Source organism: Pasteurella bettyae CCUG 2042, assembly GCF_000262245.1.
Taxonomy (GTDB): domain Bacteria; phylum Pseudomonadota; class Gammaproteobacteria; order Enterobacterales; family Pasteurellaceae; genus Basfia; species Basfia bettyae.
Window position 1 is genome coordinate 1 of record NZ_AJSX01000007.1, and the last position, 115,343, is coordinate 115,343.

Here is a 115,343-nt window from a genome sequence, read left to right on the forward strand (position 1 = left end):
TTTAAAAATTTTTTCTATATTCTTATATAATCGTTCTAAGATATCTATCTGAATAAATTCTATAATTTATTGATTTAGTTTTATGCTATTTAAATTTAAAGCAGTATAATTAAATTAGTCTATATTTATTTAGTTAATAATATGAAAACTGATTTTTTATCATCACTTTTATTTTCTATTAGTGTTACTTTGCCAACAATATTATTGCTTGCTTTAGGCATGTATTTACGTAATAAGAAAATGATTGATGATAAATTTTGTGAGCAAGCAACTAAAGTTGTTTTTAATGTAACTCTTCCAGTTTTGCTTTTTTTTAGCGTCTATGGAAAAAACATAGATTATCATTCACAACTTAAAATCTTATCTGTTGGTATCATTGGCACCACATTACTTTTTATTTTAGCTGAAATATTTGCGGCTAAATTTATTATAGAAAAACGAGAACGAGGCATTTTTGTTCAAGCAATTTATCGTGGTAATAATGGGATTTTAGGTTTAGCATTTTGTATAGCGGCATTTGGTGAAAGTGCTACTGCACCAGCATCAATTTATTCTGCTGCGGTTATCTTTTTGTATAATATTTTAGCAGTTATTACGCTTACTCGTTCTCTTGCAACAGGAAAAGTAAGTATTCCTTTAATTTTAAAAGGAATTATTAAGAATCCTCTGATTATTGGAATTGTACTAGCTCTTATTGTTAATAGTATGTCTTTAGAGCTACCTAAGCCATTCTTATCAACAGGGCACTATCTTGCTAATGTTACCTTACCATTAGCTTTAATCTGTGCAGGAGCAACAATTAATTTTTCAGTGTTCTCAAATAAAACCTCACAAGTTGTATTATTAGGAAGTCTCGGTCGTCTATTTATCACACCTATATTTATGGTTATTGTTGCAAAATGCTTTGGATTAGATGGCATGCTATTAGGTGTAGTTGCATTAATGAATACAACACCTGTTGCTTCAGCAATGTATGCTATGGTGAGAGGTATGGGAGGTAATGCTACTATTGCAGCGAATATTATTGGTATTACTACTGTTGGCTCTATGATAACGACATCATTAATTATTTTGGTATTATCACAAATTGGTTGGATTTAAAAACTGCGGTCATTTTTTGGTAATTTTATTCAAGTTGAGCATAAAGCAAATAATCAAATATAGTATAAAGTGATGGTGGGTATATCACTTTAAAAAACTCAATTTAATCTTGATAGTGTTGGTTATTTGTGAGCGTTTCTAATAAATTCATTATTGCTTCTTTTTGTAGTTGTGGAAGCATGTTCCATTTTTTATCTAATTCACTTATTTTTACTTCACTTAAAATCATATCATTTGACATACAATCTTGGAAAAACCAACTAATCGGTGTTTTTAAGAAGATTGCAATATCAACTAAATGAGCAACATTAATTTTGCTTACACCTCGCTCATATCTTGATAGTTGTTGCTGTGATAAGTTAATGTATTCTGCTAGTTTTTCAGCTGAATATCCTAATTTTTTACGTTTTTCTTGTATGCGTTTCCCTATCAATTTATCTACTTCAGCTGCTAGTAATTGTGCCATTTCATTCCTTTACATTATTTTACTTATTTATAGATATTTTGTTTATTTTTTTACTTGATAAAAGAGTAATAAATAAGTAATATCAATATTAAATACTCATTAATTGAGTATTTATTGGTTTTATTACTTATTTGAATTAGGGAATTAACTATGAAAAAACTATTTCTTTGCTCAATTGTGAGTTTATCCATCCTATTGACTGCTTGTAGTGGTGGTGGCGGTAGCGGTAGTGCACAAACTCCAGATGCTAGCAAAATAGATTTAACTAACAGTCCAAAAGGTGATGTGGCAGTTAATACGGCGGCAGGAACCTTATATGGAAAAAATCAAAATGACTCTTTTTATGGTGTATGGATGGATGATGCTAAGACAGTAAAAGAATTACGCTATCAAGGTACATCAGCAACTAATTTACCTTCTGGTTCTGCAACTTATACAGGAGAATCATATTGGGTTAGTGGCACAACGGGTGAGATATCAAAGGGTGGTGTTAGCACTTTAAATGTTGATTTTGATCGAAAAGCAGTAGATGGAAAAATCACGTATTCACTTTTAAATGATGGTAGAGTTCAAGATATTACGCTACATTCTACAGCATTGGATGGTACAAAATTTAATGGTAATGCAAGTACCTTATTAGAAAGTGGTAGTTATGAAGGTGCATTATTTGGTAATGGAGCTAAAGAAGCCGCTGGAATAGTGAATTTCCCAAACAATAGTTCTTATAACACATCATTTGGTGGTGTTAGATATTAATTTTTGTTGTTTAAGTTGGGTAGTCCTACCCAACTTTTCTTTTATAGATATAATAATTTTTATAAATTGGTTATGAGATTTTTTCTTTTAGGGCTTATTTTTTGTATTAGTCAGATTGCTTCTGCTAGCAATTCTTTTTTAGAAGAACAACTTAAACAAGCTATTTATCATCAACAACTTGATAATATTCAGATTTTACTCAAGAACTATCAACAGGAAGTAGACTCAGATTTGATTCTTATTGCTTATGCTCAAGCAAAAGTAGCCTATCTTCTGCAAGATTATGCAAAAGCGATTTCTATTTATCGGCAAATAATTAGCCAAAAACCTCAATTAATTTCAATGCGAATGGAACTAGCCGTTGCTTTATTTGTAGATCACCAAGATAATGCAGCTAAACTTCAATTTGAGAGAGTTAAATCAGCTCTAGAGTTACCTAATAGTGCTTATCAGAAAGTTGAAAGCTACTTGGCAGCAATTAATCGGCGTAATGAATGGCAAGCTAACTTTACGTTATCTTATTTAAGAACAGACAATGTAGAAAATGTATCTAACGATTTAAACATTGAAAATACAGGTTTTATTAAAAGTAAAAAAATGTTGCCACAAAAAGCTCATGGTTTTGCTTATAGTATAGATTTTGGAAAAGATTTTAATTTAATAAATTCCCATTATATTAGTATTCAAAACGAAACTTATGGTAAGAATTACTGGGATAATCACAACTTTGATGACCTTTCAACTCGAATATTATTCGGTTATGCGTATAAAAAAATGGATAATACTTTTCGTATTCAGCCTTTTTATGATAAGCGTTGGTATGGAAATCATTCTTTTCATTGGTCTAATGGTATTCAATTCACTTATGATTTTTATTTTTCTAAACAATGGAAAAATCAGACAATAATGTCTTTCGAAAATCGATCGTTTTTTAATGAAGATTTGCAATCAGGTTATATTAAAACATTGTCTGATACTATAATTTGGTATACCAATCCTCAACAGCTTTTTTATTTAGGTGGTGCTATTTCACAGGAAAAAACAAACGATAGACAGTATGGCTCAACGAGTAAAAATATTCGTTTGGGATGGCTTCAAGAATATCAATGGGGTATTTCTAGCCAGCTCAGTTTTTCATTTACTTATCGAAAATTTCACGATGAAGCTATATTAGCGGGGATTTTACCTCTTAATAAAACTAGACGAGACTTTATTTATATTCTGAATACTAAAATTTGGAAAAGAGATTGGTATTTTTGGGGCGTTACCCCAAAACTGAATTTGGTTTGGAAGAAACAGAAAAGTAATTTAGACATTTTATATTCTTATAAAGATAAGCAAATAACAATTCTGTTTGAAAAAACCTTTTAGTTATTTTCTTTATCAATAACACTAATTTTTACCGAAACTTCTTCTCCTAAGGCTAAACGTTTATCAATTCTTGCTGTTTCTACACATACCATAGTTTTATAACTTTCCTTGTTCATTCCGTTTGTTGGTTTATGCCAAGGGTTCCATACTACGATATTACTCGCATTTATATGTTCAACGTTGATTTGGCGTTTTAAGGCTTTATCTTGTATTATCGTAGTAGTAAATTGGGCTGAATAGATGCAATCAATTAATTGATTAATTAATTATTCTCGGAGAAGGAACAGTCTCTTGTTGTTTGTTTAAGGAATTAAAAATGTTGGTCGGTAAGCCATGGAGTTCAACTTGTTCAATATTAGCGATATTAAAATAACTATGTAAGGCAATTTGAGCATTATCTTCAGCATAGTTAGTAAATTTAATTTCACATTCATTTGTAAATGTCATTGAGTTTTTTGCAATAATTAAATTTTCTTTAGAAAATAATGAAAATTCTAACCGCACTTTTTGTTCTGAAATATGGTAATCGCTAAGTTGCCATAAACTCACCCTAGCATAACTATGAGATGGCAGACCATCAGCATTACCAAACCAAGAATAACAAAGTGGAATACCACCACGAATTGCTAAACCTAATTTAAAGGGTTCAATTTTACTTATCCGTAACACACTTTTTGTCGTATGTTGTGGTTTCTAATAAAATAAATGTGCACCTTGTAGAGCAATTTCAGCTTGTCCCACCTTATGTTCTAACTTAATCACAGGAATTTCATTATATTGATATAAATTCAAGCCTGGTGCGATTCTTTTGATGAATTTAGTTTCCATAAAATTTCCTTTTTGTTCATTGGGTTTGATACAATATATCGCAAAATTTACTCGGATTAATAATTGAATTTTAGAATGACTAATATAGATCAAATTGAACAAGTTTTCTCAACAAATGGACAGTTAAGTCAAAATATTAAGGGCTTTCGTCCACGAGTTGAACAACTTGAAATGGCAATTGCGGTAGAAAAAGCGATTACAAATAAAACTACATTAGTTGTTGAAGCTGGCACAGGAACAGGTAAAACCTTTGCTTATTTGACGCCTGCATTGTTAGCTAAAAAGAAAACTATAGTTTCAACAGGGTCTAAAAATTTACAAGATCAATTATTTAATCGAGATCTTCCTACGATTAAAAAAGCCTTAAATTATTCAGGCAAGATCGCCTTATTAAAAGGGCGGGCAAATTATCTTTGTTTAGAACGTTTAGATCAAGTGATTGCACAAGGTGTTCTTGGCGATAAATCAGTGCTCGCAGACTTATCAAAAGTACGTAAGTGGAATAATGCAACTCAAACAGGTGATCTCTCAGAATGTATTGAGCTTTCTGAAGATAGTCCTATTTTGCCACAGTTAACCAGTACTACCGAAAGTTGTTTGGGATCAGATTGTCCTAATTATAACGATTGTTATGTGGTTGCAGCACGAAAAAGAGCCTTAGCGGCAGATTTAGTCGTAGTAAATCATCATTTATTTTGTGCGGATATGGCAGTCAAAGAAAGTGGTTTTGGTGAATTGATTCCAAATGCAGAAGTTATTATTTTTGATGAAGCCCATCAGTTACCAGATATTGCGAGTCAATATTTCGGACAATCTATTACTTCTCGTCAACTATTTGACTTATGTAAAGATATTAATATTGTGTATCGCACTGAAGTTAAAGATATGCAACAATTAGGTACAGGATCAGATCATCTATTAAAAATGGTACAGGATTTTCGTTTATTATTAGGTGAAGGAAATAATCGAGGTAACTGGCGTGAATGGTTAGCTAGAGCAGATGTAAAAAAAGGATTCAAAGTATTACAAGAAAAGCTTGAGTTTATGTCTGAAGTGGTAAAATTGGCTTTAGGTCGTTCACAAACTTTAGATAGTATTTTTGAACGTATAGAAACAATTAAAAAGCAATTAGTGCGTTTAGCGGATACTTCAATTACTGGATATTGTTATTGGTTTGAAACTTTTAATCGTCAGTTTGGTTTACACATCACACCATTAACTGTATCAGATAAATTTAGCGAACAAATGAATAATCACGGAAGTGCTTGGATTTTTACCTCCGCAACGCTTGAAGTTGGTGGTACATTTGATCATTTTTGTCAGCGTTTAGGTATTCAGAGTGCCGATGAGAAGATTTTGCAAAGCCCATTTAATTACTCAGAACAGGCGTTATTGTGTGTACCACGTTATTTACCAAGTAGCAACCAGACTCATACAATGAATAAGCTGGCTGAGATGTTGTTGCCTGTGATTGAGGCAAATAAAGGTCGTTGCTTTATGCTTTGTACCTCAAATTTTATGATGCGGGGATTCGCAGAATATTTCCGTGAACATAGTGAATTATCTATTTTATTACAAGGCGAAACATCTAAGTCTAAACTACTTGAACAATTTGTGCATGAACCTCATAGTGTATTAGTTGCTACTTCGAGTTTTTGGGAAGGCATTGATGTGAGAGGCGATGCCTTATCCCTTGTGATTATTGATAAGTTGCCTTTTACTTCTCCTGATGAACCATTATTAAAGGCTCGTGTAGAAGATTGTCAGTTACAGGGTGGAAACCCATTTAATGATATTCAAATTCCAGAGGCTGTCATTGCTTTAAAACAAGGGGTTGGACGTCTGATTCGCGATGTAACAGATAGTGGAGTCGTGATTATTTGTGACAGTCGTTTAGTGACTCGTTCTTATGGTGAAACCTTTTTAAAGAGTTTACCTGATGCAAAACGTACAAGAGATTTGAATAAAGTGGTAGAATTTCTAAAACAAATTCAAAACAATTAAGAAAAGAGAATTTAATGAGTTTAACATTATTAGCCTTAGACACTTCAACTGAAGCTTGTTCTGTGGCGTTATTATATAATGGGGAAAAGACCCATCTAGATGAGGTCGCACAGCGTTCGCATACAAAACGTATTTTACCTATGATTGATGAAATTTTAAGTCAATCTGGCGTGAGTTTACATCAAGTGGATGCATTAGTATTTGGGCGAGGACCTGGTAGTTTTACAGGAGTACGTGTAGGTACAGGCATTACCCAAGGCTTAGCCTTAGGGGCAGATTTACCAGTCATTCCTGTTTCTAATCTAGCGGTAATGGCACAAGCAGCTTATGAACTTTATCAAATTGAACAAGTAAATGCTGCCATTGATGCTCGTATGAATGAAGTGTATTTTGCACAGTTTAAAGCTGAAAAAGTGCGGTCAAATTTTGGAGAATTTTTGCAATGGCGAGAATTAATTTCTGAACAAGTTTGTGCACCTGAACGAGTGTTGGAACAATTATCTCAGGTTCAAAATTTAGGTGAATGGCTAAATGTAGGAACGGGTTGGGCGGCTTATGAAGTATTAGCTCAGAAGCAGTTGGGAAAAATGTCAGATATTCAATTGCCTTCAGCATTATATATGTTATCACTTGCTTTACCTGCTTGGTATAATAAGCAATATGTGAATGCCGTAGAGGTTGAACCTGTCTATTTACGCAATGAAGTGACATGGAAAAAACTTCCAGGTCGAGAATAATCTTTAACTAATAGTTCATTTACATATGAATAAGTGAGGATAAAATGAAGAAATTACTCATTTTGCCAATGATTGTTTTATTATCAGCTTGTGTTTCAGCCCCTCCAGGACTGGAACGTGATGAATTTACTATTCAAAGCCTTAAAAAAATTGAGGCAGATGATTATGCCTGTAAATGTAAGAAGGTACGCTTAGCTGGACAAGTTATTAATGCAGAGGCATTAAAAGGTAAAACAAAAGTTGAAGTGCTATCTCTTCCTGTATCAACTTATTCTGCAAAACCCGTAATTGACAGCATTTCCGATGGAAGATTTATTGCCTATATAAATGGTTTTATTGATCCTAAAGCATTAAAAGATCAATATATTACCGTATTAGGCGTGCTTAATACTAAACATATTGGTAAAATTGATGAAGTTGATTATCACTATCCTGTTGTAGAGGTATCTGCATATAAACAATGGCGTTTAGCTGAAGAATATTATTATGACTATGATGACTCTTGGGATGATTATTTTGATCATCGTTGGAGATGGGGACCATTTTGGCAGCATCGTTATCCAGAATTAAGAGTTCGTTACAATTTGTATTAAAAACCTATCAAAATTATTAAGGGAATAGAATGGAAAAGGGTTGGTTTAAAAACTATCCAGAAGGAAGTTTACAGGAAATTGATACGTCAGAGTATCGTAGTATTTTGGATATGTTTGATAAGGCAGTACGTGAGCATCCTGATCGTCCAGCTTATATTAACATGGGGAAAGTGCTCACTTTCCGTAAATTAGAAGAGCGTAGTAGAGCATTTGCAGCTTATTTGCAAAATGAATTGAAATTGAAAATGGGTGATCGTGTTGCATTAATGATGCCAAATTTATTGCAATATCCTATTTCATTATTTGGTGTATTAAGAGCAGGATTGGTTGTGGTTAATGTCAATCCACTTTATACACCTAGAGAGCTTGAACATCAATTACAAGATAGTGGAGCAAAAGCGATTGTTGTAGTGTCTAATTTTGCTTCAACGGTTGAAAAAGTGGTGTTTAATACTGATGTAAAACATGTTATTTTGACTCGAATGGGAGATCAACTTGCATTTGGTAAACGTACTTTAGTGAACTTTGTCGTGAAGTATGTTAAGAAACTAGTGCCTAAATATAAGCTACCTCATGCCGTTACTTTTCGTGAAGTGTTAAGTATTGGCAAACAACGCCAGTTTGTTCGTCCTGATTTAGGTCGTCATAATTTAGCCTTTTTGCAATATACCGGCGGAACTACTGGCGTTGCCAAAGGTGCAATGTTATCTCATGGCAATATTATAACTAATATTTTCCAAGCTAAATGGATTGCAGAGCCTTTCGTCGGAGATTCAAGTCGTCAGCGTAATGGATTAATTCCTTTGCCGCTTTATCATGTTTTCTCACTTACTATGAACTGTTTGTTGTTTATAGAATTAGGGATAACTGGATTATTAATTACTAATCCACGTGATATTGACGGATTAGTAAAAGAATTAAAGAAATATCCAGTTGCAGCTATAACAGGTGTAAATACTTTATTTAATGCTTTATTGAATAATGAGAATTTTAAAGAAGTAGATTTTTCACAATTAAAGCTTGCAGTAGGTGGTGGAATGGCTATTCAACAATCTGTTGCTCAACGTTGGCATGATTTAACTGGTGTGAATTTGATTGAAGGTTATGGTATGACTGAATGCTCGCCTTTAATTGCGGCCTCTACAATTTTAAGCAATAAACATGATGGTTCTATTGGTGTACCTGTGCCAAATACTGATATTCGTATTATGAAAGACGATGGTTCAGAATGTGCTTTAGGTGAGCCTGGTGAACTTTGGGTAAAAGGCGATCAAGTGATGCAAGGTTACTGGCAACGTCTTGAAGCAACAGGTGAAGTGTTAAAAGATGGTTGGATGGCAACAGGTGACATTGTCGTAATGGATGATAATTATATTATGCGTATTGTAGATCGCAAAAAAGATATGATTTTGGTTTCAGGGTTTAATGTTTATCCAAATGAAATTGAAGATGCGATCATGCTGAATCCTAAAGTATTAGAAGTGGTGGCTATTGGTGTTCCTCATGAAGTTTCAGGTGAAACGGTAAAAGTATTTGTAGTGAAAAAGGATGAAAGCTTAACACGTGATGAGTTGCGAACCCATTGTCGCCTGTATTTAACAGGTTATAAAGTCCCTAAAGAAGTTGAATTTAGAGAAGAATTGCCTAAGAGTAATGTTGGAAAAATTCTTCGTCGTGTACTTCGGGATGAAGAGCTTGCTAAACGCAAGAATAGCTAACTTATCATATTTTATAAATGGCACGCTGAACAACGTGCCTTTATTTTCAAACTATTGAAGAAAATGCCTGATATAATAAAAGAAATTAAAAGCCTACCACAGTTTTCCTTAGTAACCACTGATGACGCTTTAGCTGAAGTTTGTATGAAAGCTGCATCAAGATCTGTTATTGCTTTAGATACTGAATTTGTCCGTGTTCGTAGCTATTATCCTAAATTAGGACTAATTCAATTATATGATGGTGAACAGGTAAGTTTAATTGATCCAACAAATATTCAAGATTTTACAGCTTTTCAGTCCTTATTAGCTAATCAAAATGTCTTGAAAGTGCTGCATGCATGTTATGAAGATCTAGAAGTCTTTCAGCATTACTATCAACAATTACCTATGCCGATGATGGATACTCAAATAATGGCTAATTTCTTAGGATTTCAAAATTCTATGGGGCTTGCAGCATTGATTAAACATTATTTTGATTTAGAAATTGATAAAGGTGCATCTCGTACGGATTGGTTAGCTCGTCCATTAACTGATAAGCAATTAGCTTATGCAGCGGCAGATGTTTGGTATCTATTGCCCTTATATGAAAAAATGTTATCGGTTTTAGCGTCCACAGAATGGCAAAGTGCGGTTCATTTTGATTGCAATTTATTGATTGAAAAACATACCCAATCAAAGCCATCAGAGAAAGCTTATTTAAATATTCCTTCTGCATGGAAATTAAATCCACCAGAGTTAATGCGTCTAAAACTTCTTGCCAAATGGAGACAAGAAGAAGCTATAAAAAGAGATTTAGCTTTGAATTTTGTTGTGAAAGGTGAACATTTTTGGCTTGTCGCTAAATATAATCCAAAGCATACTTCTGAATTATTAGACTTAGGCTTGGCGCCTAATGAAGTTCGTATTCATGGCAAGAAAATGTTACAAATACTTGAACAAATGAAACGGATTGATGAATCAGAATATCCTTCTGAAATTATTAAATTATCAGATGATCCTCGATATAAACAAACATTAAAGGCTTTACAGAAAAAACTAAAAGAAATTACGCCTATGGGAATAACTCCAGAACTGATTGCAAGTAAACGAAATTTAGAAAGCCTGATGAAATGGGCTTGGTTAAGAAATAAAGATCCTAATAATCTTCCTGATCTTATGCGTAATTGGCGTGCTAAATTTGGAGATGCTTTGTTAAAATTGCTGTAGTGATAAGTTAAACTGCACAAATTAAATGAAAGTGCGGTATTTTTTCATAAAATTTTTATCATAAGGTTATTAAGATATAAAAAATTTGCACTTTAGCTAGTGGTTATTATGCCAATAGTTGAAGTGCAAATTATTATTTATTTAGAATAAACTTAATCAAGTTACATTTTTTCTACTGTTTTGATACCTAATAAATCTAAGCCTTGTTTTAAGGTTTTCTCTGTTAATTGAGCTAATTTCAATCGGCTTAATTTAAGAGTCTCTTCTGCATTAAGAATTGGGCAATGTTCATAAAAACTGGAGAATGTGCCAGCTAATTCATATAAGTAAGTACATAATACGTGAGGTGTACCTTCTTTAGCGACAATTTGTACGGCTTCTTCAAATTGTAATAACTTGATAGCTAAGGCGCGTTCTTTATCATCCGTCATTTGAATTTTGGCTTTACTAAGTGCAACTGCATCTACATCAGTTTTGCTAAAAATTGAGCGGATACGGGTGTAGGCATATTGCATATATGGTGCTGTATTTCCTTCAAAACTGAGCATGTTATCCCAATCGAAAACATAGTCAGTTGTGCGGTTTTTAGAAAGGTCAGCATATTTTACAGAACCAATAGCTACAGCTTCAATGACTTCAGCCTTTTCTTGTTCAGAAAGTGCGGTATTTTTTTCATTAATTAATAGGGTAGCACGTTCTACAGCTTCATCTAATAAATCTGCTAATTTAACTGTACCACCTGAACGAGTTTTAAATGGCTTACCATCTTTACCTAGCATCATACCGAAGTTTTGATGTTCAAGACTGAATGAGTCTGGTACATAACCTGCTTTACGAGTAATCAACCAAGCTTGTTGCATATGTTGACTTTGACGAGTATCTGAAAATACTAATGCACGATCTGCGTGTAATGTATGGTAGCGATATTTCGCAGCAGCAATATCAGTTGTAGTATAAAGAAAACCACCATCTTTTTTCTGCACGATGACGCCCATTGGATCCCCGTCTTTATTTTTGAATTCATCTAAATAAACAACGAGAGCTCCGTCATCTTCAACCGCTAAGCCTTGTTTTTTTAGGTCTTCAACAATACCTGGCAACATTGGGTTATATAAGCTTTCACCCATAACGTCTTTTTCAGTTAAAGTGACATTGAGACGATCATAGTTACGCTGATTTTGTTGCATCGTCATATCAACTAATTTTTTCCACATCGTGCGACAATATGTATCACCACTTTGTAGTTTTACCACATAACTACGAGCTTTAACGGCAAATGCCTCATCTGAATCATAATGCTCTTTAGCTGCACGATAGAATGCTTCTAAATCGCTCAATTCCATGGCATCTGCATGCTCATTTTCCATTTTTTCTAAATAGGCAATAAGCATTCCAAATTGAGTTCCCCAATCTCCTACATGGTTAGCACGAATAACTTTATTTCCCATGAATTCTAATGCACGAGCAACTGCGTCACCAATGATTGTTGAACGTAAGTGACCTACATGCATTTCTTTTGCTACATTGGGAGAAGAATAGTCAATTACGACAGTTTGAGGATGAGCAACTTTGATACCAAAGTTTGGTACAGCTAGAGCAATATCTACATTTTTAGCCACCCAATCTTTATTTAAAAATATATTAATGAAACCAGGTCCAGCAATTTCAGTTTTTTCCGCTATTTCACTCAAATCAACGTTATTTAATACTTTTTGAGCAAATTCACGAGGGTTTTGACCTAGCTTTTTAGCTGCTCCCATAATGCCATTAGCTTGATAATCACCAAATTGGGGTTTGCTTGACTGGCGTACTAAGGGCTCGACATTTTGTTCAGCACCAGCTGAAATCATAGCTTGTTTAATTTTATCCGATAAAATTGATTGAATATTCACTGTGAGATATACCTATATTATCATCTTATTGATTTCAAAAAATAATTCGTTATGATACCTTGCTTTGGGCAGTTATTAAAGATAAAGCGAGAAAAAATGCAAAATTTGAGTCAACAACATGAATTATTTAAAGCTCCGCCAGCTATTTATCATGATTTTCTGGCGTTTGAAGAAAAAATTAGTCAATTAGCTCAAACTATGAAAATTAATTTAGCTGATTTTCAAATAGACCATATGTCAATTAGAGTAAATACTGATGATATGGCAAAAAGTTGGCTGACAAGTTTATTAAAGTGCGGTAAAATTTTGAGCGATAATACTGTAAATGGTCGAGTTATCTATTTAATTCAATTAGATAATCCAATACTATTTATGGGGCAATTTATTGATGTTGTTGAATTGCCATTCCCTAAAAATAAATGTTATCCAATCGAATCTTGGGAACATATTGAAATCGTAATGCCTTTTTTGTTTAAAGAATCAACAGTTGAATGGGTAGAACGAATCCAAAACCAATTTTTATGGAACCAATCAAATAAATTATCCGTCAAAGTGGATGAACCTAAAGTTGATGGTGAACAGTTACCTAATCCATCAATTGCAGTGAGTTTTGCTAATAACTTGCAAAACCACACTTGTATTAAAGTTCATCCATTTCATATTAGAGATATTATTAAGGTTTAGTGAATATGAAAAAAGTTACTTTAGTATTAAGTGGTCTGTTAAGTTTAAGTTTGACAGCTTGTTCGACGAATCAGCAGACAGATAATTCTTCTTATAATGGTGAAATCGTTTTTAGCCAATTTGAAGGGCAAAACCTAAAATTAACTGTTCGTAATAATAATTGCAAACAACAACAAGAAGGTTCCGCTGAGAATATTGTTGTTTCCCAAGCTTATGACTCAGATCTACCTGTTGGAGCCTGTGTCAAAGTATCTAAAGATGAAAATGGTAATACTGTTGTTGATAATATTTCAAGATCTCCATCGAGATCTTGGTTATCAAGAACAGCGATACATTAATATTTTTAAGGATTACTAATAATGAAAAAAATTACATTAGTATTAGCGTTAGCACTAAGTTTAGGGTTAACAGGCTGTGCCAACACAGATGTTTATAGTGGTGATGTTTACACTGGTGCTCAATCCAAAGAAGCTCGTTCAATTAGCTATGGAACAATTGTCTCTGCTCGACCAGTACGAATCCAAGCTGATAACCAAGGTGTCATTGGTACCGTTGGTGGTGGTGCATTAGGTGGCATCGCTGGTTCAGCAATTGGTGGTGGTCGTGGACAAGCAATAGCAACTGTAGTAGGTGCTGTGGCTGGTGCGGTTGTTGGTAGTAAAGTGGAAGAAAAAGCAAGCCAAGTGGATGCTTTGGAACTTGTAATTAAGAAAGATGATGGCAAAGAAATTGTCGTTGTTCAAAAAGCCCATGCATCATTAAAGCCAGGTGCTCGAGTTCGTATCGTTGGTGGTTCTACACTTAATGTTTCTGCAATCTAATTGTTGACTTGAGTATTTTTAAGGCTTTTGGTATTAGATCAAAAGCCTTTATTATTTTCATTAGCATAAGTAATAATATGGCATTTTCAGTATTTTCATCCTATGTAACTTTTCCCATTAAAAGTGCGGTAATTTTTTCTTGTTTTCTAAGCATAACAGCTTGTGATCAAGTGAAATCATTTTGGAGTAAAACGGCTATTGAGTTATCACCAAGTTCGCCGAGTATTAGTAATACGGCGGTAAATTTGTCAAAACAGATCCGAGCCCAGATTGAACAAGAAAACGTTTTATTAGTTCGTGGTGTATATTCTGATCTTGTTTCTAAAGTGACAGATATTCATTCTGCTGATCAAGCTGATTTTCTTCGTGATATTTTAGAAGGATTAGTAATTTTTGATGCAGTGGGTAACATTCAACCTGCGGTGGCACAAAGTTGGACGACTAAAGATAGCAAGATTTGGACATTCACTTTACGTAAAGAGGCTAAATGGTCAAATGGTGAAGATGTAACAGCTCAAGATTTTGTTGCTTCTTGGCAGCAATTAGCATTATCAAAAAATCCACTTAAACAGTATTTAGCATTTATGCATATTAAAAATGCACAAGCTTTTTTTGAAGGAAAAATAGCGGTTGAACAATTAGGAATAAAAGCACTAGATGATAAACATCTACAAATAACTTTGGATAAAAGCCTTCCTTATTTTCCTAAAATGCTAGCACATATTTCATTATTACCTATATATTCAAAAGCTCAAGATAATGTCCATCATTTTTTCAGTAATGGTGCATATCAATTTGCCAAGCAAGAAAATGATATAATTAGTTTGATAAAAAATGATAAATATTGGAATGCTTCAACAGTTAAATTTGAGTCAGTTAATTATAAGAAGATAACAGCTCAATCGGATCTAAAGGGAATTGATTTAATCGTTGATAGCAAATTAAATGATATTCATGTTAAATATTTTCCTAAACTTTGCACGTATTTTTATGAGTTCAATTTGAAAGATCCTGTATTAAAAAATAAGGCAATTAGGGATGCTTTAAGTTCAATGGTTTCATCGCATACAATAGTTCAAAATGAAAATTTAAATGTAAAGAATATTAGTCATTTTGTGCCAGAAGGTATGGACTTTGAACAAGATAGTGGATGGAATCCAACTGTCGTTGAACAAATTTTACAACAAGCTCAGTTTTCAGAAAGTAATCCATTGCATTTAAGAATCACCTATGAGCAAGATGGGGTTCATAGCAATATTGCTACACGCATGATTAGAGCATGGTCACAATCAGATTTGATTTCTGTCCAGACTGAACCTGTCAGTTGGCAAGAATTACAAAATAAGCGAGCCAAAGGGGATTTCCAACTTATTCGTTCAGGCTGGTGTGCTGACTATAATGATCCTTCTGCCTTTTTAAATTTATTACAATCAAAAAATCCTGATAATAAAACAGGATTTAATAATCAAAATGTAGATAATTTACTTGAAAGATTGAATCAACATAATATGTCAGAAACTGACAGAAATAACCTTTATCAACAAATTTTATCTATTGCCCAACAAGAGAAAGTTTTTTTACCTATTTTTCAATATATGCTTCCAGTATACTTAACTCCTTCTTTACAAGGATATGATATAAATAATGTGAGTGAAGTTATTTATTCAAAAGATCTTTCTCGTAAGAGTTTTAAATAGAGGTATTATTTTCGGATTTTTTTATGAGTAAGAAAACAAATTCTAAAATTTTTTTAGTGTTATTATTAGGAACATTGTCTGCATTTGGTCCATTTATTACCGATCTTTATTTGCCTGCATTGCCTCAAATGGGCACATTTTTTAATACAACAGCTTCCATGACTCAGCTGAGTTTGACTACTAGTGTAGTAGGGCTATCTGTCGGACAATTATTTATTGGACCAATTAGTGATAAATTTGGTCGTAAGTTACCATTAATTATTTCATTAGTACTATATATCATAAGCACAATAACGATTATTTTTGCAAAAGATATCAATCAGTTAATTTTTTTACGAGCTATTCAAGGTTTGGCATCATCAGGTAGTGTCGTGATTTCTCGAGCTATTGCGACAGATTTATATCGTGGTCGAGAAATGACTCGTTTTTTTGGTTTGCTGATGGCTGTAAATGGTATAGCACCAGTGGTTTCTCCTGTGATTGGTAGTTTATTATTAGAGATCACGGATTGGCGAGGTATTTTTATCGTATTAGCCTTAATTGGTATTCTATTATTGATGGTCTGCTTAGGTTTAAAAGAGAGTCTTTGCACGGATAATCGCTTGCAGGGTTCAATTTTAACTAGCTTTAGACCATTTATTCATATTATCAAAAATAAAGTTTTTATGACTTTTGTTGGAATGCAATCATTTTTAGTTGCCTCTTTCTTCGGCTATTTAGCCTCTTCAGCCTTTATTTTCCAAGATTTTTATAAGATAACAGCACTGAACTATAGCTTAATTTTTGCATTAAATGGTATTGCAATTGTCATTGGTGTGAATATTGCAGCTAAAATGGCTACTCGTAAAGCATTAAGTATTGGTATTTGGGGATTTTTAGCAGCAACTGTTTTTATTTCTTGTATTTTAATAAGTAAAGAGAATGTTCTATTATTAGAAATTGGCTTTTTTATTATGATGTTATGTTTTGGTCTAGTTGTACCTGGTTCTTCTTCGCTGGCTATGGATACTGAACGACAATATGCAGGCAGTGCATCCGCAATACTAGGATTTTGTCCATTCTTTTTAGGTGGTATTGTTTCACCCTTAGTTGGATTAGGAAATTTATTTTATTCAACTTCATTTATTTTAGTATTTTTTTCTATATTAGGTGTGATCGCTTATAGAAAAGTTTTTCATTTAATAGATAACTAAATAGGTGTATTCGATATAAAAAAGACCAGTTACATTTGCCCCTTTGTAGGTAATTGATTAAAATAACAGAGTTTTATAATTTTTTTATGTGGGCATTGATTGGGGTGATTTTATTTTGCACCAGTAAATGTTGAAGTGATTTTCAAATGACAATTTTAGTTCTTGGTATTAACCATAAAACAGCGAGCGTTGCATTGCGTGAAAAAGTCGCTTTTTCTCCTGAAAAGCGAGTATTAGCTTTGCAACAAATTCAGCAATCTGAGTTAGCCCAAAGTGAAGTGATTTTATCTACCTGTAATAGAACAGAAATTTATTTGCATAATAAAAATATTTCTCCTGAAGCTGATTTAGAAAATAAAAAATGGCTTGAACAATGTGTCGATTGGTTTGCAGGGATTCATCAGCTTGATAAGAATGATATTAAAGATAGTTTATATATCAAGCAAAACCAAGCTGCTGTAAATCATCTAATGCGAGTATCTTCTGGTTTAGACTCATTAATTCTTGGCGAACCTCAAATTCTAGGTCAAGTAAAACAAGCTTATCAATATACAGAAGAATATTTTCAACAACAACATTTGCCCGTCTCAAGTGAATTATCTCGTTTATTTCAAAAAAACTTTTCTGTTGCAAAACGTGTTCGAACAGAAACCAATATTGGCAATAGTGCGGTATCAGTAGCTTATGCAGCTTGTAGCTTAGCTCGGCAGATCTTTGAAGGATTGAGAGATCTAAATATTTTGCTCGTGGGAGCGGGAGAAACTATAGAACTCGTCGCACGCCATTTATTACGTCATGGTGTAAAAAAATTAATTATTTCGAACCGCACTTTAGTTCGTGCAGAGTTATTAATTGAAAAATTAGAATCAAGTAATCCAATTCAAGTATTATCTTTAGAACAATTGCAAGAAGGTTTAAATCAAGCAGATATTGTCATTAGCTCAACAGGAAGTCCTACTGTGTTAATTACTCAGGAAATGGTAAAACTGGCACAAAAAGCTCGTTGTGATAAGCCAATGCTTATTGTCGATATTGCCGTTCCTAGAGATGTTGCAGAGAGCGTGAATGAATTAGATAGTGTTTATCATTATACAGTAGATGATTTACATAATATTATTCAGCAAAATATGTCTGAGCGTGAAAAAGCTTCTAAAGAAGCAGAAAATATTATTGATCAGGAAGCTAATGATTTTTTTGAATGGATGAAAGTTCATCAATTTTCTAATTTAATCCGCACTTATCGTGAAACTGCCGAACAAACAAGACAAGAGCTATTAGAGAAAGCAATACAAGCGCTTCAACAACATGAAGATCCTGAAAAAGTATTGCAAGAGTTAAGTTATAAATTAATGAATAAATTAATTCACTCGCCTACACAAGCGATGCAAACCATGATGAAATTAGGAAGTATTCAGGGGTTACGTAGTTTTTCTAGTGCATTAGGCGTAGAGAAGACCGATATAAAATGAGAATTTATTTGTTTTTAGCGTTTTTGAAAGCTTTTATATTGTTCCCCTTATTTTTTGTCATCATTTATTCTATTTACTCAAGTATATTTTACTTGGCAATTTATTAAATTTATTGTACTCTTTAATCTCCCTATACGGGTAGAGGTGCGGATATTATTAGTATTTTTCCTGAGTGGATAACGTTGAAGGAAAATGAAAGGAATATTTGCCGAAATCAGTTAGGCGTCATCTTAACTGGTTGGGAGCGTTTCCGAAAGGAACGTTACTGCCATAGTATTTTTGATTAACTATGGAGCGCTACTAGTTTAGTGAGAGGATCGTTTCTTTGGTTTTTTCCTGCCTTATTAATCTCTCGATTACTTAATCTCAGTAGCTGTTCCTAATTTTTATATTTAGGTAAACCAATGCAACTTGCAGATTTTTCGACTTCTATTTGGTCTATATTGCCTCCTCTTCTGGCACTTGGCTTAGCAATTATTACTCGTAAAGTTTTACTTTCATTAAGTGTCGGGATTATTGTCGGTGCATTAATGCTATCTTCGGGTAATATTTTTGAAGGACTCAATTATTTATTTGATCGTGTTTCCTCATTAATGTTTAGTTTTAATGAAAATGATCAATTTGTATTAAATGATAATAATGTGAATATTATTATTTTCCTCTTATTGTTAGGAATATTAACTTCACTTCTTAGCGTATCTGGCAGCAATCAGGCATTCGCTGAATGGGCTCAAAAGCATATAAAAGGCAGACGTGGTGCTAAAATTATGGCTGCATGTTTAGTCTTTGTAACGTTTATTGATGATTATTTTCATAGTTTGGCGGTAGGCGCCATTGCTCGTCCAGTCACTGACAGATTTAAAGTGTCTCGTCCAAAACTAGCCTATATCCTAGACTCCACCGCTGCACCAATGTGTGTATTGATGCCTGTTTCTAGTTGGGGTGCATATATTATTACCCTAGTTGCTGGAGTATTAGCTGAACATTCAATTAGTGGTTATACGCCTATTGGTGCATTTATGTCCATGAGCGCGATGAATTTTTATGCTATTTTCTCCATTATTTTTGTTTTTATTGTGGCATATTTTTCTTTTGATATTGGACCAATGGCTCGTCATGAAAAATTAGCATTAGAACAGCATGATTTAAATGAAGTTGAGCAAAATGTGGTGAAAGGTCAGGTACGTAATTTGATTTTACCTATAGTCGTATTAATCATTGCGACAATTGGTATGATGATGTATACAGGAAATCAGGTCTTATCAGCAGACGGAAAGCCATTTTCGGTGTTAGGCGCATTTGAAAATACTACTGTAGGTATTTCGCTCGTTACAGGTGGAATAAGTGCGGTATTAATTTCAACAATTTTAATTTTATTGGCTGGTAAACTAAATTTTTCAGATTATATCAAAGCGTGGATGGTTGGTATGAAATCAATGTTAGGCGCTATCCTGATTTTATTTTTCGCTTGGACAATTAATAAAGTTGTTGGCGATATGCAAACAGGAACCTATTTATCTGGGCTAATTTCAGGTAATTTATCTCCAGCTTTATTACCTACTTTATTATTTATACTTGCTACAGTTATGGCTTTTTCCACAGGGACAAGTTGGGGAACCTTTGGAATTATGTTACCAATTGCAGCAGCTATTGCTGTTAATGCCGCACCAGAACTCTTATTGCCTTGTCTATCAGCTGTAATGGCTGGCGCTGTATGTGGTGATCATTGCTCACCCGTGTCGGATACTACAATATTATCTTCTACAGGCGCTCAATGTAACCATATGGATCATGTAACAACGCAGTTACCGTATGCAATAATTTTAGCTTCGGCAACGATTTGCGGTTATTTAATTATAGGCTTTACAGAATCTCCATTATTAGGGTTTATTACTACGGCGGCTGTATTATTTGCTTTAATTTTTATCGTAAAAAAACGTTAAAACTGGTTATTAAAAATAAAATTTTTATTTTAGCTATTTTATAAAGTGCAACATTATGTTGCACTTTTTTATTATATGTATTTTATTTTATCCTGATAATTTAGATTTTTTAGTTTTTTATCCTGTCAAAAAATGTTTTCTGCGAAGAAAAAGAATAGACAACTTCATCGCTATGAGTAAAACTGTAGTCATTAGATAGTATTTTTTGATAACAATAACAATGATTTTCTGAATGTTGGGAGGTGGCAATGAAAAAATTATCTGGTGCAGAAATGGTTGTACAATCCTTGAGGGATCAAGGCGTGAAGTATGTATTTGGTTATCCAGGTGGCTCTGTTTTGGATATTTATGATGCAATTCATACCTTAGGTGGTATTGAACATGTGTTAGTTCGCCATGAGCAAGCAGCTGTGCATATGGCTGATGGTTATGCTCGCTCTACAGGAGAAGTTGGTTGTGTGTTAGTAACCTCAGGTCCAGGTGCGACGAATGCAGTCACTGGAATTTTAACGGCTTATACCGATTCAGTCCCTTTAGTAATTATTACAGGACAAGTACGTAGTAATCTTATTGGAACAGATGCATTTCAAGAATGCGATACAATTGGTTTAACGCGACCTGTAGTTAAACATAGCTTTATGGTGAAACATACGGAAGACATTCCCACAATTATTAAAAAAGCATTTTATATTGCCTCAACAGGACGTCCAGGTCCTGTTGTAGTGGATATACCAAAAGATATTATGAATCCTATGAATAAATATCTATATGAATATCCAAAAGAAGTTAGCTTGCGTTCTTATAACCCTAATATTCAAGGTCATAAAGGTCAAATTAATAGAGCATTAAAGGCCTTGTTGGTTGCTAAGAAACCAATATTATTTATTGGCGGTGGTGTTATTATTGGTAACAGTAGTGAAAAATTAACACAATTTGCTAAACAATTAAATTTACCTGTTACTTCATCATTAATGGGATTAGGTGGTTTTCCGGGGACGGATAGACAGTTTCTTGGCATGTTAGGTATGCACGGTACTTATCAGGCAAATTGTGCAATGCATCATGCAGATCTTATTTTAGGTATTGGGGTTCGTTTTGATGATCGAACAACCAATAATGTAGAAAAATATTGCCCAACAGCAAAAATAATTCATATTGATATTGATCCAGCATCAATTTCTAAAAATATTACCGCAGATATTCCTATCGTTGGCAGTGTGGATAATGTATTAACTGAATTTTTATCCTTATTACAAGATACCGATTTACTTAAATCACAATCAGATTTAAGTGATTGGTGGAAGGAAATTGATGCATGGAAAGCAAAAAATTGTTTGGAATTTGACCGCACTTCTCAACATATTAAACCACAAGCAGTTATTGAAATGATCTATCGGTTAACTAAAGGTGAAGCTTATATTGCATCAGATGTTGGTCAGCACCAAATGTTTGTTGCATTGCATCACCCATTTGATAAACCTCGACATTGGATTAATTCTGGAGGAGCAGGAACTATGGGATTTGGTTTGCCTGCCGCAATTGGTACTAAATTTGCGCACCCAGAAAGTACAGTGGTTTGTGTGACTGGTGATGGTAGTATTCAAATGAATATTCAAGAATTATCAACGGCTAAACAATATACAACACCAATTGTCATCGTGAGTTTAAATAACCGTTTCTTAGGTATGGTTAAACAATGGCAAGATTTAATTTATTCAGGTCGACATTCTCAAGTTTATATGAACTCATTACCAGATTTTGCAAAACTTGCAGAGGCTTATGGTCATGTAGGTATTCAAATTAATGCGGTGGATGAATTAGAAGAAAAATTAACTCAAGCCTTTGCTATAAAGGATAAATTAGTCTTTGTCGATGTACTTGTGGATGCCACAGAAAATGTATACCCGATGCAAATCAGCGGTGGTGCAATGGATGAAATGCTCTTAGGTAAACCAGTGGAGAAATAATATGCGTAGAATTTTATCGGTTTTGTTAGAAAATGAATCAGGTGCGTTATCTCGTGTGGTTGCGTTATTTTCACAACGTGCATTTAATATTGAGAGTTTAACAGTTGCACCAACAGATGATCCAACCTTGTCTCGAATGACTATTGAAGCTTTTGGAGAGGCTCAAGTACTAGAACAAATAGAGAAACAATTGCATAAATTGGTCGATGTTTTTAAAGTCGTAAGTTTAAGTGATTGTGAACATGTAGAACGAGAAGTGATGTTATTGAAAGTACGTGCTACAGGTGCATCAAGAGATGAAATTAAGCGATTAACAGATATATTTCGAGGACAAATATTAGATGTGACGACAAAATCTTATAGTATTCAATTAACCGGGACAAAAGAAAAATTAAATGCATTTATCAGTGCAATTAAAGAGGAAACGTCCATAATTGAAATAGTTCGCTCTGGTTTAATCAGCTTATCTCGAGGTGAGAAAAACTGTTTATAGATTTTTTTTATAGTTTGCTGTTAAATTAGCTATAATTTCAGCAAACTAGTTAAATATTACAAATTAATATCACTATTTTGAGAGGTAGATCATATATTTAGAAAGTTAGGCTAAAAAAATTTTTTTACTAAGGCTATAATCGTTTCAGCTATTCCACATTTTAAGGATAAAATATGAAATTAGATGAATTAGCCAAACTTGCTGGTGTATCTCGAACAACCGCCAGCTATGTTGTTAATGGCAAAGCTAAACAATATCGCGTAAGCGATAAAACGATTGAAAAAGTTCAAGCCTTAATAAAAGAATATGATTTTAAACCAAATGCTATGGCGGCAGGGTTACGGGCAGGGAAGAGCAATACCATCGGTTTAATTATTCCTGATTTTGAAAACTCCAGCTATGCAAAAATAGCTAATCAACTTGAACAGCTATGTCGTGAAAATGGATATCAACTTTTAATTACTTGTTCTAATGACAGTGTAAATAATGAGTTAGAATGTGCTAAGCATCTATTTCAACGTCAAGTTGATGCGTTGTTTGTTTCCACAGTATTGCCAGCAGATAATCATTATTATCAGCAACACAATTTACCTATTATTGGTTTTGATCGTCATATTAGCTCAGATGGTATTGAAAATGTTCTTACTGATGATATTTATGATGCTTATGAACTGGCGACTCAATTAGTGAATCAGCAAAATTATAATTCTATCCTTTTTCTAGGTGCATTACCCGAACTCGCTATGAGTAAAGCAAGAGAAGAGGGCTTTAAAAAAGCCTTATCAGGGAAAAATATTAATGTAAATTATCTCTATGCCAATAAATTTAGAAAAGAAAATGCTGAACAGTTAGTGACAGAATGGATTAAAAAAAATGGTGTTCCTGATGCTATTTTTTCAACTTCTTTAACTTTGTTACGGGGGTTATTAATTTCCTTTATAAAAGAATTTAAAGGGGTCCCAAAAGAACTTGTGATTGCGACTTTCGGTACTCATGAAATGCTTGAGTTACTTGAAAATAAAGTTATTTGTAGTATTCAAGATCATACTAAAATAGTTGAGTCTTTATTAGGTATTGCATTACATAAAATGCGAATTAAAAAGTTAAATCAACCTCGTACAGTCATTCAAAGACAGCTGACTTATCATAATTGCTAATTAAAATGCCGAGTTATTTTACTCGGCATTTTTTCAGTAAGATTGAGAGGATTATTTTACTTTAACAATCCATCCCTCAGGTGCTTCTATATCACCAAATTGAATACCTACTAGTTCATCATATAGACGTTTGGTTACAGGGCCAATTTCTGTTTCTGAATAAAATATATGGAAGTGATCGTTCAATTGTACACCACTAATAGGGGTAATGATCGCGGCTGTACCACAAGCACCAGCTTCAGCAAATTTATCTAATTCAGCCACATAAACATCGCCTTCTTCCACTTCCATATTTAAACGCTCTTTTGCTAGATAAAGAAGAGAGTATTTAGTAATACTTGGTAAGATTGATGGAGAAATAGGTGTAATAAATTTATTATCTTTAGTAATACCAAAGAAGTTAGCTGAACCAACTTCTTCAATTTTGGTATGAGTAGCTGGATCTAAATAGATACAGTCAGCAAACCCATTTTCCTTAGCATATTTACCAGGATATAAACTTGCTGCATAGTTTCCACCTACTTTAGCTGCACCAGTACCATGCGGAGCCGCTCGATCAAAGTGAGTTGAAATTAAAAACTTACTTGGTGCAAGTCCGCCTTTGAAATAAGCACCAACAGGGCAAACAAAAATAGAGAAAATATATTCAGTAGCAGGGTGTACACCAATATTATCACCTACACCAATTAAGAATGGACGTAAATATAAAGTTGCACCAGAGCCATAAGGACCTACCCATTCTTCATTAGCTTTGACTACTTGTTTACAGGCATCAATAAACATTTCTACTGGAACCCGAGGCATTAATAAGCGATCGCAACTTTGTTGCATACGAAGTGCGTTTTGATCAGGACGGAATAATTGAATAGAACCATCTTTGGTACGATAGGCTTTTAAACCTTCAAAACACTGTTGACCATAGTGTAAAGCTGGCGACCCTTCACTAATGTGCAGAACATTATCTTTTGTTAGTTCACCTTTCTGCCACTCACCATTTTTCCAATGAGCAATATAGCGATAGTCTGTTTTTATATATCCAAAACCTAAGTTTTTCCAATCAAGATCTTTCATTTTTTATCCTTATTTTGTGTATTACATATTGTATCGAATGTACACCATTATAGTTTGAAATAAAACAATTATTTAGGAAATATTATAAATTATCTGTGGTTACTAAAGGAGTTATGGTAATATATCCATATCATTTTTATTCTGGAACATAAAACTAAAGATTGTGTCTTAGAGAGGGATGAAAGAAAAAAACACCGCTCAAAGAGCGGTGCATTACGAACCCAAATTTAGGTTTAAAATATACAGGAAGTTAAAATAAGTAACTAAAATTAAGTTACTTGAGTTCGGTTTCCCGAACAATATGCAAACACAACATAATACTTAATAAGAATAAATTCTTACAAAAAGGAATTCCTAATCATTAAGTACGGGCGCATTATAGGGAGGTCTGATGAGATGAACAAACGACTTTTTTTTATTTGAAACATTAAAAAAACTAATCCGAACAGTTTTAATTTAGTATAAACCAAAAATGATTAATTGGAAAGATAAAATGTTTAAACGATTGCCCCCCTTGAATTCACTAAAGGCATTCGAGAGTGCAGCTAGATTTTTAAGTTTTACAAAAGCAGCAGATGAACTTTTCGTGACTCAAGCAGCAGTAAGCCACCAGATTAAATTATTAGAAGATTTTTTAGGCATTAAGTTATTTATTCGAAAAAATAGAGCATTAGAATTAACTGAACAAGGAAAAAATTACTTTTTAGATATTTCTCCCATTTTGCAAAAATTAGCAGATGTAACAGGAAAACTTATGACTGAGGAAAATCAGCATTTAACAATTAGTGTACCGCAAAGTTTTGGTATTCATTGGCTTGTTCCTCGGTTATCTGATTTTAATCAACGCTATCCTGGTTTAGAAGTTAGAATTAAAAGTACTGAACAAGATGAAGGTTTATTGACCAATGATACTGATGTTGCTATTTATTATGGACATGGGAATTGGGATAATTTACAAGCAGAACGTCTTTCTACGGATAATTTGCTGATTTTAGCTTCGCCTCGATTACTAGCGGATAAGCCAGTAAATAAAAAAGAGGATTTATTAAATCACACCTTGATTCATGTATATACTCGAGATAACTGGCAAATGATGGCGATAGCTTTAGGCGTAGATAATTTAAATATTCAGCATGGTCCATTATTTAGCCATACTTTTATGGCGTTACAAGCCGCCGTGCATGGACAAGGTATCGTATTAGCTAATAGTATTTTGGCTCAACAAGAGATGGATAAAGGTAATTTGCAAGTAGTGTTACCAATGGAATTACATGATCCTAAGTCTTTTTATGTGGTCAGTGATGCAAATCGTATTAAAGATCCGAATATCATTGCTTTCCGTGAATGGATTATGCAAGAAATGCAAATTAGCAAAAATTAACAAAAGAGAAACACTTGAATAAATTAGTATTATATTGCCGTATTGGCTTTGAAAAAGAAGTCGCAGCTGAAATTACAGACAAAGCTGCAGATAAGGGGATTTTTGGTTTTGCACGAGTTATTGATAACAGTGGTTATGTTATTTTCGAATGTTATCAAGACGGAGAAGCCGATCAGCTAGCTCGAGAGATACCATTTAATCAATTAATTTTTGCACGTCAAATGATAGTTATCTCGGATTTATTGAGAAATTTAGATCCAGCAGATCGTATTACTCCAATTATAAAAGAATATGAGAAAGTCGCAGAACAAGTAAATTTTCGTCAGACAACAGAACTTTTTGTTGAAACGGCAGATACTAATGAAGCAAAAGAGCTTTCTACATTTTGTCGTAAATTTACCGTGCCATTACGACAAGCTTTACGTAAAAAAGGTTGGTTAGGTTTTAAAGAAGTTAAAAAAAGTGGGTTAACTTTTCATGTTTTCTTTATTGAGCCTAATTGTTGTTATGTAGGTTATTCATACAATAACAATCATTCTCCAAATTTTATGGGAATTTTACGCTTAAAATTCCCATCTCAAGCACCAAGTCGTTCAACCTTAAAATTACATGAAGCGATTCTCACTTTTTTATCTAGAGAAGAAGAACAAGCTAGAATGAATGAGAATATGTATGGCGTAGATTTAGGTGCTTGCCCAGGAGGTTGGACTTATCAGTTAGTAAAACGAGGTTTATTTGTCTATGCGGTTGATCATGGAAAAATGGCAGCAAGTTTACATGATACAGGGCGAATCGATCACTGTCCTGAAGATGGATTTAAATTTCAGCCACCGAAACGTAGTAAAATTGATTGGTTGGTTTGCGATATGGTAGAACAACCTATTCGAGTTGCTGCGTTGATTGCTAAATGGTTAGTCAATGAATGGTGTCGTGAAACTATTTTTAATCTTAAATTACCGATGAAAAAACGTTATTTAGAAGTACAAAACTGTTTGCAAGTAATTACAGATGCGCTAGATAACGCAGAGCTCAAATATAAAATTCAAGCTAAACATCTTTATCATGATCGTGAAGAAATTACAGTTCATATTTCCGTCAGAAAAGCATAAATAGAGCGCCATCATAAGATGGCGTTCTAATTTAAAAAGTGCGGTTAAATTATGAAAAATTTTTATTTATTGACCGCACTTTTATTCGGAGTAACGAATTAATCCTTCTTGTTGAGTGGTTGCAATAAGGCGACCGGATTTATCAAAAATTTGACCTCGGGCTAAACCACGAGCTGCATAAGCATTATTGCTTTCAATGGCGTAAAGCAACCAATCATTTAAATCAAATGAGCGATGGAACCAAATACTGTGGTCAATAGTGGCAACTTTCATACCTTGTTGTAAAAAACCTTTCGCATGAGGGTGGAGTGCGGTCAAAATACAATGAAAATCAGAGAAGTAGGCTAACAAACATTTTTGAATATTTTGATTGTGTGCTACTTTTCCATTTGCTTTCACCCATGCATATTGTTCTGGGGGTAATTCCTTTCCATTAAAAGGGTTATTAATATATTTTGCTCGAATATCAAAAGGACGTTCAGTGGTAAATTTATCACGCACCGCCTCAGGGATATATTTTGCAGCAGCTTGTAAAGCCTCTGATTCAGAAATAAAGTCTTCAGGTGCACCAATATTTGGCATTTTTGTTTGATGCTCGAAACCTTGTTCTTCTATTTGGAATGAGGCGGTTACATGGCAAATAGGGCGACCATGCTGAATTGCTTTTACTCGTAATGCAGTAAAGTTACGGCCTTCACGTAAGGTTTCTACGTCATAAATAATTAGGTGTTGGCTATCTCCAGGTGCAAGGAAATATGCATGGCAAGAATGAAGTAAGCGATCTTGTGGTGCAACTTGCATTGCCGCCGAGAGCGCTTGAGCCACCACTTGTCCACCAAATACTTGGCGGAAACCTAAATCTTGGCTATGACCTCTGAAGAGAGCATCATCAATTTGTTCTAATTTTAGTAATTCAATTAGGTTATTTAAGACTTCTGACATAATTTTCCCTTGGTAATTTATGATGTGCATAATTTTTCGCCTGACAAGTATAAACCTTAGAGAAAGATTTGCAATCCTAGGGGAGTTATAGCATAATGAGCACCACTAACCTGTTGGTTAGCTCAATGGAGACCCTTTCGGTTCCTCGCAATGATGTCTGGTTTACCCGGTCAGGTTCGGAAGAAAGCAGCCAAGGTCAGAATTTTCGTGTGCCGAGATCAAGCTGGGAGGGTTTCCACCCAACTTTCTCTTTTCTTATTAAATTCTCTCTACTAATCCTTTAAAGAAACCTTGTTGTTTATTGATTAAATCTTGATATGAACCTTGTTCTACCAAATTACTATCATCGATCACACAAATTTGATCAAATTGTTCGAGAGCCGTTAAACGGTGGGTGACCATCACTAAGGTTTTATTTTCACAGTGTTTTAGAATCATTGCTAAAATTTTACGCTCAGTTTTTCGATCTAAGCCTTCAGTTGGTTCATCTAATAATAAAATAGGCGCATCATTTAAGAGCACTCGGGCTAAACCTAAACGGCGTTGTTCACCACCAGATAATGGGCGTCCACCATCACCAAGCCATAAATTTAAATCTTGTTCTAATAATTTATCCAAGCCTACTTGACATAATACTTCACGCATTTTTTCATCAGTTATTTGGGTTTTATTGGCAATTTGTAAATTATTACGTAAGGTATCACTAAAGGTATGAACTCGTTGTGTTAAGAAACAAATTTGCTCACGTAGACAACTTTCTGTATAAACGGAAAGCTGTTGTCCAGCTAATAAAATTTCGCCTTGAGTTGGGTTATAGTTTCTTACTAAAAGTTGTAATAAGGTAGATTTACCACTACCAGTTTTGCCAAGAATTGCGACTTTTTTACCTTTTGAAATAGTCAAATTGATCTCCTTGAGTGCAATAGTTTCACGTTCAGGATAAGTGAAAGAGAGATCTGTTATTTCAATTAAGTGTTCTGTGGGGAAAAGTGCGGTTTGATTTCCAGAAAATTTTACTAATGCAGGTTGTTCAATAATTTCAGTAACACGCTCCGCAGAGGCAATAACTTGGCCAATATGCAAGAAAGCTGCACCTAATGGCATTAGAATTTCAAAGGATGCTAGAGCAGCAAAAGCAAGTAAAGCTAACAGCGCGGCTTTATATATTCCTGTACCTAAATCTGCATAAGCGGCAAAATATAGTGTGAAGGATAAAATTAAACCATTGGCAAATAGCAGAATAGCACTGGATAATCCGGAAAGATTAGCTTCTTGCTGTTGGTAAGATTGCCATTCAGCTTCAGTTTTGCTTAAACCTTGTTTTACTTTATCTTCAGCATTGAATAACAATAATTCTGCTTGTGCTTGAATAAATTCTACAAATTGAGAACGATAGGTTGCACGAGAACGGGTAAGTTGCTGACCAAATTTTGTTCCTAATTTATAAAAGACTGTGGGAATGATCAATAGCAAAATAAATAAGCTAATCCCGATAAATAAAGCGATGGGTAGATTAATAAAACTTAAGCCAATTGTCATACCAGCGATGACAATAATTGCACTAATAAATGGAGCAATAAGGCGAAGATAAAGGTTATCTAAGGTATCAACATCCGCCACTAGGCGATTCAATAAATCAGAATTACGGTAGCGATTTAATACCGCTGGGCTTAAGGGAATAATTTTACTAAACACTTGTACGCGCAATTTAGATAAGATTCTAAAGGTAGCATCATGGGTTACGACTTTTTCGAAATAACGTGCGACTGTCCGTCCAATGGCTAATCCACGAACGCTGGAAGACGGGTAGAAAAAGTTAAATAATGTGCCTGCACCAGCAATAGCCGTAGCAGCAAGAAACCAGCCAGATAAAGTAAGTAATCCAAGACTAGCTGCAAGGCCCACAATCATTAGGATTACACCTAAGATTAATGAGAATTTAGCATGTTTAAATAAACCTAAAAAGGGAAGCAGTGAACGCATTTTTATCCTTTAAAATTTTCTAAAATTTGACCGCACTTTTATAAATGCTAGAGTTAAAACTGTTCTATGAAATATCTTGATTTCGTTGAGCTAATAGTTCAGCAAAATAGCCTTGTTGTTCCAATTGTTCAAACTGCCCTTGTTGAACAATTTCACCTTTTTGCATAACTAAAATTTGATCACATTGTTTTAAATCTTCAATACGGTGCGTGATCATTAATGTAGTTTGACCTTGGCTAATTTGATTAAGTGCTTGTAATACCTGATTTTCAGATTGAGCATCTAAGCTTGCAGTAGGCTCGTCTAATAACAATAATGATCCTTTGCGTAATAAAGCTCGAGCAATAGCTAAACGTTGTGCTTGACCTACAGAAATCCCAAAGCCACCGTCTTTAATTTCACTGGCTAAACCTAATTTATAGGTAAATTCTTTCGCTTTTGCTTGTGATAAGGCTTGCTTTATTTCTTGCTCATTTGCTTGAATATTGCCGAGTAATAAATTTTCACGAATACTTCCTTGTAGTAGTAATGGGTTTTGCCCTACCCAGGCAATATGCTGCCTCCACTCATTTAGGCTGAGTTCATTTAATTCTATACCATTAATTTTTAAACTGCCTTGATAAGGTAGAAAACCTAAGAGCGCATTCATTAATGAGGTTTTCCCCGCACCGCTTTGTCCCACTAATGCGGTATGACTTAATGGTGTTAAACGGAAATTTAATGGTTTTGTTAAGGCTTGTTTTTGCGGAGAAAGTACTACTAAATTTTCAGCTTCAATTTCTACTGCCGTTTGCATAGGCAATGTTCGAGTTTGTGTAGACTGAGTATTTAAATTATCTTGTTCTAAAAATTCAACAATAGCATCAGCAGCACCTATTGCAGCAGCACGATCATGATAATATGTACCGAGGTCACGCAATGGTTGATAAAATTCTGGTGCAAGAATTAAGCAAAAAAATCCTGCAAATAATGTTAAACCTGTACCATAAGAACCAAAATTAATTTGACCTAAATAGCTAAAACCAAAATATACTGCCATAATCGCAATAGAAATAGATGTGAAAAATTCTAGAACTGCAGAAGATAAAAAGGCAAGTTTAAGTACATCCATTGTCGTTTTTCGATAAGATTCAGTGGCAATTTCAATATGGTTTGTTTGCTCATCTGCACGATCAAATAAACGTAAAGTTTCTAAACCACGCAGGCGATCCAAAAATTGTGCACTTAAGCGAGCGAGTGTAGACATGTTCTTTTGACTACTATCAGCGGCTGCGATTCCCACAATAATCATAAATACAGGGACTAATGGGGCAGTTGCCATTAAGATTATCCCAGCAGCCCAGTTAATGGGGAATACAGCAATCAAAATGATCATCGGAGCAATGACTGATAACATTTGTTGAGGAAAATAACGGGCGTAGAAGTTATGTAAATTTTCTACTTGTTCTAACATAATGCTAGCCCAAGCACCAGCAGGTTTATTATTGATCGTTGCAGGCCCTACTTGGTGAATTTTATTCAGAATTTTCTGACGGATAATATTTCGCAATTGTTGACCGCACTTAAAGCCAATGCGTTCACGAATCCATAAAATTAATGCACGTAAAACAAAACCAATAATTAAATTGATAAAGAGAGGCATTAATTCTCTAGGTGAGCTATTTAGCATAATTAAATGATCTAATAGTGTAGCTAATAGCCAAGTTTGTCCGACTAAAATAACCGAAGATATGCTAGCTAAGAGAATATTTAGGCTAAGTAATTTTTTTACAGGTTTTTGCTGGGCACCTAGCCATTTAAAAAGATAGCGTTGACGCGACTTTTCCATAAGTTTTTGAGTATATAAGTAAATAGTAAAAGTACGGTAAATTTTACCGCACTTTTTTGTTTTTAAGAAAGATTAAATTAATTAAGATTCCAATGCATCTAAATAGCGTTCTGCATCTAGGGCTGCCATGCATCCTGTACCAGCAGAGGTAATCGCCTGACGATAGTTGTGATCCATGACATCACCTGCGGCAAATATACCTTCAATAGAGGTTGCCGTAGCGTTACCATCTAGACCAGATTTTACAACTATATAACCATTATTTAGTGCTAGTTGATTTTGAAAGATTTCGGTATTTGGTGCATGACCAATGGCAATAAAGACACCTTCTAAATAAAAGTCTTCAGTATTACCCGTTTGCACATCTTTTAAACGAACACCAGTTACGCCCATGTTATCACCTAAAACTTCTTCTAAAGTGCGGTGAGTGTGAAGTATAATTTTTCCTTCTTCAACTTTTTTATTTAAACGATCTACTAAGATTTTTTCAGCTCGAAAACTATCTCTACGATGAATTAAATGGACTTCACTTGCGATATTAGCTAGATAGAGAGCTTCTTCAACCGCAGTATTGCCACCGCCGACAACAGCCACAGGTTTGTTACGATAAAAGAAACCATCACAGGTTGCACAAGCAGAAACACCACGACCTTTATATGCAGTTTCTGATTCCAAACCAAGATAACGGGCTGAAGCCCCAGTTGCAATAATTAAAGCATCACAACTGAAAGTATTTACATCTCCATATAATTTGAATGGTCGAGTAGAGAAATCTACACGATTAATATGATCAAAAACAATTTCGGTATCAAATTTTTCTGCGTGTTGTAACATTCGTTGCATCAGCTGCGGGCCTGTAGTATCACCAAAGTCTCCAGGCCAGTTTTCAATTTCAGTCGTTGTAGTTAATTGGCCACCTTGTTCTAAACCTGTGACTAACACTGGTTTTAAATTAGCACGTGCAGCATAAATCGCGGCAGTATATCCCGCTGGGCCTGAGCCTAAAATAAGTAATTTGCTATGTTTAATCTCTGACATAAATTTCTTTTCCTGATGACTATTATTATCGACAAGTTCATGCATTATAGAGGCTTATTGCGCTAAGATCTATTAGTACAATAGCGAATAGAGTAATCGGCGATACTTATTAGTAATAGGATCATTATTACCAATAGCCGATAAAATGGATAAGAATTGTTGTTTTACTTCACCATTTTCAGCATTTAGATCTTGTTTGAGAATATCAAATAATAAGCCTAGTGCCTCTTCATTACGATTGGCTTGATGCAATTGTATTGCTAATTTTAAAGCAATTTCAGCATTTGGATTTTTAGCGAAGTCAGCTTGTAATTGTTGAATTTCTGGTGTGTCAGAGGCTTTAATAAGTAACTCAATTTGAGCTTGTAAACCTTGCCAACGGCTATCACGATCTTGTAATGGAATTTTATTTAAGATCTCTGTGGCGGGTTCAGTTTTTTTCATGGCAATATAGGTTTCTGCATAGAGTAGCGCAATGTCACTATTTTTATGATCTGAGAGTTCCCAAGCATCTTTCAATAAAGGTAATGCATGCTCATAATCTTCCATTTGCAAGAAATCTAAAGCTTGATTGAATTTAATTTCCTCTTCTTTTGGTAAGATCACTGATAAACGTTGTTTAAGCTCTTCTTCTGAAATGACATTCTGAAATGCATCAATTGCTTGTGCTTCTTTAAATAAATAGACAGTTGGAAGATTGCGAATTTGGAATTGCATCACAATAGCTTGTTGAGTTTCACAATTGACTTTTGCTAGGGTAAATTGACCTTGATATTGCTCTGCATAACGCTCTAATAATGTAGTGAATTCAACAGATGGTTGATGACTAGGGGCGTAGAATGCCAGTACTAAAGGATGTTCTTGAGAAAGTTGCAAGGTTTCAGTGAGATTTTGTTCAGTAATATCAATGAGATATTTTTTTAATTCTGCCATATATTCTCTCGTTTTATTTGAAAACAATGGCTTGATTGTAACATAGAAATGAGAGAATAAAAGAAGATTCGTCTATGGAAAATATTCATTAGAATAAAATATTTTTTAGACAATGTTTTATATAAATGAAAACTTATTTATGTTTGTTCAATATGGGGATATAGTATCTAAATTAAATATTATTTGATGCCTTGAATAAATTTTTTTAATTTAACCCGCACTTTAATAGGACCATTATGCTTCATTAGAAGGAGGAAACATGCAGAATAAATTTGCTATTTATTTAGCTGCCATAGGGCATTTAGTCACGGATATGGCACAAGGTGCTTTGCCAGCGTTGCTTCCTCTGTTCATTAAAACTTATGGTCTAACTTATCAAGAGGCGGGAGGGCTTATTTTTGCTAATACAGCATTAGCGTCTCTTGCTCAGCCTTTCTTCGGTTATTTGGCTGATAAACGCTCAATGCCTTGGTTAATTCCATCAGGAATGTTACTTTCTGGTCTTTGTATTGCGGGCATGGGATTTGTACATTCTTACTGGAGTCTATTTGGATTAGCCATGATTGCGGGTATAGGTTCTGCTTTATTTCACCCTGAAGGTGCTCGTTTGATTAACCGCATGTCAGGTGATAAAAAAGGCAAAGCGATGGGTATTTTTGCCGTTGGCGGAAATGGTGGTTTGGCTATAGGCCCAATACTTGCTGGCACTGCCTATATTTGGGGAGCAGAAGCTTTAACTATATTTGCCTTTATTAATGGTATTATTGCACTGATTATTTATCTTCAATTACCGAAAATATCAGGCAAACAAACGATTGTTGCTAAAAAACAATTCGATCTTTCTCAACAACAAAATGATTGGAAGAGTTTTGCTAAGCTATCGGTGATTATCTTTGTTAGAGCGACTAATTTCACCGTATTAAATGCCTTTATTCCAATCTATTGGATTGCTATTTTGGCTCAGAAAGAGACTGATGCTAACTTTGCGTTGACATTATTTTCATCAATTGGTGTGATGATTACCTTTATCGGAGGATTATTAGCCGATCGTTGGGGTTATATTAAAGTAATTCGTTATGCTTATTTATGTCTTGTTCCTAGCTTATTGATATTTACACGTAGTGAGAATTTATGGCTTTCTTTTATATTATTAATTCCTCTAGGTTTTGGTGTTTTTAGCCAATATAGTCCAATTGTCGTATTGGGACAAAGCTATTTAGCTAGAAGTGTTGGTTTCGCGGCTGGAGTTACTCTTGGTTTAGGCATTACTATGGGCGGGATATTTTCACCAATTGTGGGCTGGTTAGCAGATCATTATGGGATTCAAATGGCATTACAAACACTTTGCATACTGAGTGTTTGTGCTTTAGTTTTCTCCTTTCTTTTAAAAAATCCGAGTTTGAAAAAATAATATTATTGTGAAATATAACTAAGCGTTTTCGAGTTATAAAAAAGTGCGGTAAATTTACCGCACTTTTTATGTAGATGATTCGGAATTAAAGAATTAGGCTACCGATAAAGGCAATGATGAAACCAATAATACCAATAAGTGTTTCTTGAACTGTCCAAGTTTTTAAGGTGGTTTTAGTATCCATTTCTAAGAAACGGCTGACCAACCAGAATCCTGAGTCGTTTACGTGAGAGAATGCAGTTGAACCTGCAGCAATTGCAATCACGATAAAACATAAGTCAAATTGAGTTAATGTAGGATCTGCAGATACCAATGGTGAAATCAACGCTGCCGTTGTTGTTAATGCTACAGTTGCAGAACCTTGGGCGATACGTAATGCCGTTGAGATAATGAACGCTGCAACGATAACAGGCATTCCCGTGTCTGAAAGCATTGATGCTAATACATCACCGATACCACTTGCTCGCAATACACCCCCGAACATACCACCCGCACCAGTAACTAAAACAATTGCACAAATAGGACCTAATGAGCTGTCACAAATTTTTTCAATTTGTTCATAGCTTCGTTGATCTTTTAATAAGAGTATAGCAACGATTAGTGTAATCAATAATGCAATAGGCGTTTTACCGAGTAAACGTAGTGATTCAACCCACATTTGTGAACCATCAATAACTTTTGAGATAGCAAGTGTATTCAACACGGTATCTAACATAATAAGTAGTAATGGCAATAATAGAATAGTGATGACTTTCTTGAAGCTAGGTGGATTTAATACCGCTGTATCGTTTATTGGCATTGCATTTAAGAAAGCTTTAGGTAAATCTAAATGATATTTTTTACTTAAACGTAAACCAAATAAATAGGTAGCAAAATACCAAGTTGGAATTGCACAACATAAGCCGACGATGGTTAATAAACCTATGTTGGCTCCGAGAAGATCGCCTGCTGCAACAGGGCCAGGATGGGGAACTGAGAATGCATGCATAACTGCAAAGGCACCGGCGGCTGGGAAGGCATAACGAATCACTGAACCACCAAATTGTTTTGCTACACTAAATATGATTGGTAGCATCACAACTAAACCGGCATCAAAGAAGATTGGAAACCCAAACATTAATGATGCTATACCTAAAGCAAAAGGCGCTTTTTGTTCTCCAAATTTATTAATCAATGTATCAGCAAGGACTTTTGCACCACCTGTTATTTCAAGTAACCGACCAATCATGGCACCTAAACCAACCAGTAATGCAACACTCGCTAATGTACCACCAAAACCATTAAGTAGGGTTGGTAAAATTTTTTCAATCGGCATGCCTGTAGCAAATGCAGTTAATAGGCTGACAATAATTAAAGCAACGAATGCATGAACTTTAAACTTCATAATTAATATGAGAAGTAATGCAATAGAGGCTAACATAATAAAAATTAACATAATATTCCTTATAAAATAGTTCTATTTTAAACTGCGGCTAACATACCACCGTCAACAAATAATAAATGACCATTAACAAAATTTGAGGCAGATGATGATAAAAACACAGCTGCACCAATTAATTCTCGAGGATCACCCCAACGACCAGCAGGTGTACGTTTACATAACCAAGAACTAAATTCTTGATTTTCAACTAATGGCTTAGTTAATTCTGTTGCAAAATAACCAGGCGCAATGCCATTGACTTGGATATTGTAACGAGCTAACTCAACACACATTCCTCGAGTTAACATTTTCACAGCACCTTTAGATGCTGCATAAGGTGTGATAGTGTCACGACCTAATTCACTCTGCATTGAACCAATATTAATGATTTTACCGCTCTTGCGTTTCACCATATAACGAGCCACTGCTTGAGAAATAATAAATACTGATTTTTGATTGACATTGATTACATCGTCGTAATCTTTTTCTGGAAATTCACAGAAAGGGTGGCGGCGCTGAATACCAGCATTGTTAACAAGCACATCAATAGGACCAATTTCTTTTTCGATATAGTCGATAGTTTCTTGCGCAGCTTTTGAATTAGTCACATCAAATGCTACTGCATGAGCTTTGAATCCTTTTGTTGCAAATTCAGCGGCGACTTTTTGCGCATTTTCAAGTTTTGTACCATGAATAATTACTTCTGCTCCATGTTCAGCTAAACCTGTAGCTAATAAATTACCAATGCCTCGAGTAGAACCTGTGATTAAAATACGCTTGTTTTTTAAAGAAAATAACTCACTCATTTTATTCTCCTTATGCAAATGAAAGCTGAACCTTGGAAACATGGGTTTTATCACCCGCTTTAATTAATGCTTGTTCTAGATTATGGTATGGAACAACTGCGGATAAGAGTGGTAACGGATTGATTTTACCTGAACTCAACCATTCAACTGAGGTATTAAATTCTTCAGTGAAACGGAATGAGCCGACTAAATTAATTTCCTTAGCAATTAATGTCATGATAGGAAAGTCTGGAACATTACCTCCCATGCCGATTTGTACGATATGACCTCTTGCACGAGTTACAGTTAAGCAACGTTCAAGAGAAGAAGGGTGCCCTGAAGCTTCAAAGGATACATCGAATGCACCTTTGTGTGCACTATATTCAGAGAAGTCATCGGTTGCTGCATTTAAGGCTTTGGTGGCTCCCATTTGCAGAGCAATATCTAAACAGCGTTGACTTAAGTCTGCAACCACAATTTCTTTGGCACCCAATGCTTTTGCCGCGGCGACAGTTAAGCAACCGATTGGCCCTACACCTGAAATAAAAACTCGTTTATTGATTAAATCGCCAGGTTGTTTTGCAGCATGAATTGAGACCGCTAAAGGTTCTGCAAATGTCATCACATCGTCAGCTGCTTCTTGTGAATAGGCAATACATTGTGCATTATCAACAACTTTAAATTGCGTGTAACCTCCATCTATATGTGGGTTATACATTGCACTACCAAAGAAACGCATCGTTTCGCATTGATTAGATTCATTAGATAAACAGTATTTACAGTGGCCACAAGGTTTACTTGGATTAATTGCTACTTTCTGACCGACATATAATTTCGGATCATTAGTTTTAACCACTTCGGCAATCATTTCATGGCCTAATACCATTGGATGCTTAACTTCAAAATTACCTACTTTACCATGTTGATAATAATGTAAGTCTGAACCACAGATTCCTCCCCGTATCATTTTCACCAAGGTATGCGTTTGATCTGATTCATCATAATTTACCGTTTGTTCAATAATATCAACATCTTTAGGGCCTTTAACTACACAGGAATGTGTTTTAATTTCCATAAGATTTTCCTTTTTTGTACATTGAATTGTTATCGGTAACATATCTTAATTTGGCAAAATCGTAAACAAAACTCTATTTAAATTGTGATCAACTTCAAATAAATGATAATTATTTATAAATAATGTTAAAAAATAATAGTATTAAATAAAAAAATATTGTTATCGGTAACTATTTGAATGTATGCTATTATTTAATAATAGATATGAGGGTAGGAGTTCTATATGTCTCAAGGTAAAAGTTTTATTTTGATGGGGGTTTCCAGTACAGGGAAAACCTCGATCGGTACAGAGGTCGCCCATCGCCTAGGAATTAAATTAATTGATGGTGACGATCTTCATCCTAGAGCAAATATTATCAAAATGGGGCAAGGCTTTCCTTTAAATGATGAGGATCGAGCCCCTTGGCTAGAACGAATTAGCGATGCGGCCTTTAGTTTAGAGCAAAAAAGTGAAGTTGGTATTATTATTTGTTCAGCATTGAAGAAAAAATACCGAGACCAAATTCGTGAAGGTAATCAACATATGAAGTTTATTTTTCTTCATGGTAGCTTCGACTTGATTCTTGAACGTATGCGTCAACGTAAAGGTCATTATATGAAAGAAGAAATGTTGAAGAGTCAATTTGCTACATTAGAAGTGCCAGGTCCAGAAGAAACGGATGTGATTCCAATTGATATCAATGGCAGTTTTGAAGAGGTGGTTGAACGCTGTTCTATTGCCTTGAAACCTTATTTATAATGATATAATTATTTTATTAAAAGTGCGGTAAAATTTTTGAGAATTTCCACCGCACTTTTTATTGCTTAAATGCTCTCGCCTAAATGAATTTGATAACCTAGATTAATCATTGTGCTTTGTGCTGGAATATCTTGTAAGCGATGAATTAATTCACGAGCAGCAACTCGCCCAATTTCTAAACGTGGAGTGATTACTGTCGCTAATTGAGGGGTAATAGATTGCCCAACATTATGTCCATGAAAACCCGCAATAGCAATTTGTGTTGGCACCTTAATACCTAATCGCTGGCATTCAAAGATCGCACCAATAGCAATGTCATCATTCGTACAGAAAATGCCATCTAACTCAGGGTGTTCTTGTAATGCTTGATGTAATAATTTACCCCCTAATGTAAAGGAAGAATGTTCTTTCGTATTAATGACAATGCTTGAAAGGTTATGTTTTTTTAGTGCCATTTCATAACCTTGCTGACGTAATTTGGTCCGTTTATCTTGACGTACAGAAAAGTAAGCAATATGTTGATGATTGCGCTTAATCATAGTTTCAACCATAGCTTGTGCTGCGGCAATATTGTCATAACCAATTACTTGGTGGCATCCTATTTCCGTAGTATCCATAATTTGAATAACCGGAATATTTGCGACTTGTAGCATTTTATTAGTACGTTCTGAATGATGACTTTCAGAAAGAATTAATCCATCAATATTATAAGATAATAAACTTTCAATACGTTGTTCTTCTTTTTTTTCACTATAACCATAATGAGCAAGCATAGTTTGATAACCTGCTTTATCAGTGATTTCTTCAATGCCTTTAATAACATCAGCAAAAACATGGTTGGTGAGCGAGGGAACTAATACCCCAATAGAATGGCTTTTGGCATTTGACAGGATATCTGGTGCTCGGTTGGGAAAATAACCAAATTCTTCAATAGCCAGTGCAATTTTTTTTCCTGTGGCTTCTGCAACAGATGATGGATTACGCAAATAACGACTGACAGTCATTTTGGTAATACCTAAATGGCTTGCAATATCTTGTAGGGTAGGACGCTTATTTTTAATCATAATCCACATTATCATTTAAATTATTATATTTCTTATTCTACTGTATGATGGCGCTGGAAAAAACTAATCTAAGTCATAAATAATTAAAATAAGCTAAGATTTTGCCTAAATTATAAAAAGAGTATAATAAATCTATGATATTTCATGAACAAGGAGCTTAGCATGCAAAATGATGCGAATACTGTTCCGTCAGACCCAGATAACAAAATTGAACAATCCAATATTCGACTGACCCAGTATAGCCATGGTGCAGGTTGAGGCTGTAAGATTTCGCCTAAGGTGTTAGGGACAATTTTACACAGTCAATTAGAACCATTTGTTGATCCGCATTTATTAGTGGGTAACGAAACTGCAGATGATGCGGCAGTATATGATCTTGGAAATGGTACCAGTATTATTAGCACCACGGATTTTTTCATGCCAATCGTGGACGACGCTTTTGATTTTGGACGTATTGCGGCTACTAATGCTATCAGTGATATTTTTGCGATGGGAGGAAAGCCTATTATGGCAATTGCTATTTTGGGTTTTCCAATTAATGTATTACCAGCAGAAATTGCTCAAAAAATTGTAGATGGTGGGCGTTATGCTTGTCGTCAAGCTGGTATTGCTCTTGCTGGTGGGCATTCTATTGATGCACCAGAACCTATTTTTGGTTTGGCTGTAACAGGGATTGTGGCAACAGAGAAAATAAAACGTAATGCTTCAGCGGAAGCTGGCTGTAAACTATATCTCACTAAACCACTTGGTATTGGCATTTTAGCTACGGCAGAAAAACGTGGTCAGTTAAAGCCTGAGCATGTAGGCTTAGCTACGCAAGCCATGTGCACAATGAATTTAGTCGGTAGCCAATTTTCAGAATTGGAATCTGTTACTGCCATGACAGATGTGACAGGGTTTGGATTATTAGGGCATTTACTAGAAGTTTGTGAATCCGCTAATTTAGTTGCAAATGTTCACTTTAATAAAATCAAGACATTAGCTGGTACAAGCTATTATATTGAACAAGGTTGTCTTGCTGGTGGAGTGAACCGTAATTATGAAAGTTATGGTCACAAGATTAGTCAAATGACAGATTTACAAAAAGCGGTCTTGTGTGATCCGCAAACTTCGGGGGGATTACTGATTGCGGTTCGTCCTGAAGGTGAACAAGAAGTGCTTGAAATTGCAAAAAAAGCGGGAATTGAGCTCAGTGAAGTGGGCGAATTAAGCACTAGAGAAAACGAGCAAGATCCTGTGATTATTCATATTCAAGATTAATCTCAGATTATCATCTAAAGTGCGGTTAAAATTTTTGAAATTCTAACCGCACTTTTTTATGATTCAGTGACAGAACAATACTTATTAGGCAAAGTTCAGATAAAATCCCGACACCTCTAAAACATTATCGGAATAATACTGAAAAATTAGATTTTTTATGATAGAATTTCGAACCAAATTTATTCCATTCAATTTTAATTAGGATATATCATGAAAGTATTAGAAGGTGGCTTAGCAGCTCCAAAAGCACGTGTTGCTGTAGTTGTAGCTCGTTTTAACAGTTTTATTAATGACAGCTTAGTTGAAGGTGCTGTAGATGCATTAAAACGTATTGGTCAAGTTAAAGATGAAAATATTACGTTAGTACGTGTACCTGGTGCATATGAATTGCCTTTAACTGTACGTCGTTTGGCTGATAGCAAACAATATGATGCAATTGTTGCATTAGGTACCGTAATTCGTGGTGGTACAGCACACTTTGAATATGTTGCAGGTGGTGCAAGTAATGGTATTGCACATGTTTCGGTTGAAGCGAATATTCCAGTTGCATTTGGTGTATTGACTACTGAAAATATTGAGCAAGCCATTGACCGAGCTGGTACAAAATCCGGTAATAAAGGTGCAGAAGCAGCTTTAGTTGCCTTAGAAATGGTTAACTTATTAGATCAAATCAAAGCATAATTGGTACGATCATGACTGAACAAAATAAAAAACGTCCATCACCCCGTCGTCGTGCAAGAGAATGTGCGGTACAAGCATTATATTCTTGGTATATTTCTCAAAATCCAGTAGAAACTGTGGAACTATCATTTGTGACAGATCAAGATATGAAAGGTGTTGATATGCCTTATTTCCGTAAATTGTTCCGCCAAACGGTAGAAAATATACCAAGCGTAGATAGTACGATGGCACCTTGTTTAGATCGTTGCTCAGATGAGTTAGATCCCATTGAGAAATCTATTTTACGCTTAGCTGTTTATGAACTTAAATATGAATTAGATGTGCCTTACAAAGTCGTTATCAATGAAGCGATTGAATTAGCTAAAACATTTGGTGCAGAAGAAAGCCACAAATATATCAATGGTGTTCTTGATAAAGTAGCACCCGCACTAAATCGAAAATAATTAAATAATCTGAGTGAGGATTTTTATGGCTGAAGGTGAATTTGACTTAATCAATCACTATTTTGCTACGTCTAAACAACCATCTCGCTCAGATGTTATTCTTTCCATCGGTGATGATTGTGCTATCACACAGTTGAAACCTAATCAACGTTTAGCCATCACCACTGATACGATGGTTGAAAACTCGCATTTCTATCCAGACATTCCTCCTCGAGCTTTAGGTTATAAAGCGATAGCAACAAATCTCAGTGATCTTGCTGCAATGGGGGCAAGACCTGCTTGGGTATCATTAGCCTTAACTTTACCGAAAATAGATACATATTGGCTTTCAGAATTTAGCCAAGGGATGTTTGACATATTAAATCAATATAATGTGACATTAATTGGTGGAGATACCACGAAAGGGCCCATCCCAACCATTACTATTACTGCGCACGGTATTCTAGGCGATTATGCACTCCGCCGTGATCAGGCTAAAGTGGAAGATTGGATCTATGTGACAGGGCAGTTAGGTGATGCACTGGCAGGCTTTTATCTCAGCAGAGATCGGCAACAAGGACGAAAAAGTGCGGTTGCAAATCAAGAAAATTTTTTCATTCAACGTAATCTTTACCCTGTTCCTCGTGTTGAATTTGGTCAAGTGCTAGCACAGCATTATTTAGCCAATGCAGCAATGGATCTTTCTGATGGATTAATGGGAGATTTGATGCATATTCTTGAGCGTAGCCATAAAAGTGCGGTATTGAATTTAGAAAATTTACCCATTTCTCCACAATTGGAAGCTTATTATGGGCGAGAAGAAGCTGAACGTATGGCGTTGCAAGGCGGAGAAGATTATGAGCTATGTTTTACCGTTTCAGATGAACAACAAGCCAAACTCGAACAATATTTAACCCCATTAAATGTCCCTTATACTTGTATTGGACGTATTATTCAGCAAAATTCACTGCAACCTATTCAACTACAACGATATAACCAAAAGATTGAATTGGATATTCAGAGTTTTGATCATTTTAAATAGGATAACTTAATGAAATCTTTTAATTCATCAAGTGAAGTATTATCACGAGTAACATTACGTAATCCTATCCATTTCTTTGCCTTAGGATTAGGGAGTGGGCTACTTCGTCCCGCACCTGGTACATGGGGGAGTTTTGTTGCGGTCATTATTGGTGCATTTTTGCTTTCATTCATGGGCAATACTGCTTTCCTGATTTTTACTGTAGCCAGTTTCTTTATCGGTATTTATTTCTGTCAAAAAACATCTGATGATATGGGCGTGCATGATCATGGTGCGATTGTTTGGGATGAGTTTGTAGCCGTTTGGTTAGTGCTATTAACTGTGCCAGCAATAAATTGGCAATGGTGCTTAATAGCTTTTGTCATTTTTCGTTTATTTGATATTTTAAAACCTTTCCCTATTCGCTATTTTGACAATAAATTAGAAAGTGGTTTTGGCATTATGATTGATGATGTATTAGCTGCAATTTATTCGATAATGGTGATTTGGTTCATTCATCAGTATTAAGCGTGAATATGTTAAATTTAATTATTGTGCATTTTTTCGGACTCATTACCCCCGGGCCTGATTTCTTTTATGTGAGCCGTATGGCAGCTAGTAATTCTCGACGTAATGTCATCTGTGGAATAATTGGTATTACCTTGGGTGTAGCATTTTGGGCAGCTACCGCAATGTTAGGCTTAGCCATTGTGTTTACCACGATGCCTGTGTTGCATGGCATCGTTATGTTACTTGGCGGTGGCTATCTTGCCTATTTAGGCATGTTGATGGTGAAAAGCCGTACTAATGTGACCTTTGATTCGCTTTCTATTGCAGAACTGAATCAAGCGACAACAATTAAAAAAGAGATATTAAAAGGTCTATTTGTTAATCTTTCGAATGCTAAGGCGATTATTTATTTTGCCAGTGTGATGTCATTAGTTTTAGTTAATATTACAGAAACTTGGCAGGTGCTTTTAGCTTTTGGTATTATCGTGGTAGAAACCTTTGTTTATTTTTATTTAATTTCCTTATTTTTCTCACGACCATTTGCAAAAAATTTTTATAGCAAATATAGTCGTTACATTGATAATATCGCAGGCGTAATCTTTTTGTTATTCGGCATTATTCTTGCCTATACTGGCATTGTGGAAATGCTGAATTAATTTATTACATAAAAAAGAAAAGGACAAAACATGACATTAAAAATTGCAATCGTCGGAGCGGGTGGACGTATGGGGCGCCAACTCATTCAAGCCGTACAAAATGCACAAGGCGTGGAACTTGGTGCCGCATTTGGACGTAAAGGTTCATCTCTAGTGGGTTCAGATGCAGGTGAATTAGCTGGCATTGGTGCATTAGGTATAAAAGTGGCAGAAGACCTTGCCAGCCAAAAAGATAACTTCGATCTCATTATCGACTTCACTCGCCCTGAAGGCTCCCTTGAACACATTAAATTCTGCGTAGAAAATAATAAAAAATTAATTTTGGGCACCACAGGATTTGATGAAGCAGGTAAAGCCAAAATTCAAGCCGCAGCAGAAAAAATCGCAATTGTATTTGCTTCCAATTACAGCGTAGGCGTAAATCTGGTCTTCAAACTATTAGAAAAAGCGGCAAAAGTGATGGGAGATTCTTGTGATATTGAAATTATCGAAGCTCACCACCGCCATAAAGTTGATGCACCATCAGGCACTGCACTTTCTATGGGCGAACATATTGCTAAAACCTTGGGGCGTGATTTAAAAACTAATGGGGTTTTTGCTCGAGAAGGCATTACTGGTGAGCGTAAACATGAGGATATCGGTTTTTCAACTATTCGAGCAGCTGATGTTGTTGGTGAACATACAGTTTGGTTTGCTGATATTGGTGAAAGAGTGGAAATTTCTCATAAAGCTTCAAGCCGTATGACCTTTGCAAATGGCGCTGTTCGAGCTGCTAAATGGATTGCTAATAAAGATAAAGGTTTATTTGATATGACAGATGTATTAGATTTAAATAATCTGTAATTTAACATGAATCTTGAAGAAGCACAGTATTGAACTGTGCTTTTTTATTGGAAAACTGCGGTCAATTTTTTGAAAATTTTAATTAGCTTAATAAATTAGTTTAATTATTTCATAAAAAATAAAGCCTATTTTTTTAAAGCTAAATCATTCTTGATCAATAAATGATAAAGATGTTTAAGAAGTTTATTTATTACTCTTTAGAACCATGGTATTTTATAGAAGTTACTAAGGATGGTAGAGTTAAATGATTAAGGGAATATGGATATATTCCCTTTTTTATTTTTGTAAAATCTTTTTAAGAGAACCATGATATGAATCTTCAAACAACTCCAATTGTCGAGGTAAAACTCGGCTTTAAATGGCAAGGATTACTCATTGCTATTCTGGTGGGGCTAGCAATTTGGATTATTCCAACGCCAGAGGGCTTAAGCTCTAAAGCATGGGGAATGCTTGCTCTTTTCGTTGCAACTATTGTTGCAATTATTGCAAAAGCTATGCCTATGGGCGCCGCAACATTAGTTGCTTTAGTCATCAGTGGTATTACTGGTTTAACACCGATTCAAGCAGGTAAAAATGAAGTTGCAATGTTATCGGGTTTTGCTAATAGCACAATTTGGCTCATTGCAATTGCTATGTTCTTATCTCGAGCAGTAATTAAAACAGGTTTAGGCAAACGTATTGCCTTATACTTCGTTTCTCGCTTTGGTAAAAAAATGATGGGTGTAGCTTATGCAATGGCATTAGCTGATATTGTTGTTGGCCCAGGTATTCCATCAGCATCAGCGCGTGGAGGCGGAATTATGTATCCAATTATGCGCTCGATCGCTGAAACCTATGATTCAAAACCAGGCCCTACAGCTCGCCGTGCTGGTGCATTCTTAGCCATTGCAGTATCACAAATTGATACTATCGTTTGTACCATGTTCTTAACAGCAATGGCAGGTAACCCATTAATTGCTGAATTAGCTAAAGGTCAAGGTGTAGAAATTACTTGGATGAGCTGGTTCTTAGGTGCCATTGTTCCTGGTATTGTAAGTTTAATTGTTTTACCTTATTTTGTGTATCTCATTTATCCACCAGAGTTAAAAGATACACCTAAAATGGCTCAAATGGCAAAAGATGAATTAACTGCAATGGGGCCAATGAGTAAAGCTGAATGGATACTTGCATTAGATTTTATCTTATTACTTTTCCTTTGGACGGTTGGTGATTTAGTATTCCATATTCCTGCAACGGTATCGGCATTCGTAGGTTTAGTGATTTTATTATTAACTAATATAATGAGTTGGAAAAACATCATTGAAGAAAGCACGGCATGGGATACAATGTTTTGGTTTGCTGTGTTAGTTATGATGGCAAATGCATTAAATAAATATGGCACGATCGCATGGATTTCTAATCATATTTCCTCTTCTGTTGGTATATTTGATTGGCCGATTGCTTTTACAATTTTAGTATTAGTATATTTCTATACTCGTTACTTCTTCGCATCAGCAATGGCACATATTTCAGCAATGTATTTGGCTTTCGTCGCTGCTGCAATCGCTTGTGGCACACCACCAATTATTGCAGCATTAGGCTTAGGTTATACATCAACATTATCAATGAGTTTAACTCAATATGCAGGTGGCCCAGGCCCCGCATTATTTGGTTCGGGTTATAACTCTACAGGTCAATGGTGGGGGGTGAGCTTCGTAGTTTCACTTCTTTCTCTTGCTATCTGGTTCGGTGTCGGCGGTGTTTGGATGAAAATATTAGGTTGGTGGTAAAATGAATTATCCAAAGGTCATTTGAGCAAGAAGTTTAATTAAATGAATAAAGTGCGGTAAATTTTTTCAAAAATTTACCGCACTTTTTATATAACGCTGTGAGTTTTTGATATATGGTGTATTATATGGCTCAAATGCTTAAGGTATAGGTAGAGGTTATGGAAAATAAAGGTACGATTTTTCAACGTATTGAACAGCATAAAGGAATATTTTCGGCTAAACAGAGAAAGCTTTCAGATTATATTATTGCTAATTATCAAACTGCGGCATTTCTTAATTCAACGGATTTAGCTTATACGGCTGGAGTCAGCGGCTCTACAGTTATTCGTTTTGCTGAAACTTTAGGATATGATGGTTTTCCTAAAATGAAAGAGGCATTGCATCAAATTATTCAGCAAGATATTAATACAGTTGATGCTTTTATGGATAGTGAACAGCAACTAGGCAGTTATAGAGCATTAACTGATAAGAGTATTTTTCAACCTTGTATTCAAACTTTTCATACTATAGAACGTTCATTATCACCAGAGTTATTAGATCAATCTGCGGAGTTATTAGCCAAAGCAGATAATATTTTTATTATTGGTTTTCAAGGTGCTGCTTTTTTATCTGAATATATGGCCTATTTTTTATCTAAAGTTAGAAAAAATGTGAAAAGAGTTAATTCTTTAGATAGTGTATTATTTGAAAAGATTTTATCAACCGATTTAAAGCATGATGCCGTGCTTATTTATGCTTTCCCTAGATTTCCGACATTAACATTACAATTGGCACAATATTTTCACAACAATAATGTGCCAATTGTTTGTATGAGTTCTACGACAGAAAATCCAATTTCAGAGTTAGCTAATATTGTTATTCCTATTGATATTGAATATAGAGCTTATATTGATCACCTTGCACCAGTGGTGTATTTATCTGAAGTATTAGGTAAAAAGATTGCCAAATTAAATCAAATGGAATCAATGAAACAATTGGCTGCATTTGAACAATATGCAGAAGCCGCTCATATATTCTGTTCAAATAAATAAAATTAATAAAAAAGCCGAGTTTAATGTTTTATACTCGGCTTTTAAAATTAATATACATTAATTATTTTGCTTTGATTTCTTCTTGAGAAATTATTTTGCTACTTTCTTTCCAATCAGTCATCATTAATGGATCAAATAATTTATTGACCTCTTGGTCAGAAAATAACCCCATTTCTTTGATAACTTGTTTCACTGTTTTACCTTCTGCAACAGCTTTTTTGGCAATTTCAGTACCTTTAGGATAACCAAGTAAAGCTGAGGCTACAGTTGCATTTGCCATTGTACCTTCAGCGAAGCTTTCACAACGCTCTCTATTTGCTTGAATGCCATCAATACAAAGTTCTGTGAATTTTTTTATTCCTCCAGTTAACAAGGTAAATTCTTCAGCTAAGTTTTTGATAATCACAGGTTCCCATACGTTAAGATCTAATTCACCACCTTCAACAGACATGGTAATTGCCATATCGTTACCACATACTTGATAACATACTTGGTTCATTAATTCAGGTATTACAGGATTAATTTTCCCTGGCATAATAGAAGATCCTGGTTGTACAGAAGGAAGAATAATTTCTTGAAAACCACAACGAGGACCTGAAGACATCATGCGTAAGTCAGTTGCAATTTTTCCTAAACCTGTTGCTAAACCTTTTAGGTAACCAGATAAGCGAACATATTCATCACCCTGTTGCAAACCATCGAAAAGATTTTCTTTTTGTCTGACATTGATACCAGTGACTTTTTTGAGTTCAACAAAAACTGCTTCCATATAACCTTCAAATGTTCCAAGGTCTGTGCCTGATGCAGTGGCACCTAATGGTAATTCTAATGGCTCTGCAAGCATGCTATCTAATAGTGCTAAATTACGTTTAGCAAAAGTATAATAGCCACTAAATTCTTGTCCAAGTGTTATGGGTACTGCATCTTGGATGCAAGTTCTTGAAGCTTTCACTATATCTTTAAATTCTTCTGCTTTTTGTGCTAAAGATTCTGTAAGTTGTGCTAAAGATGGACGAAGTTTTTCAGCATAACGATAGCAAGCAATACCAATTGCAGTTGGAATAACATCATTAGTTGATTGGGCACGGTTAACATGAGTGTTAGGATGAACTTTGTTATAACCTTTATGACCAGTTAACATTTCATTTGCACGTTTAGCGATAACTTCATTAACATTCATATTTGTTGAAGTGGAGCCACCACCTTGTAGTACATCTAATGGAAACATGTTAGCCATTTTTCCTGCTATGATTTCATCTGCTGCATTAGCAATAGCATTTGCAACATCTTGATCTAATTTACCTATTTTAGCATTAGCTATAGCTGCTGCTTTTTTTATTTCGGCAATCGCTCGGATAAACTCAGGCATTTGTCCTATAGTCGTGCCTGAAATATCAAAGTTATTTCTAGCACGTTCAGTTTGAATACCATAATATACTTCTTCTGAAATTTCCATTTCTCCGATGCAATCTACTTCTTTAATCATTTTATTTTCCTCCAAGAGCGAAAGTGTTTTATTTGTGAATGAATAGTTAAGTTATAGAATCATATTTGCTAATGTCATACCAATAGCTACACTTACAATAGTTGTAATTAATCCAGGTATCATGAAACTATGGTTAAATACGTATTTACCAATATGTGTTGTTCCTGTACGATCAAAAGCAATACCAGCAAGAACTGTTGCATAAATAGGAATAAAGAAATAACCATTTACAGCTGGGAACATCCCTATCATATCTGGTGCTTGAACACCTAATGCCATACCAAGAACAGCCAATGCACCTAATGTACCTGCTTGGCTTAGAATGATAGTGGACATAAAAAATAGTAGTAAAGCAAATAGCCAAGGATTAGCAGCGATGGCATCTTGGGCACCATTTTTCAAAAATTCTAGATTATTCTTAAGTAAGGTATCACCAGCCCAAGATAAACCGAAGATTGCATAAACGCCCATTAAGCCTTGTTTAAAAACAGATTGTTCAATAATTTCAGGTACATTGACTTTACATACCATAACAATTACACCAGCCATAAGCATCATGACAATTTCAATTGTCATCGTCATAGATAACGTGACAGTTTTATCTCCAAGGATAAAATCAGGACGAAGATTAGGAAACAAGCCAAAAGATATTACAATAATTGCAGCTAATAGATACAAACCGACAGAAAGCTTTTCTTTTTTACCGAAAGAATTTTGATTATTAACTACAGATCTTTCATTAATTGCTGTTGATTTACCTTCAGCAACACGTTTCAAATATTCACTATCTTTTTCTAAATCTTTTCCTATTCGTGATGCATATAATGCACCAACTAAAACACCAATTAATGTGGCTGGAATACAAACTACTAGAATATCAATAAGTGTAATACCTGATGGAGCTAAGAAATCTAATAAAGCAACTGTAGCTGCAGATATAGGGCAAGCGGTAATCGCTTGTTGTGAAGCAACGACAGAAATGGAGATTGGTCGTTCAGGTCGAATACCCGCTTCACGAGAAACTTCGGCAATAACAGGTAAAATACTAAAGACGATGTTACCTGTACCACACATAAATGTGAATAAGTAGCTAATTAATGGTCCATAGAACGTAATTCTAGATGGGTTTCTCTTTAAGAGTCGAATAGCGAGTTGAACAAGATAATTCATACCACCAGAGGCTTGAAGAACTGAGGCAATAACAACAACAGTCATAATGATCATCATAACATCAATGGCAGGTGTACCAGGTACACAACCAAAAACAAAGATTAAGATCCCTACAGCGAGACCGCTAGACATTCCTAAAAATATGCCACCATATCTAGCTCCCACAAGGATCATCCCTAATACAATGATAAGCTCCAACCAAAACATTTTTCTATCCTCCTTATATTTTTTATGGATATTTGGTGAAAAATATTCTTCATATAATTGTATTATATTCCTTGTTAAATTATTCTTGAATAAAAATATTCAAATAACTGAAAAAAATGATATTTATTGAATAATTTTATTCATTAATGTGATTTTGATCACAGTGAGAATTTAAAATATTTAGAATAAGAGAATGTTTATTGGAGTAAAAATGAGGAGGTTATAAATCAATTTCTAAATCATCTTCCACTTGGCAACAACAAAGTAGAATTTCATTAGGATTAAGAAAGGCAAGTGGGCGTTCTTTATAAGAAACTTTTCCTTTTTTAAGTTTTGTACGACAGGAGCCACAGTAACCAGAACGACATTGATATTCAGGGCTTAAACCATTTCTTTCTAAAGTCGCAAGAAGAGATGTCTCATTACTATGTATGAGTGTTTTATCTTGTTGAGAAAGATGGATCTGATAGACTTTCATGATTACAGTGATGTGTGTGAAATTATATAAAGTGCGGTTAGTTTGCGAAAAATTTTTATAAAACTACCGCACTTTTTATGATTAATTATAAGTCAAAATCACCAAAGTCATTAGTATCCACTTTAGAATCAATTTGACCAATTAAGTATGAACTGATTTCTACCTCTTGAGGTGCCACTTGAACATTGTCTGATACTAACCAAGCATTAATCCAAGGAATCGGGTTTGAACGAGCTTCAAATGGTAGAGGTAGCCCTACAGCTTGCATTCGAATATTAGTAATATATTCAACATATTGAACTAATATATCTTTATTAAGACCAATCATTGATCCATCTTTGAATAAATAATCTGCCCAAGCTTTTTCTTGTTCTGCTGCGGCTAAGAATAAATCGTAAGCCTCTTGTTTACATTCTTCTGCAATTTCGGCCATTTCAGGATCATCTTGACCTGCTGCCATAATATTCAAAATGTGCTGTGTACCTGTTAAATGTAATGCTTCATCACGAGCGATAAATTTAATAATTTTTGCATTACCTTCCATCAATTGACGTTCAGCAAAAGCAAATGAACAAGCAAAGGAGACATAGAAACGAATAGCTTCTAATGCATTGACACTCATTAAACAAAGATAAAGTTGTCTTTTAAGATTGCGCAAAGTAACAGTATAGTTTTTACCGTCCACTTCGTAATTTCCTTCACCATATAAACCATAAAGCTGACTATCACGGATTAGATCATCATAGTAAGCAGAAATATCTTTTGCTCGTTTGATAATTTCTTCATTGGTTACAATATCATCAAACACTATTGAAGGATCATTAACGATATTGCGAATAATATGCGTATATGAACGACTGTGAATAGTTTCACTGAAAGTCCAAGTTTCAATCCAGGTTTCTAATTCTGGAATAGAAACTAAAGGTAATAATGCCACATTTGGACTACGACCTTGAATAGAATCTAACAAGGTTTGGTATTTTAAGTTACTAATGAAAATATGTTTTTCATGTTCTGGTAATGCGGCATAGTCGATGCGATCTTGTGCCACATCGACTTCTTCAGGGCGCCAGAAGAATGAAAGTTGTTTTTCAATCAGTTTCTCAAAAGTTTCATATTTTTGTTGATCGTAACGTGAAACGTTAACGTTTTGACCGAAGAACATAGGTTCTTTTAATTGGTCATTTTTATTTTGGGAAAAAGTAGTGTATGCCATAAAGTTCTCAGTGTAATAAAAAGATTAGAATATTTTACCTTAACATCCAAGCTAACGAAAGTTTAACTTAACGTATTCCTATTTTTAATAACACAGTAAATTATTACTTAACGATGTAGAGGTTGATATTAACATCTGTTGCATTTTGAGCAGTTGTTTTAAATTATGCTTAATTGTCAGCATAAAAATCAGTTACATAGGCATGGAGTGATAGTAATAGTTTCAATTCTTATGTCTATGTAAAATGAGGAACACCGAACACTATAGCAGGGTGGTTCATTCCGTTGTTTCAATCCACGCTCCCGTGTGGGAGCGGAGACACGAACACGCAACCAAGGTCGCATTTTCGATTGTTTCAATCCACGCTCCCGTGTGGGAGCGGAGAAATCGTTTATCAGAAGATGACCAACAATTATTGGTTTCAATCCACGCTCCCGTGTGGGAGCGGAGGATTGTTTACGATAGCAGCGAAGCCAATACTGGCAGTTTCAATCCACGCTCCCGTGTGGGAGCGGAGACTTTGAAATCAGCCACATGACTGAACGCGTTTTGGGTTTCAATCCACGCTCCCGTGTGGGAGCGGAGTATCGTCCACCGTGGCGAATATGTCATCACCAAAGTTTCAATCCACGCTCCCGTGTGGGAGCGGAGGTGTTAAAAATTAAGACCAACACTAACACAGGCTGGTTTCAATCCACGCTCCCGTGTGGGATCGGAGTCACACTAGACCCGACTTATTACCCCGTCAGTCCCGTTTCAATCCACGCTCCCGTGTGGGAGCGGAGAAATCGTCAATGAGAGCGTTTTAACCTTATACTGGTTTCAATCCACGCTCCCGTGTGGGAGCGGAGCCTATACAAGATTCTAACTTGTAACCTATTGCTTAGTTTCAATCCACGCTCCCGTGTGGGAGCGGAGTGATTACCGTCGGCACAAGCACCCTTGATCAAGTGGTTTCAATCCACGCTCCCGTGTGGGAGCGGAGGGGTAAACCTGTTGAAGCGTAGCGGTAACTTGTGGTTTCAATCCACGCTCCCGTGTGGGAGCGGAGAATTAGTAATAACTGAAAATGTCGCAACCGATCCGTTTCAATCCACGCTCCCGTGTGGGAGCGGAGGTTTATTGATATGGGATCACGATACGCCAATCTATGTTTCAATCCACGCTCCCGTGTGGGAGCGGAGTCAGTAAAATCTTTTACCTCAATCAAAGGTGTTAAAGTTTCAATCCACGCTCCCGTGTGGGAGCGGAGTTTTAGTCGGGTTGGTCGATAGTGAGATTTTAACCGTTTCAATCCACGCTCCCGTGTGGGAGCGGAATTAAAGATGGGGGCTTACCTATATCTTTAGTAGGTTTCAATCCACGCTCCCGTGTGGGAGCGGAGGCCGTTAAATCGTCCATAAGTTTGACCGAGCAAGTTTCAATCCACGCTCCCGTGTGGGAGCGGAGGCAAAGTGATAGAATTTTTTGATAGTGTACTGAAGTTTCAATCCACGCTCCCGTGTGGGAGCGGAGAACAATATCCAGTGTTAGTTTCTATAGTAAAACTGTTTCAATCCACGCTCCCGTGTGGGAGCGGAGTAAAGGCTCAAGCCAAACCTTGAGCTATTCAGCTTGTTTCAATCCACGCTCCCGTGTGGGAGCGGACCAAGAAAGCCTTGACGGTAACATCGACACATTGGTTTCAATCCACGCTCCCGTGTGGGAGCGGAGTTGGGGGATATCTGGATATTTAAACCAATTATTGTTTCAATCCACGCTCCCGTGTGGGAGCGGAGGGAACGGAACCGCCCATTAATTAACACGCTGAAAGTTTCAATCCACGCTCCCGTGTGGGAGCGGAGGCAAACATTGCAATCAGGTGTGCGCCACGCAATGAGTTTCAATCCACGCTCCCGTGTGGGAGCGGAGTTAATTCAAGGCGGAGAAAATAGCTGGCTTGTTAAGTTTCAATCCACGCTCCCGTGTGGGAGCGGAGGTTTTCAATTCAATCACTTTTCCCATTAATGCGAGTTTCAATCCACGCTCCCGTGTGGGAGCGGAGATATATTTAAAACTAAAGTATAAAGGTGAGGGTATGTTTCAATCCACGCTCCCGTGTGGGAGCGGAGTCATTCCGGCTTAAAACTACATCATTACACCGAGGTTTCAATCCACGCTCCCGTGTGGGAGCGGAGTACTATATTGATAGTGGCACGTTATATCTGGTTTGAAAAGCGAGGTTTCGCTAATCATGCCAGATATAATAGGGCTCAGTATATCAACAAATCATAATGAAATTTAACTCATTAATTTTATTATAAAAATAAATTCGCTAATCGGTGATAGATTTGATGAGAACTGAGGGTTAGCGATGGACTAAATGATTAACACATCGCGGAAAATATCTATCGCAGCTTTAGCTCCATGATGTTCGACACGGTGTTTCCAGTTTGCACCGAGTTGATAAAAGCGCAAGCTATCAGTTTCACTGTCGTAGGTGTTGAGGAGTTTATCTTTGAGTTCAACCCATTGAGCAGGAGTTACTTCGCATTCAAAGACAGAATATTGTACGCGGATTCCATAATCAAGGCAATGTTTGGCAATATGCCGAAGACGACGTTGTCCACCTTCAGTTTCGAGCGATACATCATAGGTAATTAAAATCATCATAGAGTATTCCTTAAGAGTATGTACAAACTGATCGCTTTTTAAAACCAAATTGTTAAAGAACAGGGTTAACGCATTAAAAATGGTGGATATTCAGCTAAATCACCGCGTAAATGACGAGCTAGAAGCATTGCTTGAATATAAGGCAGTAAGCCGATTTCCACTGCTTCACCTAAAAAAGGATGTTCAATTTTTTCCTGTTTTTTCTGTTGTAAAGTTTGTAATAAGAGTTTGCGCGTGTCGTCTTTCATTTGTACTGCACCACTGGCATCAATACTGAAATCGTTGGCTTTAACTTGCAGACGATTGACTAAACTTAGCACCATTCTGTCAATCCACCAAGCGCGAAATTCTTCTAACAGATCTTGTGCAAGGCTATCTCGTCCAGGGCGATCAGCATGTAGAAAACCAACTTGTGGATCTAGCCCAACACTTTGTAATGCGCCACTAATCTGATTGCCTAATACACTGTAAAGGAATGATAACATTGCATTAATAGGGTCACGCGGAGGACGGCGATTGCGTCCATCAAATTGAAAATGAGGCTGTGCTTGTAGAGTAAGAAGATGAGAAAAAACAGAAAAATAGCGGGCTGCTGCTTCACCTTCAATACCACGAATTAGTTCTAAATTTACCGCACTTTTAAGCCGAGTGACACTGTTGCCTAGTAAGGCAATAACTCGTTCCATTTCAGGATCGTTACCGTGATTGCGAATATGTCGCTGTAATACTTTTCGGCTTGCTTGAATTTTGGCAGCGATAATATTGCGAGCAATTAGAACGGGATTTGTTTCCGCCATACGATATTGAGCTTTACGTAATAAAATATTGCCGCTTTGTTTGCCTTGGAATCGTCCAAGATAACGTCCGTATTCGGAAAAATAAGCTAAATTTACGTTATTTTCACCACAGAAACCTATGAGAAATGGTGAGACCAACACATTGCCAAAACAGAAAATATGTTCAATTGAATGAATAGGCAGTTGAAAGACTTTTTCCCACTCATATTCAATTACTAGAGTTTCGCGTTCTTTGTGCAAGTAACTACCTTGTTTGGTGATATAAAGAGAATTTTGTAGTTTACGCATCGTCATTCTCCGTAAACAATTGCTCGATATAAGCTTTGGAACGATCTTTCTGTAAAAGTTGTGGTTGGCAAAGATCCATTAAAGAGCAGGCTTTGCAACGCTTAGCATAAACGGGCTGAGGGGTTACGCCTGAGGCAAGCAACGTTTGCACAGCTTCAATAGCTTGCAAGGTTTCAGTACGAAGTGCGGTCGAAAACGGGACAATTTCTCGGTGGCGTGTTTGTCCATACCAAAGGGCGCCTTCAGTGATTTCAATGCCTTTCATTTCTTCCAAACATATGGCTTGCGAACACAGCTGAATCTTGTCCCAATTTGTAGGTTTCGGCTTGCCCCGTTTATATTCCACGGGACGTAACTGCCCCGTGCTGAGCTCCACTTCTAATAAATCCAATTTGCCTGCAAGATCCAATTTCTCTGACGACACCAACACTGCGCGTTCAAATCGCACCCCTTTACGTGTCTCAGGTTCACCGCTGTCCACGCGCTCGTGCAGAATATTGCCTTGCGCGGTCAAAAAGTTCTCCGCCCACAACTGTTCATTGTGAATCAACGCACATTGCCGAGGGCAAAAGGCATAATGCTGAAGAGCGGAGAGGGAGATTGGCATATTAGAATCCTTCAATTTCTTCTGGTGTTAAACCATCTAAATTTGCCAATGAGTAACTGCCATCAGTATTAACGGTTAAACTTTGATGAACCTTAGCTGAAGAATGTTGCCCCGATTTACAATTATGTTCCCACCAAATTAATTTTAGCACTTGCATTGAGCCTTCAGGGCGAGCAGAAGAGGCATCACCCTCAAATAGTTTTGTTAAAACCTTTTTGATTTTGTTTGCATCCTCATCTGAAAAGCCAGTGCGTTCAGCAAGTTGAGGAGTTATCGCACCATAAGCCACATAAATCCCGTTATCTACGCGGTGTTTCATCCCCATAGTATCTGAGCTTTTTTTCGTACCATCACCTTCGCCACTAACACTTTTTGTAATTTGTGTGCTAGTGATATTGATTGGTTCGATACTGAATGCAGATTGGATTGTAACAGGACCACGGATTGCAATAGATACACCAGAACCTTCATCTGATTTACCAAATGCGAAAACTTGCCCAAATGCTCGAACATCAAGCCATTTGGCACAGGCTTTTTGAGCTGTTTCATCTTTACTTTTAGCTTTAAATGCTTCTTTCCCCAATCCAAACTCACTTGATTCTGCACGATTTTTTAAGCTGGTCATACTATCGATTTTTCTATCATCAGATTGAACAAAAATGTTTTCGCCAGAATCTTGTAAACGATCACGAATTTTGCGTTTTAAGCAAACATCGGTTATTTCTCCTACACCTGAAAAATTGGTACGAGGACGGTTACCGTTGAGAGGGTCACCATTAGGATTAGCATTAGTTACTTTTAAAATTAAGGCAAAGTCGATTTTTTTAGTTAAGCTCATTTTGAATTCCTTTGTGATAATAATTATTAATCAGTTTTTTCACTTTTTTCAGTTTTAGTTTTACTATATTCGGAAATTTTGCTAGTAATTTCCATTTTTTGGCTATGATAACCTAGTAGAAATTCACCCGTTAATTTGTCATCACAAGTGAAATCCGCAGGGTTAAATAATTCCATAATTTTACTAATTGCTTGAGACCCCGTATCTTTATCATTATTACGTAATCTTTCTTGATAAGGCCGTAAAGCTAGCTCAATATTGCGCCAAGTTGAAAATGGTCGTTCGGCGAATCGTTGCATATAGCGTTCAGCAGTGGTCGAACGTTTCTCTCCAGCGAGGTAAAGTGCGTATGATTCAATGTTTTCCGCGGTGGCTAGGAGCCTGCCGTATAAATAATCTCTTGATTTTATTGTTTTATCTAAAGCCATAGTATAAGTTCTCCGTTGTGATGAAATATGATGACGAGCGCGCCAGCCTTTGTATAAGGCACAAGCAATACCGATATTACGTTCCCATTCCCAATGTTCTGAACCATCTGGATTACAAGCTATTTGGAAACTTTTTTGTACTAAATCGTAAGGAATTTGAATACTCTTACCACCCGAAATAACGGGTAATAGGCGAGCATAAAGTTGTTTTTTTAATGTGTCACTTAATGCTTTTCCATAAACTGCCTGCCCAATCGCAAATGGTGAGGGTGGAATGCCTACCCAAATTGTTTTTTTGTTACCTGATTTTTTTGATAGTTTTTCATTTTGCTTTTCTATTGTATGGCGTTGATACCAAGAAAAGTCATCAATCCAAGCATCTAAATTAGCAAAATAGGTTTCGGGCAAATATTCTTGATAATAGGTAAGTGCCATTCTGCCTTTTCCTGGTGTTGTTCCGTCTACAATAAGTAGCGTAATTTGGTCATATTGTTCTAATTTTGCTTGATAACCACGTAGTTTCTTTTTCAGTATTTCAGCTGCTTTTGCCCCTAAATTAACTGACCAATCTTTAGTTGAAATTGGTGTTGCGGATACAATATCCTCTTCATTCGAAGCTGAAATATCTATATCATCATCCAAATAAAAATGGGAGTCTTCCATTGGAGATGGAATTTCTTTCCCACTTAATGCCCATGCGACAGTGACCTGGTTTTCATTGCGAATGCCTTGTCCTCTCTCAATAAGCCAGCGTAGTGCTGCATGTGCTTTATGAGATACTTCAGCAGATATAGATGCTGCTTGGTTTGCATTTTCAAATCGACCTAAGTAGGTAAATCCAGATGTATCATTAGATGAAATTAATTTAGCTTTATCCCCTGAGTAAATTAGTTTAGCTGGGTGGCTATCACGAGTTTGTTGTTCTTCACCTAGAACAGAGCAAAACTGACTCGTTAAAGTAGTTTGATAATATTCTCCCCAGCTTTTTTGTACATTTTTATCTTTCCAGGTCTGGGGGCATAAGTCATTGGGAATTGTTACTGACCATACAACTAGAGCTTTACGAATTTCAGCATTTTGACCTAAGACTTCAAGTAATGCTGGTTTGCATTGTGTTATATTATCGCTTTTGTTCCATTTTTCTAAAATATTCCCGTTGTTATCAACAGGAACCACTTGGGATTTGATTAGGTCTGACAAAACGGTACCTTTATGTACGTATTTTTGTATAGCTAAAATTTTAGGGTTATCTGTACAAGCACACCATTCATCTAATTGTTTTGCATATAGATTGAAAATAAGTTCTTCTTTTTTCTCTTTAACTATTTTCTTTTTGCCATTTTTATCTTCAAGTTCTTTGGTTATTTCGGCGATATGGGTAAGTCCAAGATCTTTAGCAATATACTGTAAGCTATCTGCTAGCGCATGAGGAGCAAGTCCACTTGTTCGTCCTTCTGAAGTTTCAGTAACAGGTAGCATAATAATAGGTTTATCTCTGAGAACCTCTGCTGAAATAAAATTACCATTTTGATCCAATATAATTTCAATGTGTGCAGTTTGTGGACTATGCCATAATGGAGCCAATTTATCTAAATCGGATAAGTTAGAATTTTTCTCGGCCTCATTATAGGTTCTATATAACTTTTGTATCCAACTCATAATCCTAACTCCTTAGTTTCGTTTTCTACAGAATTTATATTTTGTTCTTGGTTGAATACTTTTTCTGGTTTCATATTACGAATAAACCGCGTTTTTAGTTTTTCATTATCCGTTGTGCTTGGGAACGTAATAATACCTCGCTGCATATTAGCGTTCCAAAATCGGGTTACTAATTTATTTTCACCTATTTCATCAGGATAACCAAAACTATGAAACATTAAGCCAAAATCAAGGTTGTTAATATCATCATAAAAACCTTTATTACCATCACGGCTTAAATCATCAAATTCACAAGGCTCAACATATCCTTGGCAATCTCTTGTGCCAAGGAAAATATCTTGTCTTCCCCCGCGCTCAAGCATACGTCTTGCTATTGCCATATGCTTGCCTAAATTACGATCAGCTTTTAATTCTTCTCGATATTCATTCCAGGTAAAGTGGGCTTCTACCTGATATTCAACATCTTGCAGAAATGTGTAAATTGCCAAAGTATTGCCACCATTCCATTCTAATGGCTTAGTTGATTTGCTCTGAGTCTGAATTGGTTTCATAATTCTAACCCTATCTATGTGCCAGATCAGGGTCGGTTTCCAATAAATGCTTTTTAAAATGCCTTTTAATGCTTCATAAGTTGGTACTTGGTAGCTGAACTTTTCGCCACCAATTTTAGTAATGGGATCGGTGAATAAAGCTTGTCGTCCCCACACACGGAAAGTAAATTTGCTATTCATATTTCTCCTTATCATATTCCATAAAAGGGCATTTCCCCAGTTTCATCAAAGGACAATCCATATTCGTCAAGATAATTTTTTTCTTCTAAATAATAGATTTCTGAATCTGGAAAAATTTTATGGATTACATTTTCATTCTGTAATTTTTCCCATACATTAGGAAATACATTCACACTATATCGTTGTGCTTGGGCTAAAGTGCGGTGTTTTTCCTGAGAGTTTTGCTCGCCACATAAGTCAGTAATTAATTGTTTACCTTTCCCATAAGGAACAATTATCGCCCGAGTTGGTGCATCAATGGATTGAAATACTCGACCAGCACTTTGAAAAGATTGCATTAGTAATGGAATTTTCCCAGCTCGATTCTTATTTTTATTACCATAAACATTCAATGCATTATCTGAAAGCCAATCTAATAAGGAGCCTGATGTGCTGTTACTAATGTCATAAGACATTTCATCGCTACGTTCATAAAAATAATAGTTAAAATATTGTTGCATTGCCTTCGGTTGTAAAATATCTTGTTCTCCAAATTCACGGAATATTCGATCGGCATTGCGTTGCCCTTGGTAAATATCTGGTAGAACTTTAGCAAAATTAGGTTCTTGCAAATTTAATACATAAACTTGTCCTTTGCCTTGCTTTTCGCCATGGCGATTACAACGCCCAGCTGCTTGAGCAATGCTATCTAATCCGCCAAGAGCACGAATGACGTACGACATTGATATATCTACACCAGCTTCAATCAACTGCGTGCTAATGCAAATGACAGGTTCATTATTCTTTAAACGATATTTAATTTTATCGAATAAATCTTTACGGTGTGCAGAACATTGATTCGTGCTTAAATGAAATAGTGCGTTAGCAGGTACCTTTTCCTTACAATATTTGTAAAGCTCTTGAGCACATTTTTTAGTATTTACAATAAATAAGCAGCTTGAAGAATATTCAAATTTTTCTAATAAAAAATCACCAGCTTCATCAACTGTCCAACCAGCAATTTTAGATTTATAATGAATTTCAACACGGGATAAATCACTAAATAGTTTATTTCTAGCTATACTATCTCCGATAATTTCAGCATTATTGGCTAAGTTTAATGAGCCTAATTCTGGATTGTGCAACTTATCTAGTAAGGGCTGGGTTGCTGTACATAAAATAGCACTACTTTTACCAAAAGTTGTGAGCCAATTTAATACATTGCAAAACAAATGGACACACTTAATAGGAAGAGTTTGAATTTCATCGAAAATTAATACTGCATTGGTCATTGGGTGAATATGGCGTGCACCACGTGTTCCACCACCAAACCACGCATCTAAAAATTGCACCATTGTGGTAAAAATAATAGGCTTATCCCAATTTTCTGCCAGTAATTTATCTTGCCAAGTTTGTTTTTCGGGTTCAATATTTGAGTGATGCTCTAATATCCAATCTTCACCTAAAATATCCCGAACTGTAGTAGCATTTTGCTCAATAATAGAAGTGTAAGGAATAATATAAATAATGCGGTCAAGATTATGCTTTTGTGCGTGGTGGAGTGCATAACGTAAACTGGCTAAGGTTTTTCCGCCCCCTGTTGGCACGGTTAAAGTATAGATTCCTTGTTCATCAGAAGATCGTTGTAAGCAAGTATCCGAAATATCTCGACGAATCTTGTCTATTTCATAGCGTATGGCAAAATTTGCTAAGTGATTTTCTAAATGATTAATTGCAATGTGCCAATCAGGTTTTGATGTTAGACTACGAATATCTTTTTGTGCCTCATTTTCAAAATCAGAACTATTAATTCGGTCAGCATCAATCAGACAACTAAATAGGAAGCGGGTGAGACAACCAAGGTGAAACTCTTTAAGTTTATCGTGAGTTTCTTGCTGTTTTAATATTGCTTTAATAGGACTTAATAAAGATTTTATTAAATTTTCGCTGGCTAAAGATTCTGCTCGTTGCAAGATGGAGAGATCTGCATTTTTTTCAGCTTCAGATAAATGAGAGAGGGAATCGTCTTTAGAAAAACGGTCAAAACATTTTGGAGTGCCATCAAGTGTTAAACAATCAATAAGCCCTTCACCATGATGAGACGCAATACAGAGTCCTAAAATTTGTCCAATAAGTTCTCCAATGCCATTTTTAACACCAAACTTTCTCAAATGTCGATAAATCCATTGTGCGCCAGCTGTAGAATGATCTGGTTTATTTGGCAAATTGGATTCAGGTTCGTCAATATCAAAATCGATATAATTCAAATTATTCTTTCGATGTATTCGTTTTTGAAATGGAATAGAGTACTTACCGAAATCATGCATTAAACCCAATAATTCACCTACATCTGCTAAATCTAATTTATTCGCAAATTTTCGCGTAATTTCGGCAGTTTGGGTTAAATGTTCATAAACGGTTTGCTTTTTTTGATCGGACTGTCGGATGTGGGCAATGGGTGTAATATGCTCCATTCTTATCCTCCTGGCTTATTTATTAGCAAATTGATTTTAACGAAGATTAAAAGTAAATTATATATATTTTTCTAATATATATTTAATTTAAATCAAATTTTTATTAATAAATATTATGTTAGATAGTTTGGTACATCAATATAAACTATTTAATAGTTTGGTAGAATATATAAGATCTATAGTAGCTTTCGACTTTCTTCAGAATTCTATTTAACCAATAATATTTCATTAAATTCTTTTCTTTCACATTCATAAAATTTTTGCTAAACTGACCGCAGTTTTGGGGCTGATTCTGGATTCGACGGGATTGGCAAAGCCCAAGGTGCACGTCGAGGTGCGGTAGGCCTCGTAAATAAACCGCAAAAAAATAGTCGCAAACGACGAACAATACGCTTTAGCAGCTTAATAACCTGCATTTAGCCTTCGCTCCCTAGCTTCCGCTCGTAAGACGGGGATCAAGCGGAGTCAAAATCAAACGAGATCGTGTGGATGCTTCGGCTTGGAGATCGAAACATTAAATTGAATCAAGCTAGTTTATTCTTCGCGTGTCTGTCCGCAGGGGATAAATGAAATTAAAGATTAGACTAAACGTGTAGTACTGAAGGTAGAGTAATTTCGGACGCGGGTTCAACTCCCGCCAGCTCCACCAAATAACAATCCAAAGCAAACTTATCAAACCCTAAAGCCCTTGAAAATATTGAACCCAAGGGCTTTTTTATATCCTAAGCGTTCCTATCCAATCCTATAAAATCCTTGAATTTTAGTTATACGTTTAGTTATACTGATAACCGTATAACAAAGTCGGTATAACTAAAATCGCACAAAACCTGTTAGAAAAAAGTGTTAACGATGTTTTAGCTATACCCGATTTTTTAAAAGTCTGAATTGCCGTCAGAGTTATTCAGAATAATTTTCAACTCTCAGAACTAAGCGATATGGCACGCACAATCACACCACTAAACAGCACGAAAATAGATAAAGCTAAGCCGCAGGAAAAGGAATTTACCCTATCCGATGGCAAAGGGCTTTATCTGTTGGTTAAGCCCAATGGGGCTAAGTTATGGCGGTTTAATTATTACAAACCTTTCACGCAACCAAAGAAAAGGGCGTTAATTGGCGTTGGCAAATACCCTGATATTTCTTTACAGCAAGCAAGAGCAATTAGAGATGAGTATCTATCTTTACTTGCGCAGAATATCGATCCAGCAATCTATCGCCAACAGCAAGAACAAGAGAAACAAAATGAGCTGAATAATACCTATGAGGCGGTGGCGTGGGCGTGGCTTGAGTATCGCAAAACCAAAAAGAACTTTTCAGATAATTATCAAAAAGACGTTATAAGCCTGATCAATCGTTGCTTATTGCCGCACTTTGGCCATTTGCCTATTTCCCAAATTACCGCGCCAATGGCATTAAAGGCATTTAAGCAGTATCAAGACGAAGGTCATTTAGAAAAGCTTAAACGGACGATTCAGAAGCATAACGAGATAATGACTTATGCTCTACACCGAGAATTAATCTCTTTTAATCCAACGGCGAATATCGCAAAGGAATTTGACAGCCCAACGGTTGAACATTTTAAAACCCTTAAGCCTGAGGATTTAAGCGAATTTATGTTCACGCTACAAAACGCTCAGATTCACTTACAGACGCGTTATTTGATTTTATGGCAATTGCTCACCATGACAAGACCGAACGAGGCAGCTACAGCGAAATGGGCGGATATTGACGAGAAAAACAGAATATGGACTATTCCAGCGGAACAAATGAAACGTGGCATTGAACATAGAATCACGTTATCACGGCAAGCCTTAGCTCTATTAGGGCAAATTAAAAAATTAAGTGGCGGAAAAACTTACCTATTCCCCAGTGTAAAGAACCCACAATCCCACGTTAATACGCAAACGGCAAATGCTGCGATTAAGCGAATGGGCTATGCCGGTAAATTGGTAGCGCATGGTTTACGCAGTATCGCTAGCACCTATTTAAACGATCAGGGCTTTAATAGTGATTTGATTGAGGTAGCACTATCACACCTCAATTCAGACCGAGTAAAAACCGCCTATGACAGAGGGGAAAAATTAGAACAGCGATTCAAGCTATTGCAAGCATGGGCGGATTTTGTAGAACAATCCTCACAAGGCACATTGCCGCAATTTCATTTAAAGATTGTGGCTTAGAGACTGATAAAACATGAAGTAAAGTGCGGTCGATTTTGACAGCGTTTTAGTGCTTAAAAATACCTTAGATTAAATATTAAGATTGAACAGATGAAACTAAAAATATCAGAAATAAAAAATCAGTTCTGGGGGAATTATAGAAATATTGTAAAACTTGATACTGTAATCTCTCTCCTATCAAGAAATGCACCATTAGATTTTATTCTAACCGAATTAGATAGGGTTAAAATGGAGCTTAAAAGAAAAGATCATGAAATCAACTTTATAATGATTGATAAAAAGGATAAACCCAAAGAAATTGAGGGAAAATTGATCTTTGATAATATTCGCTATGTGTTAGACGGAATGTTTGATATTCAAACGTTTAAATTATTTTATGAACAATATTCAATAAGTGATATTTATAATGAATTTTACAAGAATAATGAGTGTACTTCCTTTGTAGAGGATAAAAGCAACAAAACCAATTTTGAAGAGTTTATTGATAAGCAAATAGAGGGTTTAAATGGCATTAGAAATGATTTAAAAAGCAACGATGTTTACTTGTTGAAAACTGATCTAGATAGCCTTATTGATGATATTCAATTAACAAATAATGATATATTTTTTATCTATAATTATGGCGGTATTGATGGAGATAAATCAGATGATTTTGAGTTCTTACAAAACATGAGTGAGTTTGAACAGTGTGGTGCATGTGATTTAGCTTTTGATATATGGGTAAAGGATAAGGATAATTTTTTAAAGAATCTAAAAAACGCCAATTCAAAAAATCAAGTTTCAGAAGGTCAAAATAAGGAAGTAACGCAAAAATCAGAAACTTCCTACCTAAATATTATTCAAGCTTTGAAAGATGAGTTACTCAATAGAGGGTTATTTGAAAATCAAAGCAGTCTTATCAGTTATTTATCTAACTCATATACAGGTTACACAGGATTAAGCGAAACCAATCTAAGAGAAAAATTCAGTAAAGCCAATAAAATAAAATAAAATTAAACTAAAACACTTTACCAAAAATCCGGATAGATCCAAATGGACTTGTCCGGATTTTTTCTTTTCTGTGCTTTTTTAATAATCCACTCCAACACAACGAAGCCCGAAACGGCTTTAACCATTCCAACCAGTACGGAGTAAACACAATGAATCAATCAGATCGCATTATCCGCCGCCTTGAGACCATGAAAATGTTAGGCGTAAGCAAATCCACCTTTGCCGATTGGCAAAACCCTAAATCGAAACGTTACCGCCCGGACTTTCCAAAGAAAATTCAATTAGGGGTTAATTCAGTCGGTTACTTGGAAAGTGAAATCAACTCTTACATTGCCAAACTGGCAGAAGCAAGAGCATAGGAGGGCATTAATGATTATTTCCACCACCAGCACCGGCGAACAGCGCCGCTTTATGCTTGAGCGTTTAAGAGAGCGCCCACACAGCACCAACGAGCTACGACAAATGGGCGTTTATTACCCACCGGCACGCATTAAGGAATTGCGCAATCAAGGTTATTTGATTGATACGTTCTACCGAGAGGAAACCGACAGCACCGGCTTAACTCACCGTGTAGGCGTTTATGTGCTACATGAAAACGCAGTAAGCCAAAATCATCAATATAACGACTAAGGAGAAATTAAAAATGACCGATTGCAAAGACTGCTCAACAGAACAAGGGCGCAAAGATTTAATTAATACCCCGATTTTAATTACTTATTCAAAGGCGCAATTTCCACATTTAACGGCAACTTCTGAAGATTGGGGGGTAAATACCGTTTTATGGCTTGAAGTGGGCGATTTTCTACCCTTAGGCATTGATGCTGACACGATGCAAGAGGCGTTGATCATGATTGCTTTTCTTCAACAAAGCACAAAAGCCACGTTACTGATTGATGAGGAAATGCAACAAGAACTCACCGCACTTTCTGAAAATGGCATTGCATTTAACCCAATGAAAAAAGCAAATGGCGCACTCATTCCACTTGCTGAAATCCTTTCCACTGATACCAAACAAGAAACCATGCGACACCTCGAAGAAAAGTTCTCACAGGGCGAGAAGTTCCAGTTTGTAGAAATAGGCGGAATGTTGAATTAAACAAGCAAGGAGCGATTGAAAAAATGACTAATACAAATCAACAGTACAACACTGAAAAACGAGAGTATGCAACGCTATGGAGTATTTACCGAGCTATTGAGGAAACTTACGAAATAGCAGATGCAACATTAGATGGCAAAATTACCAAAACAGCCACCACCGAAGATGGGGAGAAAGTACAAATCCCATTCACTCACAAAGACGGCTTAGAGTTTGTTTTAGATAGGTTAAGTGTAGTGCTATCAGATATTGACGACTTGAAACGGCAAATCGAAGTGTTGATTATTCATCAAGAACACAAAGCCGATGCGAATTATTTACCGCTGGTGGATTAACAAGAGTTTTTGGAGCAGTACGCGCGCGAGGGTGCGCCCAAATTTAGGCATACCCAAAGATAAGAGGTTTAAAAAATGAGTTACGGAAAAGAGATACAAAGCCAATTTGCGAAAGCCTATGCCCGAATGGGTAACGCTAAGCACGCTTTATTGGCGGTTCTGGGTGATGAGCGAGCTAATCGAATGAAACCCCACACTCTACGAGCGAAAGCCAGCGGGCTATTGAATCATTACCGAGTATGGGAACAAATCGAGCAGGAAAAAGCAGAGATGCAACAACGTGGGGAGACTTTACCTCATTACAGGGGAAGAACATGGCGGGCGGATTTAATGACTGATGAAGTCTATGAGCCGATAAAGATACCGCCCCGCCCTGTTGTTATTCCTCGTGGAATGAAAGGGTTGTTTAAAGAGGTGGAGCGGTTAAAAAGATCCACCATGAAAACCCTAGCATTTTTTTAATTGGGAACAAAAAGATCCGCTAATAAAAGGGTAAGTATTTAATGAAATGCACCATAGCAAAAAACAATGAATTACTGCTTCAACAAGCAATTCAACACTATAGAAAATCGTCTCAAATCTTCACGTTTGTGAGCCTATACAGCGATAACGAGCCATACCCGATAGATGAGGTCATTCAAGTGTTAGAACAGCGTCTTAATGCGATTCAGTGCGAAATAGACAACTTCACGAAGATGACAGCAGGGCTACGGAAGAACGAGCGATTAGAAACGAGTTTTTACGCTACAAAGAAACATTTAGACGTGATGAGAAAAAGAAAACAGGAGATAGACAATGAAATGTAATGCAATTGAAAAGCCATTAATGCAAGAAATCTCAATAGAGCAAATTTTTAACTTAGATTTACCCCTTACGAATGAAAAAGACGGTGCAGTGTTTGCGCATAAGTTTAAAGGGGATTTGGTGGCAATGACAACCTCTCTTATTGTGGCGAAGTATTTTGATAAAGAGCATAAAAACGTTATTAGAGCGATTAAAGATTTAGATTGTTCAGATGATTTTAGACGGCTCAATTTCCAGCCGTCCTATTATCAAAATGAACAAAATAAACGCCAGCCAATGTACCGAATGACCCGAGACGGCTTTATGTTTTTGGTGATGGGATTTACCGGCAAAAAGGCGGCGAAGTTCAAATTAGGCTTGAGTTATCGAGAGCGTGAAAGCCGATTAAAAGATACCGCCCTTTTCTTTTGGGCAAAACAACAGCGCAAAGCAGCGTAAGGGGAAACACAATGAATGACTTTACCGAGATGATTCAATTTCTAATCTTTATCGCCTTATTGCTGGTGGCTTTTAGCCTTGCATCAACCCTATAAAACAAAACGCCTATGCTTTCACAAGAATGGGCATAGGCAAGATTAAATATAAATTGAACGGGTTTATTATATGAAGAGTTACGCAGAAAGAAAAGGCAGAAGTTCAAAAAAAACAGAATCAATTCAAGAAATCAGTAAACGGCAGCACTTTTTCAATGTTGCGCCATGATGTTGTTCTTGGTCAAGAAATCGAGCCTCTAAGCCTAGCGGCTAAATGGGTTTTGATGAAGATGATCGGCTTGTACAACAAGGGCAATAATGGCAACTTATCCGCGCCGTTGAATGTAACCAACCACTTAAAATGAGAAACAAAAACAAATAGGGATTTGGTTGAAATAATTTGAATTAAGCGGGTATTGATAAAAGATTATTTCGGGATATAATGGGAAATAAAGAAAGCAAAAGGAATAATGAAATGGCGCGAAAATCTTTTATATCCAGTCTCCCGAAAGACGTTGTTCTAGAGTTAAATGATGTTATTCGACAACATGAATATGGCGATCATGAAAGCAATGTGGCGTGGTTGAAACAGAAAGGTTTTCAGGTTTCTAGGTCGGCTATGCACCGCTATACTGCGGAATTAAAGGCTAGAGATGGCTTTGATGGTTCTGCCGGTTCTTTCAAGCTAATAGCTGATTTAATGGCTAAAGACAGCAACCTTGATCTACTCTATCAAGAACTGGGGCAGATTGAATTTAGAAAGCAAGAAATCTTAGAAAGAATTCGGGAGTTAACGGGAAAATAAAGAAAGGGGCGTTTGCCCCTTTTTTGTTACTTTCAGAAAATTACAAAATGGGAAAAAATTTCCAAAACTCACCGCTTTAACCGCTAAATTTGGGAAACGTTAAAGCGGGTTTAAATGGTGTTTAAATCATATTTTTGCTGAGGTGGGCGAGTTGTCCTATAACTTGAAGATTTTCGGCTTCATCCTTTGAAAGTATGATTGGGGGATATTCTTCTCTATTGTCTGAAATCAGCTCCACGCCGTCCCAACGAATTTTCACGCGTTTCACCCACACGCTTGCTCCGTTTTGCACTAAATAGATTTTATCGCCTTTGATTTCCTTTCTTTTTAAATCCACCAACATCTGATCGCCGTCTTCAAAGACTACACAGTAAACATTTATTCTGTGTAATTTTCTATGTAGCATATAAATACTATAATTATTTGAATTTATTAGTTATTTTTTTTAACTCTTTTTCTTTCTGTGTTGTTAAACATTTTATTTTCTGTGTACTCAATAAGCTTCATTTGAGCCAATAATGTTTCATGAGTCATCTTTGCAAGATCAAAAATGAGTTTTTTGCCTTTTGTATCACTTCTTCTGTACCAGTTAAGTAATATTTTTTCTTCCATATTTACTAAAACGTATGAGTCAGCATCTTTTGGCGTAATTGGCTGCTCCTCTTTTGGAATATCGTCCATCCCTATATGCCGTTCAATTTTTTCTTTCGCAGTTTTAGATAAAAACTGGCTCAGTTCATCTCCTCTTTTACCAGTCAAAATATATTCGACATCGAGCTTTAGTTCTGAGTGTTGTAAATCAGCTAACATTAAAGCTTCTTTTGGAAACGCTCCTCTACGCTTTCTTTCTGCGAAAGCACTTTTAGACATGCCTAAAAATTCAGCCACATCTTTATCCATAGTTACGGAAAGTTCAGTTTTTAATCTATTGACGATATCTGTGAAATTTTTCATAAAAAAACCTTGCAATTCATAAAATTCATATTAATACTAAACTCAGTAAATAATAATGAACTATATGATTTAATATTAAATTAGATCATTGATTTTAGTTCATTAAATGATTTTAGTCCATAAAAGAGGTGAGATTTATGAAAAAAAGAACAAGAGAGGAAGTAAAAGTGTGGCTCAAGGAGCTAAATATCACGCAAACTGAATGGGGGAGAAGAAACGGTTACAGTTCAAATGAGATCAGCCGAGTTCTAAGTGGAAAATCTAAATTGAATTATGGAAGAGAAAGAGAAATTGCACTCAAGTTAAATATTCAAATTGATTGTTAGGGATTCATATGAATGAACTTAAATCACATTACTCTGTGCAAGAGTTGGTTGATTTTAGCTTGCTCTCTTTGCCAAGAACTAAAAAAGCTATTTTAACAATGGCAAAACGAGAAAGTTGGCAATTCCAAGCTCGCCAAGGAAAAGGTGGTGGTTACGAATACGCCTTCTCCTCTCTCCCACAAGCAACCCAAGCAGAGCTTTTATTAAAACAAAGTGCGGTGGAAATCGACAACGTTTCAGAAACACCCCGCGCGAGAAAAGAACTCAACTATTTGCCCGAAGTGATTTGGAAACCTTATGAAAAGGCGACTGATAAACAAAGGGAACACGCCAAAGCGAAACTCGTGCCACTACATAAATTAGACGATTTAGTGAGAAACGGCTTGGAATTGATGACTGCTTTGGATGCTGTCGCGGAAGAATGCAACATTGCGAAAGGATCGCTCAAACGTTGGTATTACCAAGTGCGGTCGTTTGAACGACCAGATTGGTTACCGTTATTGATTGCTAAACACAATAACAAGAAATCTGGTAAGGAAGCGGCATTTACGGAAGATGCCTGGGAAGCCTTTAAAGCAGATTATTTCCGTAACGAACAACCGCAATTCGGCAGTTGCTACGAACGTTTAAAACGCGCTGCGAGGGAAAACGGCTGGAACATCCCATCGGCAAGTAGCATAAAACGCAAAATTGAGCGTGAAGTGCCGAAATTGGTGCAAGTGCAATTACGCGAAGGTGATCATGCTGTGATGCAGTATTACCCATCCATGCGCCGCACCGTGGCGGAAATTGAAGCCCTTGAATGGATCAACGGCGACGGCTACCAACACAACGTGTTCGTGCGTTGGCATAACGGAGAGATTGTCCGCCCTAAAACCTGGATTTGGCAAGACATTCGCACCCGCAAAATCTTAGCTTACCGTGTGGATTTGAGCGAAAACAGCGACACCATTCGCTTGAGCTTAATGGATTTGATTTGGAAATACGGCATCCCGAAAAAATGCACCATTGATAACACCCGCGCGGCGGCAAATAAATGGATGACTGGGGGCGTGAAGAACCGCTATCGCTTTAAAGTAAAAGAAGATGATGTGACTGGGATTATCCCGATGCTTGGCATCGAATTGTTGTGGACATCGGTGCAATTTGGCAAAGGTCACGGGCAAGCGAAACCAATCGAACGTGTGTTTTCACACGGTGGTTTAGGCGAATTGGTCGATAAACCCCCAAGTCTTGCAGGTTTTTACGCAGGCGAGAACGTTTATAACAAGCCCGATAACTACAACGGCGGGAAAGATGGCGTGGATTACGGCACATTTATTTTAGCCATAGAAGATGGCATCCGCACTTTCAATGAACGCGAAGGCAGACAAACCGAAATTTGCCAAGGCATTTACAGTTTCAGCCAAGTATTTGAGCGCGATTATGCCAAGGCGCAAATTCGCAAGGCAAGTGCAGAACAAATGCGGTTTTTAATGTTGATGAGCGAAGCCGTTACATTGAGAAAAGATGGCACATTTGAGTTAGAAGCAGGCGGCAAGGTCAATAATCGCAAAAACCGCTATTTAGCGAGCGAGCTGATTGCCACCGCACACCGCAAGGTGGTGGTGAAATTCGACCCGCAAGACTTGCACAACAAAGTGTGGGTTTATGGTTTGGATGGCGTGTTCTTAGCCGAAGCGAAATGTACAGATGCGGTGGCATTTGGTGATAAAGCGAAAGGCCGCGAACACGATAAAGCACGCAAACAAATGGTGAAAGCGGTGAAAGCGGTAGCGAAAGCCACACTCACGATGAATGCACAAGAAGCAGCGCGTTATCAGCCTCAATTCGAGGAAGAAGTACCGCTAGAACCGAAAATCATCGAGCTATTCCGACAAGAAGGTAACGCAGTGCGCAAACACGAAGCGGTATTAGATGACGATGAAGATACCAACGATTTTGAACAAGGCTGGCAAAAAGGGCTGGCAATGTTGAAAAAGGAAAAGGGGCTTTAAGCCGTATTTAAGGAGCGTTAAACATGACTTTAATTAACCAAATCAAACAACTCTTAGACAACCAAACCTACACCCAGCGCGAGATTGCTGCACAATCTGGTGTCAATCCTGGGGCATTAAGTGCGTATTTAAAAGGCACTTATGCTGGCAATGTAGAAAAGGTTGAATACGCATTAAACAACTGGCTCGCTACGCGTGAGAAGAAAGAAAAAGTGTTTGTGGAAGCACCACACTTTATTGAGATTCCGACAGCCAAGAAAGTGTTCAACGCCTTAGATATGGCCAAAATTTTACCAACCATGGTGACCGTTTACGGCGCAAGCGGTGTGGGCAAAACCAAAGCATGCCAAGAATACAAAAAAGTGAACCAAAACGTGTGGATGATTACCGCAAGCCCAGCGCGCGCCACATTAAGCAGTGTTTTGTATGAGTTAGCCCTTGAGTTAGGTATTAACGATGCGCCACGCCGTAAAGACCGCTTATCACGCCTAATTACTAAAAAGCTCAAAGGCACACAAGGCTTAGTGATTATCGACGAAAGCGACCACCTGCCTTATGATAAACCCGCGCAACATAACCGCCCCTAAAAAAGCAAGATAATTTCCTTTTCTTGCTTTTTTCATTTAGTGAAATGGCGTTACATATCTGCACTTATCTATGCACTAGACAAGAAAGCTACAAACAAGTCACCTATTTTGACTTGATTGACTTCTTGCGGTTGGTCAATATCACGCGACCACCTTATATATTCTTCAGTTCAACAAAGTCGGAATTTGTGCGATTTATTGAGTATATGGTCGATGATAAAGTGCATAATTGGCAAACCTTTGATAATGCGCAACGAATTGTAGTCAATGCGTCAGCAAGTTATTCAGGCAAGTATTGAGGATAATATGGTTTACAAGTTCTAAAGTAGAAAATTTAAACGCCCTTTAATGATGATTTAAAGGGCGTTTTTATTTCTCAAATTTAGCAATTTTTAACCTCTTAAAATGGGAAACAGCCAAGATTTCAGATTTCTCACTTTTAACGGTTATGTTTCTCAAAATTTGCGGACGGCAACATTGGGAATATGAAAAAGGCGGCTATTTCTTTGAATTGAGTGAATTTCTTACCGAGAATTTACCGCACTTTGATTTTGCTTTGCCTTTTATAAATATGCAGTCCAATAAGAAAGTGGGGCGGGAGCCTTGGCATATCAGTTATTTGCCGTTAGCTGAATTGGCAAGCCAGCAATTTTCACCAGACATTTTGCAACAGGCATGGAAAGGGGAAAATATTTTAGGCGCAGACTGTTTAATATCAAATCTTGAACAAATTTTTTCTGAATATATTGTTTAAAAATAAAGCCTTATCGTGAAGATAAGGTTTTATTCTTAGGCGTAAAACAGCCCTTTTCCATGCAAATAAATAGGCAACTCATCGCCAATCGATAAATCGGGGGAAATGATGTTCTCAATCCATATTGCGTAGCCATTAATTTCAATTTGAATAGCGGTAATTTTCCCTTTAAATTCAATTTGTTTTACTTGCCCTTTGAAAAGTGCGGTTGGATTTTCCGATGTTTTAAACAGGTTGAATTGTTCTGGACGAAGCAAAATTTTACCTTGTTTCTGAGTGATTGATTTATTTTTTACAGGAATATTACCTAATTGGCATTGAACTGTGTTTTCATCAATCAGGTTCGCCGATAGCACGATGTTGTCACCAATAAAACTTGCGGTTTCAATATGATTAGGCGACCAATAAAGTGTGCGAGGTGTATCAATTTGCAAGATTTTTCCTTGCTGAATTACGGCAATTTTATCTGCGTAACGCAAGGCTTCATCGCGGTCGTGAGTGACGAAAATCGCTGATGCACCACTTTGACACAGTGCTTTTAGCATATCATGACGAATTTGCTGGCGAAGATGTTCATCTAAGGCACTAAAAGGTTCGTCTAATAAAATCAGTTCTGGATTTGGTGCTAGTGCTCGAGCTAGCGCCACACGTTGTTGTTGTCCACCTGACAGTTGGTGAGGAAAACGTTCTGTCAGTTCACTAATTCCCGTGAGTTGCATTGCTTGCTCAATCCGCATTTTCTCTTCATCCGTTTTTCCTTTGCCATTCCCCAATCCGTAAGCAATATTGCGATAGACATTTAAGTGAGGGAAAAGCACACCTTCTTGCACCACATAACCTAGATGGCGCTGTTGCGTTGGCACATTAGAATTCTCGCCAAAAATTAACCGCTCTTTTAGCCAAATTTCGCCAGTATTGGGTTGTTCAAATCCTGCGATCGCTCGCAATAACGTTGTTTTTCCACAACCAGAGGCACCTAGCAAAAAGAGGATTTCACCTCGTTGTAAGGTAAAGGAAATATCGTGTAGAACTTGTTGTTCATTAAAAAATTTATTGAGATTTTTAACGGTTAATAAAGGATTATTTATCATTTTATTTAAATGCATATTTTTTCAATAAAAACACAGGAATCCCTGAAAAGAGAACGAGCATGAGTGCATAAGGCGTTGCCGCAGCGTATTGCGCATCACTGGTATATTCCCAAACGGCAATAGAAAGGGTTTTGATGTCGTTTGGCGTGAGCAAAAGTGTTGCAGTAAGCTCTTTCATTAAATTCAAAAATACTAGAGAGAATGCCGCCGCAATGCCTGGTAGCATTGCGGGTAATGTTAAAGTTCGGAAAATATAGAATGGGCTTCGTCCTAGGCTTTGTCCGACTTTATCAATATTATCAGAAAGTTGCTCAAGCGAGGCTCTAAGTGTGGTTTGTGCCATTGGTAAATAGAGCATAAAGTAAGCCACGATAATAACTAAAAAGGTTTGATATAAGCTGTTGGCATAGTTGATCGTAAAGTAAATCAGCGATAATGCGATAACTAAGCCAGGTACGGCGTGTAATAGGTAAGGTAATCGATCGATCCAAACGGTTAATTTGCTGCGATAGCGTACAGCAGCCCAAACCAATGGAAACGCACAAACTACGGTGAGCAATGCGCCTAAGCCTGAAATAATAAATGAATTGCTGAATGCCGATAAAAATTCTGAAAAATCACCCACACTTTCGAGTGAATGCCCTACGATAAGCCAGTAAATTAACATAATCACAGGCACGCCAATGCTTAAGATGAATATGCTAGAGAAAAATCCGAAGGTTAAACATTGTTTGCCAAAGGAAAGTGTTTTTACCGGATAAGGACGAGTGACACCTTTGCCACTGTTGTAAAGTGTTTGTTTACCACGGAAGAATGTTTCTCCCAACACAATAATGCTACAAATTGCCATTAATACAGCGGAAAGTAGTGCTGCGGTGCTGTTATTAAAAGACATTTCATATTCTTGGAAAATCGCTGTGGTGAATGTTTGGTAATTCAAAATTGAAACCGCACCGAAATCCACGAGCATATGTAATGCTATTAGCAATAAACTACTACCGATTGCTGGTTTTAATTGCGGAAAAATAGCGTGCCAAAATGTGTAAGTTTGGCTTTTTCCTAATGAAAGGCTTACTTCTTCAAGGGACCGATCTAGTCGTTTAAGTGTAGCTGAAATAGGCAAGTAAGCGAGTGGGAAAGAGCTTAATGTCATGATGCCAATCGTTCCCCAAAAACCTTCTACTCGAAAGGTTAGGCTGATCCAAGTAAAACAGCTCACAAAGGCTGGAATACAAAGCGGCAAACTCATCGCCACTTCAAAAAATGATTTTCCAAAAAAGCGATAACGTTCAAGTAAAAATGCACAAAGTGTACCGAGAAAAATGGAACCAATGGTTACGCAGACCATTAGAAGCATTGTGTTGGTGAGTAATTCCGCCATTCTTGGGCGAATAAGAAGCTCAAGGCTACGATCTAATCCGACTTCAATCGCACGGAAAAGAATATACAGAAATGGTAATAAGAGCGGTAAACCAATAAGTAAAATAATGATAGTGAGCCAAAGTGGGGGAGTTCGGGTCAAAAGATAATCCTTTATATGTTACAACTGTATTTTCACTTTTGGTGAAAATACAGTTGCGACGTTAGCGGGCTTATTTTAAACCAGCTTCTTCAATTAATTTATTTGCTTGTTCTTTGTCTTGAGCAGTAGTTGCTGAAACTACTGGAGCTTGCAATTTAGCATAAGGTTCCATATTGAATGGAGAAGTCACATCTGTACGTAATGGATATTCTGCACGTACAGCAACTAAGGCTTCTTGACCTTTTTTGCTTGCTAAGAAGTCCACGAATTTTTTCGCTTCTTCTTTATTTTTAGATGATTTTAGGATTGCAGCACCTGAGTAAGTAACTAACGCACCAGGGTCTTTATGACGAATAAAGTACAAGCGAGTTTTTAAGTTTTCTGCACCTTTTTCTTTTGCTAATGCATACCAGTAGTAGTTATTAATTAAGGCTGCAGGCACTTCGCCATTTTCAACTGCTTGCAATGCAACACTGTTTTTCGCATAAAGTTTACCATTTTCTTTTAAGCCTTTTAACCAATTAAGCGCAACTTTCTCGCCTTTTAGTTTAACAATAGCTACAACTTGTTCTAAGAATGCGCCAGAGGTTGGTACATAACCGATTTTATCTTTCCATTTTGGTGTCGCGTAATCAAGCACTGATTTTTCCATATCTTTTTCAGATAATTTAGTGTGATCATAAACCACAACACGAGAACGACCACTTAATGCGATCCAATCTTTTTTAGGCGCAACCGGTACACCTTGGTGAGAGGTTTGTTTGATAGTATTGGCTGAAAGTGGTTCTAATAAACCCGCTTCAGAAAGTGAGGCAAATGGAGATGTTTGTTCTGAATAGAATACATCGGCTGGACTTTTATCGCCTTCTTCTTTAAGTTGACCAGCTAACTGTTCGCTTTTAGCACTATTTAAAGTAACTTTGATGCCAGTTTCTTGCGTAAATGCATCAGCTACGGCTTTTGCAGCTTCTTTATGTTGGCCGTTGTAAACGGTAATGTCGGCAAAGCTACTTGCTGAGAATGTAAGTGCGGCAGCGAGTGTCGCAATTTTGAAAGATTTGAATGTCATTGAAAACTCCTTGTTTTATGAGAATGAATGTTTTAATTAAGCCTGTATAACCTTTATTCTATTTCCAAACCTATTTAAATGCAAATAATTCTCAATTTTTTTGACAAAGAAAAAGGAGAGCGATTAGCTCTCCTTCAATATATTGATTGCTTTGAATTTTGCTTATAGTGCGTCTGGTTGAATGTAACCTAAGTCTGCTAATACTGTACAAATAGAATCACATAATCCTGAACAATCAAACTCTTCATCAATGAGTTTTTCGTTATTGTTCATGTCTTTGTAGCCATTTTCAATTAAATATACTTTGAGTGACGCATTAAGAGTCGCTTTAGTGGTCGGTTTTTCCATTTGAGACATTATATAAACATGCAGTTCATTTAAATCTTCAACTCCGCAGTTATACATATTGCCAGCACCGATATATTGATTTGTACCATCTAATAAAGCTTGTGCATATTGAGTAAAGCGTTTAGGTATATAGGTTTTGTTATCTTCAAATGTATATGTTTGATAAGGTGTAAGAAATACATTGATATAGCCTAGGACTATAGCTAACAATACAGAAGAGTAAATTTCATTCTCTGTGAGATTTTCAAATTCTTTATGTTCAGCAACGTAATCAATTAATGATTGAATAGTGAAATGACCTACTTGATAGATAAAGTGTTCAAGTAATTTTTCTACATCTTGATTATTAAATATATTGCTCAGATTATTTTCTTTGCCTTGATTAATGAAAGTTAGTTTGTTTAATAAATCTGTCTTTATGTTCTCAGTGCGGTTAATGTTATCTTGTAAATGAGCATGGCATAGTAAACTTCTTCTAAATGCTACATCGTAAAGATAATCGAGGCATTGCTCACGTGCAACATAATCTGTTTCGGATAATTGATTGATCATGTCACGTAAATGTTGTGGTATCCAAGAAATATATGAAAGTTGAAAATCTGTATCACCAATATAAGCCAATTGATGTTGATGTAGGCTATCAATAAATTGATTTAAATAGAGAGGTGGTTGTGATATTCGAGATATTCATGTGCGATGTAATGATCGCCTTTAGTTTGAATACTATCGAAGTTATTGATTCGGCTCTTGTTATTGTTTTTTTCAGACTCAATCGATTTAATTGCATCTGAGAATAATTGAACAACGGCTTTGCCACGACGAGTTTGTTCAGAGAGCGGTAAATCCTGAGTGTATTTATTCGCATAAAGCATAATATCTCGTGCAACTTCTCGGTTTTTCCAACCTGGATAGGTGTTGTAAGAAATATAAGCAATACCGTTTGGCGTTAAATTTTCTCGGCAAACTTCAAGAATTTTATCTTTAACATTATTTGGTACCCAAGAATAAATGCCATGTACAATAATGTAGTCAAACACGCCAAATTCAGGCGTAATATCGAGAATATTTTTTGCTTCTAAACGAACATTTGTTAATCCCATTGATTTAATGATTTCATTACCTTGAGTAATTTGACTATCTGATAAATCAATACCTACAAATTCTGTATCTGGATAATAAACCGCTTGAGAAATTAAGTTTCCGCCAAAAGAAGAACCTAATTCTAATACTTTAGCACCTTTGAGTGCTGGCGGTGTTAATCCCCATAATGTTGCATTTCCTTCCAAAAGCGCAATGCTCGTATAAGAAAAGGGTTTTGAGTAGTATCTAAGTTCGTCATAAGGGTTATTTTGTTCAGTCATAATATATCCAGCTTGTCACATAATTAAGAGTGCATATTATAGAGGGGATATGGGTGAAAACAAAGTGATGATTATTTCCCATGAAGTGGTAATTACGCTAGAATAACCGCAATTTTCACCAGCTTAGTATTCCCATGCTTTCATTTACTCTCGAACATCAAGATAACGCACGTTTGCAATCTTTATGTGGTGCATTTGATGATCATCTAAAACTTATCGAAAAAGAATTTAATCTTGTCATTGCTCGTCATAATTTCACTTTTAATATTGATACAGTAGAAGAGGATCCAAAACCTCATCATTTAAAATTGATAAAAAGTGCGGTGAAATTAATCCAAGATTTATATGTTGAAACTGCGCCCGTAAAAGGTAAAGTGAAAGAGTTAGATTTGGAAGATGTGCATATGGCTTTACAAGAAAGCCGAATACTATCTCAAGTTGAACCGAACCGTGCTGAAAATAATGTTTTCAGTACAACGATTAAAACTAAACGAGGTGTGATTAAACCTCGAGGCGAAAATCAAGTTCAATATTTGCATAATATTTTAACTCACGATATTAGTTTTGGTATTGGCCCAGCAGGAACGGGGAAAACATTCTTAGCGGTTGCTGCAGCAGTTGAAGCATTAGAGCGTCAAGAAATTCGTCGCGTGTTACTTACTCGTCCTGCAGTTGAAGCGGGCGAAAAGCTAGGTTTTTTACCTGGGGATTTAGGTCAGAAAATCGAACCTTATTTACGTCCGCTTTATGATGCTTTGTTTGAAATGCTAGGTTTTGAGCGTGTGCAAAAATTAATGGAACGTAATATTATTGAAATTGCCCCTTTGGCTTATATGCGAGGGCGTACACTCAATGATAGTTTTATTATTTTAGATGAAAGCCAAAACACAACAGTTGAGCAAATGAAAATGTTTTTAACCCGCATTGGTTTTAATTCTAAAGCCGTGATTACGGGCGATATTACGCAAATTGACTTACCTCGTAGCACAAAATCTGGTTTACGCCATGCTATTGAAGTGTTGGAAAAAGTACCAGAATTAAGTTTTAACTATTTTGATAGCAAAGATATTGTGCGTCATCCAGTGGTGGCTAAAGTGGTGCAAGCATACGAAGAATGGGAAGTGCAAGATGAAATTCGTCGCAAAGAATTAGCGGAGTTTCGTAAAGCCGAACGTGAAAAAGAGCGGTCAGAAATTGAAAAGAATTTAGGAGAGTGAAATGGGACGTATATTCGTTGATCTGCAAATTGCCACAGAAAATATAGAGAATTTACCAACAGAAGAGCAAATTGTGCAGTGGGCAACAGCCGCTGTTCAACCTGAAGGGGATGAAGTTGAAATGACGGTTCGTATTGTGGATGAAGCCGAAAGCCATGAATTAAATTTAACTTATCGTGGCAAGGATCGCCCGACTAACGTACTTTCATTTCCATTTGAATGCCCCGATGAGGTGGAGTTGCCATTGTTAGGGGATCTCGTTATTTGCTGTCAAGTCGTGGAGCGAGAAGCTGCAGAACAAGAGAAACCATTAATGGCACATTGGGCACATATGGTCGTGCATGGTAGCTTACATTTACTCGGTTACGATCATATTGAAGACGATGAAGCTGAAGAAATGGAAAGTTTAGAAACACAAATTATGCAAACACAAATTATGCAAGGATTAGGCTTTGATGATCCTTATTTAGCAGAGAAATAATCTTTATTCGGAGTAATGATGTATAAAGCGGTATTTAGTGATTTTGATGGTACCTTATTAACCTCTCAACATACTATTTCCCCTCGAACTGTTGCTGCAATTAAGCGTTTAACGGCGAATGGTATTCCTTTTGTGCCAATTTCGGCGCGTTCTCCTTTAGGTATTTTGCCTTATTGGAAACAGCTTGAAATGAATAATGTGCTTGTTGCATTTAGTGGTGCGCTTATTTTGAATCAACATCTTGAACCAATTTATAGCGTACAAATTGATCCGAAAGATATTTTAGACATTAATACCGTTTTGGCGGATCACCCTTTGCTTGGTGTAAATTATTATACAAATAATGATTGCCATGCTCGTGACGTAGAAAATAAATGGGTGATTTTTGAACGCAGCGTCACTAAAATTGAGATTCATCCTTTTGATGAAGTAGCGACACGTTCGCCGCATAAAATTCAAATTATTGGGGAAGCTCAAGAAATCATTGAGATTGAAATTATTTTAAAGGAAAAATTTCCACATCTGAGTATTTGTCGTTCCCATGCTAATTTTTTAGAGGTGATGCATAAGAGTGCTACCAAAGGAAGTGCGGTTCGTTTTTTGGAAGATTATTTTGGCGTACAGACCAATGAGGTGATTGCGTTTGGTGATAACTTTAATGATCTGGATATGCTAGAACATGCGGGGCTTGGGGTGGCAATGGGAAATGCACCTGATGAAATTAAACAAGCTGCAAATGTAGTCATCGCGACCAATAATGAAGATGGGTTAGCATTAATTTTGGAAGAAAAATTTCCTGAATAATTGGCAAGAAAAAGGCTCTCAAACGAGAGCCTTTTAGTTATGAATTTTTTGATTCTTTTGAATTATACATATCTTCAATTTGCTTACGATAACGCTCTAAAATCACTTTTCTACGTAATTTTAATGTTGGTGTAATTTCACCCAATTTAATGCTAAAGGCTTGAGAAAGTAACGTGAATTTTTTTACTTGTTCAAAATGAGCCAATTCTTTTTGCACCGCATTAATACGCTGCTCAAACATTTTCAGAATTTCAGAATTTTTTAATAATTCTAAACGGTCATGATATTTAATATTGATCTGTTTAGCGTACTCTTCCAAACTATCAAAGCAAGGCACAATAAGTGCAGACACATATTTTTTCGCATCGGCAATGATTGCAATTTGTTCGATAAATTTATCTTTCCCGATTTTGCTTTCGATATATTGTGGCGCGATATAGAAACAAAAACCAAATTTCACAAATCCAGCAATAACAACACTTATAAGCGACAATTCAGATCACGCCAGCCCACCAATATATTAAAAAGCCTTAACTTTATGAGTTAAGGCTTTTTTTCTAAATCGGAATAGACGAAAAAAACACTAATAAAATTGGTGGGGCTATGTTGGTGATAAATCCAAAGCTAATGGCTAGGGGTACGACTTCTATGCCTCCTGAACGTTGGATAATTGGTAACGTACAGTCTAATGCTGTTGCACCAGCTAAACCTACGGCAGTAGAGCGATAATGAAACATAAAAAAGGGAATAATGAATAAGCTAAAAACTTCACGAGATAAATCGTTAAAGAAAGCAATACTTCCGAATACAGGACCCCAAGCATCATTAATTACTACACTTGAAAGCGAATACCAGCCTAATCCTGAAGCAATTGCTAAGCCTTGAAAAACAGGTAGATTGAGCCATAAACTAGCAAGTATTCCGCCGATAAGCGAAGTTGTGATCATAATTAATCCTGTATAAATCCCTCGTTTATTAAAGAGTACTTCTCTTAATGAAATACCGTTATTACGTAGTTGAACGCCTACAAAAAATATTAATACAATTAGAACATAAGTACTGGCGTGGAGTGGTAATTCAAAATGACCTTTAGTTATTAATCCAAAAATAAAACCGATGATAACCATAGAACAGAGTTTGAAACTGTCTAATAATAGTTTCCAACGTGGCGGAATATCCTTACCCAGATATTTAAGTGGCTGAGGATAGAGTTTGTCGTAAGTGATTAATCCCACCATATTACAACTGAGAATGCAAATGATAAAAATGAGTGCAGAAATTCCAATCATCGGTAATTTTCTTGCCAAATCATCTAATTGTCCGAGAGAAATCCCCATCACAAATAAAATAATAAATAATAATATCATTATGACATTATTAATTCGTTTTAATATTTGTTGATTGGTTGTTTTGATAAGATAGCCCAATAACATAGGCACGAGAACAATTAGTAAGCCTTCCATAAAATCCATTCTTTTTAAATTAATTGATATATAAGTATATCAACTGTTGGTAATTTGCGGTAGGCTATCAAAAATTATAGAGGATATTTCTATGTATTTACGTCAATTAGATATTTCAGGTTTTAGAGGGATTAAGCGTCTTTCCATCATGTTACGTGCCAACATGGTATTGATTGGTGAAAATTCTTGGGGTAAATCCAGTTTGTTATCGGCATTAAGCCTGATTTTAAATGCAGAGAATGGATTATACCATTTTACAGAAGCTGATTTTCACCGTTCAGAGGATATGAAAAGTATTACCTTATTATTTACTTTCAGTGAGGGAAATGTAAATGAAGAGCATGATCAGTTTGATGCACCAGTGCAACGATTGTTCGTTCCTCATGAAGATGGCTATAAACGAATTTATTTACGTGTGACTGGAGAATTAAATTCGCAAAATGAGGTTATTACACAATATTCATTTTTAGATCAGTTAGGTCATTGTATTAAACTTGATAATATAGAAGATATTGTACAAAAAATGATTCAATATCATCCTATTTATCGTTTTCGAGATGCTCGTCTTAATCATCATAAGGCTAATTCACAGCCACTTAAATATGCTGAATGTGCAGATCAGACTATTAAAGAAATTTATGCGGTGATGGAATTAGTAAAATATTATTTTGTGGAAGAACAGCCATCACAGACGATCATGTCAATGGATCCTGGTAAATTATGGGATATGGCTCAGTCACTTTGTTATCGTCTAGAACAGGATGCTGATCATTCATTGCAAAAACGGCTTATTGATACTATTTTCCCGCTTTTTGAGTATCATCAAAAGCCGAATGAAAAGATAATTCATTCAGAACGTATTCGTCCTATTCTCTTGCTAGAAGATCTCGCTACTAGACTGCATCCTCGTATGGTTGCTATTGTTTGGAAACTTACTTCTTATTTGCCTATTCAGCGTATTACTACGACGAATTCTGTCGATTTAATTTCATTGGTTGAGTTAAAAAGTATTTGTAAACTTGTACGTTATGCGGATCGTACAATAGCTTATCAATTAAAACGTCATGACTTGGGCAAAGAAGATTTACGTCGGTTAACTTTCCATATCCATCATAATCGTAGCTTAGCTTTATTTGCCCGAACATGGATTTTAGTGGAGGGGGAAACTGAGGTTTGGATTTTATCTGAATTAGCTAAGTTATTAGGAATTGATTTAGATATTGAGGGAATTCGTATTGTAGAGTTTGCCCAATCGGGAATTCGTCCATTAATAAAATATGCTAAGGCAATGGGAATAGAGTGGTATGCTTTAACAGATGGTGATGAGGCTGGTCGTAAATACACAGAAACCGTGAAAGATATGTTGTCTGAGGATGAATCTGTAAGCCAAAGAGTAATGACTTTACCAAAACAAGATATTGAACATTTCTTTTATACACAAGGTTTTGAAGAGGTATTTATTCGCTTATCTCATTGGCAACCGCAAGGTGAGCATTATCCTATGCATAAAATTATTCAGCGTGCAATTCAACGTACTTCTAAACCAGATCTCGCTATTGCTATTTCAAATGAAATAGAAAAACGAGGAAAAGAGTCAATTCCATTCTTATTTAAACGACTATTTTCTAAAGTTGTCAATTTAACTAAAACACAAGAATCATAAAACTGTTTTTATATACAGTATTTTGTGTTAAAGTGCGGTAAAAATTTTGAAAATTTTACCGCACTTTTAATTAATTATGCCTAAACCCCGTAAAATCATTCATATTGATATGGATTGTTTCTATGCTGCAATAGAAATGCGAGAAAATCCATCACTTAAAGATAAACCTATTGCTGTTGGTGGAAACGTGCAGCAACGAGGGGTTTTGACCACGTGCAATTATCCAGCTCGTAAATTTGGTTTACATAGCGCAATGCCAACCGCTCAGGCTTTAAAGCTTTGTCCTAAATTGATTTTATTACCTGTGAATATGCCTTTATATAAACAAGTATCAAAACAAATCCATGAAATTTTTCACCGCTATACTGATAATATTGAGCCGCTTTCTCTTGATGAAGCTTATCTTGATGTGACCGATTGTGAGCAATGTTCTGGTTCAGCAACTTGGATTGCGGAAGAAATTCGCCAAACAATTTTTAATGAGTTGAATTTAACAGCATCAGCAGGCGTTGCACCTTTAAAATTTTTAGCGAAGATTGCCTCTGATCAAAATAAACCAAATGGTATTTTTGTTATTAAACCTGAAGACGTTGATGATTTTATTAAAAAATTGCCGCTAAATAAAATCCCTGGCGTAGGAAAAGTGACAACGCAACGTTTACTAAATATGAACTTAGAAACCTGTGCAGACGTGCAAAAATTGGATTTAAGCATTCTATTGAATCAATTTGGTAAATTTGGTCAACGTTTGTGGCAGTTTTGTCATGGAATTGATGAACGTGAAGTTCAAACGGATTGGAAACGCAAATCTATTGGTGTAGAAGATACTTTATTAAAAAATATATCTTCTGTAGAAGAGGCTATTGATGAAGTGAATCGCTTATATCCAACACTTGAAGAGCGAATTAGACGAGCTTGTCCAGATATTCCATTAAATTCATTTAAAAAAATTGGTATAAAATTAAAATTTGAAGATTTTCAAACTACCACTTTAGAAAAAACGGGCTTGGAATTAACTAAGGATAATTTTGTCCAATTGATGCATCAAATTTGGTATAGATGTATAGGGCGTTCAGTTCGATTAGTTGGGTTGCATGTTAATATTCCTGATAATTCAAAGGAGCAGCAGATGAGTTTATGGTAATAATTATAGATTAGCCTCTTGAAATTACTAAAATTAACACCATTTTATGGTAAGCCTTGCATGGTAACTATACTGAATATCTAACGATTTTATTGACGACTTTATGAAGGATGATTTTCTATGATGAGAATTCTTTTATTTTTAGCAACGAATATGGCGGTATTGGTTGTTTTTAATATTATTTTAAGCTTAACAGGAATACAAAGCCGAGATGCCATGGGATTACTCATTATGGCTGGTTTATTTGGTTTTACAGGATCAATTATTTCATTGTTAATGTCAAAACGTTCAGCACTTGCTGCAACAGGGGCTGAAATTATTACTACTCCACAAAATGATGTAGAGCGTTGGTTAGTGCAAACTGTTCATTCACAAGCACAAAAAGCAGGCTTACCTAACCCTGAGGTTGCAATTTATCATTCAAATGATGTGAATGCTTTTGCTACAGGACCAAGTAAAACGAATGCTTTAGTGGCTGTGAGCACAGCACTATTAAACAATATGACTCGTGATGAAGCTGAAGGGGTATTAGCCCATGAGGTGAGTCATATAAAAAATGGTGATATGGTCACCATGACCTTATTACAAGGTGTATTAAATACCTTTGTTATTTTTGCAGCACGTATGATCGCCAAAGTGGCATCAAGTAGCCGTGATGGAGAAAGCAATACGGGGATGTACTATACCGTATCAATGGTACTTGAATTAGTATTTGGTTTCTTAGCAAGCATGATTGCAATGTGGTTCTCAAGATTTCGTGAATTCCGTGCGGATGCAGGTTCTGCACAATTAGTCGGTAAACAAAAAATGATTGCAGCATTAAAACGCTTACAAACTATTCATGAGCCTCAAGAAACTGAAGGGCAATTAGCTGCATTTGCGATTAATGGTAAACGCGGTGGTTTAGCCTCATTATTCTTAAGCCATCCTCCATTAGAAAAACGTATTGAAGCATTGGAAAATGCAAGTGATTTAATGAAATAAATTGTATAGAAAAGGTACTGTAAAGTACCTTTTTATTTTTTATCATATGATATTCATCATCGTTCATTTCCTTGATCTATCACTAATTAAATTCATTTAATTCGATTTGTTAGTTTATTTTATTAATAAAAACCTTTACTCTTTACTTCTAAAAAAAGCTCAATTGGAATAGACAATGGAACATACATTAGAAGATATTATTCGTATTTTTAATCAATGTTTTGAACAAGAATATAATACAAAATTGGAAAAAGGGGGCGAGTACCCAATTTATTTACCTGCATTCTTAGATGAAAATGGGACTAAAAGTGAACGATCATACAATGTAATTTATTTTGCTCGTGAATTTTATAGTAGTGCACTGCATGAAATTTCTCACTGGTTAGTCGCAGGTACTGAGCGTCGTAAATTAGAAGACTTTGGTTATTGGTATGAGCCTGATGGTCGTTCTACAGAACGACAACGAGAATTTGAACAAGTAGAAGTCAAACCACAGGCTATAGAATGGGTATTAGCCACCGCAGCAGGCTTTCGTTATTTTGCCAGTTCAGATAATTTAAATGGTAATCCAGGTGATACGCAACCTTTTAAACATGCGGTATATGAACAAGTAAAAGTTTATGCGCAACGTGGTTATTTGCCAAAACGAGCAGAAAAATTGCGTAAAGCACTTACTCATTTCTATGGTACAGAAGATAAAATTGATTTAGAGAAGTTTGATGTGACAAAAATTTAATTAGGTTAATTTTTTGCGTTAATGATAAAGTGCGGTAAATTTTTTGAAATTTAACCGCACTTTATTTTTATAATGTTATTTCGTCGCCATTTTCATGCGATGAACAAAGTCCGCTAATTCGGCTAAGCATCGCTGATGGTCCTCTAAATTTTGTTCTATAATTTTGACAATTGCAGAACCAGAAATAGCACCAGCAGCACCTAGTGCAATGGCTTCTTTTACTTGTTCAGGTGTTGCAATACCAAAACCTTGTAATATAGGTGGGGCATTATGTTGTTTTAGTTGGTCAACAAGAGTATCTAAGTTTGTTGCATATGCTTGGTTGTCTGCACTGGTTACGCCAGCTCGAGAAACTAAATAAGTATAGCCTTGGCTATTTTCAGCGACACCTTGCACTATTTTAGCACTTGCATTTGGTGGACAAATAAATACGGGTTGAATGCCATGTTTTTTAGCTGATTCACAATATTTCTCTTTTGCAAGTAATGGGATATCAGCCACTAAAACTGCATCTACACCTATATCTTTACAACGTTTATAGAAATTATCTAATCCTTTGGCAAAAATTAAGTTGGCACAAAGTAACAAACTAATCGGAATATCAGGATATTTATTTCTGATTTTTTCTAATAGCTTGAAGCTGTCTTCAGTGCTATGACCTGCACTTAAGGCTCGATTATTAGCGGCTTGAATCACAGGACCATCTAATAACGGATCTGAAAAAGGGAAGCCAAGTTCTAGAGCATCCGCACCGTTATCTACTAATGTGCAGATAATTTCAAAAGAACGTTCAAAAGTAGGATCACATAATGTTACAAAAGGAACAAAGGCACCTTCTTTCTTGTTTGCAAGTGCGGCAAATTTAGTATCAAAACGACTCATTATTGCATTCCCTTTTCTGTTAAAATTTTATCTACGGTGAAAATATCTTTATCTCCACGACCAGATAAGTTCACCACAAGAATTTGTTCTTTATTTGGATCTTGCTTAATCATTTTTAATGCGTAAGCAAGAGCATGAGAGCTTTCTAATGCAGGAATAATGCCTTCATGTTTGGCTAATTGTTGGAATGCATCTAATGCTTCATCATCAGTAATGGAAGGATATTCTGCTCGTCCAATACTTTGTAAATATGCATGTTGTGGGCCAACAGAAGGGAAGTCAAGGCCTGCTGAGATACTATAAGATTCCTCTACTTGCCCATCTTTGGTTTGCATAAGCGGGGAAACCATACCAAGATAGATACCGACTTTTGCATTACCTAAAGGCGCACCATGTTCTCCCGTTTCAATTCCTTTACCCGCAGGTTCAACACCAATTAAACGTACTGAAGGTTCATTAATAAAATCTGTAAACATACCAATAGCATTTGAACCACCACCTACAGCAGCAATGACCGCATCAGGTAAACGTCCTTCTTTTTCTTTTAATTGACGCTTGGTTTCTTCACCAATCATTTTTTGGAATTCACGGACAATAGTTGGAAATGGATGAGGGCCTGCTGCAGTACCTAGTAGATAATGCGTATTTTCGTAGTTTGCAGACCAGTCACGCATTGCCTCACAACAGGCATCTTTTAATGAACAAGAACCTTTTTGTACGGAAATGACTTCAGCTCCCATCAAACGCATACGGAATACATTTGGTGATTGACGTTCAACATCTTTGGCTCCCATATAGACACGGCAAGGCATATCAAGCATTGCACAAGCCAGAGCTGTAGCAACACCATGCTGACCTGCACCAGTTTCAGCAATAATACGGGTTTTTCCCATACGTTTTGCCAATAGAATTTGACCTAATACTTGGTTAGTTTTATGTGCACCACCATGTAATAAATCTTCACGTTTCAGATAAAGTTTAGTTTTTGTATTTTTGGTAAGATTACGACAAAGAGTGAGTGCTGTAGGGCGACCTGCGTAATTTTTGAGTAAATCTTGAAATTTTTTTTGAAATTCAGGATCATCTTTAGCTTCAACAAAAGCTTTTTCTAATTGTTGGAGTACAGGGACGAGAATTTCGGGTACGTACATCCCGCCAAATTCGCCAAAGTAGGGGTTCAAAATTGTATCTGTCATGTAAAACTTCCTCAAAGTAATATGAATATCTTATAAATACATACTATTACACTAGTACAATACATGTAAAGTTATTTTTGTAAAATTTATGATTAATAAATTATTTTTAAAAATAAAATAAGGTATATAAATACGACCTGATAAAAGATTTAGAAATCAATAATATCTTTAAACACGGCAACCAGCTTTTGATGATCTTTAATGCCTGCTGTCGTTTCTATACCTGAGTTTAGATCAATACCACTACAATGTTGTTCAAGTGCTTGTTTTATATTACTCGGATTGATACCGCCCGCTAATAAAATGTGTTGTTTTAATTTCCTTGGAATTTTAGACCAATCAAAACTTACACCCGTGCCGCCTTGTTGTGAACCTTGTTTGCTGTCTAGTAGATAGCGATCCACGGCAGAAATTTTTGAAATTTTCACCGCACTTTTATCATGAATATCTATTGAAATGGCTTTCCAGATTTGAATTTGTTTAGGTAATTGAGTGCGAAGTAGACTAATAAATTCAGCATTTTCTGAACCATGTAATTGCACTGCATATAAGTTTAATTGACTAGCAATTTTTACAATAAAGTCAATTTCTTGATTTTGGAAAACACCGACAAAACGTAGTGGTGCCGTAGTTACGAGTTCTTGTGCTTGACGTAAAGATACACAACGTTTTGAATTCTCAACAAAAATTAAACCACCATATAGAGAACCATTGTCATATACAGCTTGAACATCTTGAGCACGGGTTAAACCGCAGACTTTATTTTCACCAAAAATAATAGAACGAATGGCATTATTTAAATCATCACTACTCATTAAGCTACTACCAATGAGAAATGCATGTACATAGGGTTTAAGTTGTTGGACTTCTTTATGAGAATAAATACCTGATTCACTGATAATAATACGGTCAGTTGGAATTTGTGTCGCTAGTGGTGGAGTGCGGTTAAGATCAACAGTTAAATCATGAAGATTACGATTATTTATTCCTATGACTTTTGCTCCAAGTGCGATAGCACGCTCAAGTTCAGCTTGATTTGAAGTTTCTGTTAATACCCCCATGCCTAATTCATGAGCAAGTTTTGCAAGGGTCAGGTAAGATTCATCATTAAGCACTGAAAGCATTAATAAAATGGCATCAGCTTGATAATAACGAGCTAAATAGACTTGATATTCACTAATCATGAAGTCTTTACATAAAACAGGTTGAGAGACAATATCACGTACTTGTTTAATATAATTAAAATCACCTTGGAAGTATTTTTCATCGGTGAGTACTGAAATTGCCGTAGCATAATTTTTATAGACACGGGCGATTTCAGATAAGTTAAATTGCTCACGAATTAAACCTTTTGAAGGAGAAGCTTTTTTACACTCTAAAATAAATGCGGGGCGTTGATGCGTTCCTTTACTTAACGCATCATAAAAACTGCGGTCAGATTGGGTAATTTTATGGCTAAATTCGCTGAGTGGAAATTCCGCTTTTTTTCTTTTATCCAAAGTGCTTTATCTAACACAATATTTTGCAGAACGGTTGCACCTTCAATTGGTTTACTAAAATCTTGTTTAATCATTGTTCTATCTTCTTATTGTTGGGAAGGGTTATTGTCAGCCCACATAAATCTAAAATAATTTTTAGACAGTCACTAAAACTGTCTCAATAAATCATTATTAATTAATAGGTTGTTAATTTCTGCAAGGTTGCAAAGGCTTTGCCACTTGCTAATTGATTTAGCACGTCTTGAACATTTTGTTTTAAATTATCATGACCAAATAAACGCAATAATAAAGCCGTATTTGCCGCAATAGCATTATTGTGAGCAGGTTTGCCTCTGCCTTGTAAAATCTCGGTCAGAATATGTGCATTTTCAGTAGGCTCACCACCACAGAGATCTTCAATTTTTTGTGTAGGTAAACCAAAATCTTGTGGCGTAAGTGTATAGTACTCAATTTTTCCCTCTTTGATTTCTGCAACTTGAGTGCTTCCATGTAAAGCCACTTCATCTAAACCTGCTCCATGTACTACAAAACTATGCTTTTGACCCAGTGAAAGTGCAAGTTGAGCATAAAGTGGAATTAATTCAGATGAATATACGCCAAGTAATTGATGTGAAGGGCGAGCAGGATTAATTAATGGCCCTAATATATTAAATAAGGTATGTGTTTTTAACGCACTTCGGACAGCGCCAACAAATCGAAAACCAGGGTGATATTGTTGAGCAAAGATAAAACAAATACCAGTTTCATCTAGTGCTTGACGAGCTATTTCACTAGGCATATTAATATTCACTTCGAGAGCGGTTAACACATCACTGGCTCCGGTTTTACTAGACACACTACGGTTACCATGTTTTGCGACTTTAACTCCCATAGAAGCAGCAACAATGGCACTTGCTGTAGAGATATTAATAGTATGATGACCATCGCCACCAGTTCCAACAATATCTGCAAAGGGATAATTTGGACGAGGAAAAGGTTGTGCATTATTTAATGCTGCATTGACAGCACCTTGAACTTCTTCGGGCGTTTCACCACGAATTTTCAAAGCGATTAATAATGCACTAATTTGCTCATTACTAAACTGACCTTGCATAATTTGATTAAATAAAAATTCGCTTTCGCCAACAGAAAGAGGTTGTGATTGATAGAGTTTTTCGAGTAATCCAGCGGTTTGCATAATATATTCCTTTGTATTTTTTATTAGCGACACCAAAAGTGCGGTTATATTTTTAAAAATTTTATCGATGAATATCGTAATCTAAGTCTTTCGCTTCATCGCCAGTCATACCACGGAATCCCCAACAATGAGCAGGTTGTTCTTTAATTGTGATTTCTATATCCAATGCATTTAATTTTGCTTTATATTCCAATTCACTAAATAACATTTTAATTAAACGTTTTTTGGTTTCTTCAGTACGCCCTTGCATCAAATTAATTTCAATCGCAATAAAACGTTCAGTTCGGTTAATCGGTAAATAGAAATCTTCTTTTTCTAAACCTACAAATCTTAAAGTGTGTTTTCTTGGAGGAATGCCTAAGCCAATATGTAAGCAATGAAAAATAGCATCTGCAATCTGTTTTCGGTAAGGTGCAAGTGATTTTTTTAAACCATAAACGGTAATCATAATGTCTCCTTACGAGCTAATAGCCATTCAATGGATTGTTGAAGTAGTTTTGAACCTTGTACGGTTAAAATACTTTCGGGGTGAAATTGAAAAGCACAAATTGGTAAAGTTTGATGGCGAATTGCCATGACAATACCTTTATAATTAGCATTCACAATTAACTCCTGTGGTAATTCTATGCCCATTAATGAATGATAACGAGCCACGGGCATTGGATTTTGTAATCCTTCAAACATAGCTTGATTATCATGATCAATTCTTGAAATTTTGCCATGCAATACTTCACCCGCATGAATCACTTTCCCGCCGAAAGCTTGAATTAATGCTTGATGACCTAAACAAATACCGATAATCGGACATTTATTTTTTAAACGCTCAATTAATGATAATAAAATACCCGCTTCTTCAGGTGTTCCAGGGCCTGGAGATAGAGCAAGAATAGTCTCAGGCAGTTCTAATGCTGTTTTGACTAATTGCTCTAAATTACAGTCATTTCGATAAACTTTGACCTCATGACCTAATATGCGGAATTGATCCACAAGGTTATAGGTGAAAGAGTCAAAGTTATCTAAAAATAAAATGTTAGCCATACTCTTTCTCCTTATTTAGCTTGTGTATTAATTTGAGAAATTGCGGTAAGCACTGCAGCTGCTTTATGACGAGTTTCATCAGCTTCCATTTGTGGATCAGAATCTAATACTTCACCACAACCAGCTTGAATATAGGCAATACCATTTTGAACAAAGGCTGAACGGATAACGATACAAGTATCAAAAGTCCCATCAGACGTGATATAACCCACCGCACCACCATAACTATGGCGTTTTTGTTGTTCAAACTGATAGATTAATTGCATCGCTTTAATTTTAGGGGCACCAGTTAATGTATCCATATTCATACAAGCTTGGTAAGCATGTAAAGCATCAAATTCTGGACGTAATTTACCTACTACACGAGACACCAAATGCATAATATGAGAATAGCGATCTACTTGCATTAATTGGGCAACTTTTCGAGTGCCCGTTTCACAAACCCTTGCGATATCATTACGAGCTAAATCTACTAACATCAAATGTTCTGCTTGTTCTTTTTGATCTAAGCGTAATTCTAATTCTAGGCGTACATCTAGCTCTGGATCAATATTACCATGAGCATCAAAACCTCGAGGACGAGAACCCGCAATAGGATAAATTTCTAATTGTCTTGTTTTAGCTTCGTATTTCAATGCACTTTCAGGTGATGCACCAAATAAAGTGAATTCATCATCTTGCATATAAAACATATAAGGACTGGGATTGTTATGCTTAAGTTTATCGTAGCTAGCAAGAGTGTTTGGACAAGCTAAAGAAAAACGACGAGAAGGCACAATTTGGAATACATCACCCGCATTAATATGATGTTTTAATGCTTTTATAATATCAATAAATTGTGGATCTTCTGCGTTTGTCGAAATTTCATTACTTGCAGGTTTAATGGGAAGTACAGTATCAATATTTTTTAATTTTTGGCTAATTGAAAGTGCTATTTTAGCAACTTCCACCTGTTCTTCTTGGGCAAAACAGAAACTTTTTAATGTGGCTTGTTGCGTTTGGTGATTGATGCTAATTAAATGTTCGGCTAGATAGAAACTATAATCAGGGCAGTTAATACCATCTGATTTTAGTTCAATATCTTGCATTGGAATAAAATTGGCTATTAAATCATAAGTAAATAAACCGCCTAAAAAGATAGGTGAAGTGCTTAATTGATAGGTATTATTAATTACACGTAATCCATCGAAAATGGTGGCAGATTGTAATTTGCTATCTTCATCTAATTGGTTATTTAAAGGTGCAAAATCTGCAAAAATTTCTCTAGAATTGACCGCACTTGTAGAGCTGATTTCTTGTAGTTTAGGTAAAATTGCTTGGAGAACTTGTTCACCGTTTTTATTTAATGCTGTAAAGCAAACACGATTGGCAAAGCAAGTGATTTTTACCGCCGTATTGACAAGTAAGAGGCTTTGTAAACTATTTTTACTACCAATTTCGGCTGAGTCTAATAATAATGTATTGTTATGTGAACATAAGGTGTTAAAAATAGCGGTAGTGTCTGCATAATAAGTCACTGGTTGTGTAGTGACTGAAATAAAAGGGGTATTTATCATAATAAATCCTTTGAAAAAAACTTTTAAACTATTAAACTAGTACAAGTGTATTTTGTCAAGGAATTATTTTAGATAAATAATATTTTTTAGTAGTTTGCTTAAGGTTCATATTTAAATAACTGCGGTAGGTTTTTGATAGATTTTTTAAAAGCCTGTATGATAATGCTTATCACAGTCTTAATTGATAACAAGGAGATAAAAAGTGTGGTCTGAAATTTTTGTTGGTTATGGTATTTTCATATTAGAAATTCTTACTGTTTTATTGATAACCGCAGGTATTATTGTGGCAATCGTTACTTTTAAACAAAATAAAAATGCTCAGTCAGGCGAGTTACAATTAACAGATTTAACTAAGACTTATCAAGATAACTCAAAAAAATTACGTCATTTTCGTTTAACTGAAGACGAATTAAAAGAGGTTGAAAAAGCACAGAAAAAGGCAGATAAAGCACAAGCTAAAGAAGAAAAAGCAAAACGCAAAAAAGGTGAAGTCGCAAAAGAAATCAAACCATGTCTTTATGTATTAGATTTTAAAGGTGATATTCATGCTTCTGAAACGAATGCATTAAGAGAAGAAATTAGTGCTATTTTAGAAGTAGCTAAGCCTGAGCAAGATGAGGTGTTATTGAGATTAGAAAGCCCTGGTGGTGTAGTGCATGGTTATGGGCTTGCTGCATCACAATTAGCACGCTTAAAACAACAAGGTATTAAATTAACAGTAGCGGTGGATAAAGTAGCTGCTAGTGGTGGTTATATGATGGCTTGTGTGGCAGATAAGATTATTTCAGCTCCATTTGCAATTATTGGGTCTGTTGGGGTAGTGGCTCAAGTGCCTAATCTTCATCGCTTATTAAAGAAACATGACGTGGATGTGGATGTGATGACTGCGGGTGAATATAAACGTACAGTAACACTATTGGGTGAAAACACGGAGAAAGGAAAACAAAAATTCCAACAAGAATTGGAAGAAACTCATGGTTTATTTAAACAATTTGTTGCTAAAAATCGTCCTCAATTAGATGTAGAAAAAATTGCTACTGGTGAACATTGGTTTGGTCAACAAGCATTAGAATTAAATTTAGTAGATGAAATTGCGACAAGTGATGATTTGATTTTAGAATCAATTAAGCAAAAAGATGTTATCTCAGTAAAATATCAAATTAAGAAATCGTTGATGCAAAAATTTGGTAAACAAGCAGAAGAGAGTACTCATAATATGTTGTTAAATTGGCTAAAAAAAGATAAAAAAATGTTTATTTAATGTTCTTTGCATTAATTTACATTAATTGACTTTTGTAGATAAAAATAAAAATTAATTTAATCTTAAGAACTATTTTTCCATTTACTTTCAAGGCATTTACATTTAGTATAGTCAATGGAATTTATAGATGATTTTATAATATATATGGGGTTATTTAGAATCGTATATAATATGTATAGTTTAGCAATAATCTTACTGAGATTATTAATTAAAAAGGTAAACCTAATGAAATTATCACGTCTTTTATTATCAGCTGTAGCAGCCGCAACTTTAGCCGCTTGTGGAAACTTAAGTGATGTTACAGATGAAGGTACATCTGACAATTTAGTATGGTCAAAAGTTGATCAATCAACTTTTAATCATGATGGTAGCCAATTTGGTTCATGGCCAAACTGGGATAACGTTCGTATGATCGAACGTGGTATGAATAAAGATCAAATTCGTCATTTAATTGGTAATCCGCAATTTTCTGAAGGCCTATATGGTGTTAGAGAATTTGACTACGTATTTAACTATCGTGAAAACGGTGTTCATAAAATTTGTCAATATAAAGTATTATTTGATAAAAATATGAATGCTCAGAGCTTCTTCTGGTATCCAAATGGCTGTAATGGAAACTCATCATTTAATTTAAGTGGCGATTTCTTATTTGATTTTGATAAAGACACTTTAACTGCTAAGGGTAAAGGCGTTGTTGATAATGTGGCTAGTCAATTAAAATCAACTGGTGCTAAAAATGTTAAAGTTGCAGGTTTTACAGATCGCCTTGGTTCTGATAAATATAATTTAGATTTATCACAACGACGTGCGGATCGTGTTAAAGCTAGATTAATTGAACAAGGTGTTGTATCACAAATTGATGCCGTTGGTTATGGTAAAGCTCAACAAGTTAAAGCTTGTAATGACGTTCCAGCAGGTAAAGAATTACAAGATTGTTTACGTCCTAATCGTCGTGTAGAAATTAGTGCTTCAGGTACAGTTTTAAAACAAGCTGAAAGTGGTGCAAAAGCAGGTACAACAGGTCCAACTCCTCTTTATCAAAAATAGTAATTAACTAAAAGTTTAAAAGGCTAGTGTTTGATCTAGCCTTTTTTATTGTTTGAAAAATGGAAATAGGGAAGTATAAATAATAGAATTTTATTTTTCAGTTGGTTAGTCTTCTAATTGTTTAATTATCTGTTGATTTATTTCTAATAAGGAACTTAGCTTTTTATCTGCTAATGACCAGCGAGGGTCATTGGGTCCTATAATGCCAGGCACAACAATACATTTCATTGATGCCGCCTTTACTGAGATCATGCCAATGATAGAATCTTCAATACCAATACATTCATAGCAATCAACACCTAAAACTTTAGCTGCATTCAACCAAACCTCTGGATGTGGTTTATTGTAGGATAGTTCTGTTGCTGAAGATAAATAAGTAAAATATTGATCTATTCCACAGCTTTTAGTAATTCCCTCTAATAAACTTCTTGGAGACGCAGAGGCAATTGCCATCTTATAGCCCAGTGCGGTTAACTTTTCTAAAGTTTCTTTGACACCTGAGATAAGAGGTTTTTTCTCTAAAATCAAATTAATTGCATGTTGATTGAATTTATCAGCCATTTCATCAATAGGTAATGGAGATAAATGGTATTTTTCATACAATAATGTGGCGACACCTTTAGCAGGAATCCCCGTTAAAGCCATCATATCTTCCCATGTTACGGGAATTCCATAAGTGTTAAAAGTCTCTATCCCCGCTTGTTTCCATAATGGTTCAGAATCAATTAACACGCCATCCATATCAAATATGATTGCTTTTATTGTCATTATTTTTCCTCTGACATTAAAAAATTAAGTAATTTTTGCGTTAAAGTAATGTAATGTCCTTTAAATCTATGGCTAAAGTTAATTAAATAATAGAGTTGATAGAGTGGTTTACGCTCTCTATATCCCTCCATATCTAGCGGGTAGGTTTCATTATATTTATCATAGAAGCTCTGAGGGAATGGTTCGAATATTTCAGTAAAGGCTAAGTCACATTCACGATCCCCCCAATAGCAAGCAGGGTCATAGATATAAATTTCTCCATTTACCTCACCGCAGTTTTCAATCCATAAGTTACCATGTAACAAGGACGGTTGAGGTTTATGCTTAGCAAGACGGTTAACCGCCATTTTTACAATGCTAGGAATATCACCGAATTCAATCCCTTTTTCTTTACAGATCTGCAATTGCCAACCAATACGTTGATCAGAAAAAAAGGTTGCCCAATTAGTTTTCCAGTCATTGGGTTGATATAAAGGACCTAGCCAAGTATCAAAATCTAAGCCAAAGCTTTCACTGGTGTGTTGAGCATGAAGTTTAGCTAATTTAACTCCGAATTCGCTCATGCCTGTATCCGTAATAGGTGCTAACGGTAATGCTTCTAGTAAGATAAAGCTATGATTTTGCGAACATCCTATTCCATAAACTTGAGGCACAGAAACCGTTTTTGTACGAGCAAGTAATTGAAGTTGATCAGCTTCACTACGGAACATAGAGCGATAAGATTTTTCATCCATTTTGACAAAGACTGGTTGAACGCCATCGCTAATAAGCCAGGCTTCATGTACTTCACCAGTATGAATTTTTTCTTTATCTTTGATGTTATAATAAGCACCAAATTGTTCTGCTAGCGTTTGAGAAATGGATTTCCACATACTTTCCCCCTAAATTCAACGACATTTAAGATTGTACTAATCATAGACAAAAATTCTCAGATAATCTGTGATAAAGTTCAAGTTTTTTAAAGTTATTGAATTAAAAAATAATAATGATAGAAAATCATGTTCTTTCTTATATTTTCAGATTTGCTTCATCCTTGCACCGATTGATTTTTATTCCATAAAGCAGCATTACAAGTAGTAAAATTCGTGATAAAATAACTGCACTTTTACTGTACATGGTAGGTACAAAGCAAAAGTGCGGTGCGTTTTGCGCCTTTTTTATTTACTCATTAAGCACACGTCATCTTTCGTATGGATGACCACTGTATAAGGATTCAACATGCCAATTATTACTTTACCTGACGGTTCACAACGTCAATTCGATAATCCCGTTTCTGTTCTTGAAGTCGCTCAATCTATAGGTTCAGGGCTTGCCAAAGCAACAATTGCTGGTCGTGTTAATGGCGAACGCCACGATGCTAGCGATATTATCAGCGAAGACAGTACACTTGAGATCATCACCGCAAAAGATGAAGACGGTTTAGAGATTATCCGCCATTCCTGCGCGCACTTGCTTGGTCACGCAATCAAACAATTATTCCCAGATGTGAAAATGGCGATCGGTCCAACCATCGAAAATGGTTTCTATTATGATGTGGATTTAGATCGTTCTTTGACGCAAGAAGACATTGACGCATTGGAAAAACGCATGTTGGAACTTGCAAAAACGAATTATGACGTAGTGAAACAACGTGTAACTTGGCAACAAGCACGTGATACCTTTGAAAAACGCGGTGAACCCTACAAAATGGCTATCTTAGATGAAAATATCGCAAAAGATGATCAGCCTGCGTTATATCATCACCAAGAATATATTGATATGTGCCGCGGTCCGCATGTACCGAATATGCGTTTCTGCCATCACTTTAAATTAATGAAAATTGCAGGCGCATACTGGCGTGGTAATAGTGATAACAAAATGTTACAACGTATTTATGGTACCGCTTGGGCAGACAAAAAACAATTAAGTGAATATTTAACTCGTTTAGAAGAAGCTGCAAAACGAGATCATCGTAAAATTGGTAAAGCCTTAGATTTATATCATATGCAAGAAGAAGCGCCTGGAATGGTGTTCTGGCACAATGATGGTTGGACGATTTTCCGTGAATTAGAAACCTTCGTGCGTACCAAATTAAAGCAATATGATTACCAAGAAGTGAAGGGTCCGTTTATGATGGATCGCGTACTTTGGGAACGTACTGGACACTGGCAAAATTACGGTGATTTAATGTTCACCACTCAATCAGAAAATCGTGAATATGCGATTAAACCTATGAACTGTCCTGGTCACGTACAAATCTTTAACCAAGGTTTGAAATCTTACCGTGACTTGCCAATTCGTATGGCGGAATTTGGTTCGTGCCACCGTAACGAACCATCAGGCTCATTACATGGCTTAATGCGTGTGCGTGGTTTTACTCAAGATGATGCGCATATTTTCTGTACTGAAGACCAAATTGAAAGTGAAGTGACTTCATGTATTAAAATGGTTTACGATATGTATACTACATTCGGTTTTACCAAAATTGCAGTGAAATTATCTACTCGCCCAGAAAAACGTATTGGTGCAGAAGAAATGTGGGATCGTGCTGAACAAGGTTTAGCTAATGCATTGGCGCATAATGGCTTAGAATATGAAATTCAAGAAGGTGAAGGCGCATTCTACGGACCAAAAATTGAGTTTGCATTACGCGACTGTTTAGATCGTGAATGGCAATGTGGTACGATTCAATTAGACTTTGCACTACCTGGACGTTTAAACGCCTCTTATGTGGCAGAAGATAATGATCGTCGTACACCAGTTATGATTCACCGTGCTATTTTAGGTTCAATTGAACGTTTCATCGGTATTATTACTGAAGAATATGCAGGTTTCTTCCCCGCATGGTTAGCACCAGTTCAAGCTGTGGTAATGAATATCACTGATAGCCAAGCGGATTATGTGAAACAAGTAACTAAAGCATTATCAGATGCTGGCTTACGTGTGAAATCAGATTTACGTAATGAAAAAGTAGGCTTTAAAATTCGTGAACATACCTTACGCCGTGTGCCATACATGCTAGTTTGCGGCGATAAAGAAATTGAGGCTGGAAAAGTAGCAGTACGTACTCGTAAAGGCACCGATTTAGGCACTTATAAAGTGGAAGAATTTGTGGAAATTCTTAAAAAACAAGTAATAGCAAGAGAATTAGCATTGCTTGGAGATGCGTAATTTATACTAAAAGCATGATTAAAAGAAAAGACGAACATTATGTTCGTCTTTTTTATGTGAATGATATTTGCATACAATTAAATAGTTAATAAACAAGCTTGATGATATTTAGATTGTTGTTTAACAAAAACTAGATAAAAATGGCTTTTATCATAATCATTCAATTTAAATGAATTATCGACCTCGTAAAAAGAAAGAAACAACAGCGATTACGATTACAGCACCTAATATAGAGGGAATTAATGCCATACCAGCAAGAGAAGGCCCCCAACTTCCAAATAAAGATTGACCTACACTTGAACCGATTAAACCAGCAAATATATTTGCAATCCAGCCCATTGAGCCACCTTTATTAGTTAACATTCCTGCAATGACACCAATTAATGCACCAACAATGATTGACCATAACATATGAATACCTCTCTTTTTGTGAATAAAAATAATAAAGATTCCTCTGTCTCATATATTGTTATAGTACATATTTAGATCAAATTGCAAGCTTTTATTAAAAAAATGTTACGGTAGAATTTAATTATTAAGCATTTTTTGTTGATAAAATATATTATACAAATCGGTATTATTTGAAACTATTAAGCTTTAATGCACAGAAATTTAATCAGAAATCTACCGCACTTTTTATCTTTGTAATGGAGGTAATCCATTTAGAATTTGATTAGCATTTTCTGCACTTAATTCATAGTGGTAATATTTCTTATAGAATTCTTGCGTTTTTTTCACCATATCTACATCTTCAAACTTTTCTGGATAAAAAGTTTTTGCTGCCCATAATACTTGTAGTGCCTCTTCTGCAGAGTAGCGATCCCAAGGAAATGTGCCTAATGGGTTAATTATTACTTTACCATTTTTAACCGCATTAATATTTTTCCATGTTGGATCGGATTTAATGGTTTCCACGGCTTTATCTGCATTAAAACTTCCAACGATGATAATGTCTGGATTCACTTTTAAAATATCTTCTAAAGTGATATCAACAAGGTTAGCTTGATCATCAAAGGCATTTTTAGCACCTGCTAAATGAATCCACTCACCCACAATGGACATACCACCATCAATTTTAGTGAGATTGGTTCCATTAGAAATATGTAATACTTTAGGGCGTTGTTCATCTCTAATATTTTTTAAACGATTTCTTACAAATTGAATATTACTTTCAAGCTCTTTAATATATTCATCGGCAATTTTATGCGCATTACCACCAATCACATCGGCGGTGACTTTCACTGTGTTTTTAAGCCCTTCAAAATCTTGAAACATCACTAATATCCCCGTCATACCTGCTTGTTTTACTTGGTTTAATAAACTTTTATTAGAAACTAAAATCGCATCAGGTTTTTGTGCTAATAATGATTCTGCATTACTATCATTACCTAAGGCTAGAGTGGGTACATTTTTAATATTTGGATAGATTTCAGCAAACCAGGCATTAGTTTTAATCGGTTTCACTGTGCCGACTAACTTATCTGCACCGCCAAGTAATAAAACTACTTGGTTATTGGCGGGCCATAGATCAATAATGCGATTAACTTGTTCAGCTACTTCTACAGGATTATTTTCGATATCTTGTACTGTACGTGCTTGTGCTAAAGGGATAATAAAATTTGAAAATAATAATGTACTTAGTATGTATTTAAATGTTTTGTGAATCATGGTTATTCCTTATTAAAGTTTTGCAATTGTACAAACGTTACGTTGTAATTCTTTTACGGGGAATAAACGTAAATTTGCTTGATCATAAAGTTGAGTGAGATTCGATTGAGTAATGATTTTTGGGGTTTCTCCAACTAGTAATTTGCCCTCATTGGTTAAAAGTGCGGTCAAACTTTCATTAATTTCTTTTTGCAGCAGAATAGGATGTTCGGGATTATGAGTGGTCATAATTACGGAGAATGATTGTTCCACTAATTCTTTTACGAGTTTTAATACTCGGAATACATTACCGTAGTCTAGTGCTGAAGTGGGTTCATCAAACAGAATTAATTGTGGTTGTTGAACGAGCACTTTGGCAATGTTTACCATTTGTTTTTGTCCACCACTAAGTTGCATATAAACCTTATCGCAGAGATGAGAAATATCTAATATTGCTAAAGCTTTTTCTACATAGTAATAATCTTCTTCCTTCGGCTTATCAAATATATTTAAATGGCTTGCTCGCCCAAGAACTACGTAATCCTTTACCGTATATTGATAAGTTTGTGGTGACTGTTGTGAAATATAAGCAACTTGCTGTGCAATTTGTTTTGAACTGAGCTGTTTAATATCTTTTTCTTTGAGGAAGACTTTACCTTGATTAGGCGTAATTAATCCTGAAATACAATTTAATAAGGTTGATTTACCAGCACCGTTTGCACCTAATAAAGTGAGTAGTTGTCCTTGTTTTAAGGTTAGATTTACATCATTAAGAATAATGTGTTGACCTCGTCGAAAAGTAAGATTTTCAATTTTTAACATAGTCATTTCTTAATCCACCACTTTTTGACGAATCAGTATCCACGCAAAGAAAGGCGCACCAATCAAACCTGTGAGAATGCCTAAGGGAATTTCTTGCACATAGAGATTACGAGCAAGGGTATCAATAACTAATAAGAAGATTGAACCGATTAATGCAGCTATTGGTAATGTTTGTAAATTATTGTCACCGATAAACATTCGAGCTAAATGAGGGATAATCAAACCAATCCAGCCAATTGTTCCACTTAAACAAACTGATGATGCCGTTAATAATGTGGAACATGCAATCATTATATTACGTTCTAATTTAATATTGACACCAATCAGTTTCGCTTCTTGTTCTCCTAAGGAGAGTAAATTGATATGCCAACGCATCGCAAAAAGTGCAACACCAGAAATAATAATGATAGGGGAAAGATAAAGAAGATTGGTATAGTTAGATTTTGTTAAGCTTCCTAATTGCCAATAAACAATATCAGCCAGTTGAGTTTCAGGATCCGCCATATAGGTAATTAAGCCCATGCAAGCTCCCATAAAGCCTGAAACGATGACACCAGCTAAGACTAAAATAATGGCAGAATCTTTTTTCATAATTTGTGGAACCGCTAATGTGAGAGTGACTGCAAAAATTCCACCAATGAAGGCGGCGATCTGAATTCCCCAAATATTCCAACTCCAAATTATTGCTAATGCTGCACCAATACAAGCACCACTGGAAACACCTAACATTCCAGGTGAAACTAAAGGATTGCGAAACACACCTTGAAATGTTGTACCAGCAATTGCCATGGAGGCACCAATCAAAATAGCTGCAATCACACGGGGTAAACGCAAGTTAAAAATAACGTTTTGTTGAATTTCATCGCCACCTTGTAAGATGAGAATTTTCCAAACTTGTTCGATTGGAATGGCAAAACGTCCAAGAGAAAGGGACAAAAGTGCGGTAAAAATTAATAAAATTATAAAACTGATAACAGTGATTGAATAATTTTTCATAAGTTCGTTGGATATATCAAAATATATTTTATTATATGACGAAATATCCTCCTTTCAATGATATTTTATATAAATAACTATATAGCGTTATGCGAAAAGATTTTTTCTAAATTATCATTTTTAGGCATAACTACTATATATTTTTATTGACGAGTTTGTGATTTGCTTAATGCTATACTTGTAATCATAAAATTCACTATTTTTCTCCAACAGTGGAAGAATACAGAATATTGGGGAAAAATATCATTATATATAAATAATAACTATATGAATTACTTTTGGTTATTGCATAACATTATGGTATAGAGTAGAATCTCGACGTTTATGTTTAATTTACTCATAAAGTAAAGACAAATGTTAGTTTAATCAATAGAGGAATATCGCTATTAAAACCGTAAAAAAAGCACCAGCAATCGCTCGTCCTCATCGTATTAATGATGAGATTAAAGTGAAAGAAGTTCGTTTAACTGATCAAGAAGGCGAACAAGTAGGTATCGTATCAATTCAGCAAGCATTAGAATTAGCTGAACAGGCTAATTTAGATTTAGTTGAAATTAGCCCAAATGCAGAACCGCCAGTGTGTCGCATTATGAACTATGGTAAATTCCTTTATGAAAAAGCGAAAACTGCAAAAGAGCAGAAGAAAAAGCAAAAAGTAGTACAAGTGAAGGAAATTAAATTCCGTCCAGGTACTGATGAAGGAGACTATCAAGTTAAACTTCGTAGTATTGTTCGATTCTTGGAAGATGGCGATAAAGTAAAAATTACAGTCCGTTTCCGTGGTCGTGAGATGGCTCATCAAGATATCGGCTTTGACGTATTAGAACGTGTTAAACAGGACACGGATGAGTTAGCAATGGTAGAATCAGCACCAGGTAAACTTGAAGGGCGCCAAGCTGTTATGGTTATTGCACCTAAGAAAAAATAATTTTATTTAATCAGTTTATCTAATTTATTAGGGCGTGTTATATACGCCCTTTTTATATTATTAAAAGGCGTATTTTACTTGCATAACAATCAAAACATGGGTAAAATTCTCCAGTTTTCTTATGCGATCCTTCAAATAAGAAAGAAAAACCAATTTCAGGCACACTACGCAGCCTGAATGGTTTATAAATAGCGATATACATCGCTTAAGTGTAGAGAGTCGGTGCTTTTTCAAGTAATTCAGTAATGAATTCGCCTGACAATCAGTGTTTAACAAAACAATGCGGAGTTATTTCAACAATGCCTAAAATTAAAACAGTACGTGGTGCTGCTAAGCGTTTCAAAAAAACAGCTTCTGGCGGTTTCAAACGTAAACAATCTCACTTACGTCATATTTTGACTAAGAAAACCACTAAACGTAAACGTCATCTACGTCATAAATCAATGGTTGCGAAAGCAGACAATGTTTTAGTAGTAGCATGCTTACCATACGTATAAGCAAAGCGTACTTTAGTGAATTTTAGTTAATTATATACATAGGAGATTAAATAATGGCTCGTGTAAAACGTGGTGTTATTGCAAGAGCACGCCATAAGAAAGTTCTTAAGGCTGCTAAAGGTTATTATGGTGCGCGTTCACGTGTTTATCGCGTTGCGTTCCAAGCAGTGATTAAAGCTGGTCAATATGCTTACCGTGACCGTCGTCAACGTAAACGTCAATTCCGTCAATTATGGATTGCTCGTATCAATGCGGCAGCTCGTCAAAACGGTTTATCTTACAGTAAATTCATCAACGGCTTGAAAAAAGCTTCAGTTGAAATCGATCGTAAGATTCTTGCTGACATCGCTGTATTCGACAAAGTTGCTTTTGCAGCTTTAGTTGAAAAAGCAAAATCTGCTCTTTAATTTTAAAGAATAGAGATTAGGACGCCAAATGGCGTCCTTTTTTCGTTTAATTAAAATAGAAAAAATAATTAAATTTGCATAAAAAAACCGCTATCAATTTGATAGCGGTGAATCTCAAAATTATAAAGATTTTAAAAAAGACGACTGCATTGCAGTGCACTAGCATTTAATAAGACTTAAAGAATTTGAAAAAGTTCATTAAATATTAAAAAACTAAATAAAATTTAAGAAATTTTTAATTTGTTTTTCTATACCATCAGAATTTAATTCTAATTCTGCTAAAACCTCTGGTTGGGTGCCTTGAGAAATAAATTGATCTGGCAAACCTAAATGCAATACATTGACTTTATGTTGCTGAATATTCAAAATTTCAGATACCGCACTACCAGCCCCTCCTTGAATTGCATTTTCTTCTAAAGTTACTAATGTATCATGGGTCTGAGCAAGCTCGTTAATTCTCGTGGTATCTAATGGTTTTACAAAGCGCATGTCAACAACCGTAGCGTTCAATTTTTCTGCCACAGCTAAAGCATCGGGTAATAATGTACCAAAATTAAGAATAGCGATCTTTTTACCTTCACGAATAGTCTTAGATTTACCAATTTCTAATTCATGTAATGATTCTAATTCAACACCAATAGCATTGCCTCGTGGATAACGCACTGCAGCAGGTTTACCACAATGATAACCAGTATGAAGCATTAAGCGACATTCATTTTCATCACTTGGCGTCATAATAACTAAATTAGGGATGCAACGCATGAAACTGATATCAAATGCACCTTGGTGAGTCGGACCATCAGCACCAACAATTCCAGCGCGATCAATAGCAAACAACACTGGTAGATTTTGAATAGCTACATCATGAATGACTTGATCGTAGGCTCGTTGTAAGAATGTAGAATAAATAGCAACGACAGGTTTATAACCGCCGATGGCTAAACCTGCGGCTAATGTCACAGCATGCTGTTCAGCAATAGCAACATCAAAATATTGTTCAGGAAAACGATTTGAGAATTCTACCATACCAGAGCCTTCTCTCATCGCAGGGGTGATTGCCATTAATTTAGGATTATGTTCTGCGGTTTCACATAACCATTGACCAAACACTTGTGAATAGGTTGGTTTTGCATTAGATTTTGGTAGTTCACCTGTATGATAGTCAAACTTAGGAACGCCATGAAAACCAATAGGATCCTGTTCTGCGGGTTGGTATCCCTTACCTTTTTTAGTACGAATATGTAAGAATTGGGGGCCTTTTAAAGTTCTCATATTGCCTAATGTAGCAATAAGTTCTTCAATATTATGTCCATCAATTGGACCAATATAATTAAAGCCTAATTCTTCAAATAATGTACTAACAGGTGAAATAACTCCTTTTACGTGTTCTTCAGTTTTTTTCATGAAATTCTTAATTGGAGGAATATTATCAAGAATTTTTTTACTTCCATCACGTAAGCTAGAATAAAGCGTACCAGAAAAAATACGAGCAAGATGATTGTTTAAGGCTCCCACATTTTCAGAAATAGACATTTCATTATCATTTAAGATAACTAACATATCGGTATGCAATGCACCAGCATGATTCATTGCCTCAAAGGCCATACCTGCTGTAATTGCACCATCACCAATCACACACACAGTTTTTCGACCTGCATTTTCTTTTTCTGCAGCAATTGCAATACCTAATCCAGCACTGATTGATGTAGAAGAGTGACCTACACTTAATACATCAAATTCACTTTCTTCACGCCATGGGAAGGGATGAATCCCATTTTTTTGTCGAATTGTTGACATACGATCTCGACGACCTGTGAGGATTTTATGTGGATAAGCTTGATGCCCAACATCCCATATCAGTTGATCAAAGGGTGTTTTAAAAACGTAATGTAAGGCAACAGTAAGTTCCACTGTTCCTAAACCAGAGGCCAAATGACCACTTGTTTGACTAACGCTTTCTAATAAATATTCACGTAACTCATTACAGACTTGAGGCAGTTGCTCTTTATTTAAAAGACGCAAATCATCTGGAGAATTAATTAAGGATAAAAGTGGATAATTTTGCATTTGTTAGTCAGTCCCACAAATTAACTTTGTCTATTAATAATAAATTCGGCTAGTGCTCGAAGTGCGGTTGTATCAAAAGGTAAATTTTCTAAAGTTGCTACCGCTGTTTGATAAAGCTCTTGAGCTTTTTGTTTTGCTCCTGCTAAGCCTAATAATTTTGGATAAGTACTTTTATCTGATTCTAGATCGGAACCTACATTTTTACCAATAGTAAGTTGATCGCCTTCAATATCTAAAATATCGTCTTGTACTTGAAAAGCTAAACCTATTGCGGCTGCATAACGCATTAACTGTTGTTCCAATGCTTTATTTTCAAAATGTGGCGAACAAATAAATCCCATAATTAATGCAGCAGAAAGTAAAGCACCTGTTTTATTTTGATGAATCAATTCTAATTCAGCTAATTGAATTTGTTTATGTTCTGAGATTAGATCTAGGCTTTGACCTAAACACATGCCAAAAACGCCTGAATGATGGCTCAATACTTGTACTAAACGTAATCGTTGTTCAGCGGAAAGTGCGGTAGCATTTGTGATAATTTCAAAAGCAAGAGCTTGTAACGCATCGCCAGCTAAAATAGCCGTCGCATGATCAAAAGCAATATGACAAGTTGGCTGGCCCCGACGCAATGTATCGTTATCCATTGCAGGTAAATCATCATGAATCAATGAATATGCATGAATAGCTTCAATAGCCGCCGCTGCATAATCAAGTTGAGCCATATCCGCACCAAGCATACGTCCTGTTGCATAGACTAAAAAAGGACGAATACGTTTTCCTCCTAACAATAATCCATATTTCATGGCTTCAGCGAGAGGAGATGAATGACTATCAATATGTTGAAATTGATTAGTTAAAAATTGATTAATTCGATGTTGTGTTTGTTGTAAATCATCAGCAAATTGATACATTATAGACTCACTTATTCATCGCTAGCTTGATATTCCTCTAATTTAGCAGAGGTGTTTTTTTCTAGCAAAATTTGAATACGTTGTTCGGCTTGCTGCAAACGTTGTTGCCCTAATTTAGCGAGCTTGATGCCACTTTCAAATTGCTGTAAGGCTTCTTCAAGGGGTAAATCGCCACTTTCTAAACGAGTAACAATGGTTTCTAATTGTGTTAGTACTGTTTCAAAGTCTAAACTTGAATCTTGTTTGGGCTTACGAGCCATAATATTATCCTTTGGGTGATAATTTTGATTTTGTATTGTACTGCATTTTTAATCAGATGTTAAAAAAATAAAATCCCTAAAATCAATTCTTTAGGGATTTCAATAAGAGCCTATCTGATTAGAAACGGTATTCTATTTTAAATCCTACCTCATGTGTATAGTTTTTCGGTTCAGAAAGTGCGAATTGTTCTCCTGTATCTTCATCAATTTCGGTGACTGAATCAGATTTAAAAACTTTCCAACCACGATAGAATGGACCCACAGCTAACGTAGTATTATTAGCAAATTTTTTTGCAAGTAATAATTCTACTTCAATACCTTTACCATTATGTTGATGATTAAGAATTGTAGAATCAATGTAGGAATATTGTTTGCCTTGTAATAATTGATGATAGCTGATTTTAGGTGAGAACATATAGTTTTCCGCAAATGGAATATTTAACCCTATGCCTAAATGAGCATATACAATTTCATTTTTACGATCGTAATCGTCAGTAGCCACTTTACTACTTAAATCACGTAATACACGATATCCAATACCAGGCTCAACGAACATTTCTGTAGCTGAATTAAATGGATTCCAACGATATTGATATAAGGCTCTGATATCATATACTTTACGAGGAAGATTTTTATTAACTACAGAACCATAATTTCCTTCTTGTTCTGCACCTGTATAAGTAATTTTCCCTTTAGAAAAACGCCCTTCTACTTTAACTGCATGATGTTCATTGAATAAATAGGCAGCTGAACCAGTGAGAGACCAAAGATTTCCACGTTGTTGCATAAAACATTGACCATCTTGATATTCACGATAGGTTTCTTTATAGAACTCACTTCCTATAGCAAATTCCACAGGCATTGCTATAACATTTTGTGCACATAAAAAGGATGAAATGGCGAGAGTCATAACATATTTTTTCATTTTGTTTCCTTACAAATTTATGAGAAATTTCTGCTTCAGCAGATGAATAAAGTCTAAATACCCTTATTCACAGTGTTAGTACAAAATATTATTTTTCTTAGAAAAATAGGAAATATACAGATCTGAGCAGTACAGCTGATGATGATTGGGTATCCTTAAAAAATTTGTTATAATAATACGTTTCCTATAACTGATATAACTGATAACTATGAAATTTGTAATTAAATTATTTCCTGAAATTATGATTAAAAGCGAAAGTGTACGTAAACGCTTTGTAAAAATTTTAACGGGTAATATTCGTAATGTATTAAATAAATATGATGATGGCGTTGCGGTGGTTCGCCATTGGGATTACATCGAAGTGCGGTCAAAAAATGAAGAAAATCGTGAGATGTTGATTGACTTGCTAGGTCGTATTCCTGGTATTCATCATTTTTTAGAAGTAGAAGAGAAACCTTTTACTACAATGCATGATATTTTTGAAAAAACTTTAGCAGATGTGGGATCTTCCTTAGTAAATAAAACTTTCTGTGTTCGTGTGCGTCGTAAGGGTAAACATGAATTTAGCTCATTGGATGTGGAACGTTATGTAGGTGGTGGTTTAAATCAACATATTGAATCAGCTAAAGTTAAATTAAGTCATCCTGAAGTCACCGTGCGTATTGATATTGAGAACGATCACATGATGCTTGTTAAAGCACGTCATGATGGCATCGGTGGTTATCCGATTGGTACCCAAGAAGATGTTTTATCACTTATTTCAGGTGGTTTCGATTCGGGGGTTTCAAGCTATATGTTTATTCGCCGTGGTTCTCGAGTACATTACTGTTTTTTTAATCTTGGTGGTGTAGCTCACGAAATCGGTGTGAAGCAAATGGCTTATCATATTTGGAATCGTTATAGTGGCTCACATAAAGTTCGTTTTATTGCAATTAACTTTGAAGACGTCGTAGGCGAAATTCTAGAGAAAGTGGATAATGGTCAAATGGGGGTTGTACTAAAACGTATGATGGTGCGTGCAGCAAGCCGTGTAGCAGAACGTTTTGGTATTCAAGCCATTGTGACAGGGGAGGCTTTAGGACAAGTTTCAAGCCAAACATTGACCAATTTACGCTTAATTGATGAAGCCGCTAGTGCATTGGTGTTACGTCCGTTAATTACTCATGACAAAGAGACAATTATCGCCTTGGCGAAACAAATTGGTACAGAAGATATTGCTAAATCAATGCCTGAATTCTGCGGTGTCATTTCAAAAAATCCTACTGTGAAAGCGATTAAAGAAAAAATTGAAAAAGAAGAAATAAACTTCAATTTTCACGTATTAGATAGTGCGGTAGAAAATGCGCAATATTTAGATATTCGTCAGATTGCTGAACAAACAGAAAAAGAGATTGTTGAAATAGATACAGTTTCCGTACTTACGCTAAATGATATTATTCTTGATATTCGTAGCCCTGAAGAACATGATGAACGTCCATTTAGCTTAGAAGGGTATGAGGTTAAACATTTACCATTCTATAAATTGTCTTCTCAATTTAGTACATTACCACAAGATAAAACTTATGCGTTGTATTGTGAAAGAGGTGTGATGAGCAAGTTACAAGCACTTTATCTCAAAGAAAATGGTTTTACTAATGTAAAAGTGTTTGCTCATAAAAAATAATCCAAAGCATAGTAGAAGTGCGGTTTATTTGTCATAATTTTATGCAAACCAACCGCACTTTTTGTTTGTGCAATCAACAAATTTGATGAACCTTCGTACAATTTAAATTTTTCTATAAAAAATATTTGATCTGACAAATAAAAATTGCATCTAATCAATGCAATTGCTGAAATTTTTTGTTATTGTTAATCTCGGTTTAATTTAGAAGGAATAATAATGAATACTGTTTTATTAAAACTTAAACCTATTACAGCTGTTTTTTTGGCTCTTATTGCAGTTGCTATTCTTGGTTTTACGATGATTTTTCTTGGCTGGGTGCCACAAATTTCTATTCTTCTAGTCGTTATTACATTATTAATGTTTGGACTTGTTAATAAAGTTCCTTTTGTCAAAATGCAAGAAGGTATGGCGAAAGGGCTAATGTCTGGTATTGGTGCGATTTATCTATTATTTTTTATTGGATTATTAGTTTCAGCTTTAATGTTGTCAGGCGCTATCCCAACTTTAATGTATTATGGTTTAAGCGGTATTTCTCCTAACCTTTTCTATATTTCAGCCTTTGTATTGTCTTCTATTTTTGGTGTGTCATTAGGAAGTAGCTTAACGACCAGTGCGACAGTCGGAGTTGCATTTATGGGCATGGCTTCTGCGTTTGGTGCTAATCCTGCGATTGTGGCTGGGGCAGTAGTTTCAGGGGCATTCTTTGCGGATAAAACTTCTCCGCTTTCAGATACCACCACTATTGCAGCATCTATTGTGGGAATTGATATGTTTTCACATATTCGTAATATGATGTACACCACAGTGCCAGCCTGGATTCTCACTGTAATCTTATTATGGTTCTTTACTGAACCTGCAACAGCAAATGACTTTGCAAATATTGAAGAATTGAAAGCAAAATTAGTTTCTACAGGCTTAGTACACTGGTATGCATTATTGCCTTTTATGGCACTTATTGTAATGGCAATTAAACGTGTTAATGCGATTTATATTATTGTAACTACAATCCTTTTATCACTCATTGTGACCTATATTCATAGCTCACCAACATTAGAAGAATTAGGTGGATATTTCTTCTCAGGTTATAAACCTGCTGAAAGCCTGAATTTAGGTGAAGTAGCATCACTTATTTCACGTGGTGGCATTAATAGTATGTTCTTTACTATTAGTATTGTAGTATTAGCTTTAAGTTTAGGTGGATTGTTACAAGTATTAGGGATTTTGCCCGCATTACTTGCGGGAATTAATCGCTTCTTAACTACAACTGGGCGTGTAACTTTTGTAGTGGCAAGTACTGCGGTTGGAGTCAATTTTTTAGTTGGGGAACAATATCTCAGTCTATTATTATCTGGTAATGCATTTAAACCTGTTTATGATCGTTTAGG

At 35.8% G+C, this 115,343-nt stretch carries 102 protein-coding genes, 2 other RNA genes, 7 pseudogenes, 1 CRISPR repeat array and 1 riboswitch (1 of these 113 running past the window's edge); of the genes and pseudogenes, 62 read left to right on the plus strand and 49 right to left on the minus strand.

Features of this window, described 5'->3' with window-relative positions:
- The first annotated feature begins 141 nt into the window (after window positions 1–141).
- On the plus strand, window positions 142–1,101 hold the full coding sequence (locus HMPREF1052_RS01220; RefSeq protein ID WP_005759070.1) for an AEC family transporter: 960 nt from the start codon (window positions 142–144) through the stop codon (window positions 1,099–1,101).
- Window positions 1,102–1,204: 103 nt separating this feature from the next.
- Here HMPREF1052_RS01220 and HMPREF1052_RS01225 read toward each other — a convergent pair whose 3' ends face one another.
- A complete protein-coding gene (locus tag HMPREF1052_RS01225; protein ID WP_005759011.1) occupies window positions 1,205–1,567 on the minus strand; it encodes a helix-turn-helix domain-containing protein in 363 nt (120 codons plus the stop codon).
- Window positions 1,568–1,717: 150 nt separating this feature from the next.
- On the opposite strand from HMPREF1052_RS01225, the gene HMPREF1052_RS01230 reads away from it, so the two are divergent.
- Together HMPREF1052_RS01230 and HMPREF1052_RS01235 are read left to right on the plus strand one after the other, a co-directional pair.
- Complete coding sequence (locus tag HMPREF1052_RS01230) at window positions 1,718–2,323, plus strand: transferrin-binding protein-like solute binding protein (protein WP_005758845.1); 606 nt, start codon at window positions 1,718–1,720, stop codon at window positions 2,321–2,323.
- A 72-nt stretch (window positions 2,324–2,395) separates the two neighbouring features.
- Window positions 2,396–3,694: a surface lipoprotein assembly modifier gene (locus HMPREF1052_RS01235; protein WP_005759224.1), complete on the plus strand. Its 1,299-nt coding sequence runs from the start codon at window positions 2,396–2,398 to the stop codon at window positions 3,692–3,694.
- Here the strand turns inward: HMPREF1052_RS01235 and HMPREF1052_RS01240 are convergent.
- A pseudogene (locus tag HMPREF1052_RS01240) lies at window positions 3,691–4,522 on the minus strand (aldose epimerase family protein). The gene HMPREF1052_RS01235 and the pseudogene HMPREF1052_RS01240 overlap by 4 nt on opposite strands.
- Window positions 4,523–4,597: 75 nt before the next feature.
- Here HMPREF1052_RS01240 and HMPREF1052_RS01245 point away from each other — a divergent pair.
- From HMPREF1052_RS01245 to rnd, 5 genes are all read left to right on the plus strand, one after another.
- On the plus strand, window positions 4,598–6,526 hold the full coding sequence (locus HMPREF1052_RS01245; RefSeq protein ID WP_005759006.1) for an ATP-dependent DNA helicase: 1,929 nt from the start codon (window positions 4,598–4,600) through the stop codon (window positions 6,524–6,526).
- A 14-nt stretch (window positions 6,527–6,540) separates the two neighbouring features.
- Complete coding sequence (gene tsaB, locus HMPREF1052_RS01250; protein WP_005758869.1) at window positions 6,541–7,263, plus strand: tRNA (adenosine(37)-N6)-threonylcarbamoyltransferase complex dimerization subunit type 1 TsaB; 723 nt, start codon at window positions 6,541–6,543, stop codon at window positions 7,261–7,263.
- 44 nt (window positions 7,264–7,307) lie between these two features.
- Window positions 7,308–7,856 (plus strand): Slp family lipoprotein, encoded by a 549-nt coding sequence (locus tag HMPREF1052_RS01255; protein ID WP_005758969.1) that lies wholly within the window; start codon window positions 7,308–7,310, stop codon window positions 7,854–7,856.
- A gap of 29 nt (window positions 7,857–7,885) precedes the next feature.
- Entirely contained in the window at window positions 7,886–9,574 is a 1,689-nt protein-coding gene (gene fadD / locus HMPREF1052_RS01260; protein WP_005758811.1) for a long-chain-fatty-acid--CoA ligase FadD, read from the plus strand.
- A gap of 63 nt (window positions 9,575–9,637) precedes the next feature.
- Window positions 9,638–10,780 carry a ribonuclease D gene (gene rnd / locus HMPREF1052_RS01265; RefSeq protein ID WP_005759207.1) on the plus strand — a complete coding sequence of 381 codons (1,143 nt, stop codon included), beginning with the start codon at window positions 9,638–9,640 and terminating at the stop codon, window positions 10,778–10,780.
- Window positions 10,781–10,941: 161 nt separating this feature from the next.
- Here rnd and argS read toward each other — a convergent pair whose 3' ends face one another.
- Window positions 10,942–12,672, minus strand: coding sequence for an arginine--tRNA ligase (gene argS, locus HMPREF1052_RS01270; protein ID WP_005759079.1), 1,731 nt, complete (start codon window positions 12,670–12,672; stop codon window positions 10,942–10,944).
- Between the two features lie 96 nt (window positions 12,673–12,768).
- Here argS and HMPREF1052_RS01275 point away from each other — a divergent pair, with 96 nt between their 5' ends.
- From HMPREF1052_RS01275 to cra, 10 genes are all read left to right on the plus strand, one after another.
- Entirely contained in the window at window positions 12,769–13,356 is a 588-nt protein-coding gene (locus HMPREF1052_RS01275) for a VOC family protein (protein WP_005758817.1), read from the plus strand.
- Window positions 13,357–13,361: 5 nt separating this feature from the next.
- Window positions 13,362–13,694, plus strand: coding sequence for a hypothetical protein (locus tag HMPREF1052_RS01280; protein ID WP_005759151.1), 333 nt, complete (start codon window positions 13,362–13,364; stop codon window positions 13,692–13,694).
- Window positions 13,695–13,715: 21 nt separating this feature from the next.
- Window positions 13,716–14,177 carry an outer membrane lipoprotein gene (locus HMPREF1052_RS01285; RefSeq protein ID WP_005759120.1) on the plus strand — a complete coding sequence of 154 codons (462 nt, stop codon included), beginning with the start codon at window positions 13,716–13,718 and terminating at the stop codon, window positions 14,175–14,177.
- Between the two features lie 77 nt (window positions 14,178–14,254).
- Entirely contained in the window at window positions 14,255–15,874 is a 1,620-nt protein-coding gene (locus HMPREF1052_RS01290) for a peptide ABC transporter substrate-binding protein (protein WP_005758965.1), read from the plus strand.
- Between the two features lie 23 nt (window positions 15,875–15,897).
- Window positions 15,898–17,067, plus strand: coding sequence for a multidrug effflux MFS transporter (locus tag HMPREF1052_RS01295; protein ID WP_005758829.1), 1,170 nt, complete (start codon window positions 15,898–15,900; stop codon window positions 17,065–17,067).
- A gap of 146 nt (window positions 17,068–17,213) precedes the next feature.
- On the plus strand, window positions 17,214–18,536 hold the full coding sequence (gene hemA, locus HMPREF1052_RS01300; protein WP_005758974.1) for a glutamyl-tRNA reductase: 1,323 nt from the start codon (window positions 17,214–17,216) through the stop codon (window positions 18,534–18,536).
- Between the two features lie 131 nt (window positions 18,537–18,667).
- Window positions 18,668–18,844: riboswitch (Lysine riboswitch) on the plus strand.
- 96 nt (window positions 18,845–18,940) lie between these two features.
- The gene (locus tag HMPREF1052_RS01305; RefSeq protein ID WP_005759257.1) at window positions 18,941–20,479 is read left to right on the plus strand and encodes a Na+/H+ antiporter NhaC family protein; all 1,539 of its coding nucleotides are present in this window, start codon (window positions 18,941–18,943) and stop codon (window positions 20,477–20,479) included.
- A gap of 248 nt (window positions 20,480–20,727) precedes the next feature.
- Window positions 20,728–22,446 (plus strand): acetolactate synthase 3 large subunit, encoded by a 1,719-nt coding sequence (locus HMPREF1052_RS01310; protein WP_005759137.1) that lies wholly within the window; start codon window positions 20,728–20,730, stop codon window positions 22,444–22,446.
- 1 nt (window position 22,447) lies between these two features.
- A complete protein-coding gene (gene ilvN, locus HMPREF1052_RS01315) occupies window positions 22,448–22,939 on the plus strand; it encodes an acetolactate synthase small subunit (protein ID WP_005758939.1) in 492 nt (163 codons plus the stop codon).
- A 173-nt stretch (window positions 22,940–23,112) separates the two neighbouring features.
- Entirely contained in the window at window positions 23,113–24,096 is a 984-nt protein-coding gene (gene cra / locus HMPREF1052_RS01320; RefSeq protein WP_005758887.1) for a catabolite repressor/activator, read from the plus strand.
- 51 nt (window positions 24,097–24,147) lie between these two features.
- Here cra and HMPREF1052_RS01325 read toward each other — a convergent pair whose 3' ends face one another.
- Window positions 24,148–25,167: a branched-chain amino acid aminotransferase gene (locus HMPREF1052_RS01325; protein ID WP_005759243.1), complete on the minus strand. Its 1,020-nt coding sequence runs from the start codon at window positions 25,165–25,167 to the stop codon at window positions 24,148–24,150.
- 493 nt (window positions 25,168–25,660) lie between these two features.
- On the opposite strand from HMPREF1052_RS01325, the gene HMPREF1052_RS01330 reads away from it, so the two are divergent.
- Both HMPREF1052_RS01330 and rlmM read left to right on the plus strand, forming a co-directional pair.
- Window positions 25,661–26,548 (plus strand): transcriptional regulator GcvA, encoded by an 888-nt coding sequence (locus HMPREF1052_RS01330; RefSeq protein ID WP_040596150.1) that lies wholly within the window; start codon window positions 25,661–25,663, stop codon window positions 26,546–26,548.
- Window positions 26,549–26,562: 14 nt separating this feature from the next.
- Window positions 26,563–27,657 (plus strand): 23S rRNA (cytidine(2498)-2'-O)-methyltransferase RlmM, encoded by a 1,095-nt coding sequence (rlmM, locus tag HMPREF1052_RS01335; protein WP_005758784.1) that lies wholly within the window; start codon window positions 26,563–26,565, stop codon window positions 27,655–27,657.
- 81 nt (window positions 27,658–27,738) lie between these two features.
- Here rlmM and tesB read toward each other — a convergent pair whose 3' ends face one another.
- Window positions 27,739–28,599: an acyl-CoA thioesterase II gene (gene tesB / locus HMPREF1052_RS01340; protein ID WP_005759267.1), complete on the minus strand. Its 861-nt coding sequence runs from the start codon at window positions 28,597–28,599 to the stop codon at window positions 27,739–27,741.
- 135 nt (window positions 28,600–28,734) lie between these two features.
- Here tesB and ffs point away from each other — a divergent pair.
- An RNA gene (ffs, locus tag HMPREF1052_RS10915) (signal recognition particle sRNA small type) lies at window positions 28,735–28,831 on the plus strand.
- A 26-nt stretch (window positions 28,832–28,857) separates the two neighbouring features.
- On the opposite strand, the gene cydC is transcribed toward ffs, so the two are convergent.
- The 4 genes from cydC to HMPREF1052_RS01360 all read right to left on the minus strand — a co-directional run bounded on the left by cydC (window position 28,858) and on the right by HMPREF1052_RS01360 (window position 34,381).
- Window positions 28,858–30,582, minus strand: coding sequence for a heme ABC transporter ATP-binding protein/permease CydC (gene cydC, locus HMPREF1052_RS01345; protein ID WP_005759125.1), 1,725 nt, complete (start codon window positions 30,580–30,582; stop codon window positions 28,858–28,860).
- Window positions 30,583–30,646: 64 nt separating this feature from the next.
- On the minus strand, window positions 30,647–32,410 hold the full coding sequence (cydD, locus tag HMPREF1052_RS01350) for a heme ABC transporter permease/ATP-binding protein CydD (protein ID WP_005759016.1): 1,764 nt from the start codon (window positions 32,408–32,410) through the stop codon (window positions 30,647–30,649).
- An 81-nt stretch (window positions 32,411–32,491) separates the two neighbouring features.
- Window positions 32,492–33,448 (minus strand): thioredoxin-disulfide reductase, encoded by a 957-nt coding sequence (gene trxB, locus HMPREF1052_RS01355; RefSeq protein ID WP_005758834.1) that lies wholly within the window; start codon window positions 33,446–33,448, stop codon window positions 32,492–32,494.
- A 72-nt stretch (window positions 33,449–33,520) separates the two neighbouring features.
- The gene (locus HMPREF1052_RS01360) at window positions 33,521–34,381 is read right to left on the minus strand and encodes a co-chaperone YbbN (RefSeq protein WP_005759181.1); all 861 of its coding nucleotides are present in this window, start codon (window positions 34,379–34,381) and stop codon (window positions 33,521–33,523) included.
- A gap of 259 nt (window positions 34,382–34,640) precedes the next feature.
- On the opposite strand from HMPREF1052_RS01360, the gene HMPREF1052_RS01365 reads away from it, so the two are divergent.
- Window positions 34,641–35,792 (plus strand): MFS transporter, encoded by a 1,152-nt coding sequence (locus tag HMPREF1052_RS01365; RefSeq protein ID WP_005759056.1) that lies wholly within the window; start codon window positions 34,641–34,643, stop codon window positions 35,790–35,792.
- Window positions 35,793–35,877: 85 nt separating this feature from the next.
- Here HMPREF1052_RS01365 and HMPREF1052_RS01370 read toward each other — a convergent pair whose 3' ends face one another.
- Genes HMPREF1052_RS01370 through idnD form a run of 3 tightly spaced genes read right to left on the minus strand, consistent with a single transcriptional unit; the run spans window position 35,878 to window position 39,072 of the window.
- Window positions 35,878–37,227 carry a GntP family permease gene (locus tag HMPREF1052_RS01370; protein WP_005759173.1) on the minus strand — a complete coding sequence of 450 codons (1,350 nt, stop codon included), beginning with the start codon at window positions 37,225–37,227 and terminating at the stop codon, window positions 35,878–35,880.
- A 26-nt stretch (window positions 37,228–37,253) separates the two neighbouring features.
- Window positions 37,254–38,018 (minus strand): gluconate 5-dehydrogenase, encoded by a 765-nt coding sequence (gene idnO, locus HMPREF1052_RS01375; protein ID WP_005758790.1) that lies wholly within the window; start codon window positions 38,016–38,018, stop codon window positions 37,254–37,256.
- 10 nt (window positions 38,019–38,028) lie between these two features.
- Complete coding sequence (gene idnD, locus HMPREF1052_RS01380) at window positions 38,029–39,072, minus strand: L-idonate 5-dehydrogenase (RefSeq protein WP_005759037.1); 1,044 nt, start codon at window positions 39,070–39,072, stop codon at window positions 38,029–38,031.
- 222 nt (window positions 39,073–39,294) lie between these two features.
- Here idnD and HMPREF1052_RS01385 point away from each other — a divergent pair, with 222 nt between their 5' ends.
- Window positions 39,295–39,810, plus strand: coding sequence for a gluconokinase (locus HMPREF1052_RS01385; RefSeq protein ID WP_005759126.1), 516 nt, complete (start codon window positions 39,295–39,297; stop codon window positions 39,808–39,810).
- Window positions 39,811–39,875: 65 nt separating this feature from the next.
- Here HMPREF1052_RS01385 and HMPREF1052_RS01390 read toward each other — a convergent pair whose 3' ends face one another.
- Entirely contained in the window at window positions 39,876–40,874 is a 999-nt protein-coding gene (locus HMPREF1052_RS01390; RefSeq protein ID WP_040596173.1) for a substrate-binding domain-containing protein, read from the minus strand.
- A gap of 162 nt (window positions 40,875–41,036) precedes the next feature.
- Between HMPREF1052_RS01390 and selD the strand changes: the two genes are divergently transcribed.
- From selD to HMPREF1052_RS01435, 9 genes are all read left to right on the plus strand, one after another.
- Complete coding sequence (selD, locus tag HMPREF1052_RS01395; protein ID WP_081484375.1) at window positions 41,037–42,134, plus strand: selenide, water dikinase SelD; 1,098 nt, start codon at window positions 41,037–41,039, stop codon at window positions 42,132–42,134.
- Window positions 42,135–42,344: 210 nt separating this feature from the next.
- On the plus strand, window positions 42,345–42,815 hold the full coding sequence (gene ribH / locus HMPREF1052_RS01400) for a 6,7-dimethyl-8-ribityllumazine synthase (protein WP_005759080.1): 471 nt from the start codon (window positions 42,345–42,347) through the stop codon (window positions 42,813–42,815).
- A gap of 11 nt (window positions 42,816–42,826) precedes the next feature.
- Complete coding sequence (gene nusB / locus HMPREF1052_RS01405; RefSeq protein WP_005758926.1) at window positions 42,827–43,258, plus strand: transcription antitermination factor NusB; 432 nt, start codon at window positions 42,827–42,829, stop codon at window positions 43,256–43,258.
- Between the two features lie 25 nt (window positions 43,259–43,283).
- A complete protein-coding gene (gene thiL / locus HMPREF1052_RS01410; RefSeq protein WP_005758791.1) occupies window positions 43,284–44,279 on the plus strand; it encodes a thiamine-phosphate kinase in 996 nt (331 codons plus the stop codon).
- Between the two features lie 9 nt (window positions 44,280–44,288).
- Window positions 44,289–44,786, plus strand: coding sequence for a phosphatidylglycerophosphatase A family protein (locus HMPREF1052_RS01415; protein WP_005759052.1), 498 nt, complete (start codon window positions 44,289–44,291; stop codon window positions 44,784–44,786).
- 8 nt (window positions 44,787–44,794) lie between these two features.
- Entirely contained in the window at window positions 44,795–45,424 is a 630-nt protein-coding gene (locus tag HMPREF1052_RS01420; RefSeq protein ID WP_005758933.1) for a homoserine/threonine efflux transporter, read from the plus strand.
- A 30-nt stretch (window positions 45,425–45,454) separates the two neighbouring features.
- The gene (gene dapB, locus HMPREF1052_RS01425; protein WP_005759050.1) at window positions 45,455–46,267 is read left to right on the plus strand and encodes a 4-hydroxy-tetrahydrodipicolinate reductase; all 813 of its coding nucleotides are present in this window, start codon (window positions 45,455–45,457) and stop codon (window positions 46,265–46,267) included.
- Between the two features lie 311 nt (window positions 46,268–46,578).
- Entirely contained in the window at window positions 46,579–48,036 is a 1,458-nt protein-coding gene (locus HMPREF1052_RS01430; protein WP_005759186.1) for a DASS family sodium-coupled anion symporter, read from the plus strand.
- Between the two features lie 158 nt (window positions 48,037–48,194).
- Window positions 48,195–49,067, plus strand: a complete 873-nt coding sequence (locus tag HMPREF1052_RS01435; protein ID WP_005759183.1) for a MurR/RpiR family transcriptional regulator — start codon at window positions 48,195–48,197, stop codon at window positions 49,065–49,067.
- Between the two features lie 61 nt (window positions 49,068–49,128).
- On the opposite strand, the gene HMPREF1052_RS01440 is transcribed toward HMPREF1052_RS01435, so the two are convergent.
- The 11 genes from HMPREF1052_RS01440 to HMPREF1052_RS01490 all read right to left on the minus strand — a co-directional run bounded on the left by HMPREF1052_RS01440 (window position 49,129) and on the right by HMPREF1052_RS01490 (window position 64,077).
- Complete coding sequence (locus HMPREF1052_RS01440; protein ID WP_005759045.1) at window positions 49,129–50,553, minus strand: aspartate ammonia-lyase; 1,425 nt, start codon at window positions 50,551–50,553, stop codon at window positions 49,129–49,131.
- Between the two features lie 51 nt (window positions 50,554–50,604).
- On the minus strand, window positions 50,605–51,930 hold the full coding sequence (locus HMPREF1052_RS01445) for an anaerobic C4-dicarboxylate transporter family protein (RefSeq protein ID WP_005758945.1): 1,326 nt from the start codon (window positions 51,928–51,930) through the stop codon (window positions 50,605–50,607).
- Between the two features lie 220 nt (window positions 51,931–52,150).
- Window positions 52,151–52,408 carry a class I ribonucleotide reductase maintenance protein YfaE gene (gene yfaE / locus HMPREF1052_RS01450; protein WP_005759230.1) on the minus strand — a complete coding sequence of 86 codons (258 nt, stop codon included), beginning with the start codon at window positions 52,406–52,408 and terminating at the stop codon, window positions 52,151–52,153.
- Between the two features lie 85 nt (window positions 52,409–52,493).
- Window positions 52,494–53,624, minus strand: a complete 1,131-nt coding sequence (gene nrdB, locus HMPREF1052_RS01455; protein ID WP_005758788.1) for a class Ia ribonucleoside-diphosphate reductase subunit beta — start codon at window positions 53,622–53,624, stop codon at window positions 52,494–52,496.
- 286 nt (window positions 53,625–53,910) lie between these two features.
- A CRISPR array of direct repeats spans window positions 53,911–55,801; the repeat unit is 32 nt; unit sequence GTTTCAATCCACGCTCCCGTGTGGGAGCGGAG.
- Between the two features lie 181 nt (window positions 55,802–55,982).
- Window positions 55,983–56,276 (minus strand): CRISPR-associated endonuclease Cas2, encoded by a 294-nt coding sequence (cas2, locus tag HMPREF1052_RS01460; protein ID WP_005759078.1) that lies wholly within the window; start codon window positions 56,274–56,276, stop codon window positions 55,983–55,985.
- A gap of 65 nt (window positions 56,277–56,341) precedes the next feature.
- Window positions 56,342–57,361 carry a type I-C CRISPR-associated endonuclease Cas1c gene (cas1c, locus tag HMPREF1052_RS01465; protein ID WP_005759177.1) on the minus strand — a complete coding sequence of 340 codons (1,020 nt, stop codon included), beginning with the start codon at window positions 57,359–57,361 and terminating at the stop codon, window positions 56,342–56,344.
- A complete protein-coding gene (cas4, locus tag HMPREF1052_RS01470) occupies window positions 57,354–57,968 on the minus strand; it encodes a CRISPR-associated protein Cas4 (RefSeq protein ID WP_005759260.1) in 615 nt (204 codons plus the stop codon). The genes cas1c and cas4 overlap by 8 nt, the downstream gene beginning before the upstream one ends.
- Window position 57,969: 1 nt before the next feature.
- Window positions 57,970–58,806 (minus strand): type I-C CRISPR-associated protein Cas7/Csd2, encoded by an 837-nt coding sequence (gene cas7c / locus HMPREF1052_RS01475; protein WP_005758893.1) that lies wholly within the window; start codon window positions 58,804–58,806, stop codon window positions 57,970–57,972.
- A gap of 26 nt (window positions 58,807–58,832) precedes the next feature.
- A complete protein-coding gene (cas8c, locus tag HMPREF1052_RS01480) occupies window positions 58,833–60,893 on the minus strand; it encodes a type I-C CRISPR-associated protein Cas8c/Csd1 (protein WP_005759025.1) in 2,061 nt (686 codons plus the stop codon).
- Window positions 60,890–61,624 (minus strand): type I-C CRISPR-associated protein Cas5c, encoded by a 735-nt coding sequence (gene cas5c, locus HMPREF1052_RS01485; RefSeq protein WP_005759140.1) that lies wholly within the window; start codon window positions 61,622–61,624, stop codon window positions 60,890–60,892. Before cas5c ends, cas8c begins: the two co-directional genes overlap by 4 nt.
- A gap of 11 nt (window positions 61,625–61,635) precedes the next feature.
- Window positions 61,636–64,077, minus strand: coding sequence for a CRISPR-associated helicase/endonuclease Cas3 (locus HMPREF1052_RS01490; protein WP_005759097.1), 2,442 nt, complete (start codon window positions 64,075–64,077; stop codon window positions 61,636–61,638).
- Between the two features lie 282 nt (window positions 64,078–64,359).
- Here HMPREF1052_RS01490 and ssrA point away from each other — a divergent pair.
- The 10 genes from ssrA (at window position 64,360) to HMPREF1052_RS01540 (ending at window position 70,760) form a co-directional block, all read left to right on the plus strand.
- Window positions 64,360–64,726: a transfer-messenger RNA gene (gene ssrA, locus HMPREF1052_RS11000) on the plus strand.
- A 286-nt stretch (window positions 64,727–65,012) separates the two neighbouring features.
- Window positions 65,013–66,257 (plus strand): integrase arm-type DNA-binding domain-containing protein, encoded by a 1,245-nt coding sequence (locus HMPREF1052_RS01495; protein WP_005758959.1) that lies wholly within the window; start codon window positions 65,013–65,015, stop codon window positions 66,255–66,257.
- A gap of 90 nt (window positions 66,258–66,347) precedes the next feature.
- The gene (locus tag HMPREF1052_RS11305; protein ID WP_040596154.1) at window positions 66,348–67,247 is read left to right on the plus strand and encodes a hypothetical protein; all 900 of its coding nucleotides are present in this window, start codon (window positions 66,348–66,350) and stop codon (window positions 67,245–67,247) included.
- A gap of 149 nt (window positions 67,248–67,396) precedes the next feature.
- Window positions 67,397–67,606, plus strand: a complete 210-nt coding sequence (locus HMPREF1052_RS01505) for a helix-turn-helix transcriptional regulator (RefSeq protein WP_005759142.1) — start codon at window positions 67,397–67,399, stop codon at window positions 67,604–67,606.
- A 10-nt stretch (window positions 67,607–67,616) separates the two neighbouring features.
- Window positions 67,617–67,877, plus strand: coding sequence for a helix-turn-helix domain-containing protein (locus tag HMPREF1052_RS01510; protein WP_005759091.1), 261 nt, complete (start codon window positions 67,617–67,619; stop codon window positions 67,875–67,877).
- 13 nt (window positions 67,878–67,890) lie between these two features.
- Entirely contained in the window at window positions 67,891–68,343 is a 453-nt protein-coding gene (locus tag HMPREF1052_RS01515; RefSeq protein WP_005758807.1) for a hypothetical protein, read from the plus strand.
- Between the two features lie 23 nt (window positions 68,344–68,366).
- The gene (locus HMPREF1052_RS01520; protein ID WP_005758899.1) at window positions 68,367–68,678 is read left to right on the plus strand and encodes a hypothetical protein; all 312 of its coding nucleotides are present in this window, start codon (window positions 68,367–68,369) and stop codon (window positions 68,676–68,678) included.
- Window positions 68,679–68,861: 183 nt separating this feature from the next.
- Window positions 68,862–69,140 (plus strand): terminase, encoded by a 279-nt coding sequence (locus HMPREF1052_RS01525; RefSeq protein ID WP_231284604.1) that lies wholly within the window; start codon window positions 68,862–68,864, stop codon window positions 69,138–69,140.
- Window positions 69,141–69,473: 333 nt separating this feature from the next.
- The gene (locus HMPREF1052_RS10910; RefSeq protein ID WP_005759223.1) at window positions 69,474–69,920 is read left to right on the plus strand and encodes a Rha family transcriptional regulator; all 447 of its coding nucleotides are present in this window, start codon (window positions 69,474–69,476) and stop codon (window positions 69,918–69,920) included.
- A 477-nt stretch (window positions 69,921–70,397) separates the two neighbouring features.
- The gene (locus HMPREF1052_RS01540) at window positions 70,398–70,760 is read left to right on the plus strand and encodes a phage protein Gp27 family protein (RefSeq protein ID WP_172606373.1); all 363 of its coding nucleotides are present in this window, start codon (window positions 70,398–70,400) and stop codon (window positions 70,758–70,760) included.
- A 121-nt stretch (window positions 70,761–70,881) separates the two neighbouring features.
- Here the strand turns inward: HMPREF1052_RS01540 and HMPREF1052_RS01545 are convergent, their stop codons facing one another.
- Together HMPREF1052_RS01545 and HMPREF1052_RS01550 are read right to left on the minus strand one after the other, a co-directional pair.
- The gene (locus HMPREF1052_RS01545; protein ID WP_040596157.1) at window positions 70,882–71,166 is read right to left on the minus strand and encodes a S24 family peptidase; all 285 of its coding nucleotides are present in this window, start codon (window positions 71,164–71,166) and stop codon (window positions 70,882–70,884) included.
- A 26-nt stretch (window positions 71,167–71,192) separates the two neighbouring features.
- Window positions 71,193–71,714, minus strand: a complete 522-nt coding sequence (locus HMPREF1052_RS01550; protein WP_005759088.1) for a helix-turn-helix domain-containing protein — start codon at window positions 71,712–71,714, stop codon at window positions 71,193–71,195.
- A gap of 137 nt (window positions 71,715–71,851) precedes the next feature.
- Here HMPREF1052_RS01550 and HMPREF1052_RS01555 point away from each other — a divergent pair, with 137 nt between their 5' ends.
- The 5 genes and pseudogenes from HMPREF1052_RS01555 to HMPREF1052_RS01570 all read left to right on the plus strand — a co-directional run.
- Complete coding sequence (locus HMPREF1052_RS01555) at window positions 71,852–72,040, plus strand: transcriptional regulator (protein ID WP_040596158.1); 189 nt, start codon at window positions 71,852–71,854, stop codon at window positions 72,038–72,040.
- Between the two features lie 8 nt (window positions 72,041–72,048).
- Window positions 72,049–74,037, plus strand: coding sequence for a transposase domain-containing protein (locus tag HMPREF1052_RS01560; protein ID WP_005759247.1), 1,989 nt, complete (start codon window positions 72,049–72,051; stop codon window positions 74,035–74,037).
- Between the two features lie 23 nt (window positions 74,038–74,060).
- Window positions 74,061–74,597: pseudogene (locus tag HMPREF1052_RS01565) on the plus strand (AAA family ATPase); the annotation flags it as partial.
- A gap of 92 nt (window positions 74,598–74,689) precedes the next feature.
- Window positions 74,690–74,948: pseudogene (locus HMPREF1052_RS11435) on the plus strand (hypothetical protein); the annotation flags it as partial.
- Between the two features lie 154 nt (window positions 74,949–75,102).
- Window positions 75,103–75,378: pseudogene (locus HMPREF1052_RS01570) on the plus strand (D-alanyl-D-alanine carboxypeptidase family protein); the annotation flags it as partial.
- 35 nt (window positions 75,379–75,413) lie between these two features.
- On the opposite strand, the gene fbpC reads toward HMPREF1052_RS01570, so the two are convergent.
- The 4 genes and pseudogenes from fbpC to HMPREF1052_RS01590 form a co-directional block, all read right to left on the minus strand.
- The gene (gene fbpC, locus HMPREF1052_RS01575) at window positions 75,414–76,484 is read right to left on the minus strand and encodes a Fe(3+) ABC transporter ATP-binding protein FbpC (protein WP_005759192.1); all 1,071 of its coding nucleotides are present in this window, start codon (window positions 76,482–76,484) and stop codon (window positions 75,414–75,416) included.
- Complete coding sequence (locus tag HMPREF1052_RS01580) at window positions 76,471–77,991, minus strand: ABC transporter permease (protein ID WP_005759099.1); 1,521 nt, start codon at window positions 77,989–77,991, stop codon at window positions 76,471–76,473. The genes fbpC and HMPREF1052_RS01580 overlap by 14 nt, the downstream gene beginning before the upstream one ends.
- Before the next feature lie 70 nt (window positions 77,992–78,061).
- Window positions 78,062–79,060 (minus strand): iron ABC transporter substrate-binding protein, encoded by a 999-nt coding sequence (locus HMPREF1052_RS01585; protein ID WP_005758925.1) that lies wholly within the window; start codon window positions 79,058–79,060, stop codon window positions 78,062–78,064.
- A 162-nt stretch (window positions 79,061–79,222) separates the two neighbouring features.
- Window positions 79,223–80,769 (minus strand): annotated as a pseudogene (locus HMPREF1052_RS01590) (methyltransferase regulatory domain-containing protein).
- A 134-nt stretch (window positions 80,770–80,903) separates the two neighbouring features.
- Here HMPREF1052_RS01590 and HMPREF1052_RS01595 point away from each other — a divergent pair.
- Genes HMPREF1052_RS01595 through HMPREF1052_RS01605 form a run of 3 tightly spaced genes read left to right on the plus strand, consistent with a single transcriptional unit; the run spans window position 80,904 to window position 83,271 of the window.
- Window positions 80,904–81,986: a PhoH family protein gene (locus HMPREF1052_RS01595; protein WP_005759104.1), complete on the plus strand. Its 1,083-nt coding sequence runs from the start codon at window positions 80,904–80,906 to the stop codon at window positions 81,984–81,986.
- A gap of 1 nt (window position 81,987) precedes the next feature.
- Complete coding sequence (ybeY, locus tag HMPREF1052_RS01600) at window positions 81,988–82,467, plus strand: rRNA maturation RNase YbeY (RefSeq protein WP_005759235.1); 480 nt, start codon at window positions 81,988–81,990, stop codon at window positions 82,465–82,467.
- A gap of 18 nt (window positions 82,468–82,485) precedes the next feature.
- A complete protein-coding gene (locus HMPREF1052_RS01605; RefSeq protein ID WP_005758866.1) occupies window positions 82,486–83,271 on the plus strand; it encodes a Cof-type HAD-IIB family hydrolase in 786 nt (261 codons plus the stop codon).
- A 37-nt stretch (window positions 83,272–83,308) separates the two neighbouring features.
- On the opposite strand, the pseudogene HMPREF1052_RS01610 reads toward HMPREF1052_RS01605, so the two are convergent.
- Window positions 83,309–83,710 (minus strand): annotated as a pseudogene (locus HMPREF1052_RS01610) (long-chain fatty acid--CoA ligase); the annotation flags it as partial.
- 118 nt (window positions 83,711–83,828) lie between these two features.
- Window positions 83,829–84,734 carry a lysine exporter LysO family protein gene (locus HMPREF1052_RS01615; protein WP_005759018.1) on the minus strand — a complete coding sequence of 302 codons (906 nt, stop codon included), beginning with the start codon at window positions 84,732–84,734 and terminating at the stop codon, window positions 83,829–83,831.
- Window positions 84,735–84,825: 91 nt separating this feature from the next.
- Between HMPREF1052_RS01615 and HMPREF1052_RS01620 the strand changes: the two genes are divergently transcribed.
- The 4 genes from HMPREF1052_RS01620 to HMPREF1052_RS01635 all read left to right on the plus strand — a co-directional run bounded on the left by HMPREF1052_RS01620 (window position 84,826) and on the right by HMPREF1052_RS01635 (window position 89,261).
- A complete protein-coding gene (locus HMPREF1052_RS01620) occupies window positions 84,826–86,397 on the plus strand; it encodes a DUF2813 domain-containing protein (RefSeq protein WP_005758900.1) in 1,572 nt (523 codons plus the stop codon).
- 76 nt (window positions 86,398–86,473) lie between these two features.
- Window positions 86,474–87,541: a DNA polymerase IV gene (dinB, locus tag HMPREF1052_RS01625; RefSeq protein WP_005759259.1), complete on the plus strand. Its 1,068-nt coding sequence runs from the start codon at window positions 86,474–86,476 to the stop codon at window positions 87,539–87,541.
- Between the two features lie 120 nt (window positions 87,542–87,661).
- Entirely contained in the window at window positions 87,662–88,525 is an 864-nt protein-coding gene (gene htpX, locus HMPREF1052_RS01630; RefSeq protein ID WP_005758981.1) for a protease HtpX, read from the plus strand.
- A 175-nt stretch (window positions 88,526–88,700) separates the two neighbouring features.
- Window positions 88,701–89,261 (plus strand): elongation factor P hydroxylase, encoded by a 561-nt coding sequence (locus HMPREF1052_RS01635; RefSeq protein ID WP_005759180.1) that lies wholly within the window; start codon window positions 88,701–88,703, stop codon window positions 89,259–89,261.
- 75 nt (window positions 89,262–89,336) lie between these two features.
- Here the strand turns inward: HMPREF1052_RS01635 and trpA are convergent, their stop codons facing one another.
- The 7 genes and pseudogenes from trpA to trpE form a co-directional block, all read right to left on the minus strand.
- On the minus strand, window positions 89,337–90,143 hold the full coding sequence (gene trpA, locus HMPREF1052_RS01640; protein WP_005759129.1) for a tryptophan synthase subunit alpha: 807 nt from the start codon (window positions 90,141–90,143) through the stop codon (window positions 89,337–89,339).
- Window positions 90,143–91,339, minus strand: coding sequence for a tryptophan synthase subunit beta (trpB, locus tag HMPREF1052_RS01645; RefSeq protein WP_005758909.1), 1,197 nt, complete (start codon window positions 91,337–91,339; stop codon window positions 90,143–90,145). The genes trpA and trpB overlap by 1 nt, the downstream gene beginning before the upstream one ends.
- A gap of 149 nt (window positions 91,340–91,488) precedes the next feature.
- Window positions 91,489–92,912 (minus strand): annotated as a pseudogene (gene trpCF, locus HMPREF1052_RS01650) (bifunctional indole-3-glycerol-phosphate synthase TrpC/phosphoribosylanthranilate isomerase TrpF).
- A 101-nt stretch (window positions 92,913–93,013) separates the two neighbouring features.
- A complete protein-coding gene (gene trpD, locus HMPREF1052_RS01655; protein WP_005758860.1) occupies window positions 93,014–94,015 on the minus strand; it encodes an anthranilate phosphoribosyltransferase in 1,002 nt (333 codons plus the stop codon).
- 61 nt (window positions 94,016–94,076) lie between these two features.
- Window positions 94,077–94,463 (minus strand): tautomerase family protein, encoded by a 387-nt coding sequence (locus HMPREF1052_RS01660; protein WP_005759218.1) that lies wholly within the window; start codon window positions 94,461–94,463, stop codon window positions 94,077–94,079.
- Window positions 94,460–95,053, minus strand: coding sequence for an aminodeoxychorismate/anthranilate synthase component II (locus tag HMPREF1052_RS01665; RefSeq protein WP_005759054.1), 594 nt, complete (start codon window positions 95,051–95,053; stop codon window positions 94,460–94,462). The genes HMPREF1052_RS01660 and HMPREF1052_RS01665 overlap by 4 nt, the downstream gene beginning before the upstream one ends.
- Before the next feature lie 11 nt (window positions 95,054–95,064).
- Window positions 95,065–96,609, minus strand: a complete 1,545-nt coding sequence (gene trpE / locus HMPREF1052_RS01670; RefSeq protein WP_005759210.1) for an anthranilate synthase component I — start codon at window positions 96,607–96,609, stop codon at window positions 95,065–95,067.
- A gap of 202 nt (window positions 96,610–96,811) precedes the next feature.
- On the opposite strand from trpE, the gene sohB reads away from it, so the two are divergent.
- Entirely contained in the window at window positions 96,812–97,870 is a 1,059-nt protein-coding gene (gene sohB / locus HMPREF1052_RS01675) for a protease SohB (RefSeq protein ID WP_005759246.1), read from the plus strand.
- A gap of 225 nt (window positions 97,871–98,095) precedes the next feature.
- The gene (locus HMPREF1052_RS01680; RefSeq protein ID WP_005759164.1) at window positions 98,096–98,917 is read left to right on the plus strand and encodes an OmpA family protein; all 822 of its coding nucleotides are present in this window, start codon (window positions 98,096–98,098) and stop codon (window positions 98,915–98,917) included.
- A gap of 105 nt (window positions 98,918–99,022) precedes the next feature.
- Here HMPREF1052_RS01680 and hxpB read toward each other — a convergent pair whose 3' ends face one another.
- Both hxpB and HMPREF1052_RS01690 read right to left on the minus strand, forming a co-directional pair.
- On the minus strand, window positions 99,023–99,685 hold the full coding sequence (gene hxpB, locus HMPREF1052_RS01685) for a hexitol phosphatase HxpB (RefSeq protein ID WP_005759269.1): 663 nt from the start codon (window positions 99,683–99,685) through the stop codon (window positions 99,023–99,025).
- Window positions 99,685–100,557: a fructosamine kinase family protein gene (locus HMPREF1052_RS01690; protein ID WP_005759071.1), complete on the minus strand. Its 873-nt coding sequence runs from the start codon at window positions 100,555–100,557 to the stop codon at window positions 99,685–99,687. The genes hxpB and HMPREF1052_RS01690 overlap by 1 nt, the downstream gene beginning before the upstream one ends.
- Before the next feature lie 346 nt (window positions 100,558–100,903).
- Between HMPREF1052_RS01690 and thrS the strand changes: the two genes are divergently transcribed.
- Window positions 100,904–102,835: a threonine--tRNA ligase gene (gene thrS / locus HMPREF1052_RS01695; RefSeq protein ID WP_005759122.1), complete on the plus strand. Its 1,932-nt coding sequence runs from the start codon at window positions 100,904–100,906 to the stop codon at window positions 102,833–102,835.
- Window positions 102,836–103,009: 174 nt separating this feature from the next.
- Here thrS and HMPREF1052_RS01700 read toward each other — a convergent pair whose 3' ends face one another.
- The 4 genes from HMPREF1052_RS01700 to HMPREF1052_RS01715 form a co-directional block, all read right to left on the minus strand.
- Window positions 103,010–103,246, minus strand: coding sequence for a GlsB/YeaQ/YmgE family stress response membrane protein (locus tag HMPREF1052_RS01700; RefSeq protein ID WP_005759252.1), 237 nt, complete (start codon window positions 103,244–103,246; stop codon window positions 103,010–103,012).
- 225 nt (window positions 103,247–103,471) lie between these two features.
- Window positions 103,472–104,509, minus strand: a complete 1,038-nt coding sequence (locus HMPREF1052_RS01705) for an ABC transporter substrate-binding protein (RefSeq protein ID WP_370446577.1) — start codon at window positions 104,507–104,509, stop codon at window positions 103,472–103,474.
- A 6-nt stretch (window positions 104,510–104,515) separates the two neighbouring features.
- Entirely contained in the window at window positions 104,516–105,304 is a 789-nt protein-coding gene (locus HMPREF1052_RS01710; RefSeq protein ID WP_040596160.1) for an ABC transporter ATP-binding protein, read from the minus strand.
- 9 nt (window positions 105,305–105,313) lie between these two features.
- On the minus strand, window positions 105,314–106,300 hold the full coding sequence (locus HMPREF1052_RS01715; protein ID WP_005758877.1) for a FecCD family ABC transporter permease: 987 nt from the start codon (window positions 106,298–106,300) through the stop codon (window positions 105,314–105,316).
- A 430-nt stretch (window positions 106,301–106,730) separates the two neighbouring features.
- On the opposite strand from HMPREF1052_RS01715, the gene infC reads away from it, so the two are divergent.
- The 3 genes from infC to rplT all read left to right on the plus strand — a co-directional run bounded on the left by infC (window position 106,731) and on the right by rplT (window position 108,132).
- Window positions 106,731–107,228 (plus strand): translation initiation factor IF-3, encoded by a 498-nt coding sequence (gene infC / locus HMPREF1052_RS01720; RefSeq protein ID WP_430020833.1) that lies wholly within the window; start codon window positions 106,731–106,733, stop codon window positions 107,226–107,228.
- A 299-nt stretch (window positions 107,229–107,527) separates the two neighbouring features.
- Window positions 107,528–107,725, plus strand: a complete 198-nt coding sequence (gene rpmI, locus HMPREF1052_RS01725; RefSeq protein WP_005759171.1) for a 50S ribosomal protein L35 — start codon at window positions 107,528–107,530, stop codon at window positions 107,723–107,725.
- 53 nt (window positions 107,726–107,778) lie between these two features.
- Window positions 107,779–108,132, plus strand: coding sequence for a 50S ribosomal protein L20 (gene rplT, locus HMPREF1052_RS01730; RefSeq protein ID WP_005596075.1), 354 nt, complete (start codon window positions 107,779–107,781; stop codon window positions 108,130–108,132).
- 213 nt (window positions 108,133–108,345) lie between these two features.
- Here rplT and dxs read toward each other — a convergent pair whose 3' ends face one another.
- The 4 genes from dxs to HMPREF1052_RS01750 all read right to left on the minus strand — a co-directional run bounded on the left by dxs (window position 108,346) and on the right by HMPREF1052_RS01750 (window position 112,295).
- Window positions 108,346–110,199 carry a 1-deoxy-D-xylulose-5-phosphate synthase gene (gene dxs, locus HMPREF1052_RS01735; protein WP_005759027.1) on the minus strand — a complete coding sequence of 618 codons (1,854 nt, stop codon included), beginning with the start codon at window positions 110,197–110,199 and terminating at the stop codon, window positions 108,346–108,348.
- A 20-nt stretch (window positions 110,200–110,219) separates the two neighbouring features.
- Window positions 110,220–111,110 (minus strand): (2E,6E)-farnesyl diphosphate synthase, encoded by an 891-nt coding sequence (gene ispA / locus HMPREF1052_RS01740; protein WP_005758786.1) that lies wholly within the window; start codon window positions 111,108–111,110, stop codon window positions 110,220–110,222.
- A gap of 11 nt (window positions 111,111–111,121) precedes the next feature.
- Complete coding sequence (gene xseB / locus HMPREF1052_RS01745; RefSeq protein ID WP_005759044.1) at window positions 111,122–111,370, minus strand: exodeoxyribonuclease VII small subunit; 249 nt, start codon at window positions 111,368–111,370, stop codon at window positions 111,122–111,124.
- Window positions 111,371–111,488: 118 nt separating this feature from the next.
- Complete coding sequence (locus HMPREF1052_RS01750) at window positions 111,489–112,295, minus strand: hypothetical protein (RefSeq protein ID WP_005758990.1); 807 nt, start codon at window positions 112,293–112,295, stop codon at window positions 111,489–111,491.
- 208 nt (window positions 112,296–112,503) lie between these two features.
- Here HMPREF1052_RS01750 and thiI point away from each other — a divergent pair, with 208 nt between their 5' ends.
- Both thiI and nhaC read left to right on the plus strand, forming a co-directional pair.
- Window positions 112,504–113,958 carry a tRNA uracil 4-sulfurtransferase ThiI gene (gene thiI, locus HMPREF1052_RS01755; protein ID WP_005759061.1) on the plus strand — a complete coding sequence of 485 codons (1,455 nt, stop codon included), beginning with the start codon at window positions 112,504–112,506 and terminating at the stop codon, window positions 113,956–113,958.
- Window positions 113,959–114,174: 216 nt separating this feature from the next.
- Window positions 114,175–115,343 carry the 5' portion of a Na+/H+ antiporter NhaC gene (gene nhaC / locus HMPREF1052_RS01760; protein WP_005758890.1) on the plus strand. Its footprint extends 214 nt past the window's final position, so only the first 1,169 of its 1,383 coding nucleotides appear in the window; its start codon is at window positions 114,175–114,177; its stop codon lies beyond the right edge, outside the window.

Excerpts from the sequence above, each read along its gene's own strand:
- HMPREF1052_RS01220 (WP_005759070.1), top strand. The coding sequence starts at position 142 with ATGAAAACTGATTTTTTATCATCACTTTTATTTTCTATTAGTGTTACT.
- HMPREF1052_RS01225 (WP_005759011.1), bottom strand. The coding sequence starts at position 1,567 with ATGGCACAATTACTAGCAGCTGAAGTAGATAAATTGATAGGGAAACGC.
- HMPREF1052_RS01230 (WP_005758845.1), top strand. The coding sequence starts at position 1,718 with ATGAAAAAACTATTTCTTTGCTCAATTGTGAGTTTATCCATCCTATTG.
- HMPREF1052_RS01235 (WP_005759224.1), top strand. The coding sequence starts at position 2,396 with ATGAGATTTTTTCTTTTAGGGCTTATTTTTTGTATTAGTCAGATTGCT.
- HMPREF1052_RS01245 (WP_005759006.1), top strand. The coding sequence starts at position 4,598 with ATGACTAATATAGATCAAATTGAACAAGTTTTCTCAACAAATGGACAG.
- tsaB (WP_005758869.1), top strand. The coding sequence starts at position 6,541 with ATGAGTTTAACATTATTAGCCTTAGACACTTCAACTGAAGCTTGTTCT.
- HMPREF1052_RS01255 (WP_005758969.1), top strand. The coding sequence starts at position 7,308 with ATGAAGAAATTACTCATTTTGCCAATGATTGTTTTATTATCAGCTTGT.
- fadD (WP_005758811.1), top strand. The coding sequence starts at position 7,886 with ATGGAAAAGGGTTGGTTTAAAAACTATCCAGAAGGAAGTTTACAGGAA.
- rnd (WP_005759207.1), top strand. The coding sequence starts at position 9,638 with ATGCCTGATATAATAAAAGAAATTAAAAGCCTACCACAGTTTTCCTTA.
- HMPREF1052_RS01275 (WP_005758817.1), top strand. The coding sequence starts at position 12,769 with ATGCAAAATTTGAGTCAACAACATGAATTATTTAAAGCTCCGCCAGCT.
- HMPREF1052_RS01280 (WP_005759151.1), top strand. The coding sequence starts at position 13,362 with ATGAAAAAAGTTACTTTAGTATTAAGTGGTCTGTTAAGTTTAAGTTTG.
- HMPREF1052_RS01285 (WP_005759120.1), top strand. The coding sequence starts at position 13,716 with ATGAAAAAAATTACATTAGTATTAGCGTTAGCACTAAGTTTAGGGTTA.
- HMPREF1052_RS01290 (WP_005758965.1), top strand. The coding sequence starts at position 14,255 with ATGGCATTTTCAGTATTTTCATCCTATGTAACTTTTCCCATTAAAAGT.
- HMPREF1052_RS01295 (WP_005758829.1), top strand. The coding sequence starts at position 15,898 with ATGAGTAAGAAAACAAATTCTAAAATTTTTTTAGTGTTATTATTAGGA.
- hemA (WP_005758974.1), top strand. The coding sequence starts at position 17,214 with ATGACAATTTTAGTTCTTGGTATTAACCATAAAACAGCGAGCGTTGCA.
- HMPREF1052_RS01305 (WP_005759257.1), top strand. The coding sequence starts at position 18,941 with ATGCAACTTGCAGATTTTTCGACTTCTATTTGGTCTATATTGCCTCCT.
- HMPREF1052_RS01310 (WP_005759137.1), top strand. The coding sequence starts at position 20,728 with ATGAAAAAATTATCTGGTGCAGAAATGGTTGTACAATCCTTGAGGGAT.
- ilvN (WP_005758939.1), top strand. The coding sequence starts at position 22,448 with ATGCGTAGAATTTTATCGGTTTTGTTAGAAAATGAATCAGGTGCGTTA.
- cra (WP_005758887.1), top strand. The coding sequence starts at position 23,113 with ATGAAATTAGATGAATTAGCCAAACTTGCTGGTGTATCTCGAACAACC.
- HMPREF1052_RS01325 (WP_005759243.1), bottom strand. The coding sequence starts at position 25,167 with ATGAAAGATCTTGATTGGAAAAACTTAGGTTTTGGATATATAAAAACA.
- HMPREF1052_RS01330 (WP_040596150.1), top strand. The coding sequence starts at position 25,661 with ATGTTTAAACGATTGCCCCCCTTGAATTCACTAAAGGCATTCGAGAGT.
- tesB (WP_005759267.1), bottom strand. The coding sequence starts at position 28,599 with ATGTCAGAAGTCTTAAATAACCTAATTGAATTACTAAAATTAGAACAA.
- cydC (WP_005759125.1), bottom strand. The coding sequence starts at position 30,582 with ATGCGTTCACTGCTTCCCTTTTTAGGTTTATTTAAACATGCTAAATTC.
- cydD (WP_005759016.1), bottom strand. The coding sequence starts at position 32,410 with ATGGAAAAGTCGCGTCAACGCTATCTTTTTAAATGGCTAGGTGCCCAG.
- trxB (WP_005758834.1), bottom strand. The coding sequence starts at position 33,448 with ATGTCAGAGATTAAACATAGCAAATTACTTATTTTAGGCTCAGGCCCA.
- HMPREF1052_RS01360 (WP_005759181.1), bottom strand. The coding sequence starts at position 34,381 with ATGGCAGAATTAAAAAAATATCTCATTGATATTACTGAACAAAATCTC.
- HMPREF1052_RS01365 (WP_005759056.1), top strand. The coding sequence starts at position 34,641 with ATGCAGAATAAATTTGCTATTTATTTAGCTGCCATAGGGCATTTAGTC.
- HMPREF1052_RS01370 (WP_005759173.1), bottom strand. The coding sequence starts at position 37,227 with ATGTTAATTTTTATTATGTTAGCCTCTATTGCATTACTTCTCATATTA.
- idnO (WP_005758790.1), bottom strand. The coding sequence starts at position 38,018 with ATGAGTGAGTTATTTTCTTTAAAAAACAAGCGTATTTTAATCACAGGT.
- idnD (WP_005759037.1), bottom strand. The coding sequence starts at position 39,072 with ATGGAAATTAAAACACATTCCTGTGTAGTTAAAGGCCCTAAAGATGTT.
- HMPREF1052_RS01385 (WP_005759126.1), top strand. The coding sequence starts at position 39,295 with ATGTCTCAAGGTAAAAGTTTTATTTTGATGGGGGTTTCCAGTACAGGG.
- HMPREF1052_RS01390 (WP_040596173.1), bottom strand. The coding sequence starts at position 40,874 with ATGATTAAAAATAAGCGTCCTACCCTACAAGATATTGCAAGCCATTTA.
- ribH (WP_005759080.1), top strand. The coding sequence starts at position 42,345 with ATGAAAGTATTAGAAGGTGGCTTAGCAGCTCCAAAAGCACGTGTTGCT.
- nusB (WP_005758926.1), top strand. The coding sequence starts at position 42,827 with ATGACTGAACAAAATAAAAAACGTCCATCACCCCGTCGTCGTGCAAGA.
- thiL (WP_005758791.1), top strand. The coding sequence starts at position 43,284 with ATGGCTGAAGGTGAATTTGACTTAATCAATCACTATTTTGCTACGTCT.
- HMPREF1052_RS01415 (WP_005759052.1), top strand. The coding sequence starts at position 44,289 with ATGAAATCTTTTAATTCATCAAGTGAAGTATTATCACGAGTAACATTA.
- HMPREF1052_RS01420 (WP_005758933.1), top strand. The coding sequence starts at position 44,795 with ATGTTAAATTTAATTATTGTGCATTTTTTCGGACTCATTACCCCCGGG.
- dapB (WP_005759050.1), top strand. The coding sequence starts at position 45,455 with ATGACATTAAAAATTGCAATCGTCGGAGCGGGTGGACGTATGGGGCGC.
- HMPREF1052_RS01430 (WP_005759186.1), top strand. The coding sequence starts at position 46,579 with ATGAATCTTCAAACAACTCCAATTGTCGAGGTAAAACTCGGCTTTAAA.
- HMPREF1052_RS01435 (WP_005759183.1), top strand. The coding sequence starts at position 48,195 with ATGGAAAATAAAGGTACGATTTTTCAACGTATTGAACAGCATAAAGGA.
- HMPREF1052_RS01440 (WP_005759045.1), bottom strand. The coding sequence starts at position 50,553 with ATGATTAAAGAAGTAGATTGCATCGGAGAAATGGAAATTTCAGAAGAA.
- HMPREF1052_RS01445 (WP_005758945.1), bottom strand. The coding sequence starts at position 51,930 with ATGTTTTGGTTGGAGCTTATCATTGTATTAGGGATGATCCTTGTGGGA.
- yfaE (WP_005759230.1), bottom strand. The coding sequence starts at position 52,408 with ATGAAAGTCTATCAGATCCATCTTTCTCAACAAGATAAAACACTCATA.
- nrdB (WP_005758788.1), bottom strand. The coding sequence starts at position 53,624 with ATGGCATACACTACTTTTTCCCAAAATAAAAATGACCAATTAAAAGAA.
- cas2 (WP_005759078.1), bottom strand. The coding sequence starts at position 56,276 with ATGATGATTTTAATTACCTATGATGTATCGCTCGAAACTGAAGGTGGA.
- cas1c (WP_005759177.1), bottom strand. The coding sequence starts at position 57,361 with ATGCGTAAACTACAAAATTCTCTTTATATCACCAAACAAGGTAGTTAC.
- cas4 (WP_005759260.1), bottom strand. The coding sequence starts at position 57,968 with ATGCCAATCTCCCTCTCCGCTCTTCAGCATTATGCCTTTTGCCCTCGG.
- cas7c (WP_005758893.1), bottom strand. The coding sequence starts at position 58,806 with ATGAGCTTAACTAAAAAAATCGACTTTGCCTTAATTTTAAAAGTAACT.
- cas8c (WP_005759025.1), bottom strand. The coding sequence starts at position 60,893 with ATGAGTTGGATACAAAAGTTATATAGAACCTATAATGAGGCCGAGAAA.
- cas5c (WP_005759140.1), bottom strand. The coding sequence starts at position 61,624 with ATGAATAGCAAATTTACTTTCCGTGTGTGGGGACGACAAGCTTTATTC.
- HMPREF1052_RS01490 (WP_005759097.1), bottom strand. The coding sequence starts at position 64,077 with ATGGAGCATATTACACCCATTGCCCACATCCGACAGTCCGATCAAAAA.
- HMPREF1052_RS01495 (WP_005758959.1), top strand. The coding sequence starts at position 65,013 with ATGGCACGCACAATCACACCACTAAACAGCACGAAAATAGATAAAGCT.
- HMPREF1052_RS11305 (WP_040596154.1), top strand. The coding sequence starts at position 66,348 with ATGAAACTAAAAATATCAGAAATAAAAAATCAGTTCTGGGGGAATTAT.
- HMPREF1052_RS01505 (WP_005759142.1), top strand. The coding sequence starts at position 67,397 with ATGAATCAATCAGATCGCATTATCCGCCGCCTTGAGACCATGAAAATG.
- HMPREF1052_RS01510 (WP_005759091.1), top strand. The coding sequence starts at position 67,617 with ATGATTATTTCCACCACCAGCACCGGCGAACAGCGCCGCTTTATGCTT.
- HMPREF1052_RS01515 (WP_005758807.1), top strand. The coding sequence starts at position 67,891 with ATGACCGATTGCAAAGACTGCTCAACAGAACAAGGGCGCAAAGATTTA.
- HMPREF1052_RS01520 (WP_005758899.1), top strand. The coding sequence starts at position 68,367 with ATGACTAATACAAATCAACAGTACAACACTGAAAAACGAGAGTATGCA.
- HMPREF1052_RS01525 (WP_231284604.1), top strand. The coding sequence starts at position 68,862 with ATGAAACCCCACACTCTACGAGCGAAAGCCAGCGGGCTATTGAATCAT.
- HMPREF1052_RS10910 (WP_005759223.1), top strand. The coding sequence starts at position 69,474 with ATGAAATGTAATGCAATTGAAAAGCCATTAATGCAAGAAATCTCAATA.
- HMPREF1052_RS01540 (WP_172606373.1), top strand. The coding sequence starts at position 70,398 with ATGGGAAATAAAGAAAGCAAAAGGAATAATGAAATGGCGCGAAAATCT.
- HMPREF1052_RS01545 (WP_040596157.1), bottom strand. The coding sequence starts at position 71,166 with ATGCTACATAGAAAATTACACAGAATAAATGTTTACTGTGTAGTCTTT.
- HMPREF1052_RS01550 (WP_005759088.1), bottom strand. The coding sequence starts at position 71,714 with ATGAAAAATTTCACAGATATCGTCAATAGATTAAAAACTGAACTTTCC.
- HMPREF1052_RS01555 (WP_040596158.1), top strand. The coding sequence starts at position 71,852 with ATGAAAAAAAGAACAAGAGAGGAAGTAAAAGTGTGGCTCAAGGAGCTA.
- HMPREF1052_RS01560 (WP_005759247.1), top strand. The coding sequence starts at position 72,049 with ATGAATGAACTTAAATCACATTACTCTGTGCAAGAGTTGGTTGATTTT.
- fbpC (WP_005759192.1), bottom strand. The coding sequence starts at position 76,484 with ATGCATTTAAATAAAATGATAAATAATCCTTTATTAACCGTTAAAAAT.
- HMPREF1052_RS01585 (WP_005758925.1), bottom strand. The coding sequence starts at position 79,060 with ATGACATTCAAATCTTTCAAAATTGCGACACTCGCTGCCGCACTTACA.
- HMPREF1052_RS01595 (WP_005759104.1), top strand. The coding sequence starts at position 80,904 with ATGCTTTCATTTACTCTCGAACATCAAGATAACGCACGTTTGCAATCT.
- ybeY (WP_005759235.1), top strand. The coding sequence starts at position 81,988 with ATGGGACGTATATTCGTTGATCTGCAAATTGCCACAGAAAATATAGAG.
- HMPREF1052_RS01605 (WP_005758866.1), top strand. The coding sequence starts at position 82,486 with ATGTATAAAGCGGTATTTAGTGATTTTGATGGTACCTTATTAACCTCT.
- HMPREF1052_RS01615 (WP_005759018.1), bottom strand. The coding sequence starts at position 84,734 with ATGGAAGGCTTACTAATTGTTCTCGTGCCTATGTTATTGGGCTATCTT.
- HMPREF1052_RS01620 (WP_005758900.1), top strand. The coding sequence starts at position 84,826 with ATGTATTTACGTCAATTAGATATTTCAGGTTTTAGAGGGATTAAGCGT.
- dinB (WP_005759259.1), top strand. The coding sequence starts at position 86,474 with ATGCCTAAACCCCGTAAAATCATTCATATTGATATGGATTGTTTCTAT.
- htpX (WP_005758981.1), top strand. The coding sequence starts at position 87,662 with ATGATGAGAATTCTTTTATTTTTAGCAACGAATATGGCGGTATTGGTT.
- HMPREF1052_RS01635 (WP_005759180.1), top strand. The coding sequence starts at position 88,701 with ATGGAACATACATTAGAAGATATTATTCGTATTTTTAATCAATGTTTT.
- trpA (WP_005759129.1), bottom strand. The coding sequence starts at position 90,143 with ATGAGTCGTTTTGATACTAAATTTGCCGCACTTGCAAACAAGAAAGAA.
- trpB (WP_005758909.1), bottom strand. The coding sequence starts at position 91,339 with ATGACAGATACAATTTTGAACCCCTACTTTGGCGAATTTGGCGGGATG.
- trpD (WP_005758860.1), bottom strand. The coding sequence starts at position 94,015 with ATGCAAACCGCTGGATTACTCGAAAAACTCTATCAATCACAACCTCTT.
- HMPREF1052_RS01660 (WP_005759218.1), bottom strand. The coding sequence starts at position 94,463 with ATGATTACCGTTTATGGTTTAAAAAAATCACTTGCACCTTACCGAAAA.
- HMPREF1052_RS01665 (WP_005759054.1), bottom strand. The coding sequence starts at position 95,053 with ATGGCTAACATTTTATTTTTAGATAACTTTGACTCTTTCACCTATAAC.
- trpE (WP_005759210.1), bottom strand. The coding sequence starts at position 96,609 with ATGATAAATACCCCTTTTATTTCAGTCACTACACAACCAGTGACTTAT.
- HMPREF1052_RS01680 (WP_005759164.1), top strand. The coding sequence starts at position 98,096 with ATGAAATTATCACGTCTTTTATTATCAGCTGTAGCAGCCGCAACTTTA.
- hxpB (WP_005759269.1), bottom strand. The coding sequence starts at position 99,685 with ATGACAATAAAAGCAATCATATTTGATATGGATGGCGTGTTAATTGAT.
- HMPREF1052_RS01690 (WP_005759071.1), bottom strand. The coding sequence starts at position 100,557 with ATGTGGAAATCCATTTCTCAAACGCTAGCAGAACAATTTGGTGCTTAT.
- thrS (WP_005759122.1), top strand. The coding sequence starts at position 100,904 with ATGCCAATTATTACTTTACCTGACGGTTCACAACGTCAATTCGATAAT.
- HMPREF1052_RS01700 (WP_005759252.1), bottom strand. The coding sequence starts at position 103,246 with ATGTTATGGTCAATCATTGTTGGTGCATTAATTGGTGTCATTGCAGGA.
- HMPREF1052_RS01710 (WP_040596160.1), bottom strand. The coding sequence starts at position 105,304 with ATGTTAAAAATTGAAAATCTTACTTTTCGACGAGGTCAACACATTATT.
- HMPREF1052_RS01715 (WP_005758877.1), bottom strand. The coding sequence starts at position 106,300 with ATGAAAAATTATTCAATCACTGTTATCAGTTTTATAATTTTATTAATT.
- rpmI (WP_005759171.1), top strand. The coding sequence starts at position 107,528 with ATGCCTAAAATTAAAACAGTACGTGGTGCTGCTAAGCGTTTCAAAAAA.
- rplT (WP_005596075.1), top strand. The coding sequence starts at position 107,779 with ATGGCTCGTGTAAAACGTGGTGTTATTGCAAGAGCACGCCATAAGAAA.
- dxs (WP_005759027.1), bottom strand. The coding sequence starts at position 110,199 with ATGCAAAATTATCCACTTTTATCCTTAATTAATTCTCCAGATGATTTG.
- ispA (WP_005758786.1), bottom strand. The coding sequence starts at position 111,110 with ATGTATCAATTTGCTGATGATTTACAACAAACACAACATCGAATTAAT.
- xseB (WP_005759044.1), bottom strand. The coding sequence starts at position 111,370 with ATGGCTCGTAAGCCCAAACAAGATTCAAGTTTAGACTTTGAAACAGTA.
- HMPREF1052_RS01750 (WP_005758990.1), bottom strand. The coding sequence starts at position 112,295 with ATGAAAAAATATGTTATGACTCTCGCCATTTCATCCTTTTTATGTGCA.
- thiI (WP_005759061.1), top strand. The coding sequence starts at position 112,504 with ATGAAATTTGTAATTAAATTATTTCCTGAAATTATGATTAAAAGCGAA.